The 115,343-nt window shown below is 56.1% G+C and carries 76 protein-coding genes, 1 tRNA gene and 1 pseudogene (2 of these 78 running past the window's edge); 44 read left to right on the top strand and 34 right to left on the bottom strand.

What is annotated here, in order from left to right:
• The 6 genes from Pan181_RS13600 to Pan181_RS13575 form a co-directional block, all read left to right on the top strand.
• On the top strand, positions 1-614 hold the 3' portion of the coding sequence (locus tag Pan181_RS13600; RefSeq protein ID WP_197528326.1) for an alpha-L-fucosidase. The gene continues 2,209 nt to the left of window position 1, outside the view; only the last 614 of its 2,823 coding nucleotides appear in the window; the start codon falls outside the window, past its left edge; its stop codon occupies positions 612-614.
• A 35-nt stretch (positions 615-649) separates the two neighbouring features.
• Complete coding sequence (locus tag Pan181_RS13595) at positions 650-1,645, top strand: DUF1559 domain-containing protein (protein ID WP_145247337.1); 996 nt, start codon at positions 650-652, stop codon at positions 1,643-1,645.
• A 15-nt stretch (positions 1,646-1,660) separates the two neighbouring features.
• Positions 1,661-2,017: a hypothetical protein gene (locus Pan181_RS13590; RefSeq protein WP_145247336.1), complete on the top strand. Its 357-nt coding sequence runs from the start codon at positions 1,661-1,663 to the stop codon at positions 2,015-2,017.
• Between the two features lie 182 nt (positions 2,018-2,199).
• Entirely contained in the window at positions 2,200-4,980 is a 2,781-nt protein-coding gene (locus Pan181_RS13585; RefSeq protein WP_145247335.1) for a PSD1 and planctomycete cytochrome C domain-containing protein, read from the top strand.
• Between the two features lie 41 nt (positions 4,981-5,021).
• Positions 5,022-6,443 carry a DUF1501 domain-containing protein gene (locus Pan181_RS13580; protein ID WP_145247334.1) on the top strand — a complete coding sequence of 474 codons (1,422 nt, stop codon included), beginning with the start codon at positions 5,022-5,024 and terminating at the stop codon, positions 6,441-6,443.
• Positions 6,444-6,973: 530 nt separating this feature from the next.
• Positions 6,974-7,927 carry an IS110 family RNA-guided transposase gene (locus Pan181_RS13575; protein WP_145244891.1) on the top strand — a complete coding sequence of 318 codons (954 nt, stop codon included), beginning with the start codon at positions 6,974-6,976 and terminating at the stop codon, positions 7,925-7,927.
• Between the two features lie 402 nt (positions 7,928-8,329).
• Here Pan181_RS13575 and Pan181_RS13570 read toward each other — a convergent pair whose 3' ends face one another.
• From Pan181_RS13570 to Pan181_RS13550, 5 genes are all read right to left on the bottom strand, one after another.
• Positions 8,330-11,362, bottom strand: coding sequence for a beta-L-arabinofuranosidase domain-containing protein (locus Pan181_RS13570; protein WP_197528325.1), 3,033 nt, complete (start codon positions 11,360-11,362; stop codon positions 8,330-8,332).
• Between the two features lie 99 nt (positions 11,363-11,461).
• Complete coding sequence (locus tag Pan181_RS13565) at positions 11,462-14,986, bottom strand: family 43 glycosylhydrolase (protein ID WP_145247332.1); 3,525 nt, start codon at positions 14,984-14,986, stop codon at positions 11,462-11,464.
• A gap of 71 nt (positions 14,987-15,057) precedes the next feature.
• Complete coding sequence (locus Pan181_RS13560) at positions 15,058-18,558, bottom strand: glycoside hydrolase family 2 TIM barrel-domain containing protein (RefSeq protein ID WP_145247331.1); 3,501 nt, start codon at positions 18,556-18,558, stop codon at positions 15,058-15,060.
• Positions 18,559-18,606: 48 nt separating this feature from the next.
• Positions 18,607-21,039 carry a beta-L-arabinofuranosidase domain-containing protein gene (locus tag Pan181_RS13555; RefSeq protein ID WP_145247330.1) on the bottom strand — a complete coding sequence of 811 codons (2,433 nt, stop codon included), beginning with the start codon at positions 21,037-21,039 and terminating at the stop codon, positions 18,607-18,609.
• A 107-nt stretch (positions 21,040-21,146) separates the two neighbouring features.
• Positions 21,147-22,040, bottom strand: a complete 894-nt coding sequence (locus Pan181_RS13550) for an AraC family transcriptional regulator (protein WP_145247329.1) — start codon at positions 22,038-22,040, stop codon at positions 21,147-21,149.
• Between the two features lie 236 nt (positions 22,041-22,276).
• Between Pan181_RS13550 and Pan181_RS13545 the strand changes: the two genes are divergently transcribed.
• The 11 genes and pseudogenes from Pan181_RS13545 (at position 22,277) to Pan181_RS13495 (ending at position 33,330) form a co-directional block, all read left to right on the top strand.
• Complete coding sequence (locus tag Pan181_RS13545) at positions 22,277-23,023, top strand: SDR family oxidoreductase (RefSeq protein WP_231943584.1); 747 nt, start codon at positions 22,277-22,279, stop codon at positions 23,021-23,023.
• A 63-nt stretch (positions 23,024-23,086) separates the two neighbouring features.
• The gene (locus tag Pan181_RS13540; RefSeq protein ID WP_145247328.1) at positions 23,087-24,262 is read left to right on the top strand and encodes an alcohol dehydrogenase catalytic domain-containing protein; all 1,176 of its coding nucleotides are present in this window, start codon (positions 23,087-23,089) and stop codon (positions 24,260-24,262) included.
• Positions 24,263-24,419: 157 nt separating this feature from the next.
• Positions 24,420-25,151 (top strand): carboxymuconolactone decarboxylase family protein, encoded by a 732-nt coding sequence (locus Pan181_RS13535; RefSeq protein WP_145247327.1) that lies wholly within the window; start codon positions 24,420-24,422, stop codon positions 25,149-25,151.
• A gap of 59 nt (positions 25,152-25,210) precedes the next feature.
• Positions 25,211-25,597, top strand: a complete 387-nt coding sequence (locus Pan181_RS13530) for a DUF2255 family protein (protein ID WP_145247326.1) — start codon at positions 25,211-25,213, stop codon at positions 25,595-25,597.
• A gap of 14 nt (positions 25,598-25,611) precedes the next feature.
• A complete protein-coding gene (locus Pan181_RS13525) occupies positions 25,612-26,373 on the top strand; it encodes a glucose 1-dehydrogenase (protein WP_145247325.1) in 762 nt (253 codons plus the stop codon).
• A gap of 125 nt (positions 26,374-26,498) precedes the next feature.
• Positions 26,499-26,894, top strand: coding sequence for a (R)-mandelonitrile lyase (locus Pan181_RS13520; protein WP_145247324.1), 396 nt, complete (start codon positions 26,499-26,501; stop codon positions 26,892-26,894).
• Between the two features lie 78 nt (positions 26,895-26,972).
• Positions 26,973-28,382 carry an MFS transporter gene (locus Pan181_RS13515; RefSeq protein WP_145247323.1) on the top strand — a complete coding sequence of 470 codons (1,410 nt, stop codon included), beginning with the start codon at positions 26,973-26,975 and terminating at the stop codon, positions 28,380-28,382.
• Positions 28,383-28,774: 392 nt separating this feature from the next.
• The gene (locus tag Pan181_RS13510; RefSeq protein WP_145247322.1) at positions 28,775-30,226 is read left to right on the top strand and encodes an alpha/beta hydrolase domain-containing protein; all 1,452 of its coding nucleotides are present in this window, start codon (positions 28,775-28,777) and stop codon (positions 30,224-30,226) included.
• A gap of 27 nt (positions 30,227-30,253) precedes the next feature.
• Positions 30,254-30,481: a tautomerase family protein gene (locus Pan181_RS13505; RefSeq protein ID WP_145247321.1), complete on the top strand. Its 228-nt coding sequence runs from the start codon at positions 30,254-30,256 to the stop codon at positions 30,479-30,481.
• A gap of 415 nt (positions 30,482-30,896) precedes the next feature.
• Positions 30,897-32,006: pseudogene (locus tag Pan181_RS13500) on the top strand (outer membrane protein assembly factor BamB family protein); the annotation flags it as partial.
• A 25-nt stretch (positions 32,007-32,031) separates the two neighbouring features.
• On the top strand, positions 32,032-33,330 hold the full coding sequence (locus Pan181_RS13495) for an outer membrane protein assembly factor BamB family protein (RefSeq protein WP_145247319.1): 1,299 nt from the start codon (positions 32,032-32,034) through the stop codon (positions 33,328-33,330).
• A gap of 757 nt (positions 33,331-34,087) precedes the next feature.
• On the opposite strand, the gene Pan181_RS13490 is transcribed toward Pan181_RS13495, so the two are convergent.
• From Pan181_RS13490 to Pan181_RS13480, 3 genes are all read right to left on the bottom strand, one after another.
• A complete protein-coding gene (locus Pan181_RS13490; protein WP_145247318.1) occupies positions 34,088-34,816 on the bottom strand; it encodes a PEP-CTERM sorting domain-containing protein in 729 nt (242 codons plus the stop codon).
• Between the two features lie 187 nt (positions 34,817-35,003).
• On the bottom strand, positions 35,004-36,089 hold the full coding sequence (locus tag Pan181_RS13485; RefSeq protein ID WP_145247317.1) for a DUF1559 domain-containing protein: 1,086 nt from the start codon (positions 36,087-36,089) through the stop codon (positions 35,004-35,006).
• A gap of 106 nt (positions 36,090-36,195) precedes the next feature.
• On the bottom strand, positions 36,196-38,904 hold the full coding sequence (locus Pan181_RS13480) for a PEP-CTERM sorting domain-containing protein (RefSeq protein ID WP_145247316.1): 2,709 nt from the start codon (positions 38,902-38,904) through the stop codon (positions 36,196-36,198).
• 772 nt (positions 38,905-39,676) lie between these two features.
• On the opposite strand from Pan181_RS13480, the gene Pan181_RS13475 reads away from it, so the two are divergent.
• Positions 39,677-40,222: a sigma-70 family RNA polymerase sigma factor gene (locus tag Pan181_RS13475; RefSeq protein ID WP_145247315.1), complete on the top strand. Its 546-nt coding sequence runs from the start codon at positions 39,677-39,679 to the stop codon at positions 40,220-40,222.
• Between the two features lie 28 nt (positions 40,223-40,250).
• Positions 40,251-42,983, top strand: coding sequence for a FecR domain-containing protein (locus tag Pan181_RS13470; RefSeq protein ID WP_145247314.1), 2,733 nt, complete (start codon positions 40,251-40,253; stop codon positions 42,981-42,983).
• Between the two features lie 34 nt (positions 42,984-43,017).
• Here Pan181_RS13470 and rtcA read toward each other — a convergent pair whose 3' ends face one another.
• From rtcA to Pan181_RS13455, 4 genes are all read right to left on the bottom strand, one after another.
• Entirely contained in the window at positions 43,018-44,058 is a 1,041-nt protein-coding gene (gene rtcA, locus Pan181_RS13465) for an RNA 3'-terminal phosphate cyclase (RefSeq protein WP_231943583.1), read from the bottom strand.
• 93 nt (positions 44,059-44,151) lie between these two features.
• Positions 44,152-45,648: an RtcB family protein gene (locus tag Pan181_RS13460; RefSeq protein ID WP_145247313.1), complete on the bottom strand. Its 1,497-nt coding sequence runs from the start codon at positions 45,646-45,648 to the stop codon at positions 44,152-44,154.
• A 94-nt stretch (positions 45,649-45,742) separates the two neighbouring features.
• Positions 45,743-45,878: transfer RNA gene (locus Pan181_RS26140), tRNA-OTHER, on the bottom strand.
• A 328-nt stretch (positions 45,879-46,206) separates the two neighbouring features.
• Positions 46,207-47,784 carry a TROVE domain-containing protein gene (locus Pan181_RS13455; RefSeq protein WP_145247312.1) on the bottom strand — a complete coding sequence of 526 codons (1,578 nt, stop codon included), beginning with the start codon at positions 47,782-47,784 and terminating at the stop codon, positions 46,207-46,209.
• A 237-nt stretch (positions 47,785-48,021) separates the two neighbouring features.
• Here Pan181_RS13455 and rtcR point away from each other — a divergent pair, with 237 nt between their 5' ends.
• Positions 48,022-49,599: an RNA repair transcriptional activator RtcR gene (gene rtcR / locus Pan181_RS13450; RefSeq protein WP_145247311.1), complete on the top strand. Its 1,578-nt coding sequence runs from the start codon at positions 48,022-48,024 to the stop codon at positions 49,597-49,599.
• Positions 49,600-49,626: 27 nt separating this feature from the next.
• On the opposite strand, the gene Pan181_RS13445 is transcribed toward rtcR, so the two are convergent.
• The gene (locus Pan181_RS13445; protein WP_145247310.1) at positions 49,627-51,837 is read right to left on the bottom strand and encodes a hypothetical protein; all 2,211 of its coding nucleotides are present in this window, start codon (positions 51,835-51,837) and stop codon (positions 49,627-49,629) included.
• 273 nt (positions 51,838-52,110) lie between these two features.
• Between Pan181_RS13445 and Pan181_RS13440 the strand changes: the two genes are divergently transcribed.
• Positions 52,111-53,364, top strand: coding sequence for an IS4 family transposase (locus tag Pan181_RS13440; protein WP_197528324.1), 1,254 nt, complete (start codon positions 52,111-52,113; stop codon positions 53,362-53,364).
• Here the strand turns inward: Pan181_RS13440 and Pan181_RS13435 are convergent.
• The 5 genes from Pan181_RS13435 to Pan181_RS13415 form a co-directional block, all read right to left on the bottom strand.
• A complete protein-coding gene (locus tag Pan181_RS13435) occupies positions 53,353-53,538 on the bottom strand; it encodes a hypothetical protein (RefSeq protein WP_145247309.1) in 186 nt (61 codons plus the stop codon). The genes Pan181_RS13440 and Pan181_RS13435 overlap by 12 nt on opposite strands.
• A gap of 28 nt (positions 53,539-53,566) precedes the next feature.
• The gene (locus Pan181_RS13430) at positions 53,567-54,214 is read right to left on the bottom strand and encodes an IS630 family transposase (RefSeq protein WP_145244957.1); all 648 of its coding nucleotides are present in this window, start codon (positions 54,212-54,214) and stop codon (positions 53,567-53,569) included.
• A complete protein-coding gene (locus tag Pan181_RS13425) occupies positions 54,202-54,666 on the bottom strand; it encodes a helix-turn-helix domain-containing protein (protein WP_145244956.1) in 465 nt (154 codons plus the stop codon). The genes Pan181_RS13430 and Pan181_RS13425 overlap by 13 nt, the downstream gene beginning before the upstream one ends.
• Positions 54,667-54,694: 28 nt before the next feature.
• Positions 54,695-56,344 (bottom strand): sulfatase-like hydrolase/transferase, encoded by a 1,650-nt coding sequence (locus tag Pan181_RS13420; protein ID WP_197528323.1) that lies wholly within the window; start codon positions 56,342-56,344, stop codon positions 54,695-54,697.
• A 204-nt stretch (positions 56,345-56,548) separates the two neighbouring features.
• Entirely contained in the window at positions 56,549-57,361 is an 813-nt protein-coding gene (locus tag Pan181_RS13415; protein ID WP_145247307.1) for a PEP-CTERM sorting domain-containing protein, read from the bottom strand.
• A 71-nt stretch (positions 57,362-57,432) separates the two neighbouring features.
• On the opposite strand from Pan181_RS13415, the gene Pan181_RS13410 reads away from it, so the two are divergent.
• Positions 57,433-58,181 (top strand): IS5 family transposase gene (locus tag Pan181_RS13410; protein WP_449187382.1). Its coding sequence is split into 2 segments (ribosomal slippage): positions 57,433-57,775 and positions 57,775-58,181, totalling 750 coding nucleotides; the frame shifts between segments, so codons are not numbered across the junction.
• A 134-nt stretch (positions 58,182-58,315) separates the two neighbouring features.
• Here the strand turns inward: Pan181_RS13410 and Pan181_RS13405 are convergent.
• A complete protein-coding gene (locus tag Pan181_RS13405; protein WP_145247306.1) occupies positions 58,316-61,546 on the bottom strand; it encodes a beta strand repeat-containing protein in 3,231 nt (1,076 codons plus the stop codon).
• Positions 61,547-61,639: 93 nt separating this feature from the next.
• Positions 61,640-62,704, bottom strand: coding sequence for a DUF1559 domain-containing protein (locus Pan181_RS13400; protein WP_145252205.1), 1,065 nt, complete (start codon positions 62,702-62,704; stop codon positions 61,640-61,642).
• A gap of 366 nt (positions 62,705-63,070) precedes the next feature.
• Here Pan181_RS13400 and Pan181_RS13395 point away from each other — a divergent pair, with 366 nt between their 5' ends.
• From Pan181_RS13395 to Pan181_RS13385, 3 genes are all read left to right on the top strand, one after another.
• Positions 63,071-63,640, top strand: a complete 570-nt coding sequence (locus Pan181_RS13395) for a sigma-70 family RNA polymerase sigma factor (protein ID WP_145247305.1) — start codon at positions 63,071-63,073, stop codon at positions 63,638-63,640.
• Positions 63,641-63,700: 60 nt separating this feature from the next.
• Positions 63,701-65,482, top strand: coding sequence for a LamG-like jellyroll fold domain-containing protein (locus Pan181_RS13390; RefSeq protein WP_145247304.1), 1,782 nt, complete (start codon positions 63,701-63,703; stop codon positions 65,480-65,482).
• A 121-nt stretch (positions 65,483-65,603) separates the two neighbouring features.
• Entirely contained in the window at positions 65,604-68,360 is a 2,757-nt protein-coding gene (locus Pan181_RS13385; protein ID WP_145247303.1) for a sulfatase-like hydrolase/transferase, read from the top strand.
• 37 nt (positions 68,361-68,397) lie between these two features.
• Here Pan181_RS13385 and Pan181_RS13380 read toward each other — a convergent pair whose 3' ends face one another.
• The 5 genes from Pan181_RS13380 to Pan181_RS13365 all read right to left on the bottom strand — a co-directional run bounded on the left by Pan181_RS13380 (position 68,398) and on the right by Pan181_RS13365 (position 77,232).
• A complete protein-coding gene (locus tag Pan181_RS13380) occupies positions 68,398-70,542 on the bottom strand; it encodes a hypothetical protein (protein ID WP_197528322.1) in 2,145 nt (714 codons plus the stop codon).
• A gap of 22 nt (positions 70,543-70,564) precedes the next feature.
• A complete protein-coding gene (locus tag Pan181_RS26135) occupies positions 70,565-70,708 on the bottom strand; it encodes a hypothetical protein (protein ID WP_197528321.1) in 144 nt (47 codons plus the stop codon).
• Between the two features lie 596 nt (positions 70,709-71,304).
• Positions 71,305-72,870 (bottom strand): TolC family protein, encoded by a 1,566-nt coding sequence (locus tag Pan181_RS13375; RefSeq protein WP_231943582.1) that lies wholly within the window; start codon positions 72,868-72,870, stop codon positions 71,305-71,307.
• The gene (locus Pan181_RS13370) at positions 72,833-76,123 is read right to left on the bottom strand and encodes an efflux RND transporter permease subunit (protein WP_145247301.1); all 3,291 of its coding nucleotides are present in this window, start codon (positions 76,121-76,123) and stop codon (positions 72,833-72,835) included. Before Pan181_RS13370 ends, Pan181_RS13375 begins: the two co-directional genes overlap by 38 nt.
• Positions 76,124-76,134: 11 nt before the next feature.
• Positions 76,135-77,232, bottom strand: a complete 1,098-nt coding sequence (locus Pan181_RS13365) for an efflux RND transporter periplasmic adaptor subunit (protein ID WP_145247300.1) — start codon at positions 77,230-77,232, stop codon at positions 76,135-76,137.
• A 379-nt stretch (positions 77,233-77,611) separates the two neighbouring features.
• Between Pan181_RS13365 and Pan181_RS13360 the strand changes: the two genes are divergently transcribed.
• The 12 genes from Pan181_RS13360 to Pan181_RS13305 all read left to right on the top strand — a co-directional run bounded on the left by Pan181_RS13360 (position 77,612) and on the right by Pan181_RS13305 (position 92,576).
• Positions 77,612-78,979, top strand: coding sequence for a two-component system sensor histidine kinase NtrB (locus Pan181_RS13360; RefSeq protein ID WP_145247299.1), 1,368 nt, complete (start codon positions 77,612-77,614; stop codon positions 78,977-78,979).
• 92 nt (positions 78,980-79,071) lie between these two features.
• Entirely contained in the window at positions 79,072-80,436 is a 1,365-nt protein-coding gene (locus Pan181_RS13355; protein ID WP_145252201.1) for a sigma-54-dependent transcriptional regulator, read from the top strand.
• A gap of 1,337 nt (positions 80,437-81,773) precedes the next feature.
• The gene (locus Pan181_RS13350) at positions 81,774-83,102 is read left to right on the top strand and encodes an efflux RND transporter periplasmic adaptor subunit (RefSeq protein WP_197528320.1); all 1,329 of its coding nucleotides are present in this window, start codon (positions 81,774-81,776) and stop codon (positions 83,100-83,102) included.
• Between the two features lie 20 nt (positions 83,103-83,122).
• Positions 83,123-86,299: an efflux RND transporter permease subunit gene (locus Pan181_RS13345; RefSeq protein ID WP_145247297.1), complete on the top strand. Its 3,177-nt coding sequence runs from the start codon at positions 83,123-83,125 to the stop codon at positions 86,297-86,299.
• Between the two features lie 65 nt (positions 86,300-86,364).
• Positions 86,365-86,862, top strand: coding sequence for a hypothetical protein (locus Pan181_RS13340; protein ID WP_145247296.1), 498 nt, complete (start codon positions 86,365-86,367; stop codon positions 86,860-86,862).
• A 136-nt stretch (positions 86,863-86,998) separates the two neighbouring features.
• Positions 86,999-88,054: an IS481 family transposase gene (locus Pan181_RS13335; RefSeq protein ID WP_145246897.1), complete on the top strand. Its 1,056-nt coding sequence runs from the start codon at positions 86,999-87,001 to the stop codon at positions 88,052-88,054.
• A gap of 500 nt (positions 88,055-88,554) precedes the next feature.
• Positions 88,555-89,019: a helix-turn-helix domain-containing protein gene (locus tag Pan181_RS13330; RefSeq protein WP_145244956.1), complete on the top strand. Its 465-nt coding sequence runs from the start codon at positions 88,555-88,557 to the stop codon at positions 89,017-89,019.
• On the top strand, positions 89,007-89,654 hold the full coding sequence (locus Pan181_RS13325) for an IS630 family transposase (RefSeq protein WP_145244957.1): 648 nt from the start codon (positions 89,007-89,009) through the stop codon (positions 89,652-89,654). Before Pan181_RS13330 ends, Pan181_RS13325 begins: the two co-directional genes overlap by 13 nt.
• A 62-nt stretch (positions 89,655-89,716) precedes the next feature.
• On the top strand, positions 89,717-90,181 hold the full coding sequence (locus tag Pan181_RS13320; protein ID WP_145244956.1) for a helix-turn-helix domain-containing protein: 465 nt from the start codon (positions 89,717-89,719) through the stop codon (positions 90,179-90,181).
• Positions 90,169-90,816: an IS630 family transposase gene (locus Pan181_RS13315; protein WP_145244957.1), complete on the top strand. Its 648-nt coding sequence runs from the start codon at positions 90,169-90,171 to the stop codon at positions 90,814-90,816. Before Pan181_RS13320 ends, Pan181_RS13315 begins: the two co-directional genes overlap by 13 nt.
• Before the next feature lie 73 nt (positions 90,817-90,889).
• The gene (locus tag Pan181_RS26130; protein ID WP_197528319.1) at positions 90,890-91,384 is read left to right on the top strand and encodes a hypothetical protein; all 495 of its coding nucleotides are present in this window, start codon (positions 90,890-90,892) and stop codon (positions 91,382-91,384) included.
• 136 nt (positions 91,385-91,520) lie between these two features.
• Entirely contained in the window at positions 91,521-92,576 is a 1,056-nt protein-coding gene (locus Pan181_RS13305; RefSeq protein ID WP_145246897.1) for an IS481 family transposase, read from the top strand.
• Between the two features lie 97 nt (positions 92,577-92,673).
• Here the strand turns inward: Pan181_RS13305 and Pan181_RS13300 are convergent, their stop codons facing one another.
• Entirely contained in the window at positions 92,674-93,615 is a 942-nt protein-coding gene (locus Pan181_RS13300) for an IS5 family transposase (RefSeq protein ID WP_145244898.1), read from the bottom strand.
• 67 nt (positions 93,616-93,682) lie between these two features.
• Between Pan181_RS13300 and Pan181_RS13295 the strand changes: the two genes are divergently transcribed.
• Positions 93,683-94,420 carry a sensor histidine kinase gene (locus Pan181_RS13295; protein ID WP_145247294.1) on the top strand — a complete coding sequence of 246 codons (738 nt, stop codon included), beginning with the start codon at positions 93,683-93,685 and terminating at the stop codon, positions 94,418-94,420.
• Here Pan181_RS13295 and Pan181_RS13290 read toward each other — a convergent pair.
• Together Pan181_RS13290 and Pan181_RS13285 are read right to left on the bottom strand one after the other, a co-directional pair.
• Entirely contained in the window at positions 94,328-94,975 is a 648-nt protein-coding gene (locus Pan181_RS13290; RefSeq protein WP_145244957.1) for an IS630 family transposase, read from the bottom strand. The genes Pan181_RS13295 and Pan181_RS13290 overlap by 93 nt on opposite strands.
• Positions 94,963-95,427, bottom strand: a complete 465-nt coding sequence (locus tag Pan181_RS13285; protein ID WP_145244956.1) for a helix-turn-helix domain-containing protein — start codon at positions 95,425-95,427, stop codon at positions 94,963-94,965. The genes Pan181_RS13290 and Pan181_RS13285 overlap by 13 nt, the downstream gene beginning before the upstream one ends.
• A 341-nt stretch (positions 95,428-95,768) precedes the next feature.
• Between Pan181_RS13285 and Pan181_RS13280 the strand changes: the two genes are divergently transcribed.
• Positions 95,769-97,391 carry a PAS domain-containing protein gene (locus Pan181_RS13280; RefSeq protein ID WP_145247293.1) on the top strand — a complete coding sequence of 541 codons (1,623 nt, stop codon included), beginning with the start codon at positions 95,769-95,771 and terminating at the stop codon, positions 97,389-97,391.
• Between the two features lie 182 nt (positions 97,392-97,573).
• Positions 97,574-98,230, top strand: coding sequence for a DUF502 domain-containing protein (locus Pan181_RS13275; RefSeq protein ID WP_145247292.1), 657 nt, complete (start codon positions 97,574-97,576; stop codon positions 98,228-98,230).
• A 20-nt stretch (positions 98,231-98,250) separates the two neighbouring features.
• Here Pan181_RS13275 and Pan181_RS13270 read toward each other — a convergent pair whose 3' ends face one another.
• The gene (locus Pan181_RS13270; protein WP_145247291.1) at positions 98,251-99,342 is read right to left on the bottom strand and encodes an efflux RND transporter permease subunit; all 1,092 of its coding nucleotides are present in this window, start codon (positions 99,340-99,342) and stop codon (positions 98,251-98,253) included.
• A gap of 66 nt (positions 99,343-99,408) precedes the next feature.
• On the opposite strand from Pan181_RS13270, the gene Pan181_RS13265 reads away from it, so the two are divergent.
• A complete protein-coding gene (locus Pan181_RS13265; RefSeq protein ID WP_145244898.1) occupies positions 99,409-100,350 on the top strand; it encodes an IS5 family transposase in 942 nt (313 codons plus the stop codon).
• On the opposite strand, the gene Pan181_RS13260 is transcribed toward Pan181_RS13265, so the two are convergent.
• From Pan181_RS13260 to Pan181_RS13240, 5 genes are all read right to left on the bottom strand, one after another.
• Positions 100,351-102,468: an efflux RND transporter permease subunit gene (locus Pan181_RS13260; protein WP_145247290.1), complete on the bottom strand. Its 2,118-nt coding sequence runs from the start codon at positions 102,466-102,468 to the stop codon at positions 100,351-100,353.
• An 87-nt stretch (positions 102,469-102,555) separates the two neighbouring features.
• On the bottom strand, positions 102,556-103,917 hold the full coding sequence (locus tag Pan181_RS13255; protein WP_197529239.1) for an efflux RND transporter periplasmic adaptor subunit: 1,362 nt from the start codon (positions 103,915-103,917) through the stop codon (positions 102,556-102,558).
• Between the two features lie 19 nt (positions 103,918-103,936).
• Positions 103,937-104,560: a TetR/AcrR family transcriptional regulator gene (locus tag Pan181_RS13250; protein ID WP_197529238.1), complete on the bottom strand. Its 624-nt coding sequence runs from the start codon at positions 104,558-104,560 to the stop codon at positions 103,937-103,939.
• Between the two features lie 174 nt (positions 104,561-104,734).
• Positions 104,735-109,561, bottom strand: a complete 4,827-nt coding sequence (locus tag Pan181_RS13245; protein ID WP_145247287.1) for a lamin tail domain-containing protein — start codon at positions 109,559-109,561, stop codon at positions 104,735-104,737.
• A gap of 396 nt (positions 109,562-109,957) precedes the next feature.
• Positions 109,958-110,785 carry a PEP-CTERM sorting domain-containing protein gene (locus Pan181_RS13240; protein WP_145247286.1) on the bottom strand — a complete coding sequence of 276 codons (828 nt, stop codon included), beginning with the start codon at positions 110,783-110,785 and terminating at the stop codon, positions 109,958-109,960.
• A 742-nt stretch (positions 110,786-111,527) separates the two neighbouring features.
• Between Pan181_RS13240 and Pan181_RS13235 the strand changes: the two genes are divergently transcribed.
• The 3 genes from Pan181_RS13235 to Pan181_RS13225 form a co-directional block, all read left to right on the top strand.
• Complete coding sequence (locus tag Pan181_RS13235; RefSeq protein WP_145247285.1) at positions 111,528-112,178, top strand: PEP-CTERM sorting domain-containing protein; 651 nt, start codon at positions 111,528-111,530, stop codon at positions 112,176-112,178.
• Between the two features lie 174 nt (positions 112,179-112,352).
• Positions 112,353-113,156, top strand: a complete 804-nt coding sequence (locus Pan181_RS13230; RefSeq protein ID WP_197529237.1) for a PEP-CTERM sorting domain-containing protein — start codon at positions 112,353-112,355, stop codon at positions 113,154-113,156.
• A 108-nt stretch (positions 113,157-113,264) separates the two neighbouring features.
• Positions 113,265-115,343: the 5' portion of a PEP-CTERM sorting domain-containing protein gene (locus Pan181_RS13225; protein ID WP_145252199.1), read on the top strand. Its footprint extends 681 nt past the window's final position; only the first 2,079 of its 2,760 coding nucleotides appear in the window; its start codon is at positions 113,265-113,267; its stop codon lies off the right edge, out of view.

Here is a 115,343-nt window from a genome sequence, read left to right as displayed (position 1 = left end):
CGGAGGACTTGCTGACTTGGAGCGAACCGGTCAAGGTGTTCGATAGCCCGCAGGGAAGAATCTTCAACGTCGCGGTCACTCGCGACGATGCTGGTATGGTGTTCCTTTGGGAAACCGATGGCTACGGCAAGCCCTTTACCATGTGCTACGGGCGGGTCGACTCGCCTGAGGACAACTGGAACTCTGGCATCGTTCAAGGGGCCCGCTATGGCGAGCACAAATATACCGGCGGGCCGGCTTTGTACTTCCACGACGGGTGGTACTACACGCTTTATCTCGAGCAGCTTCCCAATGGTTGGGAAACTCACATCACCCGCTCTCGCGATTTAAAGCACTGGGACGATGCTCCCCAGGACCGCCCGGTAGTTGCGTTCGATCCGCATCGTCGCGGCCTTCCACTGCGTCCCGAAAATATTGCGGAGAATAACGCCTCGGATCTCGAGTTGTGCTACTTCCAAGGCAAGACCATCGCCTATTTCACCGGCTCCGATCAGCAAGTCGCAGGCGATCTGCAGTGGGCGAGCTACTCAGGCACTCCACAGCAATTGCTCGAATCGTACTTTCGTGATTCACCTGATGCGAGCTCCGGCTCTTCCAATTCATCTCGTAATTGACACACGTTTTTCTTCGGCGGACAAGGAATCAAATTATGGTCCACCTTTCATTACCGCAGCGCGCAAGGCATGTTCGAGGTTTTACGCTCGTTGAGTTGTTAGTGGTGATCGCCATCATCGGTATTCTGGTGGCATTGCTACTGCCAGCCGTGCAGGCAGCCCGCGAAGCGGCTCGTCGCGCTCAGTGTACCAACAATCTAAAGCAAGTCGGCCTGGCGATGCATAGCTTCGAGTCAGCCCGCAAAGCGTTCCCCACCGGGGGTATCGAGCCCGATCAAGGCTACGGCTATGGCTACTCGTGGTGGGTGCAATTGTTGCCTGAGTTTGAGCAGCAAAGCATCTACGAGAAGTTCGACCTGCATGCAGCACACGTCGGCTGGATCGGTTTCGATGCGAATCCCGTTCATGCGGCGTTGTTGAGGGACGTGAACTTCGAGTTCATGCGTTGTCCTTCGAGCCCGCTGCCAGCCATGGTGAGTGCCCTGTCGGACAAACGCGTGATGAGTCCGAACTACGTCGGCATTGCGGGCGCGACGACTCACCAAACCGCCCGCAACAAGCCCGCTGGCAGTGGAATTGGCGGTCCAGCGACCGGGCGCATTGCTGAAGGTGGGGTGTTGATCCTGCATAAAGGCATTGCCATCCGTCGTATCACCGACGGAACCAGTAACACGCTCGCGGTTGCCGAGCAGTCGGACTGGTGTCGCGATGCGATGGGCAACGAAATCGATTGCCGTAGCGACTGTGATCATGGCTTTCTCATGGGCCCAGGCAACGACGGCTGGGAACGCCAATTCAATCTGACTATCGTGCTGCATCGCGTCAACGAAAAATCGTCGGCCGCGGTCGGCGTGCCTGGCAACTGTGGTCCGAATCGGCCGATCCAATCCACCCACCCAGGGGGAGCAATGGCCCTGCGAGCCGACGGATCGGTCGATTTTCTTGAAGAGTCGATCGAACCGGCCGCGCTCTACGAGTTGGCAAATCGCGACGACAGCACCACCTACACCGAACAAGTAGACGTTCGTTAGAAGTTGAGGAGTTACATGCATCGTTTTCGAATCGGACTGCTGTTAATCGCAACCCTGGTGACCGTGGGTTGCGATCGAGGCGAGAAGCTCGGCCGCGTGTTTGGCACGGTTACCTACAAAGACCAACCGATCACCGCCGGCGTCATTGTATTCAGCAACCCTCAAGCAGGGGTCCATATGACGGCCGATCTCAAGCCCGATGGTACCTACGAGTTGCAAACCGCCAATGGGTTTGGTTTGCCGCTCGGCACCTATAAGGTGGCCGTTAACCCTCCGGTCGGTCCGCCCACCCGAAGCAGGCGGGGCTGTGGCTGCCGCTCCGGTGCCAAAAATACCCTCCCAATACCTCGACTACGCGACCAGTGGGCTTAGTCTCACGGTGAAAGAAGGGGAGAATCCCTTCGACATTAAGATGACCCCCTAGATCGCTGCAGCCGGCTCGGCTGTCGCTGTGTCCTGCAGATTCAACGCCATCGAGTTTTAGTGATCCCACCTCAACGCGTTTGCCATTTGTGGTGGGCGCGAGGGAGGAACGTACGTAGGAATGGAGCACCATGCATCTGATTCGTTGCTGTACCGCGATGTTTTTTGCCTTGCTCGTGTCTTCGAGTACGCAGGCCGAGAGTATTGACTTCGAAAAGCAGATTCAGCCGATCTTTGCGGAGCACTGTGCCGATTGTCACGGGGCCGACTATTCGGAATCTGGTTTGAGGGTCGACGATCGGGCCTCGCTCCTAAGAGGTGGCGATCACGGCGAGCCGAGTATCGTTCCCGAGAAACCGGATGCCAGCTTCTTGCTCAAGGTCATCCGCGGCGAGCAGCCTGATCTCGAGATGCCGCCAGGAGGGCCGCCGCTAGAGAAAGAGCAGATCGCCCTCATTGAAAAGTGGATTGCCGCGGGGGCCCCTTGGCCCGGGCAGATGGACGCCAGCGCCGACGACGTGCGGAGCGATCATTGGTCGTTGCAGCCAGTTGCTCAAGTCGATCCACCGTGCGAAGCGACGGGCGAGTCGAATGCCATCGATGCGTTTCTGGCGCGCAAGCTCCGCGAGAAGAACCTGCAACTCTCTAAGCAAGAAGACTCGGTTGCCCTCGTGCGGCGGGTCTACTTCGTGTTGACCGGTTTGCCGCCGACGCCCGATGAGGTACAAGCGGTGCTCGACCATCCCGCAGGATTCGACGTGGCCTACGGCGAACTCGTCGACCGATTGCTCGCCTCGCCGAGGTATGGCGAGCGGTGGGCGCAGCACTGGTTGGATGTAATTCGTTGGGCCGAAACCGCAGGTTTCGAGACTAATTCCGAACGCCCAAATGCCTGGCCGTATCGCGATTGGGTGATCGAGTCGCTCAACAACGATAAGCCTTACAATCAGTTTCTGTTCGAGCAACTCGCCGGCGATTCAGTAGAGCAAGACGCGGCCTTGGGGTTCCTGGTTGCAGGACCGGCGAACCTGCCGGGGCAGATTGGCCGCGACGAAGAATCGATGCGCCAAGCCCGCCAAGATGAACTCGACGAAGTCGTCCGCACAGTCGGGCAGGCGTTCTTTGGTCTTACCATTGGGTGCGCGCGTTGCCACAATCACAAGTTCGATCCCATTCTGCAGCGTGACTATTACGCGATGCAGGGCATCTTTGCCGGACTCACGTATGGCGAGCGCCGGCGGCGAGGACCAGAGGACGACGCCTGGGCTGCTCAAATTCCTCAGTTGGAAGAGAAACTCGCGAAATTGCGTGCCGACCTGCAGGCCATGCGCAAGTCGCATGGTCTGCGACCTCCGCTCGAGAATCTGGAGACCGAAACGTTCGAGCCGATCATGGCCCGAGCGGTGCGGATGGAGATCGCTGCGACCACCAACGGAGCGAGCGCTTCGCTCTACGAGTTGCAAGCGTTTAGTGTGCCCGAGGGGGATGAGCCAACGCAGAACATCGCATTGGCGTCGCTGGGAGCAACCCCCTCGGCGTCGAGCTTCGCGCTGTCGAACCAATCGCGACATTTCGATAATTTGGTCGATGGAACAAGCGACCGCCGCCAGGCATTTCCTTGGGTCTCCGGACAGGGGGGCCCCGCATGGGTGCAGGTCGATTTCCAGCAGCCAACAACCATCCATCGCGTGGTATGGGAGAGCGGAGAGAGCACGCCTGCCAGCTATGTACTAAAGGTGCTGCCGGTCGGTTCCGACGAATGGGTAACCGTGGCCGATACGTCGCAGCGGATGTTGCGCGAAGACGACATGCGTTCGGCCGACTCCATTGCCTTGGCCGGAGTCAGCGACGAACAGGTGCAAGCCATCGTCACCAACCTTGGCCAACTCCGCAGCCTTCAGGCCGAAGTGGGCCGACTATCGAGCGGTCCGCAGGTGTTCGCGGCCAACTTCACCACTTCGCCCGATCCTACCTGGTTACTGCTTCGTGGTAACGCAATGCAACGCGGCGAGGAACTTGCCCCGGCGATTCCGTTGGTGCTCGGCTCGTTGGAAATGAGTAAGGACGAACCCGAGCAACAGCGGCGACTCGCTTTGGCCAAACACCTGACGAGCGCCGACCATCCCCTCACTGCTCGCGTGATCGTGAATCGCGTATGGCAACAGCACTTTGGCATCGGGCTCGTGGACACACCCTCCGACTTCGGCAAGAAAGGCTCCACGCCGACTCATCCTGAACTACTCGATTGGCTGGCGGCCGACTTTATGGAGCAAGGATGGTCGCTCAAACAGCTGCATCGCCAGATCGTGATGTCCAAGGCGTTTCGGCAATCGAGTCAGCCGCAGGAGGATGGACTCGCGGTCGATGCGGACAGTCGCTTGCTGTGGCGGTTTCCTCCCCGCCGAATCGAAGCCGAAGCAATCCGCGACTCGATCCTAGTGGTCAGTGGCAAAATGAATCTCGACATGGGCGGACCAGGATTCAATCTGTTCAACCAGCGAGGGGGACTGTCGGACTACCTGGCTGTCGAAACCTTCGAAGCATCCGGCTGGCGACGAATGGTCTACGCCCACAAAATCCGTATGCAGGCGGTCGATATATTCGGCTCGTTCGACTGCCCCGACGCGGGACAGATGACTCCCAAGCGAACCCGCTCGGTCACTCCGATCCAGGCGTTGGGATTGTTCAACAGTCCCTTCGTCGTCCGCCAAGCGTCGTTCTTTGCTGAGCGGATTCGTAGTTCAGTCGGCGACGATGTATCTCAGCAGATCGACTGCGCGTTTCGACTGGCCCTGTCGCGCCCCGCTTCGGAGGAAGAACAGGCAGAGCTAGCGAGTCTGGTCGAACAACATGGGCTCGAGCAACTCTGTCGGGCCATTTTTAACAGTAGCGAGTTCTTGTTTATCCAATGAAATCTTCCGATCCAACTCGAAGCACTACATCCATCGGGCCTATGAATCGCCGTCGCTTCCTCGGCAATGCGGGGGGCGGGCTGGCTGGTTTGGGCATCGCGATGATGCTGGCCGACCACGCCCGCGCGGCTGCACCGAAAATCGACTCGTCGAATCCCTGCGCCGCACGCAAGCCGCATTACGACGCGAAGGCGAAAAACATCATCGTGGTGTTCTGCTCGGGGGCAATCAGCCATGTCGATACGTTCGACTACAAGCCGGAGCTGATACGCTCGCATGGAAAACCGCTGCCGGGCAATGAGAAGCTGGTGTCGTTTCAGGGACCGAATGGCAACCTGACGCAACCGCTCTGGAAGTTTCGGCCACGAGGCCAGTCGGGCAAGATGATCTCGGATTTGGTGCCGCACATCGGAGAGTTGGCCGATGATCTGTGCTTTCTGCATTCGCTCACCAACGAATCGAATACGCATGGCCCTGCGGAAACCATGATGAACACCGGCTTTGTGTTCGAAGGGTTCCCGAGCATGGGAGCGTGGGTGAACTTTGCCCTCGGTAGCGAGAACGACAACCTGCCCGCGTTCGTGGCGATCGAAGATCCGCGAGGCATGCCGCAATCGGGGCCGAACAACTGGACCAACGGCTTCCTGCCGGCCGCTTTCCAAGGCACTCCGTTCAGCACCACCAAACCGATCCGCTACCTCGATCGGCCGAATGATTACTCCGAGGAGTTAGACCGGGCAGCCCGCCAGGCGGTGGGGTTCCTCGATCAACAGAATGCCCAACATTTTCCCGGCGATCAAGAGCTTGCCGCTCGTATGGCAAGCTACGAACTCGCCGCTCGCATGCAATTGCACATTCCTGAAGCGGTCGACATCCACAGCGAGCCGGAGCATATTCGAAAGCTCTACGGTGCTGATAGCTCGAACAAGGTGAAGGCCGACTTTGCGAACAACTGCATTCTCGCGAGGCGGATGATCGAGCGCGGGGTGCGGTTCGTGCAATTGTTCAACGGCGCGTACGCTTCGGGAGGGGCACTCAACTGGGATGGCCATAGCCAGCTGAAAGAGCAGTACGACGTGCATGGCGATATTCTCGATCAACCGGTCGCTGGACTAATCAAAGATCTCAAGCAGCGGGGGCTCATGGAGTCGACGCTCGTGGTGTTCGCGACGGAGTTTGGTCGCATGCCGATGTTCCAGGCCGGCACCTTTGGGCGCGACCACAATCCGAATGGCTTTACCTGCTTCATGACCGGTGCCGGCGTGAAGCCTGGCATGAGCTACGGGGCGACCGACGAGTTCGGCTTCAAGGCGACCGAAAACGTGCTCAGCCCTCACGACTTTCACGCGACGATCTTGCACCTGATGGGACTCGATCACAAGAAGCTCACCTACTACCACAACGGCATCGAGCGCCGGCTGACGAACGTGCATGGCAACGTGATTCAGGAAGTGCTGGCATAACTCCTGTTTTGGGTGCCGCCTCTTGGCAAACGACAGCATTCCATGCCCCAGAAGCAATTACCGAACTTTTCGGTTTTTCGGTGGGAAATGGCCACCTGTGGTGTTCTAATGAATAGGTATTGAGGGTTGTCGGCTAACAGCTCTCGGTGATTGGCTTTTTGTGAAAGGAGGTGTTGGAGATGTAATGCTTGTTTTCAGGCAAGTCTCCTAGCGACGCGCAGGCGAATGGTTGCCTGCGTGGGCGTTCGCTGCTGCGCGGGTGGGAAAAGCGGTGGTGGGGCTGCGTCGCTGGAAGCTCCTGGACCCACCCTTGTATCTTGCAGAGGTGGTGCTATCAACGATTTCGCCGTCTTCTGCGGAGTGAGCGTAGCGAACGAAGTAGAAGACGGCGGCCGCCGGTAGATCGTCCCACCCTCGGTCCTCACGAGACCGATCTCGTAGCTGGATCGCCGGCCGGCCGCCTGTCGCATTAGCCCGAACAGTCGCCAGAGCTGTTTTAACAAGCTCGCATATGCAAGGAAGGGTAATCGATGGAAAACCATTTGCAAAGTACTTGGATTGGGATCGATGTTTCCAAATACCACTGGGACATCGTCGTTGCGGGGCAACCGCAGATGCATCATTGGTCTGCCGGTCAAGAAGGATGCCAGCAACTTCGGCAGTTGTTAGTGCAGCATCAGGTGACCCACGCCTGCCTGGAAGCCACGGGAGGTTGTGAACGCATGCTAGTCGACTTCCTTCGCGAGCAAGGGATTGCGGTGAGTGTCGTCAATCCACGTCAGATTCGCGACTTCGCCCGCGCGCAAGGTCAGCTCGCCAAGACCGATCGCCTCGACGCGCTGGTGATCGCCCGCTATGCCGTGTTGATGCAGCCCAAAGAAACCCAAAAACCCTCGGAAAACGAGCAAAAACTCCGCTCCCTCCGAACTCGTCGTCAGCAGGTGAGTGATGCTCTGACACGGGAAAAGAATCGGCGAGGCACGCAGCGAGATGAGCAGGTGCGTCAGTCGATCGAAGAAGCGATCGACTTCTACCAACGACAACTGGAGCAGCTCGACCAACAGATTCAACAGCTCATCAAAGCCGATCCTCAGTTTCAAGAACGCTCGTCGCTGCTAGTCACGGTGCCTGGCGTAGGAACGACGACGGCGGCGGCCTTGCTCGCCGATATGCCGGAGTTGGGCACTCTCAATCGTCGCGAAGTGGCACGCTTGGCAGGGCTGGCACCGATCAACCGCGACAGCGGAACCTTGCGTGGCAAGCGTATGATTGGCGGCGGTCGAGCGGCGGTGCGTCAGGGACTCTACATGGCCACTCTTGTGGCCACCCAGCACAACCCGATTATCCGCGAACACTACCAGCAACTTCTGCAGCGAGGCAAAGCCAAGATGACCGCTCTCACCGCCTGCATGCGAAAACTACTGCTGATACTCAATGCCATGATCAAAACAAAAACGGACTGGAAATGCTCCAAAGAGACTTGAACTTTAAGACAGTCGCTACTACCTTCAAGATGACATTCAACAATCCGCAATCTGAAATCCCCAATCGTGTCCCCTCCCCAGAATAGTTTCCCACCCATGGGAATCTATTCTGGGCACTTTCGCTGGTGGTGTTGATGCAACTCATTCCCTACCAACGACTTGCGATGGATTCCCACCGCAAAAATAGATTCCCATCGGATGCGTTTTGGGAAATGGGAATCTATTCGAGTGCGAAAACCATTGGTTTTGTAGAGTGGGCGCCGATTCAATTTTCCCATCGATGGGAAAATTGGGAATCTATTGCTGTGTGCTTGCAGATCAGCAGACCTCGGCGGGCTTCTGGGGCGATTATCGATCGCTGGCAAGCTGGACGGGGCAGGGGACTCGCAGAGCCTGTTACGGCTAAGGAGTTGGATCGACGTTGAGGTAAACGGAATGGAAGCCCTGGTAGAACTCGTAAAACGGTTTGAGCTTTGCGTCGTCCGCCTGGAAGTGGAGCGTTGTGGGGTCGCCTGAAATCGCCTGACCGATCTCCTCGATTGGCAGGTGGACTGTGCGGAAATCTCGCCGCGGTTGCGACTCCTCAGCAGCCAGCAGCACCGGCCCGTACAACAGGCTGGCAATGTTCGGCTGGTCCATGAGCGGACGCAGCGAGAACTTCATCGGCAGTTTCAGTTCGATGGTGTCTCCGTCGTTCCAGTGCCGTTTGAGTTTCAGGTAGCTTCCAGGCGTGCTCTCGACAGTTTGAAGCTGGTCGTTCACCCGAACGGTCACGCCGGAGGTCGCCCAGGAGGGAACACGTAGGTATATGGCAAAGTCACCTGATCCTTGGAGGGTAAAGCGAGTCGTGTCGGCAAACGGAAAGTTCGTCGACTGCGATAGCACCACCTGTTGTGACTTCCAGTGCAGCGTGGAAGGAATGAACAGATTGACGTACAGCGCGGAGTCGTCGTTCTTACGGAAGTAAATGGAGTCTTGCAACTTGGTTCCGCTCTCGAGCGCGGTGCCATTACAGCAGGTAAACCCATCCATGCGAGCATTGCCAAACGACTTGCGTGCTCCGGGATTGAGTGGAACGTGGTACGTATTCGCAGGTGTATTATCGTCGACCGAAGCAAGAATGTGGTTGTAGAGTGCCCGCTCGTAGTAGTCCATGTATTTAGCTACAGGTTCAAACATGAACAATTCGCGAGAGAGTTTTAGCAGATTGTACGTCGCGCAGGTTTCGTTTTGCCCGCCGGGAGAGAGACCGTTCTGGAACAGCGTATTCGGCTCGGCGGTAAAGCACTCCGCATTGTTCGGCGTACGGGCACCGGCAACGCCGCCGATGGAGTACATGTAGCCCTGCGCGCAGAGGTCCCAAAAATAGTCCGCCACGTAGTAGTACGAGCGATCGTGGCTACTGCGATACGTTTCGAGTGCACCGATGATCTGCGGGATGTGCTGATTCGCGTGGCGACCACGGATAGTATCGACGTTCTTCGCCAAGCCGTGGCGATGCTGCGAGTCGCCGAAGAAGAAGTTGGTATTGTCGAAAAGCATGGCCGCGTCGAGGAATCGCTTGTCGTTGGTGATGCGATACAAGCGGGCCATCACTTCGTTCATGCCGCCGTACTCACCGGCGATGTAGCTATTCCACATCTTCCGTCGAGTCTCTTCCGGCAACTGACTCAACCGGCAGTGAACCCAGAGTCCCATGTCGCGGGCGACTTCGAGTGCTTTGGGATCGCCGCCCACTTCGTAGCAGTCGAGCAACCCCGCCAGCAACTTATGCAGCGTGTAGTACGGCGCCCAAACCTGGTGATTTCCTCCCCCGTAACTGGCTCCCTGTTCGAGCATGATGAACTGGTCGGGAGGATAGCCGCTAATGAAGCCTTCGCCCCAGTTCCAGTAGTCGGTGCGAATGTTCTCGTGGGTAAGGTCCGAATCGTATCCGCTCTTGCCGGGGCCTGGGGGAACCTGCGCGGGATCGGCGTTGAACGTCGATTGTCCGACCGTTTGCCGTCCCGAGCTTTGCGAAAGACGATGCAGCTCGCCAATGATGTAATGCATTCTATCGCCAAACTCTTGCTGCAGCTGTGGATCGTACGAAGTGCTGGCGTAAGACTGCGCGAGAGCGGTGAGATAATGACCTGTCGCGTGCCCGCGCAGGCGGGTAGTCTGGCTATCCCATCCACCGAGCGGTTCGAGCCCGTCGGGTTGAGATTTTCCAAAGGCATCGCGAAACACGTACAGAAAACGATCGGGATTCGTCTTCAACAAACCTTGCAGAAACAAATCGCGATGTACCATAAATCGAGTCGGTTTGCCATCGCGGTCGGGCATGAGTACCACCTGCCCGAGCGGGAAGGGCTCGAGCATTTTGTTTGGGGTGGTCTCTTGTGTAGTCGAATCGACTACCGTGATCGTGGCTTTCGGCTGAAAGCTGGTCCCGGGCACCTGGCCAGTGATCACATAGGTGCCAGCGGTGGTAACCGACGAATTATCGCGAGGCGAAGGCCAAATCACTCGCACCTGGGGACCGTCAGAGCCATCTTGGTAGATGCCCGAAAGTTCGTAAGGCAGCCGAGGCATTACACCAACTGCGGTGGAAACTTCCACATTGGGAACTCCCACGAGGCCCATCGCGAGCAGTGGCGACCGCACTGCAGGTGCGCCTGGCGAGTCGTTCGATTCGCTGGATTCGGGAGCGGCCAGTTGCTCGTCGGAAATCGCGTTATGATGAATCACAGCGATCTGAGGATCGCTGAGCGCGCTGCGATAGAACCTCACATCGTACAACAGAGCAGCGAGCGACGAGCCTTCGTTGGTCACCGAGTGTCCGATGGTGAGATGTGCGTTATCGTTCAGCAGGTTCTGGATGGAAGTGTTGATGTCATTCAGGCGGGCGGCTCGTTTGCCGTCGATGTAAAGCGAAAGGTTCTTGTCGGCCGCGTTGAGTACCATCGCCAAGTGGACCCATTTGTTTGGTTCGAGTCGCACGCGCCGGGGCGATCGCACCTCTCGCTGGTCGTTCGGACCGTCGCCGGTCGCCAGATGGATAACAGACTGTCGGCGTCGATTCGAATCAACCGGCACCAAACCGAGATGGTGCGAGCCATCGGAGCCAAGGTCAAACAGGTATTGCCCAGCGTCACTTCTCTTGAGGTTTACCCACGCGGTAACGCTAAAGCTCTCCGTATCGCCAAGCGGTTGCGTGGGGACTTTGAGAAACGCGCCGTCGGTTCCGCCGGGGAGCGACAGCACCTTGCCAAAAGTGGTGTCGACGACAAACGCATGTCCGGCGCCGGTCGTGGTCGCATGCAGTCCGTTGCGCGACCAGTCGTTCAAGTTGCCATAGAGCTGATATCGCGCAATCATGGCGGTTTCGCCAATGCCATCGAGCATTTGATCACCGGTTTCGGCGAGCGCGGTGGTAAGAGAACCTATTGTCAAGCAAAACGCGAGGAGAACTCGTGTGAGTTGAATCGAAGAGAACATCGTGATAGTGTCCATTGCCGAGGCATCGATGATGGAAGAAGTTGTCCGCTATCGTCAGTTGCGGTGGTTTGCCGCTGCAGCGGTGCATTCGACCGTTGCAATCAGGTATCCGGCAGCTTGTCCGGCTGCTCGGCCTTGAACGGTGAACGTGCCGGGAGCCGAATAGTGGTCCTCTGGTACCTTTTGCCAATGAACCACCGTTGGCAGTTCGGTTCCGTCTGGCATGGTCAGCGGCACCGACTCTGGCAACTCAGGAGGCTGGCCTACCTGAGTGCGAACCTTAAGCGTAGGGAGTTCGGCGGCCGGTTGCGAGTAGACTTCCCACTCCGATACCGAAACCGAGTGATAGTATCGCCCGGATGGCTGACCATAGAACGTCGCCCGCAGCGCCTTAGCGATCACCGGCTCGAAGTGCAGGGTATGCCAGTGGTCGGGCGCGGTGGGATACTCGACTCCCTCGACCTCAAGCCATTTGCCACTGGTGTCTTGGTATTCGAGCTTCCAACTCGCTGGAGGGCGAATCCAATTCGGATCTTGATGAAACTCAATGCCAACTCCGTTGATCGCCACGGGAATATCCCAGTCGTACTGCACCCAGTCGGATTGGTTCGACGAGCGATTGCCTCGGTAGTTGCCCCATTGATCGGGCGGGAGCCGCACAACAGGGGGGCGACCGTCGTTGAGTGCCCGCAAAGTCATCGGTGGCTGCTCGGTGTAAGAAGCCGATGCGGTAGCATCGATGGCAAGATTGTTGGTGAGCTGCAGCATCGGCGGATTGGCCCAGGTTTGCTCGACCGGCAGCATCTGGTCGCCTTGCCAGTGAACTTCGTCGATCGCCACCGAGCGACGGAAATGCCCACCAGCTTCGGCGTCGCGGGTGTGATACGTGATCCACCAACGATCGTTGTGCTCGACAATCGAGGGATGGACCGTCGTGGCGGAAGTGCCGCTCAGGATGATGTGCTGAAAGGTCCAAGGTCCTGTCGGCGACGACGAGGTGGCGTAACCAATCGCGGCCTGGTAGTTCGAGGGGGTCCACTCCGAGCCCCCTTTCTTCCAGTCATACGCCAGATAGTAGGTTCCGTCGCGTTTGAAAACCCACGGAGCTTCAAAGAATCCATCAAGTCCCGCCATGGTCGTGATCTCACCCTTCAGCTCGATCATCGATTCGTGCAGCTCCACCACTCGGGCGACACCCCACGAACCCCAGTACAGATAGACCTTCCCATCATCGTCGCAAAATACGTGCGGATCGATCACTTCTTGGCCGATCTTATTGTCGCCGAACACGGTGGTCCAGGAGACCAGTGGTTGGCCAATGGCATCGGTCCACGGTCCCAGCGGGCTGTCGGACACAGCGACTCCAATCGCCATGCGGTTAGGAACATTGGTCGCTCGCGATTCGACCGGAGCGTACCAGTAGAACCTGCCATCGGGGCCGCGTGCGACTTGGCCTGCGTAGGCGTTGTTGCCGGTGGCCCAGTCGAATACGCTGCCGGGCACCAGGTTGTGTGGGTAGAGCTTCCATTCGCCCGCGGTGGGATTCTGCGTGACGAACACACCGTAGTCGTGCATTACAAATCCCCCCACGGTCGGAGGAGGTTCGTCGTGACCACCGTAAATAAAGAGCGTATCATCGACCGACAACGGAGCCGCATCGGCCGAATAGTATTGCCCGTCGCCAAGGATCGGATTACCTGCGCTGTGAAAATCGATGGCTGTTGCTTCGCCATCAGAAGCGGCGGAGGTCGACGAGGTGTAGCTAATTGGACCAGTGAGAGACACCGATTGTTGCGTAGGGCTAAGCCGATACAAACCGGCGCCATGTTGCGGAAGCTCGGCAGCAAACGTGTTAGCACAAACGCCGACCGATTCGCGTTTCCAAAGATCGCGCACCTGCACATTTCCAGTGAATCCGAGGTGCTGAAGCTCGACCGAAACCGAACTGACATCCGCAACACTCTGGCCCGACTTCACCACCAACACGCCAAAGACGACCGAGCCTTTGTTGGTCACTACTCCGGTGGTGGAGAAGGTGTCGTATCCTTCGGGCAGATCGTAGATGATGGTCGATGTGGAGTGCGTGCCGATTCCGCGAACCGGTTTACCATTCACGAGCAAACGTTGGTTCTCGCAGGTGCGATTCACATGAGGCGCGCCCCAGCCCGAGTCGGCGTGAGTCCACTGAAGCTTCGTAAGCGGCAACTCTCCCTGGGGGCCTTTGAGGATGGGATCGACCCACGCTGCGTGGTCGTACTCAAAGCCATCGGCGGCGTCGTTCACGAACAACACAAGCTGCTTACCACCTTTGACCGATACGGAGATCTCCTGCGAGCTGCCGTTGCCAGCAATCGCGGGGCTGGCGTAGTCGGCCAGCGAGAAGTCAATCGAGTCCCCAGGGTCTTGGGCGTTGAACAACGCCAGGTACTTGTCGTCGGAGTCAGGGACGTCAGCCACCCAGGCGATCAGATTGTCTTTCCGGTAGAGCTGGCGATTGTTGGCACTCTGTTGGTTCACCTTCAGCACTTCAGGATTAGTGAGCATGCTAAGGGTGAACTCGTCGAGTTGCGTCATGTCGCCACCGAAGATAAGCGGAGAGCGGGCAATGCACCACAGGCTCATCATCGTATGCTGTTCGTCCTTGGTAAAACGCGTGTCGCGGCCAAACTCCACTTTGCCGATGGGTAGCATGTCCGCATCAGGCCAGGCACCCGGTTGCCGAAAAGGTTCCCAGGCGTGCGTGCGTTCGAACATCGCTTCGAGCAATCCCCAGCGATCCCAGAAGTCGTCGGTGATCCGCCACATGTTGGCGTGGGTCGATACGTGCGGGCCGGCCGAAACCGGCGTGGCACCAGGCGACAAGCTCAGCACAATGGGGCGGCCGCACTTGTCGATCGCCTTGCGAAGGGCTTCGATTTCGGCCTTCTGCACGTTGTCGTAAGGTCGCGAGATGTCGTCGCACTTGATGAAGTCGACACCCCACGATGCGTAGAGTTGGATAAGCGAGTCGTAATAAGCTTGTCCGTTAGTGGTCGTCGCGTCGACGCCGAACATGTCGGGATTCCAGGGACAGGTCGACTCGACCACCGCAATATCGGCCGCACGCACGTTAGTACCGAGCACGGGAATGTTTTGCTTGAACGCTTGGCGCGGGATGCCGCGCATGATGTGGATGCCGAAACGCAGGCCTTTCGAGTGCACGTAGTCGGCCAACGGCTTGAACCCGTTGCCATCCTTGGCCGATGGAAAACGCCGTACCGCTGGCAGCAGCCGACCGTATTGGTCCATCTCGAGCCGTGCCCCCGGTTTGTAGACATGCCCAAGAGCATTCGGTTCGTACCATTGAATGTCGACCGTCAGAACGTCGTAACCAGCTGGCTTGAGATACTCCGCCATGGCATCCGCTTGCGCGCGAACCTGTGCTTCGGTGACTGTGGTGCCGAAGCAGTCCCAACTGTTCCACCCCATCGGGGGAGACGTTGCCCAGTCTCGAAAGTCCTCTGCTTTCACTAAGGTGCATGGCAGCAAGCTCAAAGCAACGAGTAGTAATCGTAAAGGAGAATGGAAGAAGTTAACCATGAGAGAGATCCTAGAAGACTCTGCTGTGTCGCGAAGGCAACATTGTGAGTGGAGCAGAATGAGGAGTAACGTTATTCGAAATGAAACCAGACCGTTCCACTGTAAGTGCCTTGCAACTGTGCTGGCTGGCTCTGAGGGCCCAGCTTTGGAGCTGCGTTAAACTTGGTACCGATAGCAGGAATCACGTGCAGCAGTGATAGATCACCATCCGGTAGCTCGACTTCCGTATCGGCTTGCAGCGATCGAGGTGGCAGCGAAGGTGACAAGCGTTGTACGTACAAATCCGGATCCTCCGGCACGATCGTGATGCGGTGTCCATCATTGAGTTCGAGCGTCATCCAACGACCCCCCGCATAAAAGCCACGGAACTCGGGGTACTGCCAGTCACGCCAGCCGGTAATCGTATCGTTCGCATCCAAATGCCAAACGCCTAGCGTGCCACCCTCTAAGCGGTTCTGCCATACACGGTAGGGGCCGACGCCAAGCCAACGCGAGCTACGCACCTGATCTGCAGGTAAATCGAACGTAACACCGGCAAAGGTCGCTGGGCCTTCGGCATCAAACTCGTATTTCAAACGGAACCAACCTTTGCTGGCTGCAGACCATTCAACCGCAGTGAGGCTGCTCGAAGTCGTAGGCTGCTGCGTCGCCTGACCTATTGCAAGTCGAGGACCATTCGTGAGAGGAATCGTGTGATCGCCAATGTGAATAGTACGAATCGTTCCCGGATGGGAATCGACTGCGAGTTTCACGTCGCCCGAAATAAGTATCGACGCATTTTCGGTAGCATCTGCTTCAGGAAGTTCAGGACGAAGGTCGCGGAGCGCCCATACCCAGCGTCCAACTTCCATGCCATGAGGATCGATTGCCGAAACCGCCAATGCATCGATGTCGTCGTAGGAAGCGACTGGAAGCTGGAGTGTACCACTCTCACCAGCAGCAATGTTCGGCGACTTGGCTTGCCCCGTCGCGATGACGTTCGGCTGAGTGGCCGTGAAGGTAGGTTCGGGGAACTGGAGAAGCTGCCAATGGAACTCGAGTTCGTTCAGGTTCAAGAAGTCGTAGGCATTGCGAAGTGGAAGCTCGCCAGTGAAAGGAGAGGGAAGTGTCGCGTCGAACTGCACGGGGGCGAAGATGCGTTGGGCCGTGTAGTAGCTGGCTTCTCGCTCGTGGTGAGGACCAACGATTCCGTCGGGAGCCAGATTCGTGGCGACATCGATGTATTGGTTGCCTTGCTCGTTGCTGCGGGCGACCCCTTCGTCGGCAAGCACCCACAGAAACCCGCCCGCTCCGACGGGACTGCTTGTGATCGCATTCCAAAAGTCTCTCAACCCAGCCCCATGTCCTCCATCGTACAATCCATGCAAGTACTCCGTCGGCATCACCAGATCATCTCCAGCAAGCGATTGAACAAGCTGATCATAAGTTGGGTAGTGACGGGTATTCACTCCGCGAAATACGGTGCGGCCACGATGAAATCCAGGGAATGTGTGCAGCAGCGGACGATCTTGCAGGTCCCAGCGAGCGAAATCGTCGTCGAGTTCCGAGTTCCAACCTCCCTCGTTTCCATTGGACCAAAAGAGAATGCTGGGATGGTTCCGGTCGCGGACCACCATCTCGCGAACGAGTGGTCGCCCAGCCTCGGTGGAGTAGTGTGCTTGCCAGCCAGAGAGTTCGTCGATGACGTACAGGCCAAGTTCATCGGCAGCTTCAAGAAAAGATGGATCTGGCGGGTAATGACTCATGCGCACCGCATTGAGATTCATCTGCTTCAGCAGTTCGGCATCCTCTCGATTCTGAGCGCGGGACAACGAGCGGCCCGACTCCGGTCGAAAACTGTGTCTATTGATCCCCTTCAGAGTCACTCGGTGTCCGTTGACGAAAATCCCCTCGCCGGGCCGGACCTCAATGGTGCGAAATCCTACTCGTTCTGTGGTCGTGTGCAACACGCGCTCGCCAGCCAGCAGGCGGAAGCGAACCGTGTAAAGAGTGGGAGTTTCCGCAGTCCAAGTACGAACCTCTTTTACCTCGGCAGAAAGTGCTGCCACTCTCGAGGTGTCTGCGACATCAGGAATGTCCGATCGGGACTTGGCAACGGTATGGCCGGCAGGGTCGACGACTTCCATCTCAATCACCGTTGCGGTCGTAGCTTTCAGGCAGTTGATCGAAGCTTCGGCGCGAATCGTGCCGTCGGCTTTGGCGTCGATGGCGACGCTTTCAATGAACTCTGCAGGAACCGATTCCAACCACACCGGGCGAAAGATGCCGCCGAACACCCAGTAGTCGGCTCTTCGCTCGGCTTCGTTTACCGATGGATCCTCGGATTCTTTAGATACTTGTACTTCGAGCAGGTTCGGCTGCTGGTCTTGCAGGAGATCGGTCACTTCGTAGCGGAACTCATAGAAAGCACCGCGGTGAACGGGGCCGACGGAATGGCTGTTGAGCGTAGCCTGCGTGTCGGTCATCGAACCGCCAAACACCAGGAAAATGCGTTGATTGTTCGAGCGATCGGGCGACACGAAGCGATGGCGGTAAAGGCCTTGTTCGCGAAGTTGAGAGGGACGATCGTGCCCGTAGTGGATCGTGCCGAAGCCCTGCACGTCCCACAGAGAAGGGACCGGAATCGTAGTCCATTCGCCGCTGCGGCGCCCTGTGGTACAAAGGAAATTCCACGGCACTGCCGAGGCTGCATCTACTCCCGAGAGGTAGATACGCTTCGTCTCTTTCGTCGCTGGGGCTGCAGTCGCTTCAAGTTCACCACTGTAGAAAGCGTCGAACAGGCTATAAGCTTCTGGATCGTAGGCTTTCAGCCCTTCGGGGCCATCCGCCGGTTTTTCGCCTTGCATGCCGAGACTGCCGTGGGTGCCAAAGTACCACATCGAGAGTTCGGCGAAGAACTCGTCGGTATTGCTGCCAGCGTACGACTTGTTCCAACGCCCAGCAGCCAGGGAACGCTTGTACTGCGCGTCGAACAGTGCCCGCTGCGGGCGCGTCATGCCGAAGTTGCGTATGGCGTGAGCAAACTCGTGGACGCAGATATCGCTCCCGCGATAGCGGTCTTGTCGCAATCGTAGCAGGTTCTCTTCGCCACACGAAACTAGGCGTCCCCCCATGCCGCGAGTGCGCTGATCACGCGTCAGCCCGTTGTACTCCTGGAGCGGCCGACCTTTGTCGTGTCGGCATTCGGGCAGGTCGGTCGTGACTTCGTTCCGCCCGATGATGTGCAGTTCCACTCTAGTAGCGACCAGTCGCTTAGCGGTGGTCGGCAGGTGTTGCAGCATGGCATCAAGGCGGTCGTACGCTTCGTGGAGAGCCTCGTCGACTACCTGTTGCGACGACTTAATCGGCAAACCTTGGTACGAAAGCTGTTTGGCGAAGAAATCCTTCTCGGGAGGGTTGAGCGATTGAATCGGAGGATACTGTTTGGCGGACGAGTCGGTACCGTCGGCCGCAGCGTGTGGCTGATTCTCCGCTGCTACGACTGTCGATGGGATAGTTGAGTAACCCACAAGTAACAATGCGCCTATTAACACACAACGCTCATAGATGAGCGATTCCACAAACGATGACATAGATTCAATCCAAAAGAGAAGCAGCGATTGCCAAGCACAATACTTACTTTACTCGATGCGGATACCGAAAACGCCGCCGGCAACCTGCTGGGTGCGAGAGCGAAATCGTATCGTAATGTTGTCTTCCTTTTGTCCAAAGGTGTTTGTTTTGCCTGCGATCAACTCTTGAGACAGCGGATACGCGACCTCGAAGAACTCGCCAGGGCGACTATTGTTGAGTCGCGTGGTGTCCAATACTTGATCGTTTGCCAGCACGTCGAACTCCCGCCCGCAGTCGCTACCCCAATAGGTGACGATAAGTTTGGCGGACCGCTCGGTTGGCATCTTCATCGTGTAGGAGAAATCGACGCCGTGTCGATAGGAGCGGTCGCGAAACTGTCCCGTCTCGCCACCTTGCACTTGATGCAACGTTTCGGACTCGTGGTTACCGATCCGCACGTAGTCGAACGCGGACGCAAGCTGCTGTTCCTGCTGTTGTCTCAACTTCAGTCGCTCTTGAAATTCGGGCGATTCGTGAGATGGGAGCCAAACGGCATACGACCAGGCAGCCGCATGTTTATCGGGTTTCCGTTGATCGTCGCGATACCAGTGACCAATGTTGGTGAAAGGCACCAGCAGCACATCGACGTGCTGACCACGCGAAGTGATCGCTGGCACCTTATAGCTCGGACCGATCAGTCCCGCAGGAGTGTCCACTTGCTGTGGCGAGGTATCATGAAGCACAAAAGCTAGGTCGTCACCAACTCGATGAGGAGCGGGCACTTCGGGGTTGCTCCACCAGAGGGTATCGGCAGCGTAGACAACGGGACCGCGAATCAGCGCCCAAGGACCAGTCGCATCGGGCACGGGATCATGCATGATCTCACCGCCAGGGAGCGTGCGGATCACGGTCTTCCATGTCGCGTCCGACTGCACCCAGCGAAGTTCCATCGGAAAGCTCGCCTGAATAACATCGCCCGAGAGCCATACTCGCTCGATGGTCAGATAGGAGCCAGGAGTAACGTTCGAAAGCGACTTGCCATTGAGTGTAATCGAGGGAGTCTGACACCAACTGGGATTTCGCAACCGGATAGCGAGCGAGGAGTCGGGCGCGGACTCGACGGTCAAGTCGATCTGCGGGCTTTCAGGGTAGTTGGTTTCCTGCCTCACGCGAATAGTGCGGTCGCCGGGCAGTTGTGCTTCGACGGTCGAGGCTGCGTACTGGTTGATGAACAGCCCTTGGTCATCTTTGCCATAAAGAAACGTTGGAAGCAGCGAAACCAAGCGGTGGCCACTCGAGGTGCAGCAATCAGGTCCGTGGAAGAACCCTTCGGGCTTCACTCCGTTCGGTGGAGTGTGATACCGGTAGCAGTCGCCATCGATGGCTTGCGACGCAAACACATGATTCCAGAGCAGTTTCTCCATCGCATCGGCATATTTTACGTCGCCGGTGAGCTCGAGAAGATATTGAGTGACCTGCAACCACGACATCGTTGCGCAGGTTTCGACCACATGCCCTGTCAACGGGCGGAGCTTGCCCGATTCGTAATGTTCGCCGACGCTTACACTGCCGGTGATGTACATTTGCCGCGCGGCAATGTCGTCCCACGCTCCCGCTACCTTGCGAAGATAGGATTCGTCGCCGGTGATTTCATAGAGTCTCAAGAACCCCAAAAAGTTCATGTGAAAGGTGTGCGAGTGTACGTAAGGCTGCAGTTCGTGCACGCCAAGCTCGCCAGAGGCGACCTGATCGAGTCGCGAGTAACTATCCCAACCGCTCCACGTATCGATGTTTCCGACCACCCACTTACTCCATTCGGAGTACCGCTCGTCTCCAGTGGCCAACGCAAGCCGAAGCATGGGATCGATCAGCAGTGTCCCTTCCCAGCTGTAGTGAACCGCGTGGCCGGCGATCTTGGTGAAACCTTCGAGGGTGCGTTTCTCGTTTGCCGGAGGCCGCAAGTCGCTGGGCCAGAACTCTGCTTTTCCGGGACCGATATGGCCCAAAAGGTAGTCGCCGAAGCGGCGAGCGGCGGTCAAGGCTTGTTCGTCGCCCCATTGTTCATAGGCGGTGATCAACGCATGCAGGCGAAAATAATCCTCATAGGGATCCATGCCGCGCAGTGGTTGTTGAGCGGTGCGAATATCCTGAGGAGTGATTCCCAGATAGCCGCTCGGTTCCTGGCTGTCGATGAGTCGATCGAGGATGGCTTTTGCTTGTGCACGAAGCGCAGGATCGGAATTCGCAGAAGAGAGCACAGCGCTTTCCAGCCATTTGCCATCCTGTTCGCCGGCCCACCACCACTCGCGATGCGTGCGCTGCTCGACCAGTTTCGTGTATCGATCGATGTCGAACTGATGCAGCGAACCTCGGCGATTGGCCTCCCACCGTTCGCCGAGATAGCCTCGTAACTCTGGGACTTCGTTGACCGTTAGCGTTTCTTGCACCCGCGATGGCTCAGCGCTGTGTGCATAAATACCACAGATCAGGGAAAGAAGCATCGTAATGGTAGTCCGAAGCATGGCAAGTAGCCCTTTAGGACAAGAGGAAGGCTTCGGAAGAAAAGAAAAGTGATGAGTCCTCATAGTCCACCGTGTAAAAGAATAAGTCAGATGGATGCAGCGGATGTAAGTGACGAAATGTCCTGCCGGGGCGACGCGCCGAACAATCGGCGGTATTCCCGGCCAAACTGTGATGGGCTCTCGTAGCCGACGGAGAAGGCCGCTTCGGCAGCCTCTACGCCTTCGCTGAACATCATCCGTCTTGCTTCCTGCAGTCGTAATCGTTTTTGATACTGTAAGGGGCTTAAGCCGGTCATCGCTTTGAAGTGTTGATGAAAGGCCGTTTGGCTCAGTCCCATCTGATCGGCCAGATCATCGATCCGAATGGGCTGGGAGTAATGATCTCGCACCCACCGAATAGCGACAGCGATCCGCTGCGATGGAGTACCGGGAGCAGCTATTTGTCGTAACCGTGCCCCCTGCGGACCATTCAGCAGGCGATAGGTAATCTCGCGCATCACCAGCGGAGACAAGGCGGCAATGTCTTCAGGCGCGTCTAGCAATGTTATCAACCGCGAAATGGCATTCATCAGCGGTGGTTCTACCGGCGTTACACCTAGCCCGCGAGTGGGAGCCCCCCGGTGCTGGGCGGGCGAGCCGTTGGCCAGCAATTCGCCTACTTCCGCGGAGTCGATCTGGATGACGGCTACCAGACACGGAGACTCCACCGATGCATCGACCACCCGCGAAGTCGCTGGCATATCGACGGAGACCAACAGCGAGTGGGCTGGATCGTAGTGATACGCCTGGCCGTCGACGATCACTTCTTTGGCTCCCTGCACCACCACGCAGAGGCTCGGCGAGTAGACCACCGCATCCCTCACGGTTGGCTCGGAGGAACGGTACAGCGCAAGGCTTGATATAGGGGGTTCGACCAGCCCATCCACCTTAATATGGCGATCGAGCGTTTGGGCGAGTTCGGATAAAGCGACACTATTCATGGCATTTGGCTCCTGCGGGATGTTCCCAATTGTACCTCTTCGATCATGGGAGATCAGGGCTCATAGGGAGTATCGCGTAGGATTAGGCTATCGTGCCGGATGTTTGTGATACTCGAAACGGGGGTAAGTGTCGTATTGTTTTATTGTGAGGCAAAGCAAAACCAACCGCAGCTTATTGGTGCGGTAGACCGTGCCTGCTGTCGCTGGCTATTCCTGCAATGTAACCGATGGAGAACATGATGTCTAAAAAAAACGAAGAAAAAGTGGTGGTCATCACTGGAGCTAGCAGCGGTTTAGGTGCAGCCACGGCAAGGCATCTAGCTGCGAACGGGGCGATCGTCGTGCTCGCTGCCCGGCGTGCCGACCGCATTCAGGCCCTGGCCGAAGAACTCGGTGGTGACGAGAAGGCGATAGCGGTCGAAACCGACGTTACGGATCTCCAGCAAGTACAACGCCTGGTCGATACGGCGGTCGAGCGCTACGGCCGAGTTGATGTGATGATCAACAACGCTGGGTTGATGCAACAGTCTCCGCTGGAAGCGTGCAAGGTCGACGAATGGGACAACATGATCGACGTGAACATCAAAGGGGTACTCTATGGCATCGCAGCGGTGTTGCCACAGATGAAGAAGCAGAAGTCGGGGCATATCATCAACGTCTCGTCGGTGGCTGGCCATAAGGTTACTCCCTCTGGTTCGGTTTACTGTGCAACGAAACACGCGGTTCGCGCGATCTCCGAAGGTCTGCGTAGCGAAGTGAAGCCCTACAACATGCGGACCACCATCATCTCGCCGGGTGCGGTCGATACCGAACTGCCATCCCACATCACGCACGAGCAGTCGCACGCGGGCATCAACGAATACTACCAACAAGTCGCCATTGCTCCCGAATCGTTCGCCCGGGCAGTCGCGTTTGCGATGGAGCAACCCGAAGATGTCGACATCAACGAGATTCTCTTCCGACCGACGAAACAAGAACTGTAATCGGATCGCGCTCAGAGAGTTGGAGACGAAGTACTAAAACATTGAATTCTGGAGGAATAGATTATGGATGGCGAGCAACAACACACTCGGCGAGACTTCATTCGCACTTCTACCGTTGCGGGAGCTGGAACGCTACTGGCAGGTTCGAAGGGTGTAATAGCCGCGCCGACTGGTTCGGAACCGGAGAACACCAAGTCGAAGGGGCTGGCTGCCCGCGATAAGAGCGGAAAGCTAAGTACTTGGGCATTTCAGCGGCGACCGCTCGGAGACGACGATGTTCTGATCGACATCAAGTACTGTGGTATCTGCCACTCGGACATTCATCAAATGCGAGGGCACTGGGGACCACAGCAGTATCCACAGGTGCCGGGACATGAAATCGCGGGCGTGGTAGCAGCCGTTGGTAAAAACGTTACCAAGTTCAAAGTGGGCGACCACGCTGGTGTGGGATGCATGGTGAGTAGTTGCCTGGAGTGTAACAGCTGCAAGCAGGGCGAAGAGCACTACTGCGAGAAGAACCAGACCGTGTTCACGTACGGCTCGCCAGAAAAGAGTTCACCCACTGGCATTACTCAGGGTGGATACTCGAGCAATATAGTTGTGAAACAACATTTTGCGATTCGTATTCCCAAGCATATCGACCTGCAGCATGCTGCTCCATTGCTATGTGCCGGGATTACGACTTACTCGCCGTTGATGCGGAATGATCTCGCCAGCGGCCTGAAAGTCGGTGTGGCTGGTATCGGCGGGCTGGGCCACTTGGCCATCAAGCTGGCGGTATCGAAGGGTGCTGAAGTCACCGCATTCACCACATCGCCTTCGAAAGTAGACGACATCAAAGGTTTTGGTGCCAGCGAAGTGGTGGTGGTAGATGACGAGTCGAAGCTGTTTGCCCATCAGCAAACACTCGACTATCTGATCTCGACGATTCCTTACGACTACAACGTTGCTGCCTATGCCATGACGTTAAAGCCACGCAAGGAGTTCACGCAGGTGGGCATGCCGGTGCAGGGGAAGCTCACCATCAACAACTTCCTGATGATTCGCAATCGCGTGAACTTCAACGGATCGCTCATCGGTGGAATTCCTGAAACGCAGGAAGTGATGGACTATTGTGCCGACAATCAGCTGCTGCCTCAAATCAAGGTGATTCCTGCAGATCAAGTGAATGACGCCTGGGACAAAGTGGTGAATAAAGAAGCACGCTACCGCTACGTGATCGACACCACGACCCTATAGCATAACGATGTTGTGCTTCATTAAAAATCAGCAGGAGTTCTCTATGACAAGACACTTGCTATCAATTCTAACGTGTCTCGTCATGTTGGCTGGTGGATGCAACCAGCCACTTGGCGAGATAGCTGCTAACGTTCCTCGTTCCGAATCGGAGGCGATCATGAACGACACAGATAAGGAAAGCAATGAGATGCAAGTTGCTTTCGATGATATTCAACAAGTCTCACCCGCTTTGGCAAGTTACACACGCGATAAACTTGAAGGCGAGGTGTGGAACCGCGATGGACTATCGAAGCGCGATCGCAGCATTGTCACCCTGGCGACTGTGATCGCTCGTGGGCAGACGGAAATGCTCGAAGCCGAGGTTCGCTTGGCACTCAACAATGGAGTGACACCTGCTGAAGTATCGGAGATCATCACTCACTTGGCTTTCTACACTGGATGGGGCAACGCCTTGGCGGCGGTCGAACCTGTGCGAAAAGTGTTTGCCGAGTGTGGCGTGGAGCAAGACCAATTGCCAGCGGCAAAGGTCGACCTGCTGCCGCTCGATGAGCAAGCAGAATCGCAGCGGGCGGGGTTCGTGGAAGCGACTTACGGCAACGTGTCGCCTGGGGTTGTGCAGTACACTGCAGAGCCTCTGTTTCGTGAAATCTGGCTGCGTCCCCATCTTGCTCCGCGCGACCGCAGTCTGGTGACCGTCAGCGCGCTGATTGCCTCGGGTCAATCGGAGCAGGTGACCTTCCACCTCAATCGAGCGATGGATTACGGGTTGACCCAAACGGAAGCTTCGGAAGTATTGACTCAGCTCGCCTTCTATGCGGGCTGGCCGCGGGTGTTCTCGGCGATGCGTGTCGTGAAGCAGGTGTTTGAACAACGTCAAGAGGCGAACTGACACTCTTGTATGTTGCTGAACTAATAGTGTTAATGGATGAATGTGTGAAGGAATGTACAATGAACAAGTGGCCTCCCAAAATCATCGACGCGATTGCCGAGAAAGACGACCTGCATATTGCTCCGTTTCGCGACGACGGCAAGACCCACGGAACACTAACCTGGATCTGGTCGGTAAGAGTTGACGACGATCTCTACGTTCGAGGATATAACGGGCCCCAGTCGCGGTGGTATCAAGCAGCGATCCGTCAGAAAGCAGGTAAGATCACCGCGGCAGGCAGCAGCTACGACGTTGCCTTCGAGGGGGTCGATGGACCGATCAACGACCGAATCGACCAAGCCTATCAGGCCAAGTACAGCGGCAGCCCTTATCTCGGATCGATGATTAGCGATCGAGCACGGGCGGCCACCGTACGAGTTGCGCCACGCACCGAGTCAGCAGAGTAAAACAGGAGAAACGGATGAATATTAGCTTTGAAAACAAAGTCGCTCTGGTGACCGGCGCGGCTTCGGGCATGGGACTCGCTGCAGCCAAGGCGTTTGCCGAAGCGGGGGCCGCGGTGGTGATGGCTGACTACCGAGAGGATGTTGTCAAACAACAAGCAGAACAGCTAGCCGCTGAAGGCTACAACACTCTGGCCGTTGGATGCGACGTAAGCGACGACGACTCGGTGGCCGCGATGGTCGAGAAAACGGTTGCCGAGTATGGGCGGCTTGACGTCGCGTTCAACAACGCTGGAGTGATGGCTAACATCGCTCCGATTGCCGAGAGCAACCTCGCTGAATGGGAACGCGTGATCGGAATCAACCTGCGAGGCGTCTGGAGCTGTCTGCACCACGAGTTGCGGCAGATGGAGAAGCAGGGTAGCGGAGCCATCGTCAACAATGCATCGGTAGGGGCTTTGACTGGCAACCCCGGCATTGCTTCGTACATTGCCTCGAAGCATGGGGTGGTTGGTCTAACGCGCACCGCGGCTCTGGAGTCCATCAAAAAAGGGATCCGAGTAAATGCCGTAAATCCAGGCTTAATTGATACCCAGGTCGCCCGCGATGTCGTCAGCGGCGACGAAGAAGCCTATACCCAGTTTGCGGCCAGTGTGCCGATCGGCCGTGCGGGGCGGCCCGAGGAGGTTGCCGCGGTCGTGTTGTGGCTCTGTAGCTCGGCGGCAAGCTACATTGTAGGACAAGCCATTACTGTGGATGGAGGAATGACCGTTCCATGATACCCAATATTCCTCGCCGAACTTTTCTCAAGGCCACTGGAGCCACTATTGTGTCAGCGGGTGCGTTACCATCGCTGCTCGCTGCCCAATGCAGCCATTCACCTGATAACTATAAGGAGACTCTCATGCAAATCACACGTGTCGGAAGTCAAGACTCAGTTGCCGGACCAGCCGATTGGTTCACCGGGCGTACCCGTATCGATCCGTTGTTCCAGGCACCCGAACCTGCTCGTGTTACCGGATCCACGGTTACCTTCGAACCAGGCGCACGCACGGCCTGGCACACCCACCCGCTTGGTCAAACGCTGGTCGTCACAGCAGGCCTTGGTTGGGTGCAATGCGAAGGGGAGGAGATTCAAGAGATCCGTCCTGGCGATGTGGTTTGGTTCCCACCAGGCATCAAGCACTGGCACGGAGCAAGCCCCACGACGGCCATGACCCACATTGCTATTCAAGAAGCCCTGAATGGATCGGCCGTGGAGTGGATGGAGCACGTTACCGACGAGCAGTATCAGAAGTAACCGCAACACACCAATGTCGTGTGCCAACGCGTGAGAACAGCCTATGAAACCACGAGCATCGTAACGGAGGGTTACTGAATGGAAGAGACCAACACGGAAGCGGAGGCCTCGACTACGTCGGTAGCCAGCGGAGCGCCAGTCAGGACGCTGGCCGTTGCGTTGCTCGGTTTCTTTATTATCACATTGGATGCCTTGGTAGTAAGCGTCGCGCTACCTGCGATTGGTGAAAGCGTGGGTGGCGGCATCACCGGCTTGCAGTGGGTGATGGATGGTTACACGCTGCCATTTGCAGCGCTATTGCTTTTGGCCGGATCGCTTTCAGATCGAATGGGAGCGAAAACCGTTTTCGTTGCTGGGCTGACGCTGTTTGTTATAAGTTCTGTTGGCTGTGCCATGGCCGACGGAATCGGGTTGTTGATTGCCGCCCGGTTTGTGCAGGGAACAGGCGCGGCCTTCATGACTCCAGCCTCCTTGTCGCTGATCGGCGAAGCGTTTCCAGATCCCACGAAGAAGGCTCGCGCCATCGGAATCTGGGCGGTCGGCGGAGCAGTGGCTTCGGCGTCTGGTCCATTGGTGGGAGGAGCGCTAACCATGCTCAGCTGGCGGCTGATTTTCTTGATCAACTTGCCGGTAGGAGCCATCGCAGCATGGTTGTTAGCCGGGGTGCCGCGTTCGCATTGCCATCCCACTTCGTTCGATTGGAAAGGGCAAGTCACTTCGCTTGTGGCCTTAACTGCTTTGACCTATGGTTTGATTGAAGCTGGTGAGCAGGGAATCAGCAACACCGCAGTACTCGCCTCGCTATCGTTGGCTCTAGCTACAGGAGCCGTGTTCTTGTGGCTGCAGATGCAAGGAACCCATCCCATGGTTCCATTGGGCCTATTCCGCTCGTACGCGGCGGCGATGCCATTGGCCATTGGCTTCTCATTCATGGTGGCTTTCTTTGGCATGGTGTTCGTTGCGAGTCTGTTCCTGCAAGCAGAGCGTGGATTGAATCCTATGGATACGGGACTGGCCTTTGTGCCGGTTACTGCATTCTCGATCTTCATGCCAATGCTCGCTGCGCGTCTTGCTGAACGATACGGTGCATGGATGCCGATCGTGCTTGGTCAGGTGTCGATGAGCGTAGGACTGTTCGGGCTGGCTGCGTTCGCCGAAAGTGCTAGTGTGCCGGTGCTCGTGGCCTGGATGGCACCCGTCGGAATTGGCGGAGGGCTCGCGATGCCCTCAGCCACATCGTTGTTGCTGAATAGCGTGCCGCGTCGCCGTGCGGGAACTGCCAGCGGAGTGCTTAATACCTGTCGCCAGGTTGGCGGGGCAGTCGCCATCGCCGCTTTCGGGGCTCTGCTGGCCGCTTTGGGAACCACCGCAGGGGCGACCGCAAGTTACTTGAACGCAGCCTTGTTGATGTCGATTACCGCAGTGGGGAGCCTGAGTCTTCGCCATGTTGGTGCGCCTGATACTTCCCTGGCGCCGATGGAACTCTAGAAAAAACCAGTCGTGACAGGTACATCGCGTTGGCCGCGGTCTGCTGCAAAAAGCGATGGTTGAATGTGGTTCCATCGACCAAAGTGTGAAACAAGTACGACCGACTTGGGGTAACTTACGAGTACCCTACGAAGCACTTCTCGAGTGTCATTGAATAGTGGAATGAGAAAGATGACAAACAGAGCAGTAAGTCGGTTTTGCCGGTGGTGAGCAGGCGTACGGAAACTTGATTATGGGCAAGGTTACTGGATCCAGAGTGCAAACCAACGCCCACAGAGTTATGAGGTGCTACTTCGCGTTGTTATCGAGCCATCGGCCAGAGTAGATTTGATCGCTGGCTGTTCGGATACAATCGTGCCGCTACGAGTGATTGGAAAGAACTTCGAGGACAAATGATGCTTTCAAGACGTGAGATCCTTACGCAACTTACCGCTGGTGTCGCTGGTTCGATGCTGCTCCCTTCGCTTCCAGTGCTGGCAGCCGAGCCGGTTTCGAGCATCACGGGACCGATCACCGGAGGGCGGCGCGGGCATCCCTTTTCTGCTTTCGTCGACGATCTCGACACCTACGGATACGTGGAGGAGGAGTACTTTCTCGAAGGCGATGCGGTGCAGTATCGGCCGACGACGGATCTCTCGAAGGATGGCAAATGGGACGTTGAGCCCGGTGACAAGGCCCGTTACAAAACTCGGCTCCTTGTACGACGCCCAAAAGACCCTGCCAAGTTCAATGGCACCGTCGTAGTGGAATGGCTGAACGTCACGGTTGGTTGGGAGATCGCACTGCTCGGTTCGGTTTCACGCGATCTCTATCGCGATGGGTTTGCCTTCGTGATGGTCTCGTGTCAGCAGATAGGTCTCAACGGCTTCGCGCTAGCACCGCAAGGACTCAAGAGGTGGGACCCCGATCGGTATGGCACGCTTTCAACTCCCGGCGATTCCTACTCGTTCGATATGTTCAGCCAAGCAGGCCGGGCAGTTGGCCCGACTCGCCCGAGTTCAAGCGTCGATCCGCTGGGGGGGCTCGAAGTAAAGCAGGTCATCGCGACGGGAGCCTCGCAATCGGCCGGGCGGTTGCGAACCTACATGAATGCGATCCATCCCCGCGACCAGGTATTCGACGCGTATATGCCGATGATCGATTTTGGGGTGAGGGTGAGCTTCGACGATAAGGTGCTCGATCTTACGGTTCCCTCCTCCAGCTCGCCCGACACGGGATTCTTTCAACCCACTTGTATTCGGGATGATCTTGATGTGCCAACAATCGTGGTGAACTCCGAGACCGAAACGTTGTTCAGCCTGGCAACCAAACAGCCTGATACCGAGAAGTTTCGCTTCTGGGAGGTTGCCGGCGCCTCGCATGCGCCGCAACCGAATAGCAAGTACATGGAGAGTTTGCGACGACGCGACGGATTGATGGGAGCGAGCCTTTCGATTGGAAGCAAGATTACCTGGCAACCCACCGCCGACGCGGCGCTAGTTGCGTTAGCACGATGGGCGGCCGGCGGCACTGCGCCTGCGGAGCAGGCACGGATCGAAGTGACCGAAGGGACGAATCCTCAAGTTGTACGCGACGAACATGGCAACGCCCGCGGTGGTGTGCGATTGCCCGAGGTCGAGGTACCAATTGCCTGCAACAAAGGCGAAACCGCCGCGTTCAGTCTTGCCTCGCTGTATGGGACGTCTAAACCACTGCCAAGCGAGGTGCTGAAACAGCTCTATCCAACGCCGGAAGTCTATCAGCAAAAAGTTAGCGAAGCCGCCGAAGCGGCTTTGAAAGCGGGAGTCATCCGCCCAGGGCGAGTAGACGAGTATGTTGAGCAAGCGAAACACGTGCAAGTTTAGACAGATTGAAAACTATCGGAGGTCGAAATGCCACACGTGATAGTCAAACTCTGGCCCGGAAAATCGGAGCAACAGAAAACCGACTTGGCGAATCAGATTACCGAAGCGGTGATGGCGACTCTGGGGTATGGAGAGGAGTCGATATCGGTCGCTATGGAGGAGGTGAGTTCCAAGGACTGGAAGCAAAAAGTATATGACACCGATATTCTCCATGGAGAGGGAGAACTCTACAAGAAGCCTGGCTACCGCATGTAAGTCAGCGGATGAGCGGTACTTGTCTCCGTCGCTTGCGCGGCGAAAACCGTTTTGCGTTGTTGCGCAAGTTGCGAAACCACCGGGGGGATGGCGGGTTTCATCCTCAGAGGATGGTCTGCGCCTTCACCTAGTAAGTGAGAACGAGAAAGCCAGGAACAATGAAACACGTGATACGATTGGCAACGATTGCTGTTCTGTTCGTTGCCTACAATGTGCGAGCCGAGGAATGGCCGCAGTATTTGGGGCCGAACCGAGATTCTACCTCTTCCGAAACTGGCATCCTGCGATCGTGGCCCGAAACTGGCCCTGAGGTTGTGTGGACCGCCAAGGTCGAGCCTGGTTTCGGCGGCCCAGTCGTGAGTGATGGCAAAGTCTACTTGCTCGATCGTGACGATGAAGTAGGGGATACGCTCGCTGCTTCTCATTCGCAACCGGGGAAGAACGGTGGACCTTCTCTTACGAGGCCCCAGGATCGGTTAGTTTCCCTGGTTCTCGGAGCGTACCGACGGTCGATGGCAACTATATCTATACCTGCGGGCACAATGGAGATCTCTATTGCGTCGATCTCACCACCCACCTGCCAGTGTGGAACAAGAACATCTGGACCGACTTCGGTGGCGAACTTGGCGAAGGCTATCCGCGTGGTCCGGGACCCGCCAGCCGGTTTCCGATTTGGGCGATTACGCAGAATCCCTTGGTGTATGGCGACTTGCTGATCGTTGCCTCGCAAGCCCCCGAAGCAGGCGTTGTCGCTTACCACAAGCTCACAGGAGAGATTGCGTGGAAGACCCCCTCGCTTGGCTACGTCGGGTACGTGAGCCCCAGTATCGTTCACATCGACGGTGAAGACCATGTGGTGATGGTAACCCCGTCCACCAATCCATTCCGGCGAACAAGCCCTGACGAAAACGAAATGGGCAAGATCGTTGGCATGCATCCAAAGTCGGGGGCGATTCTCTGGCAATACGAGAAGTGGCACTGCCATATTCCTGTGCCAAGTGCGGTGGATGCGGGAGAAAATCGGGTGCTCGTCGTGGGTGGGTACGAACTGGGGGCCACGATGATTCATGTCGATAAGCAGGACGATGGTTCCTATCAGACGAGTGGACTATTTACCACCGAAGAGTTTGGTGATCAAACGAAACCGCCGATCCTGCACGATGGATACTTTTATGCCCAGTACGGCACAAACAGTCGCCGGGATGGACTTGTTTGTATGGACATGGATGGCAATATCATGTGGAAGACGAAACGAAGACCCAATTTCGACAAGGGAAGCATGATACTGGTTGATGGAGTCATACTCGCTACCGATGGATCGCAAACGCTTTATCTGATCGATCCCGATCCCAAGGAGTTTAAGCAGCTAGCAGCGGCCGAAATGCTCGGTGGGGGAAGCTCTGGCGGAGGTTTCGGCGGAAGAGGAGGGGGGCGTTCGCAAAACTGGGCACCTCTCGCGCTGGCGGATGGCAAGTTGCTGATCCGCGACCAAAGCGAATTGAAATGCGTGCGTGTAGCTGAGTAATCACGAGCTGTGAAGGAACGAGCCGATGCGACGGGTGCGCTGTCAGTTGTTGTGGGGAATCACTCTGTTTACCGGCGTGTTGCTTGGCTGCTCCCCTCAAGAAATGCCATCCGGCCAGGAAGTGTCGGAACCGGTTCCCACCATTTCTCGTGACCAAGTGCTGCAAAACTGGCCCAACTTTCGCGGGCCAGATGGGCTTGGGCGGGCTCCTACGGCGACTCCTCCGATCGACTGGGATGTCGCTGAAGGGAAAGGAGTCAAATGGAGCATCGAACTCCCAAAGCATGGCATGAGCTCGCCGGTGGTGTGGGAGCAAAAGGTATTTCTAACGGGGGCCGACGACGATACCCGTCAGGTTTACTGCTTGAATGCCGACACTGGTGCATTGCTCTGGCAGCATGATGTGGAGCTGTTGGGGAGTGATGATCCAACCGAAGAACTCCCCAACGTACTCCAAGAAACCGGTTTTGCGGCTCCTACGCCAGCGACTAATGGCCACTACGTAGCGGCCATTTTTGCTACTGGCGAGCTTGTGTGCTGCGATTTCGACGGTACCCGAAAGTGGGCCAAGAGCTTGGGCGTGCCCGACAATCACTATGGCCATGCGTCGTCGCTGTTGTGTTATGGTGAGCTATTGTTTGTGCAGTTCGATCAATGGGAGCATTCGAAGCTTCTGGCAATCAATTTGGCATCGGGCGAGATTGCCTGGGAAGTGGATCGTAACGAAATCTCTTGGACCTCGCCGATTCTTATCGAGCATCAAGGGCGGAGGGAACTTGTTCTAACGAACTGTAAGTCGGTCGATGGCTATGCTCCTGAAGATGGTAAGCATCTTTGGCATTTGGAATGTCTCGATGCGGAAGTGGCTGCTTCTCCTGCCTATGGTGGAGGGGTGTTATTTGTTGGCAACGACATGACCGACGGTTCGGCCATCGAACTGCCAGCGACCGATTCTACACCTCGCATCCTCTGGCAATACAGCGATGCCTTGCCAGATGCTACAAGTCCCGTGGCCAACGACGAATGGTTGTTGATACCAACCGCCTTTGGAGTGGTGAGTTGCCTCGACCTGAAAACGGGCGAAGTTGTCTGGGAACATGAGTTCAATCAGGGATTTACCAGCTCTCCTATCTTAGTCGGAGATCGTGTGTTCCTGTTCGATCTCGCGGGCGTCTTGCGGGTGTTGAACATGGGACGCGATTTCGAAGAGCTGGCCACCATCGACCTCGGCCAGCGAGTCTACGCCACGCCTGCCTACGTGGGGAAGCGAATTTACATTCGCAGCTTATCACAGGTGATTTGCGTAGAACCGGTCTCTAACTAAGCTCTGTTCAACTAGTCGCGATCGTCAGTTACCGATCTATGTTCCGTGCAGGAAATGGGGCCGGACGATGAGATTTCTGGATAAAAATCTAGTGACTATTTAGTGGTAATTGGCCACTGCATGTGATCTAATGAACAGGTGGTGTATCGTCCGTTTGGTATTGTCAGTTGTTCGTTATTGGAGGATGGAATGGGGTAGCCGACGGTGAGTTCTATCGAATGACAGCATCGACGCGCAGCCGCATAGTTGCTTGCGTGGGGCTCGCTGCTGCGCGGTTGTCAGAGCTGCAGGCTTTAAGCTGTCACCAGTAGGCCAGATCTTTCAGTCGCTGGAAGCTCCTTCAGATAACATTACACCATCCCGCAATTTCCAATACGCAGTCCGAAATCCCCGCCCCCTGAATCCCAACTTCCCTCCAAAATAGTTTCCCATGGGTGGGAATCTATTTTGGGTAACTATCGTGGAGGTGTTAATGCAACTTATTGTTCACCAACGACTTACGATTGATTCCCACCGCGAAAATAGATTCCCACTCGATGCGTTTTGGGAAATGGGAATCTATTCGAGAGCGAAACCCCCTGGTTTTGTAGAGTGCACGCCGATTCAATTTTCCCATCGGTGGGAACATTGGGAATCTATTGCCAATAAGTCGCACATCTGGCGGGCGGGAATAGTGAATTCCGTAAACGAAAACAGCCTCGCCAACCTGGGGAGGATGGCGAGGCTGCGAAAGTTGTGTGTCAGTCAACGGAGTCGATCAAGCAGCTCGACGCTTGGCGGCAAATGCCAGTCCAGCTGCTGCGACTGCCAGCAGGCAAACCGACGCTGGCTCGGGAACTTGAGTCGAGATATCGACCGAGAGCGAGTCCATGATCAGGTCGCCCCCGTTGCCGTTGACGAAGCGGAAACGATCGACCGCCAGGTTCGGGGTACCGGTGCCCGAAAGTTCGGTAACTCCGTCGATCGACAGCGAGTAATCCCCAGAGTCGAAAGCGTAGGTGAACACGGCAGTGGCTTCGGGATCGTTGTTGCTGGAGAGAGTGGTGGAACCAACAACCGCCTGATCGATTCCCCAGAATTCTCCACCGCCGGTATCGCCGATGAACATGACTTCGGAACCATCGTCCCCCTGAAAGAAGGAGAAACCTGCGTATCCACCGCTGAAGAAATTGTTGCCTGAAGGACTAAGCGTCGTGACTTCCATGGTCAGCAGTTCGCCTGCGCCGAGGACCTTGCCTTCAGCGAAATCGAGGTACGCGGTGCGACCACCACCAGTGGTATCGAGCGCTCCCCCTTGCACAGCAAGGCTGTCGCCCCCTTGGGTAACACGCCAATTACCTCCAACGTCGGCAGCTTTACCGTCGAGGAGAGTGGCATCGGCATCATCAAAATCATCTGCGGCAACCAAATCGGCCGAGGCAGGCGCAGCGGCGGCGAGCGTTACCGCTGTGAACAAAAGAAAAAGGTATCGACTCGTTGATTTCATGAGACATTACTCCAAAGTTGAAAAGGCAAATCATCAAAGGTGATCACTAACAGTACGCGCCTCGGTGCTAATGCTCTCTGCTTATGTCTTTACTTGACTACAAGGTGTTCGATTGCATCTCAATACGATTCTCGTTGCAAGTGCTTGTTACTCATGCGTACGAATACCAGAGGAACGATCGGTGACATTAGAAATCGCTAGGCAGAATCTCGCCGTCGGCAATCGAACCCAAGCGGGCATAGGTCACCGGATCGACATCATACGTAATTGTATGGACCGATCCATCACACAGTACGAATTGGCATCCCGCTGGATGAGCACTACCGAAAATCGAAACGCGATTATCGCCGGTGATGTTGCTGGGGAAGTCAACCGAATCGGACAGTGGAGGGAACTTCGTCCAGCGATTCACGTCGGTGTCGAAGCCGAGATCCCAACCTTGGTCGTTACCGGGAAAGGTTCCGGTGTCGTACTCGCCATAGGGGATGTGTTTTTCGCCAATCAAGAGTACCTGCGACGAGCCATCGGTGATCTGCGCCATACGAACTTCGCTAAGCCCAAGCACAACCCCATTACCGCGGGTAGTGTAGTAACCTTGAGTAGTGGAATAGGTCGTGAAATTCGTATATTCCGGAACAGCGGGCATCATCGAACCGCGTTGGCGAGGACCTTCCCAGATAGATCCAGGGAAGAGACTCCCAGAGTTGGCTGCGAAGTCGTTGCGTCCCAGGACTTCAGGACGGTCGGCATTGTAGTACTCGCTGCCATCGGTGCGGATGTAGGGATACACTCCCCCTCCACGACGCGAAGGGCAGATAAACAGGTCGACGGTCGTTTCGATGCGTTGCTTGGCCAATGCCTTTTGATTGGCGCTTACAGTGCTATAGTCGCCATCGCTGGCCATGTCGCGAATTTGGCCATTCTCGCAGTACTCGAGGATGTTGAAGTACCAGCCGCCTGGCTGCTTCTCTCCGTATCCTCCGTCGGCATCGCCAGCGTAACGCCATCCCCAACCGCCGGTGGGGAAATGCCCCTGTACGTCGTGATGGTTGATGGCGGCCAGCCCGAGTTGCTTCAGCTTGTTTTTGCACTCGGCACGGCGGGCTGCTTCGCGAGCCGATTGCACGGCCGGCAAGAGCAGGGCGACCAGAATGCCGATGATGGCAATCACCACCAGCAGTTCAACGAGCGTAAAAGCTTTGGACGAATGAGTAGATCGACAATCCTTGCCGTGGAAGCGAGTATGCCAGTCGCTACGAATGAGACAGTTCATATCTTTCCGTTCCTTGTGGTAATTAGATGAGCAATATCGGTTGCAAAAGTGGTTCCGGTGACTACGCGACTGCCCAACGCGTAGCCACCGGACACCTGTCGGAGCATCAGGCTGATCGCTTGGCGATCAGCAAGGTGGCTCCGGCCAATACTAGCAAGGCTAGTGTGCTCGGCTCGGGTACGTTGGCCGTACTCAAAGTCGGAACTGTGGTGGTGTATCGGATCGAACCGTACAGGATCTCGCCACCACTGCGATATGAGAAGGACAAGTCGTTGGGACCATCAACACCGCCCGCGTAGGCGGCACCGAGCGAAATAGGAGTCGTCGACATGGTGGATTCACCAATGAGTCGATACTCTTCCAATTCGAACAAGCTGGCACCATCGCCGGTTTCCCAGCCTGTGCCATCACCGGCGCTCTGAGGGAAGCCAGCCACGGGAGTATCGCGATCAGCCAGGCTGTCCCAGCCTTCGCCGCCGGTGTCGACACCACCAAAGTTTGCTTTCCAGATGTTGTAGTCGGTTCGGGTGACAATCGAACTGCCCGAACCATTGCCATTCAGCACGGAGGAATCACCGCCGAGGTTATCTCGCCAGACCGTATAGTCAGCGAGATCGACCGATCCATCCGCATTGAAGTCACCGACCGTCGCACCGGTGTCGAGCGAGCCCGAAGCACTGGAGATCGAGTAGGCACTGAGATTCACGCTACCGCCGGTGTTGTTCTCGATGGTTACCTCACCGGTCGCCTTATTCACAAGCAGGTTCAAAGTTTCCAGCAGAGGAGCATCGAAAATCAAGCTTTCCTCAGCACCATCGGTGATCAGCAGGTTGTCAGCAATCTCATGAGCGCCGCCGCCGCTGAAACGGAGGGACTGCCACGGGGCATCGATGGCGTTCTGACCGGCAACAGTCACCGTGTTGTTGGGAGAGTTCACATCGAAGTTGTCGATCCAGATTTTGTAGATCGTGTCAGCACCGGTTTGGTCGATCGAACCTATAACCGTATGATTTTGAGCATTGAAGGAGATCAGCGAGTCGAGAAGCCCACCGCTTCCTTTCACATCAAAACCGTAGTTGTTCGTGCCGCCAGGGTTGGCTCCGGCAAAATAGGATTCGTCGGCACTGGCGTCGAGTCCTTCGAAGAAAGCGAAACCGCCCCAGTTGTCGCCGTTACCTTCTTCTTGACGATAGTCAAAGCGAATGTAAGTAAGCGAGTTTTGGGCATCGATAGGGGTAGCAAAGTTGCGACTGCTGAAAGTGTTGCCACCACCATTGGCGTAGGTCGAGAGGAATCCACCTGCGTCGCGAGTTTCCCAGATGTCACCAATCGCCCAACCTGTACCAGAGCCATCAGCTTCGAAGTCGTCCGAAGCATAAATCACCGCTTGGGCCGAAGAGCTAAGACCAATCAAGGTAAGAGTCACTGCTACCATCGAAGCGATGATGGCACTGCGGCGACGAATGCCGAGAACTAGGCCAGCACAAATGCCTAGCAGAGCAATCGACGAGGGTTCTGGTACTCCAGAGACTGCCGCAGCAAAGGAGCCAGCACCATTCGCGGTGTCAAACGCTTCGGCAAACAGGTCGAAGTCGTCAAGATTGTGAACACGGTTGCCGTCCATATCGCCGAGGCGATAGGCTTCGAGCGTGGTCATCGCGTTGCTTACCGTGCCTTGACCAGCTTTGAAGGAACTCCAGTCGTCGAGATCGATGTCACCATCTGCGTCAAGGTCGCCAGCGATGATTTCAGATCCGGTGTACGACACATTCACCCCCATGGGGGTAATGGTGCCATTGTTGTCGATAAGAAGAGTCGCAAATACATCCTCGTAAGGGCTCGGCTGCCAGGCATTTCCCAGGCTAAGTGCCGAAGAGGTGAGTGTCAGTCCATCACCAGGAGTCGTGTCAACCGTGCTTTCGCTGAGCACTGTGCTACTATCCGCAGGACTCAAGACGTCCCAGTCGTCGTTATCGACGCTACCATCGCCTGCCGGAGTAGCATCGGTCGCGTCGCGTCCATCGATCGTGGTCCAGGCAGCTTGATCAAAAGCTCCAACTCCAGAACGTAGGGTATAACCAACAACATTCGATAGGCTGGAGCTGCTCGCCAGCGAAATCTCGCCAGTCGAGCGATTAATGGTGAGCGAAGCATTGGTGGCCGAAGTTAAACCTGCACTGGCTGCCGAATCGGCGATTACCAGATTGTCGACAGTTACAAAAGTTCCGGCCCCGGTGTCGGAAGCAACGCGAACCGATTGCCAAGCATCATCTACCACAAACCCATCGAGGGTGATTTCGTTATTAGGGAGAGACTGGTTGAGATTATCGACCCACATCCGATAGGTATCGTTGCTGGCGCCAAACTCAATTTGCATCACAATTCGGTGCATTTGGCCATCAATGGGTACGCCGGAGTCGAGCACGCCTTGTCCGCCCTTAAGATCGATGCCGAAGTTCTGTCGGCCATTTGGCATGCCGACGAAGAGGGTTTCGTCGCCGCCGTCGATGCCTTCGAAGAAGGCCAAACCGCCCCAGTTCACTGCTTGGTTGCTGGCGAAATCGAATGATACATAAACGGAGCCGGAAGAGAGGCCTACAGCATCAATAGGCGGATCGAGTGCCCGGAACGCGGGACTAGCGACCTCGGTAGTGCTTACTCCATTACTTAAGTTGCCCCAGTCGTCGGCGGCAGCAAAACCAATGCCGCCACCCTCTGCTGTAAAATGGTCGCTGGCGACGATTACAGCCAATGCTGAATTACTCGTCACGCATGTGAAAGCAGCCAGTGCTAGCCAAGCCAATAACCTCGTCATCAGAAAACTCCTGGTTGTAATGCGTGTTTGAATTCAGATCGGCCGCAGAGAAGTGTGCCATCTTTTCGACCTACCAGCGCATCACCAAGGCGGGGCAGGAAAGCACCGATCAATACCTTGGGCAGCTGAAATACTGAAAAGAGGAAACCGTCTACGAATGATCTATGCGAAAAACCAGACACGAAACTCCGTTGGTGAAAAGACCGCCTTAGTGGTCCAACTCACATGTGTTCGACACACTCTAACAAGCCAAGGGCATTCGTTGAATCAACGGCAAATGAATGCACCACATACGCCTGTATTGAGTGGTCATTTACTCGAAAAGAGGTCTCAGTCTGCCTGGGCCCATGCCCTGGCAGAAGAAAAGCCTGCTATCAATTCTCCGCAACTCATCCTGGAGATGCGACATGGAAAATCCTTAAAACCGACGATTTTTTATTCTTCTTTGATTTTCTCTCGTTTTTTGAGGTGATATGGGCTGATGCCGGTCCCCGCGGAAGGGGGCCAGGTAGGGAGTGCGCACTCCAAGTATTGTTGTCCTTATGGTCTGTCAGCTGGTTGTCCATTGAAGACATTGTGGTCGTACTTTGCGATGGAACAGAGGCAAAACGCACTCGCAAAACCATCCAGAAATCCGCCTGGACGCGCAGCACCCGACCACTATGATAAGAGCAGCGGGGTGTAGGAAACTCATCTAGTGCTACACCAAAGTGTCCGGCGCACAAGTGATGCGCCATCTTGGCTTCTTCCGGCCGACAGGAACATCGAGTAAATGGCAAACAGTCGTTCACCAAGCGATCCGACTCCTGAGGCGGTGTTCATCCAAGCGATGGCTAAGCATCAGCGGTATTTGCATGCGTTCATTAAGTCGCTCGTTCCGACGTACGCGGATGCCGACGACATTCTACAAGAGACCAGTCTTGCTTTGTGGGAGAAGCGAGACCAGTACGATAGTAGCCGTGATTTCTTCCCCTGGGCATGTGGTGTTGCCCATATCCAGGTGCTACGTCATCGTCGCAAGGCAGCGTCGGACAAACTGTGGTTCAACGACGAAGTGCTCGATCTGTTAGCAGAACAGATGATGGAAGATACCAAGTTGTTTGAATTCCGTCGCGAAGCACTCGATTTGTGTATCGAGAAGCTACCCGGTGCAGATCGCAAGGTGGTAGAGTTGCGCTATCAGGATAACTCGTCGTTGAGTGATCTCTCGCAGCAGTTAGGTAGCTCATCGCGTACAATCCAACGAACGATGGTGCGCGTAAGACATTTGCTGCACCGTTGTATTTCCGCCAAGTTGCGCGAATGGCAAGTTGCTTAGCCATCGCACTACTTAAGAAAGTGTCTCTATGTCTCCCGACGAGATATTTCATACGATGCCCGAATTGCCGCGGCTGGTTGAAGCCTGGCAGCTAGGAACGCTTCATGGCGAAGCGAAACACAAGCTGAGCGAATTGTTGCTCAACAATAGGGATGCACGCCAGTATTTTATTGAGCTAACGCAAATCGATTCGGAACTGAGATGGCGATACTCGTCGCAATCGCATATTGCACCAGCTTTGGCCCATGATGTGAATGGATCCACCATTCCTGCTGCATCCATTGTTATTCGCGAGCTAGGAATACGCGAAGACGTAAGTTTCTACCAGGTGTTCGAGCTAGTCGAGCACAGCGAACTACATGCACAACTGTGGTTGCAGGTGTATATCGCACTGCGTGCTTGCTTGTTCATGGGGCTCCGCCTGCCGAGCGACGCAGAGGCTGCCGTTGATTCCGTGTGTTCTGGTTTGATGGATGAGCCATTAACGGAGTACTCCCCCGATCGCTTTTGTAGCTTGGCATTGAATCTCGCTGTTGAACAGTTTGCTGTATGGCAGGGAGTAGATGCCGAGCGTGATCGTAGCGTTCAGCAGTTCGAAGCGATTCTCAAACGATCTCTGCGTGAATGTGAGGCAGTCGATGTCGTAGCACTTTACGAATCCGTTGAAGACTTTGTTCCGCGACATGTACCTGCTAGTGCACTGCGTGTGCTGTGCATGAGGTATCTGCTGGAATTGTCTCCTGGAGAGATTTCGCGATTGTTGAGTTTGCCTCTAAAGAAGGTGCTATCGCAGCTTGCTGAATGTCGGTTGAAACTGTGGAATGCATGTGCAACCTCAGTCAAACAACACGCCAGCCCGACAGTCATGCAAGGTTTCAACCTGTTCTATGGCTTTGTGGATGCTTCCGAGAGTTTCGGATTGCAACCTGAGGGTGGACGTCGCCAATCTGCATCTGCTCAGTTTCTGCAGGATCTGGATAGCTGGTGTTCCGAAGGCGAGGAAAATGGCCGTTGCTTGCTCGCCATGGCGGTAGCCCATGAAGCGCTCTATCGGCGACTTTCGCTGAACGTGTTGCTGGAAGATTCTAGCACTCGTCGCGACGAGGCGTTTCATCATGTACTCACAGACATGGTGTTGTATCTCGAAGAGACTTCGCCAAGTGTTCCATCGGAGCCTTCGGTCGCGCATGCCCCTAGGCGCTCAAGATTCGCTACTGCTTGGGGCATGGCAATTGCAGCTGCCGTGCTTATTGCCGCCAGCATGGGATATCTCATGCTGCAGAGAGACAATGCGGTTTCTCCAGATACTCCTGTACTAGCACAGCAGGAGCGAGAGGTTCCGAGCAATCCACTTACCGGGGCTGATATTCGCGAGGCAACTTCTTTCCCTGAGGTTCCCGTCCGCATTGCTGTAGCCACGGTGAAGACGTCGCTGGGAGTCGTCGGGCGGAGCGATACTGACTACAGCGTTGGCAATTCGGTGTATGCAAACGAACCGATCGAGCTAACCGAGGGAATTGTGGAATTGATTACCCCTTCGGGTAGCGAATGGGTGCTCGAGGCGCCGGTGTCGCTTTACCTGGATGATCAAGGGGTAGTAGACCTCAAGCATGGCAAGTTAGTCGGACTCAACAGTGGGCAAGCCAATGCACTCATTGTTGAGACCCCCACTGCACGCGTGTTGGACACTGGCACCGAGTTTGGGGTGTCGGTAGGTGATCTGCAGACAACCAGCGTCGCGGTTTACGAAGGTGCGATTGAATTAAGTTCGCAACCTTTCGATTTGGCTGATCCGAAGATCTCCCCCATTGAGATGGAAGCTGATTATCAAGCAGTAGTCGAGCAAGGTGGGCAACTGCCAAAAACCGTTGATTTGCAAATGCACGACCGAGAGTTTATCCGTCCCGACGAAGTTGCGTTGCGTGTGGAGCAGCAGCACGGGTCGGCGGAAGCCGCCGATAAGGTTGCGTTCTATGAGCTATTGAGAATAGAAGGGTTGTTGGCTTACCAAGGATTTCATGCTGAGTCTTATGGCGAAGCCTATGCAGTTGGTTTCGAAACGCCTAGAGCAATATCGCCGCTCCGGTTTGGGAGCGACTTACTGCCGATAAAGCGATCGCAACGAGCTTCGGAGTCGCTTGTGATTGGGCAGAATACAACCGTTTTCATGAACCTGGACGTGTCGGAGCGTTCACGGCTTGCAAGGGCGGGCTTATTGAATAGCTCTGGGGACGTTGGTAAAGATGATTCAGAGGTGTGGATGTCGTGGTGGTCGCAAATGTCGCTCAGTAGTGATCAGCGTTTTGATTGGACTGGGGTGTCGCTTATGTATGGCGACAAGCGAAACGACGAAGAGCCTGTGTTCTTTGGGCAACCTTCCGGGGCTTCGGGTTTGGGGGTGCGTCTATACCCGCCAGGTAACGAGGCTATGTATTTGTTCGATACCGATCGCGCTTTTGTTGGTGTTCAGCCGCTTGCGATCGATAATCAATCGCATTTCTGGACCGTGCGAATGGCGTTTGGCGACGATAGTGCGGCGGTGGTTTCGGTATGGTTGGATACCGAGTTAGAAGAGCTTTCCAGTACGCCACCCTTGTTGGTGCAGGCAATTCCGAATCTGAAGTTCGATCGTTTGCGCCTTGAGTCTTCGAGTGGGAAAAGTTCCGATACGTGTACCTACGACGAGTTTGTGCTCGCACAAACGCTTGAATCATTAGTTAAAATCAATCAGCATGTAAGCGGACTTCGCCAGTCGCACTGAGATAAGCTGTCGGTAGTTAGCTGCATGTCCCGAATCAACCAATGGTAACTGTCATAGCAGATTCCTGCTGGTCAACATCGATAGGAATCTCTAGGAAGCGTCGCACGATATCAATGTGAGTGGTCGAGTGCCGGGTTAAAGCCATTGTGCGAAATTGACTCTGGGTACCAGATTGCCAGGCCGCCAGGCTAAGCGGCAGTATCAACTGGTCCGCCAAGTAGGGGCCCACCGGAACGTCAGCCGCTTGGTAATCGCGCAATGCGCTTACCGCTTCTAAAGCGACTCCTTCGGCTTTGGCGCCGATCCGTCCGAAGCCGGTAAAGACCTCGCGAACATGCTCGCAGTGCAGTTCAATGATCACAATGTTGCCAGGGCCAGCAGCACGGACCTCGCTAAGATGATAGCAATCACCCGGCCAGTTGAGTTTTTCGGCCGCTGCTTGAAGTTCGCGTTGGGCGATACTTCGCGACAAGTTCGCGATCACCGCAGTGACCGCCCGATGATGCACTTCACCGCGATCAAGAAGTGTTAGCCCTTGCAACTGTTCAGCTGGCGGCACGATAGAGACCTCGAATCGCCCGCCACCGGCTGGATAGAATCCGTAACGCTGAAAAGCAACTGAAATATCCGCTCCCATTCGTCGTAGCAGTGGGAAGTAAGCTTGCTGCAGAAAGTCGAAAGGCGGGGCCCACTGGTTGTGGGTGCCCCCTTCGATAATGATTTCGGAATCGCCTTTGGCGAGTAGCAAGGCTGGCAACACGGTCTGCAATACAAGCGTACCGCTTCCGGCAGTGCCGATGGCAAAGTGGTACTGTCCCGACGCGATGGCGGTTGGAGCAAAGTGCAGCGTTTGCGACTTGATGTCGTCTCCATCGACAGTTGCTTGAGCAACTTCGGCAGCCGCCCGCACCGCAGTCAAATGCTGGCGCATGAGTCCCGGCTTGTCGCGGCCCGCGCGAATGTTCGTCAGATGCACGGGCCGCCCTGTTACGATCGATAGCGTAAGCGACGAGCGGAGTATCTGACCTCCTCCCTCGCCTTGCGATCCATCGATATCAATCGCTGTATTTGGCAATGTGTGTTTCTCCTTGTTGTTAGCCAGCGATGCTTCATGCACCTACTTTGAACTCCCTGCAGTATCTGCTGCTGGGAGTTCAAAGAGTCCAAGTTAATCGTCGGCTTTGTCGCCATCCTTGATCACGAATCGAGCCTTCAATCGCGCGACTTCGCTTGCCAGCCCAGCCGATTTGACCGATCGCAACACTTCGTCGAAGTCCTTGTAAGCCGCAGGGGCTTCGTCGATTGGGTATTGACGGCAATTCGACAAGATGTCGGCATCGGCAAACGATTGATCGACTTGCCGCTGGTCAAGTTCGCGCTTGGCTGCCTTGCGTCCGAGTTGACGTCCTGCTCCGTGGTTCACACTGTAGCAACTTGCTTCTGCGCCTGCCTCGGCAACCATCACCGCCGACCCTGCTTGCGGATTGCCCGGTAGCAAGATGGGATGTCCCGTTTCGGCAAATGGAGTCCCCTTGAGCGCGAAGTGCCCTGCAGGATACGCGCGCGTCGCCCCTTTGCGATGCACCCACGCAGGGCGGTTATCGACAATCTCCTTGCGAGCAATGTTATGGCTAATGAAATACACCAGCTCGCCAGTAGTCCCAGGCAACACTTCCTGAAAGGCTTCCAGCACTAGCGCATTGATCAGCAAGTGATTGACCGTCGCAAAGTTGGCGCCCAAAGCCATGTCGTCGAGGTAAGCATTGGCTTCAGGCGTGCCGAGCGGGGCGTAAACCAATTCGCGATCCTTTCCCGGGAGCGGGATATCCCACTGCTCGAACTTGGCTTGGAGCGACTTGAATTGGCCCGTGGCTAGCGAATGCCCAATGCCTCGCGAACCGCAATGCGACAGGAAGGCGATGCCACCGTCGATCAAACCAAAGGTCTTCGCGATGTCGCGCGACCGTTGGTCGTCGCCGACCTCAACGGCTTCACATTCTCCAAAGTGGTTACCCCCGCCGTACGAGCCGAGTTGCGAGATCTTCGCATCGAACTGATAGATATGGGGAAGCAACTTCTCTAGTCGCAATGCGAGCGCACCGGTCGAGTCGTCGTGCCCTACATGGAAAGAGTCTTCGCAGCGACTTGCCCACTCCACAGGGATACCGAGCTCGCGACAAACCCCAGGCGAGGCTCCTTCGGTCAGCACTCGCTTTCCGAGAGCTTCTTCCACATGGCGCGACTTGGGAGCGTTCCGTTGTCCCTTACCAGCACCGGTTGGGGTGCGTTCGCAGATCGCATCGATCAACGCCCGTCGCGTTTGCTTATCGATCACTGCGTCGGCTGGCAGGCTCGTTTGGAGCAAGCTCATTGAGCACTTGATATCCACACCGACCGGGCCCGGGTACACGTGGGTTGGCGATACTAGCACGCACCCCACAGGTGCCCCGTATCCACCGTGAGCATCGGGATTAAGTACCAAGTTGGTCACGCCAGGCGCGGTGCGAGAATTGATCGCCTGCTGCAAGCAGAGCTCATCAAACGACGAGCGGATTGGCTCGGTGCCGATCACGGTGATCGGGCTGTGCTTGGACCCGGTAGGCAGGATCGCAGTCGCTTCTCCGCGAGGAAGAATCTGGTATTTTGATTGAGTGGTTGTCGTCATCGGAGCCTCTGTCTCTTCTGGCAAGACATGATAGCAGCAAGTGGTTAAGAAACGTTCTGGTGCTCTATCCGTTGAGCTACGACCAGCGGTGAGCTGATCGGCGGGATTCGAACCCGCAGCCTTCAGAGTGTAGTTCCTTTGGCATCTGCTATCCTGTGATGTTGGTATGGATTAAGGACGCAACGACAAGGAGTGATGAAACGTTTACGTGCTCTACCTACTGAGCTACGGCCCCATTGTACGCATTTTGCGTTAGCGAGTGGGGCCGGTGGGACTCGAACCCACGACCACGGGTTTCGGAACCATGTAGTTCCATCGGCATTCGTTGCGTTGTCTCTTTTCGTAGGGTGATTCTTGAGTGATTGTGAGGTACGGCTCAAAATCACTCATTTCGGTCAAGGGATCTTAGATCTTAGAAGTTAAAAGAGGCCGACAAGGTTTTGTTGAGACATGTTACATGGGTTAATGTAGTCCCAGCAGCATTCGGCCAAAGTTGGTTAGAGCGAAAGGGTGGGTGGCGGAAGCGGGAGGCTCCCGCCACCGAAGCGGCCATGTCGTTTACAGTCGAATCGACTCGATTTGTTGAATCCAGTGGTCCACCGAGTGTTTTCCGCTCGCCACGTCGGCGATGAGCTTGAACACCTGGTCGCTGAAGCCACCGACGTTCACGATGTCGGCTTGCTCGTTTGCCTGCATGGTGACCGACGGTTGAAGGTCAATGCAAATCAAACGGGCTTTTCGGTTTCGCGACTTGAACAAGGACCATTGCTTCATGGTTTCGGTTCGGCTTCCACCGAAACGTCCATATCCGGGCGAATCGATCCACGACTCATTGTCGGAAACGAAAATCACCAAATCGCCCTTCGCTTTTCGGCGATTCAATTCGCGTAGCGGTGCACTGCAGTTGGTTCCCCCTGGAGAAACCGAGGCAATCCGCTCAGCATTTGTCATCACCGAATCGCGCCCATTCATGCGAATGTTCACGATGTCTTCCTTGAAGGGCAGCACTTCCGCCGAGCGGTTTTGGCGAAGAATGGTTGCTGCCACCAGGGCGGCAACATCCAAGCATCGCACCGCGGTCGACGAACCCTGGCGATATCCGGTAACCGGCGAGTGCATCGACCCCGACACGTCGGGGCACACATGCACTTTTCCGGCAACGCGCGGGGCGTTCTTAATCGCCAGTTCCATAGCATCCTGCAAGGCTTCTTGGATCTCGATCGGAACCGAGCGGTTGACGTTCAAGTACGCCACAAGGAGTTGATACGGAAAGACTCGCGCCTTTTCGATCAATCGTGGGTTGCGGAGCCGATTCGCAATCAAGTGCACCATTTCGCGGTCCTCAAGTACTCCATGACGGAGGAATGTGTTTAAGTTCATCCGTGTCATCTGCCAGGAAGCCCGGCGGGCAATCTGCTTCCAGTCCTTCGGAGTAAGTGGCAGCGAAGTAAGCATTTGGAAAGGAACCTCGGGAAGCATCACCTTTCCGGGATTCGTGTTTCGCTTAAAGGTCTCGTATTGCTGCACTAGTTGTGGCAATGCATCACGTCTGTACTCGCGTCCGATAAGGTAACCGTAAAGGGCCTCACGCGAAGCGGTTTGTGGTTTAGGGTGGACCATTCGCAAGACGTCGGCTAGCGAAGGATCGGCACCGACCGAACCAACGAACAGCTGATCGTCACTTCGGGCGGCAAGCCAATCGAGCACAAGCCGCTTTGGCAAAGTGCCCAGGCTCTTACGCCCAACCACACCCGACCGCATGATTTGTACGAAGTTGCGCATCATCTTTGGGGAGTCGATCACGCGATCGAACACTTCTGCCAGTAAGCCTGGAGAGCGAACCGATAGCACTGCGCACAATAGGGCTGGCATGTCTTTCATGTGTCCCACGGTGCGGGCGTATACGGCCAAGCGGGCGAGGAATTCGGGTTCGACCTTTTCGGAGAGTTTTAGCACCTTATCGAGCTGCTCCTGCGCTCCAGCGTAGAAGGTCGCTCCCAAGCAGCCGGTCGTGGCCAGTTGGCCGAGTGCCTGCTTGTCGGACCGACGATAAGCCTGTCCGCCTGCTTTGTTGTGAGTGTTGGTTTTTTCGGTGTAAGTACCGCGGATCGATTGGAATAGGTTCTTGTTAGCCATGGGAAATCTCTCGTCAGTCGGGCCAAGTAGGATTGCATGCCGTCTTTTCGAAACGCCTGAAGGCATGTCGCGTGCCAAACGAGGTTGCGATTTTCAGAACACGTCGTAAGTGATTGCTGGGTAAAGGGTTAGACGTGTTCTTGTGATCTGTGCTGTTTCCAGCTTGTCCAATGAAACCACCAGTAGTTATCCTGTGGGATATGATATTAGAGGAATGTATCGGGTAGTGGAGGTGTAATGAAACGGATCGTTTTTGGATTACTGGGGGCTCGGCTCGATGCGGGGCGAGAGGATAGCCGATGGCTGCGGTGGCGTCCTACGGTGGCGATATGTCAGCACGAAGACTACCTGATCGACCGATTTGAGTTGCTCTACGAGCCGAACTATCGCACCATGGCGCAGCTCGTGACCGACGACATCGGCAGCGTGTCGCCCGAGACCAAGGTGAACCTTCACGAGTTGGAGTTTCGTGATCCTTGGGACCTCGAAGAGGTGTATGGCAAGCTGCACGGCTTCTTCGGTGCGTACCCGTTTCAGCCGGATGAAGAAGAGTACGTGCTGAATATCACGACCGGCAGTCACGTGCAGCAGATCTGTCTGTTCTTGCTAGCGGAGTCGCGTCACGTTCCAGGCACGTTGCTTCAGGCTTCCCCTCCTAAGCGTAAGGCTGTTGGAGCGGGCTCGATTCGCTTCATCGATCTCGATCTCTCGCGATACGATCAATTGGCCGCTCGGTTTGCCCTGGAAAAGCAGCAAGGCGTCTCATTCCTTAAGTCAGGCATCGATACTAAGAATGCGTCGTTCAATGCGCTGATTGAACGGATTGAGAAGGTAGCTATCCACAGTCAGTCGCCATTGTTGATCACCGGCCCAACGGGGGCGGGGAAGAGTCAACTTGCTCGGCGGATCTATGATCTCAAGAAGCAGCGGCGACAACTTCATGGCCCGTTCGTCGAAGTGAATTGCGCAACCTTGCGGGGCGATCAATCGATGTCAACGTTGTTTGGGCACGCAAAGGGAGCCTTCACTGGAGCGACGAACTCGCGCGAGGGATTGTTGCGATTAGCGAGCAGCGGCATGTTGTTCTTGGACGAAATCGGCGAACTGGGGCTCGACGAACAAGCGATGCTCTTGCGGGCGATCGAAGAGAAACGATTCTTTCCCGTAGGAGCGGACAAGGAGCAGCAAAGCGACTTTCAGCTGATTGCTGGCACGAATCGCGATCTGCTGGCAGACGTCGCTGAGGGAAGGTTCCGCGAGGACTTGCTCGCCCGCATCAACTTGTGGACGTTCGTCCTGCCTGGGCTGGCTGACCGCCGAGAAGACATTCCACCGAATCTCGACTACGAACTACAGCAGTTCGCCGCCTCGACTGGCTCGATCGTCCGCATGAATAAAGAAGCCCGCGAGAAGTTCCTGGCGTTTGCTCAGTCGGGCGAAGCGGCCTGGCGGGCGAATTTTCGCGATCTGAATGCGGCCGTTACTCGCATGGCAACTTTGGCGGCCGGAGGGCGAATCACGGTGGAGCTAGTGGAGGAAGAAATCGAACGGCTGCGTCACTCATGGGGCGCGCCCCGTGAGAAGTTCGTGGACCAAGCGGTGCTCGAAGGATTAATCGATTTGGAGAAGCTTGATCGATTCGATCGGGCAGGACTGGCCGAAGTGGTTCGGGTATGCAGGGAGTCGAAATCGCAGTCGGACGCTGGTCGGAAGCTTTTCGCGGTATCGCGGGCAATGAAAGCGAAGCCGAACGACGCGGATCGGTTGCGAAAGTACCTCGCGCGATTTGGTCTCGCGTGGAGCGACGTTAGCTAGCTGTCAGGCGTTGTTCAACTGCTGTTGTTAGCGGCTGCACTTTCCGCAGTTGCGCAAACCGAGCACTGCCATCGTCAAACCGAGCAACCAACCGCCCGAGGGTTCGGGCACGTTGGAGGCGTTGGAAGATGCGGTCAGCGTCTGTCCAAAGTTCGCCTTCCAGGTCTGGTAGTCGGCCATGCCGATCGGCGTGTCCCACAGCTCGATGCTCCGGTTGGGGATCGAGTCGGGCGAGTCGCCGAAATGGTCGCGCCAAACGGTGTAGTCGGCCAGGTTCACGATGCCATCGTTGTTGTAGTCGCCAGCCACGCCTGCCAGCAAGCTCAACACCACATCGTTGCCGTCGCCACCGAGGTAAGAGATGGTAACGCTCCCCACGAATCCAGTGTTCTGAAGTTGCTCTCCTTCTTCGTATAGCTCACCCGTCTCGCCATTCTCAAAGTAACCAACAATCGCCTCGGTGGTTTGGTTGTCGATTAGCATAAGCTGCTGCGTAGCGGTTATTGCCGAGAGATCGAGCTCGAGCGCGGTGCCATCGCCATGCAGGGTGCCTGGGCCGTTGGTGCCGGTGTTGCCGGAGAGTTCACTCAGGGCTTGAAGTTGCACGTCGCTGCTGGAAGTGGTGCCGGTTACCACCAGGGAAGTAATACCGTTAGTGTCGGCTTCCCATCGCATGATTTCGGAGCCACCTTGGGCAACGTTCTCAAGCCGAGCGGTGATGATCGAAGCGCTGGAGCCGATCATCTCCAAACGCCCAACGGTGCCAGCCGAACCATTGGCCAGAATCATGGTGTCGTTGCTCGTAACTTGACCACTACCGGAGACTCGGAAAGTGCCATGGCCGCCGTTGCTGCCGATGGAGAGGGTCGCAGTTCCATCACCCGCGGCAATCATTTGCCCAGCGGTAACTTCCACGATTCCGACCGCATCGATCCCTTGCCCCACGACAAACAGTCCATCGCTTTCAAACAAGCCGCCTTCCTGGATCAGGTGCCCGACGCTATTCGCGTTAATTCCGATGAGAACGGGGGCTTCGTTGCCCTGAAGTTGTACGTAAGCGTCGGAATGTAGGCGAAGAGTACCATTACCCCCGTCGTAGCCGATGTAAAGGTCGTCGGTCGTAGCGACCACTGCAGAGTTGTTGCTGCCGATGCCATCGCCTACTTCGAGCAGGCCGGTTGCGCCATTGTATCCGACTCGTAGGTGCCGAAGTTGTGAGCCGCTAGGGCCGCCGCCAGGGAGGAATTCACCTTCGTTGAGTTGATAGGTACCTGAGCTGTTTACTCCATTGCCGATGGCGACAAACTTCAGGCTGCCTGCTACGTCACCGGCTGTGACAACACCACTGTTCTGAACCAGCAGACCAGTGCCGCCTTGGCCGATCCGGAATTTGCCTTCGACTTTCAGGGTTCCGGTGCTGTTCCAAGTAACCGTTCCACCAAAACCGTCCTCGCCGATCGTCAGATCTCCAGTGCTTGCGTTGGTGCTTGGTGCAGCGCCGCTACCGATGATTAAACTGACATTGTCATTCACGATTAGCTCGCCCGAACCTTCGGTGTCGGCCACCAGCAGTCCACTACCAGCGGTACCAACTCGCAGGGAGTTAATGCGGTTACCCAACGAAGCGTCGGTGGTTGCGTCGAAGAGGGCGGAGCCATCGTTTGCCAAGTACAAGTTCGCATCGCCCGATGCGAAGGGATTCGTATTGTTCGCAGCCAGTCCGCGATTGCCATCGCCAGAGTTCCAATGGCTATCAAACGATCCGGTAGAGCCGACCCAGGCCAAGCCATCGACCGAAAAGATGTCGAAATTCGTCTGATACGCGAACGGCAGGTTATATTCGGAACTCAGATAATTGGCGACCAGATTCATTTGGCCGATGTCAAGCTGTTCGTTAAACACGAGCAGCTCGGCGAGTTGCCCGCTATACATGTCGGTCGTAAGTAGGCCACCGCCGCCGGAACGCCCGGTACCGAGGATTAGTTCCAGGTTCGACCCCGTGAAGCTTGCGGTGCCAGTGGGGGAGTTGCTGCTACCGCTAAAGATGTTCTCGGGCAGAGTGCCATCGACGTACAGCGTTGCATCGGCGTACGTCTGGCCGGGATCGACCTGCCAGGCAACGATGTGGAAGTTTTCGGCGTCCAGTGAGGTATCGTAGAGCGAAGCTCCATTGTTAAAGCGGAAGCCGGCTCCACCGTTATTGGTGCTGGTCGCCGAGGTCGAGACATCGAGCCCCACAACTTCACCAGCAGTGCCATTCTACGCCGTTAACCCTTTCTTTGCCTTAAAAAAGAGGTCTCGATGTAACAGCGTATTTCGGCCATCCTTTCAGTTGAACCAAGGAAGGGGCGGCCATCACTTACCCGAAGGGAATCGGGCATGTTACATCGAGACACTCAAGTGCGGCTGAATATCGTGTGCCTTCGGCAATGTTTGCGTTGGTTGTTGGCGGGAATCTGTTGGCGAACGATCCGCTTCCGCAACGACTGCAGTTGGACTCCTCGGTCACTAATGGCAGCCGCGCTGTTATGGGCCTGGTCGGACGAGCAGACTCTCACCGAGCGTTTTTTCGTTGTGCGTAAGATACTACTCTGCCTCGATAAAGAGCAACAGCAACTGGCCACTTCCTACCAAGCCTTCATAAAAATCCTTCGTCGCTGGACGAAGCCGCTCGCCGCGTTGTTGCAGTCAGTGCTGCAACAACGGATGCAAGCGACGCTGACCGATTGCTGGCTCACCGCGGGATACCTCGTATTCGCGGTCGATGGTAGTCGCCTTGAATTGCCTCGCACCCGCTCGCACGAACAAGCCTATTCGACGATTCGTCACGCACGACGGGTAAAGAACAGTCGCTACAAGAGACGGCAGGCCAAAGATGCGAAGAAAGTCAACTCGCCTCAACTCTGGCTCACAACGATGTGGCACATCGGTACGGGATTGCCGTGGGACTGGCGGGTCGGACCTGGTGACAGTAGCGAACGTGTCCACTTGCGGGAGATGCTCACTAGCTTGCCAGCCGGGGCTTTGATAACGGCCGATGGCGGATTCATGGGGTACGAAGGGCTGCAAGCGATTATCAAAAGTGGCCGACACGTCCTGCTGCGAGTGGGAGCCAATGTGCGGTTGCTGAAACAGCTTGGTTATGTACGGGAATGGACCGGCACGGTCTATCTATGGCCCGATCGGGAATCGAAGCGTGGCAACGAACCGCTCGTGTTGCGACTGGTGGTCGCTACGGATGGCAAGCAGCCGGTCTACCTGGTTACCAATATCCTTTCTCGGCGTGAATTGAGCGACAAGCAGGTGATTGCATTGTATGCACGTCGCTGGGGCATCGAACTATTCTATCGCCATCTCAAGCAGACCTTTCACCGTCGAAAACTCCTCTCTCGCGAAGCCGAGAACGCCAAGCTCGAAATCACCTGGTCGTTGTTCGGCTTATGGGCGATGTCGCTGTTCGCGTTGGTCGAAGCGATGAAGCAAGGCATCACACCAGCAAAGTTGAGTTTCGCCAAGCTGCTGTTGGCGTTTCGCCGCACGATGCGTGATTACCTGCATCCAACGGAGAAAAACGAACGCCTGTGCGAGAGGCTTCGCCAAGCCATCATCGACAGCTACAAGAGAGCAAACAAAACCAGCCGCAACTACCCACGAAAAAAACAAGCCAAACCGCCAGGAGTACCACAACTGCTCACTGCTACCAAGACACAGGCCCTGCGAGCAAAGCAAATCAAACCAGTACTACGAAAAGGGTTAACGGCGTAGAGTGCCATTGCTGTTACCAATCTGGGCGAGTCGCTCGGCGGTATCGCCGGAGCCATCTCCGGTGGCAACTGCAAATACGGTGATGCCCGCGCCGGGAGAGGGAAGGCTGTTCGTGGTGCTCGAAGTGAGCGAGTCGTTGCCGTCGAACTGTACGACCGCTTTGCCATTCAGCACACCAGTGGCTAGTACGTCGTCCCGGAAGTCATTTCCTATAGAGTTCAGGGAAGACGCGTTTGGCGTCTTTTCGATGGAAGGTCCAATTGATTTTGATTTTCTTCCGATTGCGGTCGCGTGAACAGTGGGAGAGTTCGCTTTGAACCTTGTCGAGCGAAGCCAACCGACGTCCCAGGCATTGTCGCTGTATGGCCGAGATTTCGATCTCGGCCATGTTGAGCCAACTGGCATGCTTGGGGGTAAAATGCCACACAATCCGCTCCAGCATTGGCCGAGCCGCCTCCTCGCCAAAGGTTTCGATCAACGACTTCTCGTTGTGCGTGTTGAGGTTGTCCATCACCAGATGAACCCGCTCTGCGTCGGGATAGCGCTTCAAGAGGTCGCGGACGAACCGGGCGAAGTCGGCTCGCTTGCGGTGACGCTTGGCCTGAACGAATCGCTTGCCCGCCTTCGGCTCGACCGCCACGAACACGCTGCAGGTTCCGCAGCGGCGGTACTCGTAGTCCTGCTTCGCGATCTTGCCGGGTGCCGCGGGCTCGGGCGGCCGCGCGTCGTCGACCCTCTGATAGGGCTGCTCGTCGAGGCAGACGACCGGCTCGTTCGGGTCGAGCGGCTTCTCGTACTGCTCGAGGACGTCCTCCATCCGCTCACAGAACTCGTCGTTCAGCTTGGGCACGCACCAAGTTTTTTTCGCCACGGCTTCAGGTCGTGTTCCTTGAGCCACAGCGAGACCTCCGTCACGCTGAGCGAATCGACGAAGCCTTCCTTCACCGCGTGCTCGCACAACAATTCCAGCGTCCAGCGAGCCCGTCCCTCGGGCGGCTCGCTGCACGCCAGGGCGATTACCTGTTGCTGCTGCCGCTTGGTGAACTCTGGGGGGCGGCCCGAGCGAGGCGCATCGTACACCGCCCGCTGGACGCCCTCTTCGCAGAACCGCTTTCGGACGGCTCGGACGTTGCGCGTCGTGCAGCCCACATGCTCGGCGATCTCTTCGTCGGTGCATCCCGAGTCCGATTTCAATAATATCTGGCAGCGACGCACCACTTGCGCCGCGCGGGCGCCTGAGCGTGCTAGCTGCTCCAAACCTCCACGGGCCTGGTGGTCCAGGCAAACAATGTGCTTTTTCATTCCGCAGCATATAGCAGCGGAATGGATTTCAGGAAAGACGTACTAGGGTTGGTTGCGCGTTGACGGTCGGCTGCGACACGCTGCCATTGAAGGAGTCGCCGGTCGAGGAGTCGCTCCACGAACCGATCGAAGCCCCGTTGCCAAGCGAGGCGAGGTCTTCCGCTTTCAGTTGAACCACCGCATTCACCGCGTCGGGCAGGGTGCGCGAGGGAGTGGAGTAACGAATGGCCAAAGCCTGGCTGGCTAGCTGCTCGGTCATGCCGGCTTGCTGGGTCGCCAGATTCGTGGTCTCGCCGGCGTCGGTCGCCAGGTTGTAAAGCTCGGGCGAAGTGCCGCGGGCGTTGATCAGTAGTTTCCAGTCGCCGGAACGAATTGCCAACACTTCCTGACCATTGGCACCGGCGCCGTTTGGATCGGGATTCACATGGCGGTTTTCATTCGCTCGGTTCATGTTCCAGAATAGAGGAGTCGTACGCGTTTGCGAGGCGACGCCCAGCAGGGCGGTGCTCATGTCTTCGCCATCGAAGGTGACGCCCGCTGGTTGCGAGACTCCCGTCAGACTGGTGAGCGTTGGGAACAGGTCGGTTTGCCACATCACCGTTTCGCTATCCACTCGATTGGCAGCTACGTTGCCGGTCCAGCGAGCGATTAACGGTTCGCGGAAACCTCCCTCGAACAGGTCCCCTTTGCTACCGCGGAGCGAAGGAACAGCCGAGCCAATGTTATTCACGTTGGTTGCTGTGGCTCCGTTGTCGGCTGTGACCAAGATAAGGGTCTCTTCACCGAGCCCTTGCTGATCGATGTAATCGATCAAACGACCAACTTGAGTATCGGTGGCTTCCAGAACAGCCAGGTAGTTGCGAGATTCCTCCGGCAGGTTGGGATAGAGGGAGTCGTACTTGGCTTTGAGCGCCGGCGGGGGATCGTGGGGGGTATGGACTTCGTCGAACCACACGTTCATGAATACCGATTGATCAGGATTGGCCTGCTTGCTGGTACCGAGAAAGTCGATCGCCCGATCGACCATGAAGTTGGCGTTGAATTCGCGTTCGAGATACACAATCTCATCGATGCCACCGCCGGTGCCGAGATTGTCGCTCATTTGGTTAAGGCCATTGAAATACGCGCTTGGGCGGGTTGAAACACCGGCGGCATCTCCTCCGTAGTCGACCACGTTCACAATACGGTTCGCAAGTCCCTCGAATTGTGTCCAGGCCTGGTCGTAGCCGTACTCCACGATGCGCGGTGCGGCGACATTGGTCGAGGCCGAGGGATTCGTTTCGTACCCAACGTCACGACCTCCGCCGAGATGCCATTTACCAAAATGACCAGTCGCGTAGCCGGCGTCTTGGAACGTGGCCGCCATCGAAGGGGCTTCGAGCGATAGGTGGTTTACATTGTCGCGGTTCAGATTGCTCGTCGAGCTATCCAAGAACGAGTTGATTCCCGACCTCGCAGCGTATTGACCAGTGAACAATGCGGCCCGCGAAGGAGAGCAGATGGGAGCCCCCGCGTAGAATTGGGTGAAGCGAGTGCCCTGAGAGGCGAGTTGATCGATGTTCGGAGTCGACGAGAACTGGCTGCCATAAGCACTGAAATCGCCAGCGCCCATGTCGTCGATGTTGATGACGATGACATTCGGCTGCGAAGCGATGCCCGATTGGACAAGGCTAAGCATCGTGCAATAAGTCGCTGCGATCGTCACGCTAAGCAACAGAAACCAGCTTGGCCGAATACGAGGGTAGCAGAATGTGGATTGGAGGAGAACTCTGTTGCCGGTCATCGTCTTAAGGTGCCTATTCGCCGCTATGTCGATCTATCAGTTTGGAAAAGCCGCTCCGTGGGGGGCCACGGAGCGGCTTTCGATTCATCGGTCGCTGCCCTAGCCGTTGGTTGAGTAGCGTCGCAAGAACAGCAATCCACCAACTGCTATCACCGATAAAACAGCAGTGCTAGGTTCGGGTACAGCAAAACCACCACGCAAACCTGCACCGAACGGCTGTAAGTCGTAGGTGCGGCTGCCGGGGGATGCAATATAGTCGGCGAGCGTCTGGTGCCCTTCGAGGGTTCCATTGCCACCGATTTGGAAGTAGTTAGCCCCGGCAATATCGTTGGGTGCGGCCGCGGAGCCGGGGGCGTCTTCGTCGCCGTAATAGAAGTTCAGCAGATTGCCACCGTAGGAGGATGCGGTGGTGGTGCCGGTGTTGGTCAGCAGGTCGTCGAGCGAAGCGTATTCGCGGATGTCGCCATCGCCGCCGTATGCGGTATCGCCCTCGAGGGTGACGTAGTAGCCCCCGGTATTCCCATCGTAGCTAAGTCCATGAATGGTGCCGGCACCGGCGTTATTGCCGCCTGCAGGGCCATTGCCATTACCTTTGTCGGCGAACACATCGGCCGCTAGAGTCGTGGGAGTCGAATTAGCAAGCCAGGCGTTAACGTTGGTCCATTCCACGATGTCGCCGCCTGGGTTCACGGCAATCACTTCTCCTGTGGGGGCGTAGGTGAAGCCCTGGTATTCCCCATAGGCAGGAACTGTCGCGACCAGCACACCAGCACCGATGGCAAAGCTACCTGCAGTCACCGGATGGGCTCCAGTATCGATGCCGGAAAATTGCTTAATCAGCCCGATGTCGTTCACAAAGTAGATCGGGGCTGCGTGCCCGCTGGTAGCAGCGACACTAGGTCGTGTTGACATTTATGTAGCGTAGATTTTGTCGAAATGGTATCACGGTGTCGTCCCCTACCTGCTCATGGAGGAGCGAATAGATGCGACGGCACGAACTGACAGACGAACAATGGTTGAAGATTCGAGGCCATTTGCCTGGCAAATCCGGCGATCCCGGTCGAACCGCGGCGAGCAATCGTCGGTTCGTGAACGCGGTGTTGTGGATCGCCCGCACAGGCGCGCCGTGGCGCGATCTTCCCACTCGCTTTGGCCCTTGGAATTCGGTATTTCAGCGTTTCAATCGATGGTGCAAGCGTGGCGTCTGGCGGCAAGTCTTGGAGACTCTGGGCGAAGAGCCCGACTTGGAGCACTTGCTACTCGACTCGACAACGGTCCGAGCCCATCAACACGCAGCGGGCGTAAAAGGGGGCTCGGTGGCGAAGCCATGGGCCGCTCGCGCGGAGGTTGGGGAACGAAAGTCCACGCCGCGGTAACGGGCGATGGCCGCCCGGTTCGTCTGACTTTGACGGGTGGCAACCGACACGACATGCACCAAGCAGAAACGCTGCTGGAAGGACTAACTCCCGAATACGTCGTCGCCGACAAAGGGTATGATTGCCATTGGTTTCGCGATCAGATTCGTCGCCAAGGCGCGAAGCCGGTGATTCCGACTCGCCGTGGGTTTCGACAGAAAAGGTACGATCGCACACGCTATAAACTCCGAAATGTCGTGGAGCGGTTCTTCAACCGGTTAAAACACTACCGTAGGGTCGCTACACGATACGATAAAACTGATCGAAACTACGATGGATTCCTCTGCCTGGCGTCACTCATGATCAGCTTGGCATGAATGTCAACACGACCTAGTTGCTGTTAGAACAGTGAGTATGGCAAATAGCCGTTTCATGAGTCAGTTCTCCCTGGGTGTGATACAAATTGCCATCGAATAAGAACAATGAGGAGGGGGTGGGCTCAGACGGAACCTCAGGCTGCACGATCAGCCTTGCGAGACTTACTCGTCAATCCAACCACCACGAAAAGTGAGAACGCGACGAGAGCGACACTTGACGGTTCGGGAACATTGTGACTACTAACCGAAGCCGAGAGGCTTTGGCCAAAGTTGCTCTTCCATACGTTGTAGTCCTCCATCGTTACCTGGCCTGGCGTTTGACTTGGGTCTTCGCCAGGCAGGGTGAGCGAGGCGCCGAGGTTGTCGCGCCATACGGTGTAGTCGGCCAGGTCGACCATGCCATCGTCGTTGTAATCGCCGAACAAGGCACTGTTAGCGATCAGCGACAGGATGACATCGTTGCCGGTGCCGCCGAGGTACGAGATGGTGACGGTGCCGTTGAAGCCGGTGTCGAGAATTGCCTCGCCTTCCTCGTAGAGATCCAGCGTATCACCGAGTTCGAAGAATCCGATTACTTCTTCCTCGCTCTGGTTGTCCATAAGCGTAAGGGTGTGATCGCCAGTGAGTGCCGAGAGATCAAGCTCGAGTGCAATACCGTCGCCGGTGAGGTCGCCGCTGCCGTTGGTGCCAGTGTTTGCGGTGACTTCCACGGGATCCTGCAATTGCAGCACGTTGGTGCCTGAAGTAGCAGCGATCACAATCGGGGTAATGCCATTGTTGTCGGCCACCCAGCGAATGGTTTCGTCGTTGCCATTGCCAGGGCCGCCGGTGCCGGGCGCGTTTTCGAAGCGATTCACGGTGAAACTTGCCTGGCTGCCGGTGAGTTCCAAGAGCCCTACGGTGCCTTGCCCGCCTGCTTCGGCAATGAACAAGTTGCCTAGCGTCGAGAAGCTAGCGGTGCCAGAAACACGGAGGGTTCCGTTGCCACCGCCGCCGCCGATACGGACGTCGCCGCCGCCATCGTTGGCCGCGAGAACGGAACCGCCGTTGAGCTGGTATTCGCCCACGGAGCCTTCGCCTTGACCAATCGAGAAAACTGCTTCAGTAATGAGCGTACCACCATTTTGCACACCAAGGCCTTGAGCTCCGGGCTCGCCGCCGAGGTAACCAATAAACAGCGGTGCGTTATTGCCGACGAGGTGGACTTCGCCATCCGACTCGATGATCAGGGTACCATTGCCATTGTTGCCGCCGATCCAGAGATCGTCTTCGCTCTCAAACAATGCACTGCTGGCGGCGCCGAGGCCGTCACCCACTTTCAGGGTGCCGGTTGCCTGACTGTAGCCAACTCGGAACTGGCGTAGGGTCGCGCCGCCCCCTTGGCCATCGGGATACAGAGCACCGCCGTTAAGATTGTAAGTACCTACGCTGCCGGGGCTGTCGCCAATAGCCAGATACTTTCCGCCGCCGCCAGTGGTGCCGCCCAGGACGATACCATTGCTCTGATTGAACACGCCGGTTCCCCCATCCCGACCAACCCGGAATTTCCCTTGGGCGTCGAGCGTGCCGGTGCTATTCCAGTTGACGGTTCCGGTGAAGCCTTGCTCGCCAACCGTGAAGAAGCCGGTTGCGCCATTGGCGGCAGAGTCGTCGATGGTGAGGTCTTGTGAACCGTTGACGGTCAAAGTGCCGTTTCCGTTGCGTCCTGCAATAATCGCCGCTGCCTGGTTGGTGCCGATAAACATGTTCTGCACGGTTGTGCCAGAGTTGGTGTTGGTGGTGTCGTCGAACGTCGCGGTACCACTGTTGCCAAGGTACAGGTTTGGGAGGTTTGCAAACGGATCGACCGGGAAGCTGGCGACGCCGAAGCTGCCATTGCCCGAAGCCCAGCCTGAATCGAAGTTCGCAGCACTAGTGTTCCAGACCAAGCCATCGGTGCTACTGCTCGGTAGTGTGCTCTGCAAGACGATGTCGTTGCCATCGCCACCATACAGGTTGAGGTAGAATGAGCTGCCGCCAGAGTTTTGACCAACCACCTGGCCTTGAATCAGATTGCTGAAGCTGCCGGAAAGCGACGCCGACGCGTCGGCTTGTTCGAACAGCAGGATATCGGATAGCGAGGAGTAACTAGTAAGGCCGGTAATGTTTAGCGTAGGATTGCTGAGCGTCACCGAATTACCCGCTGCAGTGTCACCCGCGGTGCTGGTATTTCCATCGACCACGATCGGCGTGGCACCGCCGGCGTCGAGATTGAAGTTGATGTCGACGTTTTGGTAGGCTTCGAACGCGCGAACGTTGACCGATCCCGCGGAGCCATTCAGGGTGTATGAAGCAGTGCCGGTGTTGAACCCCAGACGCATCAAGCCGTCGCTGTGCAGGGTGCCGCCATCTTGGAGGATCGCCCCGGTGTCGCCGCCTCCGTTGCCGATAAGAATACGAGCCGAGTTTGCACGTCCGCTGGCGTAGTTCACCAGCAGCTCACCATCGGAGGCGATGTTTAGTAGGCCGTTGCTGCCACCGATCACCACGTCGCCCCAGGTGGAGAGCGAAGCCGAGCCGCTGCTGCCAACGGAGTCGCCGAGGTTTAGGGTACCGGTTGCGTTGCTGCCGTAACCAATGTCAAGCGTAGCGACCGCTTCGAGCCCGGTGCCATCGTCGGCCGAGCCGATTTGTAAACTACCATCGTTCAGGTTGTAAGTGCCGGTACCGACACCGGTGCCTATGCGAGTAGCAGGAGTTGCCAGCGAAGTGGTCGCAACTTGAACCGAGCCACCATTCTGGTGAAACACACCGACGCCATTCTGTCCGACACGCAGCTGACCATTGGCGAGCAGTGTTTCGGACGAGTTCCAATTCATCGTGCCCGAGATGCCATCGGCTCCACCGATGATGAGATTGCCTGAGCCGACACCGTCGTTAAAGAGGATGAGTCCGACGTTGTTAACCGTGAGAGTACCATTGCCTTGGTAGTTGGCACCACCGTCGAGGGCCGAGAGGTCGGCTTCACCGGCAAGTGTGCCGATTCGCAGTTCATAGAGAGAATTGTCGGAAAAGGGCCCCTGGTTAGCGACGTTGAGGGTGACGTCGCCTTCGTTACCAATGAGCAGGATGTTCTCGCCGCCAGAACCTCCGGCAGCTCCAACTAAGTTGAATGGGTTGTCGGTGGTAGTGAGCGTGCCGGCCGAGTTGTAGGACCAGTTGGGCGAGCCGGTAAACGAACCGGTACCATTGTTCCAGCTCACCGTGTTGGCCGACACCGTCGTGGCGTAAAGCACTGCCAGCAACGCACAGAAACTAGCCCAGGTAAACGTCAAAAGAGATTGCAGTGCCCACTGCGATGGAACATTTCTCGCGGCGGTTGTCATGATGTGCTCCTTGGAAGATAAGATGAATCAATTCGTGGGAACCTGCGAGAGTGTGGCGGCTTCGCCATATCGAGGTTCTCGATGTGTGAGGTATTACTTCGCAACCACTTCGCCACCCGCGCGACTTGCAAGTGCCCGCCAGACGGGTAGGTCGATATCGTCGCTCACGAAACTCACCGAAGCGTCGCAGCGGGCGGTATCGATTCCGCCAGGGTGGTGGCTACGCCCAGCGAGGGTGTAACTATTTGCGTCGGAAACGCTGTCGCTCCCACGATTGCAAGGCAATCCAATGTCGGGGCGGTCGATGCAGAAGCCCATGTCTTTGCCGCAGCCGGTTTTCGGATCGACCACGGTGTTGCCGGTTCCACGACCACCACCGCTACCTCCGCAGGCAGTGCTATTGGGCAACAGCAAGGTCGAAATCTGGTAGGTTGCCGATCCGGGAATCCAAATGCGGGCGCGGCGGTCGATGCCGGCGACTCCTTCACTTTGTCCGCCAGTCGGTGCGGCCAGCATTTCGATCAGGGCCAGCGTGTTGCTGGAGCCGTCGGTGATGCGACGGAAGCCAATCTCTTTGCCAGGCTCAAAGGGGCCCGGTTCGCCAGGTTCGTTGCTTTGGGTCGTGAAGTTCCAAACCGGCATGTTTTGTTTAAAGCGGCTGGTTCCCCAGTTGATGCCATAGTTGCCTTTGTAGTCGTACGCGGTATCACCGGTGCCAGCGTTCGACGCATCGAAGCCTTTGGCAAACAGCACTTGCACAGGCTCGTCCGACGGGCAGAGCACCGTAGGTTCTGGTTGGCTGAACACGTTTCGCAACTGCTTGCGGGCTTGCACGTTGGGGTCGTACTTATCTGCAACGGCCGAACCCTCGATGAACGGCAGGATCTGGATAAAGAACGACTCGCCTTCCAAACCGGCGGGGGGGATCTCGGGGAAGTGCCCGTAGGCGCTCTCGAAGTTTTGAATGGCAATTGCCAATTGCCGCATTTTGTTCTGACAGGAGCTGCGACGCCCTGCTTCGCGCGCGGCCTGCACGGCTGGCAGCAACAGAGCAACGAGGATGCCGATGATCGCAATCACGACCAATAGCTCCACAAGGGTAAAACCCGAGACGACGGGAAAACGCGGGGATTGCCGCCGAAGAGTACGCCGGTCCATAGTGTTCCTTTCCAAGACTAGTGCGACTGCCTGTTATGGGGAAGCAACCGGAGAGGTCGGTCAGCGCACCGAAGGAACGAGCAAGCTGGCCGATGTCGCCTGGTTGGTGAGTTTCACAGAAAAGAGTGATGACCAGGTTTGCTAGTCTGGTCGACTCCGCCTTTGTGGATGTATTTGCCGCTTAGCAGGAAGAAGTAGCGCGGTTTTTTTCTGGAACCTGAAGTTTTGAGAAATTCCCTAAGAATGTCTGCGACCTTGGCTGCTCGGTTGCAAATACTCCATAGACCGAACATCCGGCCACTTGTCAGGCGGTAGCGCTAGGTGCCGCTCGCGAGGCTTCCGTTCAGCAGGTAGCATTGCTAGTACATGGATCACGACGCGGAATTCGACGAGTCCCCCCACGACGCGGGGTCTCCAGGTCCCTCCAGCGATGGGGAAGGCTTGGCGGCTCAGTGGGAGCGTGCGCGTACAGCCGTGTTTGCGTTGCTGCTGGCGAAGATTGGCTCGTTGCACGATGCCGAGGATGTGCTGCAGGAGGTCGCGGTCTGTGTGGCGCGCGACTACCACAAGTACGATCCCGAAAGACCATTTGTGGCCTGGGCGTTGGGCATCGCCCGCAATCAGGCTCTCATGTACTTTCGCAAGAAAAGTCGCGACCGCCTGGCATTTGGCGACGACATGATTCACCTGATCCAGGCCCACCTGGAACAAAACCCCGCCCCCGCATCGGAGTACCAACGCGAAGCGTTGCACGCATGCGTGCAAGCCTTGTCGCCTGATCGGCGGTCGCTGTTGCGAATGCGATACGGCAGCGACAGCGACCTAGCTGATATTGCAGAGAAACAAGGTAAATCGGTAGCAAGTGTCAAAGGACAGCTCTACCGGATTCGAAAAATATTGCTGCTTTGTGTGAAACGCCGCTTAGCGACCCCTTAGAATAGCCAATTACTGTCGAACCTGTCCAAGGCGGATCTTGGAGGCACCGACCAGAGTCTGATGAATATTCCCGAACCTATCCACGATCACCTCGAAGACTATCTAGACGGAAATCTCTCGGAGCAGGGATTCCAGATGATCTCCGTATGGGTCAACGAACAGCCCGACGCCGCCGAAGCGTTGTCGCAGTGGCTCGTTTGGCAAGTCTCCATGCGCGATTTGCAGCGTATCGAAGGCATGCAGGCGATGTTTGCCGACGAATCGACCGACCAACCAGCCTCTGCTGCGGCTGATGCGGATAGTCTGCTTCGTTCGATCGCCGCACACGAGTTACCCGCGACGAACTCTCAACCGCCAAGTGCTGCTGAGGCTCGCTGGTGGAACTCGCATCTGGTGCAGGGAATGTTAGCTGCCTCGCTAGCGCTGGTGATGGGGTGGGGAGTATGGACTTACATTTGGTCAGGACCGGGAAACGGGAATCAGGTCGCGATAGAACAGAACTCTGAATCCGATCAAAAGCCTGTTGCCGAGCCCTCGATGGTCCGCCCGGTGAATGCCTCGGCCTATTTGGGAAGACTGACGAACTGCGAGTGGACCAAAAAGTCGTTCCGCGAAGGCACCGCGCTGGTTCCTGGTTCCGAGTTATCGCTAGAAGAAGGACGGGCGGAGCTGATTTTTGACTCCGGAGCCAAGGTATCGGCCCGCGGTCCTTGCACACTGAAGATCGACGACGACGCTGCGTTCACGTTGGTGGTGGGCGATGTCTCGGTGGAAGCCTCGTTTGGATTTAAAGTATCGACACCTAGCGGTGTGGTTATCGATCTCGGCACTGCGTTCGGGGTTTCGGTCGATTCCGCCGGTGGTTCGGAAGTGCACGTGTTCGAGGGCGAAGTCGCCTTCCAGGCGCGTGGGGCGACCGATTCGACGCCCAAGAAATCGATCGTGCTACAGAAAGATCAGGCATGTCGCTACTCGGTGGGAGGAATCTCGCTCGATGAGTTCAAGGCCAATGAGTCGAAGTTTGCCTGGCGCAGCCGCGAACTCCTGAGCGACGATCAGGTGCCCGATTTGCAGATCCGGGATGGACTCGTGCTGTGGCTGGCGGCCGATCGGTTCGTGGAGACCGACGACCAGAACGGAGTGATTTGCTGGCGCGATCTTCTAGTGGTGCCGAATAGTTCGGCGGAAGACGCTTTGCAACCAGCGGCCAAGTACCGCCCGGTGCTTACCGAAGATGGTTTGAACGGGAAACCCTCGCTGCGTTTTGGCGGCGAAGGTGCCTTTCTGCTGACTCCTCCACTGTACACCGCGAATGAACAAACCGCGTTTGTGGTCTTCGCGCTGAACGATGCGAATCCCGTCTTTCAGCCGATCTTGAACTACAACGGCCCCCCACAGCGTATTCCGCAGTCAGTCGGCGACAGAGTGGATCCAGGCGTGTTTCAAATCTTCGCCCGCGATGGCAACCGCGATGGTCGTCATGCCATTATTGGCCATGTGTTCTCGGGGTACGAGCAGGGGAGTCGAACTTCGATTGTGAGCGAAGTGGGGGCTTTCGAGCGTGCGCAGACCGGCGAACCGTTGGTCGTCGGATTTCGACATAATCCAGAGTCGCGTACCTTGAGTTTGTACGTGAATGGCCAGGAAGCGGCAACGCAGCAAGCGGTGGTCGATGTCGGTGGGACCTCACGTAAGCTATTCGGCCAACATCCGATTTACGACGATGGTTCGATGATCTTTCACGGCGATTTAGGCGAAGTGTTGATTTTTAATCGGTCACTTTCCGATCGCGAGGTCGTTGACGTGTCGTCCTATCTCATAAAACGTTTTGATTTAGAATAGTAGAGAGCGAGAGCCGCCAGATCGGTGGCTAGAGTAAACAACGAATGACTCGTAGAGGCTCCAGACGTGGTTGCCGTAGTGTTGATGGCATTAAACGTTGGGCCTCCCAGGCGGATGAACGATGCACAAGCGTATTCTCAGGAAGCATTTTGTCTTTAGTTCCCTGTTATTGACTCTGGTCGTTGCTGCCTCGGCAGCCCAGGCCGATCCCCCACCAAACATCGTGGTGTTTCTTTCCGACGATCATACGCGCGCCGACTCGTCGCTGTACGGTTCGCCCGATATGTCGACTCCCAACATGGAGCGAATTGCCCAGCAGGGGATGATGTTCGAGCATGCGTTCGTTGCCTCTCCTTCGTGTGCTCCCAGTCGGGCGGCGCTGCTCACTGGCTTGATGCCCGCCCGCAACGGGGCCGAACGCAATCACGCCCGGCCGCGAGCCGACATCAAGAAGCTGCCGGCCTATTTGCACGATTTAGGCTACCAGGTCGTGTCGTTTGGCAAAGTGGGCCATTACAATCAAACGCCCGAATACGGGTTCGACATCGCTCGCCACTTTAACTATCACGACGACGTCGCGGTGAGCGAAGCGATGAAATGGCTCGAGAATCGCAAGGATGAACGACCACTGTGTTTGTTCGTCGGTACGAACTGGCCGCACGTCCCTTGGCCGAAGCCGAGCACCATTGATCTCGATAAGGTGCAGATTCCGGCCAAACATGTCGAGACGCCCGAAACGACTCGCGCGCGAGGGATGTATTACCAAGCCATCCGCACGATGGACGATGAACTCGGCTTTGTGTTCGACACCGCCTATCGAAAGCTCGGCGACAATACACTGTTTTTGCACACCAGCGACCATGGTGCACAGTGGCCCTTCAGCAAGTGGAACCTCTACGACGATGGCATTCGCACCCCGATGGTTGCCGTGTGGCCTGAGCACATCAAGCAAGGGGAGCAGACTGCGGCCATGGTGTCGTGGGTCGATATCTTGCCGACGATTGTTGAAGCCGCGGGTGGCACGCCTCCCGAGTCGATTGACGGCAAGTCGATGGTGCCAGTGCTGGAAGGCAAGTCCGACTCGCACCGCGACTACATCTACACCGCTCACAGTGGCGATGGCAATTTCAACGTGTATCCGTCGCGCAGTATTCGCGATGCCCGCTACAAGTACATTCGTAACTTGCATCCGGAGTTCGAGTTCCGCTCGCACGTCACCGACGTGGTGAACGACTCGCCTTATTGGCCGAGTTGGGAAAAGAAAGCCAAGTACGATCAGCACGCGGCCGACGTCGTGCATCGCTACCTGCAGCGCCCGCGCGAAGAATTGTACGACCTGCAGAACGATCCCGACGAAACTCACAACTTGATTGCCGAGAGCGATCAGGCCGATCGAGTAACGAAGATGAGCCAACTGCTTGACACCTGGATGGAAGAGCAGGGCGATCAACAACGCGTGTACGGGCTGCCTCGCTTGCATCGCGAGGGCAAACCATCGCCGAACGTGGTGATGGTGTTCATCGACGACATGGGGTGGACCGATCTGTCGTGCTTCGGTGGAGAAGCGGTGGAAACACAGAACATCGATCAGCTCGCACGAGAGGGGCTGCGATTCACGAACTTCTACGTGAACGCACCGATTTGCTCCCCTTCGCGAACCTCGCTGACCACCGGCAACTACCCAGCGCGGCACCGTATTACCTCTTACCTTGCTCGTCGGGAGTTGAACCACCAGCGAGGCATCGTCAACTGGCTCGACCCCGAAGCGGTGACGCTGCCGCGATTATTCTCCGAAGCAGGGTACCGAGTTGGCCACTTTGGCAAATGGCACATGGGTGGGCAGCGCGATGTGGCGGAGGCCCCGCTCGTTACCGAATACGGGTTCGATGCCTCGCTCACCAATTTCGAAGGCCTTGGCCCACGAGTGTTGCCGCTTTGCTACGATGGCAAGAGCACCGAGCCACACCGCCATGACCTCGGTAGCGCGACGCTAGGGCATGGTCCGATTGAATGGGAAGACCGCTCGATCATCACGCAGCGGTTCACTCAGCGGGCGCTGCAGTTTATCGACGAGTCGGTTGCTGCGGACAAGCCATTCTATATCAACGTGTGGCCCGACGACGTCCACTCGCCCTTCTTCCCACCACTCGAACAACGGGGCGAGGGTGGCAAACGCAAGCTTTACCAGGCGGTACTCAAAAGCATGGACGAGCAACTCGCTCCTCTGTTCGATCGAGTCCGCAACGATCCCAAGCTTCGCGACAACACCATTATCGTGCTAGCCAGCGACAACGGTCCCGAACCGGGAGCCGGCACCAGCGAGCCGCTTCGTGGAGCCAAAGGCTCGCTGTACGAAGGGGGCATTCGCAGTCCATTGATCGTGTGGGGGCCAGGACTGGTGCAGCCCGAGGCCGCCGGCACTACGAACGAGACGACGATCGTCTCGTCGGTCGACCTGGTTGCTTCGCTCACCACGTTGGGACACCTGAATCCGCCGGAGAGCTACCAATGCGACGGCGAAGATCTGCTGGCTGTGCTGCTGGGCATGTCGGACGCTCAACGCAGTGGGCCACTCTTTTGGCGTCGCCCGCCCGATCGTCCAGGCCCGAAGAACGATCCGAATCCCGACTTGGCGGTTCGCGAAAACCAATGGAAGCTGGTGACGAATATCGATGGCTCCAACACACAGTTGTTCAATCTGAAACGCGATCCCAGCGAGACAAAAGACGTGTCGTCCCGAAACCCACGGGTCACGGAACGCCTAAAACGCAACGTGCTAAACTGGAACCGCGGACTGCCCGAAGACGCGATTGGAGTTCCCCCGGCTAGCAATGCGAAGTCAAACGCCAAACAGGCCGAAACGACTGAATCGAGTTGACCCAATACGACAGCTCAGTCGATAAGCTGCGATTCCATCACGGCATGCGTTCCAAGCCATCGTGGCGAACCTTCCACCCTCCGTCGTGTGGGAATCCAGGAGCGTCGTTGGCTTTCGGGGCTTGGTCCCAGCCGGCGGCCATCATGGCGGTCGCACTGAGTAGACCTCCGTTGGCCGGTAAGTAGGCTGGCAATCGATTCGCTTGCCAGCAGTGACCGTTGGCAAGGTACTTGTTTTTCGAGGTCTCCATCAGCAGGTAGTCGATCGCCTTGGCTGGCTCGCCAACCCGGGCGGCGGTCATCGCCATCATGGGGTAGTCCCAGCCCCAGGTGGTGTCCCAATCCCAATCCGACTCCACGTCGAACATCGTCTGCTTCATGATGAAAGGCTCGAGCCACCCGTCGTTGGGCAGCACTCCCATGGCGGCCAGCATCGAGGGATGATCGCGGCGTCGAAGCCACGGCTCGTTGCCAATCGCGGTGTAGCACCCGTTGCGAACCGTTGGCCGAGCGAGTTGGCTGGCGACCTGCTCCCACTGTTGGTTCGGGGGCTCGCCCAAACGCTCGCGCCAGTGGTTGGCCGTGCGAAGGGCCCATCGCCAGTAGGCGAGTTCAAACGTCGGATTGGTCACGCCCGGCTTACTGCGACCTTCGTAGCACTCTTGCGCGGGGATCAATACCGGCCCGAGCGCGTAGCAGTGCTGCGACTCGTCGAATACCGCATAGTCGGCCATGAACTCGGCGGTCTGCTCCACGATCTCGCGATAGCGAGCGAGCGTTTCAGGCGTAGGATTTGCGCGGTAGCATAGTTCGGCGAAGTAGATCGGGTGCGGCTGTTGCCAGATCAACAGTTCGCCGACGTCGCTGGGGCTGCTGATGCCGGCGGGACCGGTCATCTTGGGCCAGCGAAACCCAGCGTACCCTTGCCGCTCGGCAATACGTCGGGCGGCGGGCAAGATTTGCTCGTACCAGCCGAGGCTCCGTTCGAGCAACTCCACGCGTCCCCACTGGGCAAAGTGGGCCGCGTGCCACCAATGCATCTCCAGGTGGGCCTTGCCGTACCAGCTATTGCATAAGAGGCCGGTTTCCTGCGGCGGCATCGAGCCGCTGCACTGGATGGCCGTCAGGTACTGCGAGAGCACGATGCGCCGCTCGAGTTCGCGCCATCGCGGGTCGGTGCTGCCGGAGAGATCGATCGCCCCGCCGGTGTTCCAGAACTGCTGCCAGTAATCGGACGCTGATTCTTGGATCGTGGCAAAGTCGGCAAGTTGAATCGGCTCGACCGGGGCGGAGTGAAACGCAACTACCACTTCGAGTTGGTCCGCTGATTGATGAGAGATCGTGAAGCGATGCGACTGGTCGGTGGTGGTTAGCGTTCCATTGCTGGCGACTTGCACTCCGTACTGCGTGCCATCGAGCGTGCGGCAAAAGTAACCGCCGTGGGGCAGGGGAGTGCACTCGGTGGTGTGCCGAGTGGAAGCTTGTTCGTCGGCGCTCTCGGCATCGACCGGGGGACCCCATACACCAGCGGGATAGGCAAATGCGAGGGCGACCTGCAGCCGGCCATCGCGCACTAGCGGCGAATTAATCGTGAAGGCGAGTGTATCGCTCGTGGGGGCGACCGTCGTGCGAACCTCCACCGGCTCTCCATCGAACTGAAATCGGCTCGTGACCTCGCCAGTCCACAGATCGAGTTGCTGGTCGACCTGCGTGAGGTCGGTGACCTCGGCTTCTCGCCCGCTCTGGTCTTGCAGCTTCAAGGCGATGCGAGCCAGATTAAAGCGATGGGGATTCGCGCGAAACGCCTCGCCCGCGTCACTGGTGCGATCCGTAGCGTAGCTTACCTGGCGGCCCTCGACCTCGTAGTTGCGGAGTGTCTGGGCGTAGTCGAATCGTTTGCTTTCGGAAAACGAATGCCAACTCCACTGCGACATGGTCCCGAGCGGGGGATCGCTAGGTTGGGTGCCAGGGAACGTCTGCAGCCCGGTGATATCCATCGCGAACGCGAACTCGCCATTGCCAACCTGCAGCGGCGACCGGGGCTCGGCCTGCGTAAGCTTCACGCGATGGCGACTCACCAAGGCTTGTCGGTCGATAAGCTGGGCCTGGTTGGTGGCCGGCCAGAGTAATCCGGCAGCCAAGGCTAGGAGTAGAAACGTGGCAAGTCGCGAGGTGTGCGGCATGAGGGCAACTCCGATGCGATGGTCAGGCGACGCCGGAATAGCTGGCGTCGGCGAGCGAGGGATCGCGAGCGGGGAATGGTGGATGAGCGCCATGAGGCGGAGCCCATTTTAGGCGGGCGTCGCCAACATCGTAAACAGGATCGCTGGTTGCAAAATCGCAGGACACTCATTGCAGCTCGTGCTGCGGATGTGCCATCGCTAGCGTTTGGGCCGCGTGGCAAGTTTTCGATGGGAAATGGCCGGCATATATGGTCAAATGTATATAAACAAGATAGGCAAGCTAGGACTCGAAAACCCATGAATTCCCTGATCGTCGACCCTTCCAGAATAGATTCCCACCGGTGGGAATCTATTCTGGGCATTTTGAACGGAGGTGTGAATGTAAGCTGTTTACTGGAAAAGACTTACGATCGCTATGCAGCGAGAAAATAGATTCCCATCGGATGCGTTTTTGGAAATGGGAATCTATTCGATCGCAGAAACCGCTGGTTTTATAGAGTGTGTCCTGATTCAATTTACCCATCGATGGGAAAATTGGGAATCTATTCATCGGCGCGTCGAAGCAGCGAATCGTGACTGACAGAACCCGCTCGCTAGAGGGGGTCCGCTCCGAGTACGTCGCTCGGGGGACGGAGAGGCTGCGCGCGAAGAGAGGGACAAATAAATAAGGCCCCCACTTGGCTTATTCAGCCGAAGTGGGGGCCCATCCCATTCGAAGGAGACAAACGAATCAAGGCTTCGAGTGTAATCGTTCCGCGAGGACTACAACGTTCCTTCGGGGGCTTCCATCGGTGCTTCTTCTTCCGGAGGACTCGGCATTCGCACCGGGGTGAGTTCCTCGGGGAAGTTCAGCAGATCGAACCCAGCACGAGCACCGCCGCCGAGCGCCTGGTAGGCGTTCACCACCGCGGTGAGTTGCTGCTGCTTGGTTTCGATCAAGTCCATCTTGGCTTCCATCATGTCACGCTGAGCGAGCAACACTTCCATGTATTCCGCACGAGCGTTCTGGAACAGTTTGGTCGCATTGTCGACCGAGGATTCCAGCGAAGCGAGCTGTTGCTTCTTGACTTCGATGCTCTGCCCGTAGTTCTCGACCTTCGAGATGCGGTTGAGCACTTCGGTGTAAGCATTCAGCACGGTTTGTTGGTAGTTGTAAACCGCTTGAATCTGCTTGGCGTTCGCAGTGCTGTAAGCTGCTTTGATCGCCTTCTTGTTGATGAGCGGAGCAACGAGCTCGCCGGCCGCACCGTAGATGAGCGACTCGGGGCTGCGGAACAGATACTCGGTGTTAAACGCTTCGTAACCAACACCGGCGGTGAGCGTAAGCGAAGGATAGAACCGCGCCCGAGCGACTTTGATGTCGAGCCCAGCAGCAGCGAGTTCGCGTTCGGCCTGACGGATGTCGGGGCGATTGAGCATCAACTGCGACGGTACCCCGACATTCAAACGTTGAGCGGTCAAATCAATGTAATCAGCCGACAACCGATTGATGGTTTGAGGATAACGACCAAGCAAGAAGTTCAAGCGGTTTTCGACTTCCAGGATATCCTGCCGAATGATTGTGCGTTCGCTTTGGTTCTTCTGAACTTCGGCCTGGAAACGCTGCACGGCAAGCTCGGTAGCGCGACCTGCATCCTTGAGGTCCTTGGTCATCTTCAGGCTTTGCTCCTGGATGGCAATGGTTTGCTCCAGGGTTTCCAGGCGGTTGTCGAGCGCCATGAGCTCGTAATAGTTCTCGGCAACTTCGGCTACGAGTCGGGTGACCACGTAGGTTTGCCCTTCGCGTGTGCCAAGGTAGCGATAGGCGGCAGCGTTTTTCGCGTTACGCAGTTTCTTCCAGATGTCGATTTCCCACGATACATCCGCGGCGAGCATGAAGTTGGGGAGTGGGTCTGGGAATCCCTTGCCAGGAGCGACTTGCAATTGATCCTCGACCGCCCCTTCGCGAGTGAAGCGGCTGGCTTTGTCGAGACCAGCGAACGCTCCGAGCGAGACAAACGGCAGGTACTCACCGCGACGAGCTTGTACTTCGAGCGCGGCGATGCGGATTTCCTGCCGCATGATTTTCAGCTCTTGGTTACCTACGAGTGCATCGTCGATCAAGCCGGTAAGCATGGGATCTTCGAAGAACTCGCGGTAACCGAGTTGAGCCGAATTTTCATCGTTCGCCATGCCGTTGAACGAGTCGGGCACAGCCGGTCCTCGTTCGGCACAACAGTATTGGGGAATACCACAACCTGGAATTGCTAACAGGATGCCAGTGACGACCGTTGCCGAAACAACCAGTCGTTTACTCTTCTCGCTCAAAGAGTTCACTAAGCGGGTCATAATGTTCATCCTTGATTAAGTGTCGATTGTCGGCAATCCTGCCAAACAAGTAATAGAGTCCTGGAATGACCAGTACCCCGACAATGGTTCCCACCAGCATGCCACCTGCGGCTGTCGTGCCGATGGTGCGGTTTCCGATGGCGCCGGCTCCGGTGGCAATCACCAACGGAATAAGACCAGCGATAAAAGCGAACGAAGTCATTTGGATCGGGCGGAAACGTAGTCGTCCGCCGTCCACGCCTGCTTCGGATATCGACGCGCCTTGCTGCCGGCGTTGAACGGCAAATTCCACAATCAGAATCGCATTCTTTCCGAGCAAGCCGACGAGCATCACCAAACCAATTTGGGCGTACACGTCATTCGCGAGCCCCATGGCTTTGAGGAACAAGAACGAGCCAAACACACCGATCGGCAGCGACAGAATCACCGCCAGAGGAATGATGAAGCTCTCGTACTGACCAACCAGCACCAAGTACACAAAGGCGACCACGATGATGAAAATGTAAACCGTTTCGTGGCCTTCTTTGGACTCGTCGAACGACAGGCCTTCCCAGCCGATGTCGTACCCGTTCGGCAACACCTCGGCAGCTACTTCCTTAATGGCGGCAATCGCCTGGCCACTACTGTAGCCAGCCGCGGGAGCTCCTTGGATCGCGGCCGAAGGGTACAGGTTGTAACGAGTGATTTCGTTCAGGCCCTTACGATCGTCGATGGTCATGAACGCCGAGTAAGGAACCATTTCGCCCGCTTCATTCTTGACGAACAAGTTCTCAAGGTCTTCAGGGAAACGCCGAAACTCGGGCGAAGCCTGAACGTAAACCTTGTAGAACTGGTTGAAGCGAATGAAGCCCTGCTCGTAGGTGCTACCAATCAGAATGTTGATGTTTTCTAGAGCCGTTTTAATGGAGACGCCTTTTTGCATTGCGACGTCGTTGTTGATAATCAGTTCCTTCTGTGGGTAGTCACTCGTATAGAACGTGAAGAGACCTTTGAGCTCTTGGCGTTCACGCAAAGCGGCCATGAACGTGTCGGTCACTTCACCGAGTTTCTGATAGTCGGAGCTATTGGTCTGGTCCAACAACCGCATCGAGAAACCACCAGCAGCACCAAAGCCTGGCACCGCAGGAGGTTCGAAAAACTCGATCTTTACGTCGCTAATTTCCTGGCAGCGTTCTTCGAGTTCTTTGATAAGATCGCGAGCGCTTAGTTTGCGCTCGTTCCAGTCCTTGAGGTTAATGATACAAGTACCAGCGTTCGAACCACGTCCTTCGGTCAGCACTTCGTAGCCGGCCAAAGAAGTCACCGAAGTCACTTCGTCGAACTCCTTGGCAATCTTCTGCAGTTCGTGCGACTTCTCGTTGGTGTATTCGAGCGTCGACCCTGGACGAGTTTGCACGATGCCGTAGATGATGCCTTGGTCTTCGCCAGGGATGAAGCCGGTTGGCAGGATCAGGTCGACAAAGTAGATGCCCGCTCCGAATGCTGCGATCAGCAGTACTGTGAAGACCCGCCGTGTGACCACCAGTCGCACGCAGGCGACGTAGATGTTGGTGCCGATGTCGACCGCTTTGTCGAACGGCCCACGTACCAAAGGTACCAGCAATAGCAAGAACCCAACCCAGCCCCACAGCTCGTAAGCAACATAAGTAATGCCAGCGAGGACCAACAGGCCACCGATGGCGAGCAGGATGGTCTTGAACAGCGAGCGTTTCTTCGCTGCTTTTGCCGCCTTGGCCTCGGCTGGGACGTGTGGTTTGAGAATCATCGCACACAGCACAGGAGTCAGCGTAAGGGCGACGACACCCGACAAGATAATAGAGGTTGCCATCGTAATACCGAACTGTCGGTAAAAGGTACCGACCGGTCCAGGAACGAACGTGACCGGCACAAACACGGCGGTCATCACCAGCGTAATGGCAACGATTGCACCGCTGATCTCATGAATCACTTCCATGGTCGCTCGATAAGGCGACAGGTGTTTTTCATGCATCTTGGCATGGACCGCCTCGACCACCACGATGGCGTCGTCGACCACCACGCCGATGGCCAGCACCATCGCAAACAAAGTGATCAGGTTGATCGACAAACCAAAGAGTTTGAGCACGAAAAACGTACCGATCAACGACACCGGGACCGCCAGCGTTGGAATCAACGTCGAACGCAAGTCGCCGAGGAACATGTAGACCACAAGCGACACGAGAATAAACGCTTCGAGAAGCGTATGAAGCACTTTTTCGATCGAAGCGTCGAGGAACTTCGACACGTCGTAGGCAAGTTCATAGTCCATGCCCGGCGGGAAGCGTTTCTCTTTGATGTCGTCGAGCGTCGTCTTGATTTCTTCAATCACGTCGGCCGCATTCGAACCGGGGCTTTGCTTCAGAATGATCGAAGCGGCTGGGTGCCCGTCGATATCAGAGTAAATATCGAAAAACTCCGAACCGAGTTCCACTTCCGCAATGTCTTTAAGTCGCAGGATCTCACCCTCGGGATTGGCCCGAAGAATGATGTTTTCGTATTGCTTTTCGGTGTTGTACCGACCGACGTACGTCAGCACATACTCCATCGTTTGCGAAGTGCGACCTGTCGCTTGGCCAAGACGACCTGGCGAGCCGATGATGCTCTGCTCGGCCAGGGCCTCCATCACGTCTTCCGACGAGATGCTATACGCCCGCATGCGCTCGGGATTCAACCAGACACGCATCGCGTACGACCGGTTACCGAGGTTGGTCGGCAGACCCATGCCTTTGATACGTTTGATCACTGGCATGATCTCGGTATTGGCAAAGTTGTAGAGGAACTTCTGGTCCGCATTGGGATCGGTGCTGTAGACGTTTACGTACATCAGCATACTCGGCACCACTTGGCTGACGAGAATACCTTCGCGTTGCACCAGTTCCGGCAGGCGGTTCATCACAATATTCACGCGGTTTTGTACGTTCACCACGTTGATATTGGGGTCGGTACCAGGCTCGAAGTAGATGCGAATGGTTGCTTCGCCGGCACTCGTAGCGTCGGAAGCAATGTAGCGCATGTCTTGCACGCCGTTGATCGACTGTTCCAAGGGAATCAGAACCGAGTCGACCAGCACGTTCGCGCTAGCACCAGGGTAGGCAATCGAAACTTGAACCGTAGGAGGAGCGACCGAGGGGTATTGCGACACCGGCAGCGTCTCAATACCCAGGCCACCCAGGAAGAGGATGATCAGCGATATGACGATCGCCAAAGCAGGTCGATGGAGAAACTTCGTAAACATTCTTGTGGTCCCTACTCCGCTCTGTATTTCAGGTTGGCGAGAACCACTTCTGGCTCACTGAATTCGTATTCCACTTCATCGCCGTCGCGAATCTGTCGAATCCCTTCAAGCACAATCTTGTCGCTTGCTTTCAGTGTGCTGTCGATGACGAAAATATCCTCCATTTCGTGTTCAACTTTGATCTCATGCTGGTGCACGATGTTGTCGTCTTCCACAACGAATACATATCGCTTGGCCAGAATCTCAAACGTGGCACGTTGCGGAATAACCACCGCGTTTTCTTCCACCTGCTTGATGACCACGGTGCCCGTTTGTCCGTGCCGCAGCAGGCCTTCGGGGTTGGGGAAGTCGGCCCGGAAGGCGATGTTACCGGTTTCGTTATTGAAGTCGGCTTCGATAGCACCGATTTTTCCATGCTGGTTGAATTGCTTGCCATTGGCCAGCATCAACTCGATGTGCAGGTCGCCTGCGTTCTCTTTGGTGGCGGTCTTGTACTCCAGGTACCGTGCTTCAGGCACATTGAAGTACACCCACATTGTGCTGTTATCGGACAGCGTAGTTAGCATGTCACCATCTTCGATCAGGCTGCCCTGTTGGTGGTGCAAGCGGTCGATGATGCCAGGGAATGGAGCTCGGACGTCGGTGAAGTCGAGTTCCGCTTGGGCCAGCTGGGCATTGGCCAACGCTTTATCGAGCTTGGCTTTTGCGAGTGCTACTTCCTTGTCGGAAACAACTTTGTCCTCGAATAGCTTCTTGGTGTTCTCGTACTCAATACGGGCGAGATCGGCCTCGGCGAGTTCCGAGTCGAGTTTGGCCTTGTAGATGGTAGGAAGGATCTTGAACATCAAGTCTCCCTGATTCACCGACTGGCCTTCGTTCACAGGAATCTTCTCAAGGTAACCACCATCCAACGCGCACACCTCAATATGGCGACACGAGTGAATTTGACAGACGTAAAGCTGGGTGGTTGTCACGTCCTCAACTTTGGGGCTGGTGACAATGATGCGGTGATGTTCTTCGTGATGCTCTTCCGCTTCTGGTTTCTCACAACCACTCACGATAAAGCAGGTGGCCGCAACAAAAGCGACAATGGATCGGGGGGTTCTCATATCGGATGTTCTCTTTATTGCCTTGCTCAAAGGCTGGATCGCCTGGGTGGGAGGTGGGATAGGTGGGGGGGAGTTTGCGGGGCTCCCTATGGGGGAGCCATCGCGGGGCGAGCGTGGGGTCCGATAGTCGTCAGGGCCTCCGGCAGGCCAAGCAGCTGCCAGAGAAAGCCGATCCGGGTGGTGGGGTACAGTAGTTACAATTACAACTGCACTATCGGACGGCCTGATTGCGTTGAGTTAGTCGGCGCTCTTCAAGTCGGGGAATGGGTACAGATTACCTATCCTCCGGTGTAGCTTTAGGGTTTTGGGACAATTTCATGCAACTCACTGCACCCGGTCTGCAATGAATTGCACGCGGAAGCAAGTAAGAATCACGGCCATGTTTCATGAAAATCAGTCTCCGCAAGGGATAGGTCCAAGGTGGGCAATCGCAGGACTCGCACTTTTCAGCCTGACTGCGTTGTTAGTTACGGCCTGGATCTTGGTGGATTTCTCTCGGGAAATACAAATCCTGAAGGAACTCTCACACCATCTACCTGCAAGTGACTTGCCAGAAGCGACGGAGTTGGCAGGAAATTTGCGGTTTCAGTCGCAACTAGCCCTGCTGCTGATCCTTAACACCGTCGTGTTGAGTGGTGCGGTTGTCCTGTTGGTACGCGCCTATTTGAGTAGCGAGAGTTCTTTAAGAGTTACCAAAGTATTGGCTACCGACATTCTTGCCAGCTTAGACCTCGGTATTATCACGACCGATCAAAATGCGGAGATATTGAGTTTCAACCCCTGCGCTGAGTCGCTATTGTGGCCCGAGCAAGAGGAGCAGGGTGACGGCCCCAAGCACTTTCCGAATTCGCACCAAACACTGACGAACATTTGTCAGGAAGTCCTGAGCACACACGCCAGTATCCGTGATATAGATTACGTGATGGAATACGACGGGCACCCAAGAACCCTGAGAGCAGGGTGCACGTTGTTGCGTGATCACCTTCAACGCCTGATCGGGTCGGTAGTTCATGTGCGGGATGTGACCGAGAAAGTACTCATTGAACAGCGATTGCGACGCATGGAACGTTACATGAGCTTGGGATCGCTGGCGGCTGGTTTGCAGCACGAAATCAAGAACCCGCTAAGTGCCCTGGCACTTCATGTGCAATTACTGCGAGAGGGGATGCAGGAAGAGAATCCCTCGCCCGACACTCGGGCCGCCTTGGACGTGCTTGCGGAGGAGACCCATCGAATCACGAGGGTTCTCGAAAACTTCCGCGACTTTGCCTCGGTAGACAAACTCGAGCTCCAACTGGTCGATCTCAAGTCGCTGATCCAGAAGGTCATTCGCCTGGTAAAACCACAGGCGGAGAAGCAAAGAGTGCAGCTAAGTAGCCAACTGCCAGACGAGCCACTTCCCGAGGTGCGTCTCGACGGAATCCGCATGGAACAGGTGCTGTTGAACCTGATGCTCAACGCCCTGGCGGCCATGCCAGCCGGCGGCACGCTGGAAGTTACCGTGGAGAGTTTTAATGATTCCGTGGCCTTGAGAGTCGCTGACAGTGGGGCAGGTATTCCCAAGAATCTGCAGTCGAAGATATTTGATCCGTATTTCACCACCCGGAGCACTGGAACTGGCATGGGACTTGCGATCTGTGAAAAGATCGTCAGGCAACATTACGGGACCATCGACTTCGAGTCGGGGTCTCATGGTACTACCTTTACCGTGATGCTTCCCGCTGAACGGTGTAGCCCCGTTGGATGAGTTCGATGTCGAAACAAGGTTTGATTGAGCAGCAGACCTCTCCAGAGTTCAAGGTTGAGGAAACCTCTTATTTGCATGCGGATAACACGATGGTGAACGACGCGAGGTTTGGCATTCTGATTGTGGACGACGAGCCCAACATCCGTTCGGGGCTTGAGAAGGGGCTCGCGAAAGAGGCCGACTTCATCGCCCTGGCAGGAGATGCCGACAGCGCGTTGCAGCAATTTAAGAAGAACCCCTTTCAGTTGGTGATTGTCGATGTTCGCTTGCCTAGTGCGATGAACGGCCTGGAGCTACTGGAACGGTTGCTGCAAAGTCGTCCGCAAACGAGCGTGATCGTGATCACCGCGCATGGCACCGTCGAGACGGCTGTCGAAGCGATGCGGCTTGGTGCATTTGATTTTATCTCGAAGCCACTCGATCTCGACCTGATCCGTCAACAGGTTCGCAAGGCGCGTGAACATCACTTGCTGCAGCACGAAGTGCACGAGCTGCGCTCACGATTGGCCGACGCGGGGGAAGTCTCCGGCATTATTGGTAACAGTTCCTCGATGCTGAGCGTGCTGCGCGAGGTTCGTCAGGTCGCCCGCACCGATGCTACAGTGATGATCTGTGGCGAGAGTGGAACCGGTAAAGAACTGGTCGCCCGCGCACTGCACGACCTGAGTGACCGTAGCGACAAAGCCTTCGTGGCGGTGAACCTTGGAGCGCTGCCCGAAACGTTGCTCGAGAGCGAACTGTTTGGTCACGAGAAAGGTGCCTTTACTGGCGCATCGCGTCAGAAGCCTGGGTGCTTTGAGCGGGCTGCGGGAGGGTCGCTGTTCCTGGACGAAATTACTGAGATCCCAGCCAAGTGTCAGGTCGACTTGCTGCGTGTATTGGAAACGCAATATTACACTCGCATCGGTGGCGAAGAGGTCCTGGAATGTGACGTGCGATTGATTTCGGCGACCAACAAACTAGCTGCTGAAGAAGTAGAAGAGGGAGCGTTCCGCGAAGACCTGTACTATCGACTCAACGTGGTTCCGATCCATCTGCCTCCGTTACGTCAGCGTCGTGAGGATATCCCGGTGCTCGTCGAGCACTTCCTGTCTCGGTTCTGCAAGAAGCACGCGCGGCCGCTCAAGACTTTGTCGGCCGACGCACTGCAGCGATTGGTCGGTGCACGCTGGCCGGGCAACGTCCGGCAGCTTCGCAATATGGTGGAACGGTTAGTCGTGACAGTTCACTCCGATACGATCCATGCCGACGACGTGCCTGCCGATTTCGACCCAGCCAACAATCAGGCTAGTCCTGCAGATCTTTGCTCGTTAGCCGACGCCGTGGTGGAAGCAGAAAAGACTGCGATTCAAGCCGCCCTTGCCGCATGTGGATACCATCGCGAGAACACCGCCAAGGCGCTGGGTGTAAGTGTTCGTACGCTCCACTACAAAATGCATCGTTACGGGCTGTATTAATCGTTGGCGGTTCGGTCTAAAAAAACGCGTCCGAACCGCCTGGATTCGGACGCGTTAGACAAACTACAACCGCCTTAGAATACTACTCCTGGGGGATAGTAACGTGCGAAGTGGAGGGAGAATGGTGATGCACGAAAGCCATTCTTCCAAAGTGCGTCGAAGCAGAAGCAACGCTGCCTGACACAGCGAGTGCCGCTAGGAACAGCAACGAATAAGCTAGGCGTTTCATGGAAGTACCTCCTAATTCTCGGAACCAAATAGGGTTCGAAAGCAAGCTCCGAAGCATGGCCAAACTGCGTTCGACGTGAACATCTGCTCGAAGCGAAACAAGTAATTGGCAACTCTCATGCCAGAGAAAAAAACGTTCGGCAAATGGCAACACTGCGTCGTAGGCGCTTGCCAGCGGGCCTACAAACCGTAGAATCTGCTCCTTGAGCTACGCTGTGTGACTGGGAGTGTCTGAAATGAGACTCCACTCATACACTACTCCTGCAATTGCTCGCAGATGTGTGAAAGTTCACGCAGTAAATGGTCGAAAAGGGGCTGTAAACAACGATTCCACCCGAATCGAATCAGCAGTTAATTGCTGGCAATGCTCACACAGATCCGGCGAATGCCGTTGCCCCACCAGATTTAGTGGGATACATTTATGCGTCGCCTCCTTTGTGTCTTGGTGGAACTTAGCTGGAGTTAGCCATTCGTCCTTTAATCGCCATTTCCGTATTGATCCACGCCCTACTGGGGTGCTGTGGTCATCATGCGCATGGCGACGAGGCGTGCTGCTCCTCGGCACCGACAACGCATCGTGCTTGCGAGCATGACTCTCACGAACATGCAAGTGGCAGTCATGATCACGCTGAGTGCCAAGCTCCATCTGAGCAAGGCCATCACCATCCCTTCCATCAGGATGAATGTGAAGAGGACCATTGCCGCTGGGTGGTGACCGATCATCACGGTCAGGCACTGGATGTGATGCTACTTGCCCACCCGCTCTGCTGTGATGTTCAGACACCAGTCCTACCGTTGGTTGCCAGTTGGCGGAGCTATCCGCAACTGTCAGGCGACAGTGCAAGTCCGCTACCGGTGCGCGCGCATCTCGCGAAGAGTGTGCTTCTTATCTGATTCTGCTCCTACGGCAACACTTTGCGGTATCTGAGTTCCAGGTGCCAGCTAGAAGAGGTTGCCTTCTGTTGCTAGCAGTTGCCTGATTCATGAGCCATGTGTCTCGTTGCGCGTTGCCTTTGGCCGTTGTGCCTTGCTGGTGTGCGCGGGAGGGAAGGGTGGAGATGCCCACAAATTCACAAAACAGATCTACTAGATTCGCAGCCATCTTCGTCGTGGCTCTTGTTGCCATCGTCGGTGTCGGAGCCCTCGCTCGCGACAAGTGGCTGCCGCTTGTTCGTAGCGCGACAGATCAGGTCGGCGAGCAAGATCCCCACGCCGGTCACGACCACGAGGAGTCATCGGTTGGGGGAACCATCAAGTTGACCGAACGGGGCCTCAAGAATATCGGTTTTGAGCCGTTTGTGGTCGAGCCAACCGATTACGTGCGGGAACTCAACCTGCCGGCCAGTGTCGTCGAGCGTCCCGGCAGATCGCAGGTTCACATCACAGCTCCGTTAACCGGAATCGTGCAGAAGGTGTTTATTTCGCCGGGCGAAGCAGTGGATACCAACCAGCCATTGTTTCAAGTGCGACTCACCCACGAAGAGTTGGTCGCCGCGCAACGAGAGTTTCTGGAGACGCAAGCCAAGCTAAGCGTAGTGCAACGCGAGCTTGCTAGACTTCAAGAGTTAGGCGATGGGGTAGTCGCCGGCAAACGCATTCTGGAGCAGCAGTATGAGCAGGATCGTCTGCAGGTAACGCTCGATGCAGCCCGCCAGGCCATGCTGCTCCATGGTTTGAACGAAGAGCAAGTGGGCGAGGTCCAGCGTTCGGGACGCATGTTTCGCGAGATCACGATCCGTGCACCCAAGCATGCGGATGAGCATCAACCGACGGAGCACGAAGAAACCCCACACTGGTTTACCGTACAAAGCCTGGGAGTTGCTTTGGGGGAGCATGTGGATATGGGGCGGGAGCTAGCATTGCTCTCGGACCATTGTGAGTTATTGATCGAAGCATTGGCATTCGAGGACGATGCAGCGGCGATTCGTCGTGCTGCAGAGTCAGAACTGCCTGTCAACGCTCGACAGCTTGATCGCGAGTCGGAAGACTCGCAGCTCACGGGGTTACGCATTCAATACGTCGCTGGCCAGATTGATCCGGTGTCGCGGGCGTTCAAAATCTACGTGCAACTTCCGAATCGTATTGCGCTGGACAAGACGAGTCCGCAAGGCACGCGGTACCTCGAATGGGTGTTTAAGCCTGGCCAACGCATGGAACTCAGCATCCCCATCGAGTCGTGGCAGAAGCAGATCGTGGTTCCGGCAACCGCAGTCATCGATGAAGGAGCCGAAGCCTACGTGTATCGTGAAAATGGCAACCAGTTCCAACAAGTGCCAGTGCACGTTCGCTATCGCGATCAACGCGCGGTGGTACTTGCCAACGACGGAGCGGTTTTTAAGGGCGACGTTATTGCCGGAAAAGGTGCTTACATGATGCATCTGGCAATCAAGAACAAGTCGGGCGGAGCTATCGACCCCCACGCTGGCCATAACCATTGATACGCAAGGGGAGTCAAACCGTGCTCAATGCCATTATTCGTTTTTCGTTACACAATCGTGTGCTAGTCGCTGCGATGGCCCTGTTCCTCATGGGCTATGGAGCGTGGCAGGCATCGCGATTGACTATCGACGTCTTCCCGAATCTCAACCGCCCACGGGTGGTGGTCATGACCGAAGCCCCCGGTATGGCCCCAGAGGAAGTGGAGACGCTAGTCACCTTCCCCATTGAGACCGTGTTGAACGGGGCTACCGGCGTTCAGGCAGTACGCACCGCGTCGGGCATCGGTCTCTCGGTTATCTACGTCGAGTTCGATTGGGGAACCGACATCTACAACGACCGCCAAATTGTCACCGAGCGACTCGCGCTGGCGAACGATCGGCTACCGCCGAACGTGAAACCACAGCTGATGCCGATCTCGTCGATCATGGGGCAAATCATGGTCGTTGGATTGACTGCAGACGGAGAGACAAGCCCGCTTGAATTGCGTACGCTTGCTGACTGGACAGTCCGGCAACGTTTGCTGACGATTCCCGGGGTCTCGCAAGTGATTGTGATGGGGGGAGACCGCAAGCAGTTTCAGGTGCTTGTGGATCCGGATCGCATGCTTCGATTCGGAGTAACGTTGCAGGAAGTGAAACAATCGCTTGAGCAAAGCAATCAGAATACCGCTGGTGGATACCTGGACGAGCAGGGGCCCAACGAGTTTCTCGTGCGTTCTTTAGGGCGTGTGAAAACGGTCGACCAGATCGGTGGCATCGTTGTCAAGCAACGTGAGAAGCAATCGATCACCCTTTCGCAGGTAGCCGATGTGGTAGAAGGGGCGCAGGTAAAGCGGGGGGATAGTGCGGCATTTCATCGTGACGACCAAGGGCAAATGACCGGCGGCCCGGCCGTAGTGCTCACGATTCTAAAGCAACCACAGGCCGATACTCGGGACGTGACGAATCGAGTGACTGCCGCGCTGCAAGACATGCAAGCGTCGCTGCCGAGCGATGTGCAGGTCCTGCCCGAACTCTATCAGCAGAAAGAGTTTATCGATTTGGCGATCGATAACGTGTTTGAAGCCCTCCGCGACGGTGGAGCCCTCGTAGTTGTCATTCTCTTTCTTTTTCTACTAAATGTACGTACGACTCTCATTACGCTCACGGCTATTCCACTGTCGATTGCGATCACGGCGATCGTGTTTGCCGCCTTTGGGCTTTCGGTGAACACGATGACTCTAGGTGGCCTAGCCGTTGCGATTGGAGAACTTGTCGACGACGCGATTGTCGATGTCGAGAATATTTTCCGACGTCTGCGAGAGAATCGATCGGCCGCTTCACCGAGGCATCCGCTCGTCGTGGTGTTTCAAGCAAGTGTTGAGATTCGCAATTCGATTGTGTATGGAACCTTAATCGTCGTGCTGGTTTTCGTGCCGTTGTTCGCACTGACTGGTATGGAAGGCCAGTTGTTCAGGCCGATGGGAGTATCGTATATCGTCTCGCTTGTCTCCTCACTACTAGTGTCCCTCACGGTCACTCCGGTGCTGAGCTATTGGCTGCTCGGAAATCATGAAACCGATTCAGAAGAGAAAGACGGGCCCTTGTTGCGAGGGTTGAAGTTACTCGCAGGGGGAGTGATTCGCACCAGCCTGAGCCTCGCCTGGCCGCTACTTGCTTTGGCGTTAGTGGGGGTAGCGATCGCGGGGTGGGGGATGCTGCAAAGGGAAAGCGATTTTCTACCCCCATTCAATGAGGGAGCGGTTCAGGTGAATGTGTTGCTTCCTCCAGGCACTTCGCTCTCTACTTCGAACGAGATTGCAGAGCGGGTGCAAGAGCGACTGGCAGAAATGGACGACCTGGTCGCCGTCGTTCGGAAGACTGGGCGAGCAGAGTTGGATGAGCATGCCGAGGGCGTGAATGTTACGGAGTTTGTGGCCACGGTCGATCCGAACTCGGAGCATAGTCGCGATGAAGTGATTGATGAGATTAGTGACGTGTTAGAAGAGTTTCCCGGTATCGTCACTGCTGTAGAACAACCACTCGCCCATTTGATCTCTCACATGCTCTCGGGTGTAAAGGCTCAAGTGGCTATAAAGCTCTACGGCGACGATCTCGATGAACTGCGGAGACAAGCAGAAGGGATTCGGGGAGCAATTGCCAATGTGCCGGGCATACGTGACTTGCAGGTCGAACAACAAGTGATCATTCCCCAGCTTCGTATCGAAGCCGATGGGGAGAAGCTGAAAATGTTCGGGCTGCGCAGAGCAGATGTGAACGAGTTTGTGGAAACGGCCATGCAAGGCGAGGTGGTCTCCCAGGTGTTAGACGGACAGCAAACGTTTGATCTGCTGGTTCGATTGGGGGAAAACACGCGCGAAGATATCGAATCGCTTCGACGCCTGCGGATTGAGTTGCCTCAGGGAGGAACCGTGAAATTGGAGGATATTGCGCGTATCTACAAGGCGGCTGGCCCGAACACTATCAATCGCGAGCAAGTCCGTCGCCGGATCGTCGTGCAGTGCAACGTCTCGGATCGGGGGCTGGTGGATGTAGTCAACGATATTCAAAACAAATTGAAGCCTATCGTTGCCGAATTGCCAACAGGGTACTTTATTGAATATGGCGGCCAATTCGAGAGTCAGAAATCGGCTTCCCGGATGATCGCTATTCTATTTGGCGTGTCGTTGGTTGCGATGTTCCTGGTACTCTACAAGTTATTCCACTCAGCCAACCTTGCCTTGCAAGTGATGGTCGCATTGCCGATGGCCTTCATTGGAAGCGTTGCGTCGCTCTATCTCACCGGGCAAACGCTTACCATCGCTAGCATGGTGGGGTTCATCTCACTGTGTGGAATCGCTTCGCGAAATGGCATATTGCTCATCAACCACTACTTGCACCTAGTGCGCTATGAGGGAGAGTCGTGGACACCAGAAATGGTGGTTCGAGCGGGCAAGGATCGACTTGCTCCGGTGCTTATGACCGCACTCACTTCAGGCATTGGACTCATTCCTCTTGCCTTATCGGCTGGCGAACCAGGGAAAGAGATTCTCTACCCGGTTGCTACGGTGATCATCGGGGGACTGATCTCTAGTACTTTGCTGGAGTTTTTGGTGAGGCCAGCCTTGTTTTGGAAACTCGGCCAAACAGCTGCACAGCGAGTCATCGAAGCAAGTTCGGCTCAGGTGGAACTGATAGCGGAAGATGAACACGAGTAGATGTCGGCTTATCGCTGGTAAGAGTTGATGTTTTAAGACTGTTTAACCATTGGAGGTGATTGTTTATGAAGTTACGGAATCTACTAACCTATACTTGTATGGCATTTATGTCATGCGCGATCGTGGTCGGTTGCGCCAAGGAACCTGCTGGAGAGTCCAAAGCTCCTGAGCACGCTGACGCCCATGAGCATCCTACCGAAGGGCCGCATCACGGAACGCTCATCGAGCTAGGCAGCGAAGAATATCATGCGGAGTTGGTTCACGACGATGCAAACGGCACCGTGACGGTCTACCTGCTGGACGCAGAAGCAAAGGTGCCAGTGGCAATCAGTGCAACGGAGATAATGATCAATCTGAGCCATGATGGTGAAGCAGAGCAATTCAGCTTGTCAGCGACTCCGGATGCAACTGATCCCGCAGGTCAGGCGTCCAAATTCGTATCGTCCGACGCAGAGCTTGCTGCAGATCTCGATGAAGGGCACGCCGAAGCCCAGTTAGTGGTGATGATCAACGATGTACAGTTCCATGGGGCTGTGGCTCACGATCATGATCATGAGCTGTAGATATCAAAACTTAATCTGACACTAACCAAGGTTTGAGGTTAGAGTACCGGCTGCAATCATTGCTTGAACGAGCGCAGCGAGTGATAGCAGTGATTGCAGCCGGCGGCCGCCTCATTTCCCCCAAGGAGTGTCCGAGATGAGTAACGATCAGAAAATCATCAAGAACAAGCTGGGCCTGCTGAAACTCGCTGAGCGGCTGGGCAACGTCTCCGAAGCGTGTAAAGTGTTTGGCTACTCGCGAGATAGCTTCTATCGCTTCAAAGAGTTGTACGACAACGGCGGTGAGGAGGCCCTCAAGGAGATCTCGCGGAAGAAGCCCGTCGTCAAGAATCGTGTGGCCGCGGAGGTCGAAGAAGCGGTGGTCGAAATGGCCTTCGAACAACCGGCCTATGGCCAGGTCCGTGTGAGCAACGAACTGAAGAAACGGGGCATCCTGATCTCGTCAGGTGGTGTCCGTAGCGTCTGGTTGCGGCATGAGCTGGAGACGTTCAAGAAGCGGCTGAAGGCTCTGGAGGCCAAAGTGGCTCAAGATGGTATTATCCTTACCGAATCCCAGGTCGTGGCCCTGGAGAAAGCGAAGCTGGAGAAGGAAGCTCATGGTGAAATCGAAACCGAGCATCCCGGTTACCTGGTGGCGCAGGACACGTTCTACGTCGGCACCATCAAGGGCGTCGGGCGAATCTATCAGCAGACGGTGATCGACACCTACTCGCGAGTTGCGTTTGCCAAGCTGTACGATCGCAAGAATGCGTTGGTCGCGGCCGATATGTTAAACGATCAGGTGATTCCATTCTTCGAAGCAGAGGACGTGCCGGTACTGCGCATGCTCACCGATCGTGGCACCGAGTACTGTGGCAGCCGTGAACATCACGAGTACCAACTGTACCTGGCGATCGAGAACATCGATCACTCGAAGACCAGGGCCAAGCGGCCACAATCCAACGGCATCTGTGAACGATTCCACAAAACCATGCTGCAGGAGTTTTACCAGGTCGCATTCCGCAAGAAGATGTTCAGCTCGATCGAGGAGCTGCAAACAGATCTTGACCAGTGGATGAAGAGCTATAACCACGAGCGACCGCACAGCGGTCGCTACTGTTACGGCAAAACGCCAATGGAAACCTTCGAAGATGCCAAATCGATCGTCAACGAAAAGCGACTGGACAAGAACTTGCAACTGGTCGCTAACTAGATTGTCTGTCAGATTAAGTGTTGGTTACTACACTTTAGAGATAGAATTCGCAGGAGCCTCGCAAGAGTCGCACTCCGCTCGGCAGGTTATTTCTGATCATTAACTATCGGTTGCCTCGATCTTTAGTGATAGAGCCCGCGCTCACTATTGCTTTGCAGTCTCGTCTTCAACGATGCGCATCACCTTAAGTGAAATGCTTGTGGGTAATGATCCATGGCCACTGAAGGGACAAGCGTAGTGTCTATTCGCCGGATATGCCATTGAGCTCATGGTTGTTTGTCACAGTGAGTATCGTAGCGGTTATGCTAGCTGTGCTCTGAAAGCTGCTGGTGTTCTGCGCGTTCGGTTTGACCTGAGGGTCGCGCATGCTAACCTCCAGTCGTAGGAGTGGGCTATTCGGCAAACGCTATCAAGAGTGCGTTCGCACATCACAGAACGGTTGTGGAAAAGGCTACTAGTACGTCTTTCCTGAAATCCATTCCGCTGCTATATGCTGCGGAATGAAAAAGCACATTGTTTGCCTGGACCACCAGGCCCGTGGAGGTTTGGAGCAGCTAGCACGCTCAGGCGCCCGCGCGGCGCAAGTGGTGCGTCGCTGCCAGATATTATTGAAATCGGACTCGGGATGCACCGACGAAGAGATCGCCGAGCATGTGGGCTGCACGACGCGCAACGTCCGAGCCGTCCGAAAGCGGTTCTGCGAAGAGGGCGTCCAGCGGGCGGTGTACGATGCGCCTCGCTCGGGCCGCCCCCCAGAGTTCACCAAGCGGCAGCAGCAACAGGTAATCGCCCTGGCGTGCAGCGAGCCGCCCGAGGGACGGGCTCGCTGGACGCTGGAATTGTTGTGCGAGCACGCGGTGAAGGAAGGCTTCGTCGATTCGCTCAGCGTGACGGAGGTCTCGCTGTGGCTCAAGGAACACGACCTGAAGCCGTGGCGAAAAAAACTTGGTGCGTGCCCAAGCTGAACGACGAGTTCTGTGAGCGGATGGAGGACGTCCTCGAGCAGTACGAGAAGCCGCTCGACCCGAACGAGCCGGTCGTCTGCCTCGACGAGCAGCCCTATCAGAGGGTCGACGACGCGCGGCCGCCCGAGCCCGCGGCACCCGGCAAGATCGCGAAGCAGGACTACGAGTACCGCCGCTGCGGAACCTGCAGCGTGTTCGTGGCGGTCGAGCCGAAGGCGGGCAAGCGATTCGTTCAGGCCAAGCGTCACCGCAAGCGAGCCGACTTCGCCCGGTTCGTCCGCGACCTCTTGAAGCGCTATCCCGACGCAGAGCGGGTTCATCTGGTGATGGACAACCTCAACACGCACAACGAGAAGTCGTTGATCGAAACCTTTGGCGAGGAGGCGGCTCGGCCAATGCTGGAGCGGATTGTGTGGCATTTTACCCCCAAGCATGCCAGTTGGCTCAACATGGCCGAGATCGAAATCTCGGCCATACAGCGACAATGCCTGGGACGTCGGTTGGCTTCGCTCGACAAGGTTCAAAGCGAACTCTCCCACTGTTCACGCGACCGCAATCGGAAGAAAATCAAAATCAATTGGACCTTCCATCGAAAAGACGCCAAACGCGTCTTCCCTGAACTCTATAGGAAATGACTTCCGGGACGACGTACTAGTACGTCTTTCCTGAAATCCATTCCGCTGCTATATGCTGCGGAATGAAAAAGCACATTGTTTGCCTGGACCACCAGGCCCGTGGAGGTTTGGAGCAGCTAGCACGCTCAGGCGCCCGCGCGGCGCAAGTGGTGCGTCGCTGCCAGATATTATTGAAATCGGACTCGGGATGCACCGACGAAGAGATCGCCGAGCATGTGGGCTGCACGACGCGCAACGTCCGAGCCGTCCGAAAGCGGTTCTGCGAAGAGGGCGTCCAGCGGGCGGTGTACGATGCGCCTCGCTCGGGCCGCCCCCCAGAGTTCACCAAGCGGCAGCAGCAACAGGTAATCGCCCTGGCGTGCAGCGAGCCGCCCGAGGGACGGGCTCGCTGGACGCTGGAATTGTTGTGCGAGCACGCGGTGAAGGAAGGCTTCGTCGATTCGCTCAGCGTGACGGAGGTCTCGCTGTGGCTCAAGGAACACGACCTGAAGCCGTGGCGAAAAAAACTTGGTGCGTGCCCAAGCTGAACGACGAGTTCTGTGAGCGGATGGAGGACGTCCTCGAGCAGTACGAGAAGCCGCTCGACCCGAACGAGCCGGTCGTCTGCCTCGACGAGCAGCCCTATCAGAGGGTCGACGACGCGCGGCCGCCCGAGCCCGCGGCACCCGGCAAGATCGCGAAGCAGGACTACGAGTACCGCCGCTGCGGAACCTGCAGCGTGTTCGTGGCGGTCGAGCCGAAGGCGGGCAAGCGATTCGTTCAGGCCAAGCGTCACCGCAAGCGAGCCGACTTCGCCCGGTTCGTCCGCGACCTCTTGAAGCGCTATCCCGACGCAGAGCGGGTTCATCTGGTGATGGACAACCTCAACACGCACAACGAGAAGTCGTTGATCGAAACCTTTGGCGAGGAGGCGGCTCGGCCAATGCTGGAGCGGATTGTGTGGCATTTTACCCCCAAGCATGCCAGTTGGCTCAACATGGCCGAGATCGAAATCTCGGCCATACAGCGACAATGCCTGGGACGTCGGTTGGCTTCGCTCGACAAGGTTCAAAGCGAACTCTCCCACTGTTCACGCGACCGCAATCGGAAGAAAATCAAAATCAATTGGACCTTCCATCGAAAAGACGCCAAACGCGTCTTCCCTGAACTCTATAGGAAATGACTTCCGGGACGACGTACTAGCTTCAACGACTCAACAAGAGTATTCGCACCGCGCTGCAGAACTGTCGAAGCAAATGGCACAGCGCAGTGATAGCTTCAAATGGATGAGCCATTTGTTTTCGATAGTAACCATCGTTCTTGGTGTGGCAGTGTCGTGGTTGATTGCACGAGACGTAGCTCCGCCCTTAAACGCTATTACAGCAACCTTCGACCGTCTGGCAGAAGGGGAAGCATGCGATCAGATTCCTGGCCACGACCGTAACGATGAGTTAGGGCGATTGGCCGCTGCGGCCGAAGTATTTCGCGAACGTGCAGCTGAAACGGAAAGATTGCTTGAGGAAGTGACCTTTATGAAGGAATTGGAACGCCAGCACGCCCATTCAAGTCGTCTTGAGTCGATTGGTCAGCTGGCTGCAGGCATCGCTCATGAGATCAACACGCCGATGCAATGCGTCGCGAACGAAGTGGAGTTCCTCGAAGAACAATTCGTATACCTTGTTGATGTCGTCAATCAATGTCAACAGATTATTGAAGAGGACAAATCGCTTTCAGAAGCAGATCATCTGTAGATATCAAAACTTAATCTGACACTAACCAAGGTTTGAGGTTAGAGTACCGGCTGCAATCATTGCTTGAACGAGCGCAGCGAGTGATAGCAGTGATTGCAGCCGGCGGCCGCCTCATTTCCCCCAAGGAGTGTCCGAGATGAGTAACGATCAGAAAATCATCAAGAACAAGCTGGGCCTGCTGAAACTCGCTGAGCGGCTGGGCAACGTCTCCGAAGCGTGTAAAGTGTTTGGCTACTCGCGAGATAGCTTCTATCGCTTCAAAGAGTTGTACGACAACGGCGGTGAGGAGGCCCTCAAGGAGATCTCGCGGAAGAAGCCCGTCGTCAAGAATCGTGTGGCCGCGGAGGTCGAAGAAGCGGTGGTCGAAATGGCCTTCGAACAACCGGCCTATGGCCAGGTCCGTGTGAGCAACGAACTGAAGAAACGGGGCATCCTGATCTCGTCAGGTGGTGTCCGTAGCGTCTGGTTGCGGCATGAGCTGGAGACGTTCAAGAAGCGGCTGAAGGCTCTGGAGGCCAAAGTGGCTCAAGATGGTATTATCCTTACCGAATCCCAGGTCGTGGCCCTGGAGAAAGCGAAGCTGGAGAAGGAAGCTCATGGTGAAATCGAAACCGAGCATCCCGGTTACCTGGTGGCGCAGGACACGTTCTACGTCGGCACCATCAAGGGCGTCGGGCGAATCTATCAGCAGACGGTGATCGACACCTACTCGCGAGTTGCGTTTGCCAAGCTGTACGATCGCAAGAATGCGTTGGTCGCGGCCGATATGTTAAACGATCAGGTGATTCCATTCTTCGAAGCAGAGGACGTGCCGGTACTGCGCATGCTCACCGATCGTGGCACCGAGTACTGTGGCAGCCGTGAACATCACGAGTACCAACTGTACCTGGCGATCGAGAACATCGATCACTCGAAGACCAGGGCCAAGCGGCCACAATCCAACGGCATCTGTGAACGATTCCACAAAACCATGCTGCAGGAGTTTTACCAGGTCGCATTCCGCAAGAAGATGTTCAGCTCGATCGAGGAGCTGCAAACAGATCTTGACCAGTGGATGAAGAGCTATAACCACGAGCGACCGCACAGCGGTCGCTACTGTTACGGCAAAACGCCAATGGAAACCTTCGAAGATGCCAAATCGATCGTCAACGAAAAGCGACTGGACAAGAACTTGCAACTGGTCGCTAACTAGATTGTCTGTCAGATTAAGTGTTGGTTACTACAGATCATCAGCGATTTAATGTCATTTTCTATGAAAGGAAGTTTGCATTTGCGAATGGCCTTGTTGACTAACTCCACTCGAACTGTGGAAGCCCGAGTTGGGTGAATTGATTGATGATTTTACAGCGCAAGCGGGCTTCCGTTTGTTGGTTTTCGAATACTCGGTTTTTGAGATGGCTCCCAAAGCTTTGTTTCACTCGGTACATGGTCGTTTCCGCCAAGCTTCTACGATGATAGCCCACTTCCTCTTTCCAACTCCTACGCCCCTTGCGTCGAATCTGACGAATTGCCTCGTCCCGGGGCAAAGGCTCCTCCGCAGAGTTGCCATGTTGTTTGATCTTGGCGTTGTGCTGCGGCGGAATCACCGGCTCAATGCCTTCGGATTCCAGCCCTTCATAAACCTTCCACTTGTCGTAACTACCGTCGCCGTGAAACTTTTTTACGGGCTGCTCCACCTGCTCCAGCATTTCGGGAACCGCATCGGCATCGTGGCAACTGTTCTCGGTCAAAATCTCCGCCACAATCTCGCGGGTGTCAGGATTCACCGACAAATGCAGCTTCCGCCATGTCCGCCGCTTCGACTTGCCATGCGTCCGCATCTTCCATTCGCCCTCGCCAAACACTTTCATGCCGGTGCTATCCACCACGATATCGATGTCGCCCCTCTTGTTAGCGATATCGAGCGAAACATTCAGCTTGCTGGCTCGCTTGGCGAGCGAAGAATAATTGGGAATCGCTGCCTCGACGCCCAACATCGCCACCAGCGAGCGGCCGAATCCCTCAGTCTGCCGATAGGGAAGTTTCAGCAGTTCGCGAATCGTCAGCAAGCACTCGATCGCCGTATCGCTGAAGACAAAAGGGCGACCGACTTTTGTCTGGTCGTTAGGATGTTCCCAGTTCTCCAACGCCTCGTCGCTAAACCAAATAGTGATGTTTCCACGCTCGATGAGCGACTTGTTATACTCCTTCCAGTTCGTGACTTTGTAGGTTCGTTTTTCTTTCGTAGCCATGTTCGATCTCCGTAAAAAAGGTACGTGGTTCCATTCCACGTTAGTTTTTACGGAGGTTTGTGACTAATTGTTCAACAAGGCCTTTGCGAATGCAGAGATTCCATCTGCCTTGAGCGATGCGTCATCCGCTGTTAGCAAGATCATCGAGATTGTTCATGCGATGAAAGCGATGACCCATGCTGGGAAAGTGGAGCATGAGCCGGTCGACGTGAATTCCCTCATCCAAGATGCCTCAGTCATTGCCAGAAACAGTTGGAAATACGTAGCTTCATTGGAAATGAACCTGGATGAGCACCTGCCATACCCCTACGGAGATCGTGCGGAGCTAAGTCAGATCATTCTGAACTTGCTGGTCAACGCTTCGGATGCCATTGAAGAGCGTTACGATGGCCAGCCGGGTGTGGGGGTTATCGAAGTGAATACGTATAGCTCCGACGATGTGGTGTACATCGAAGTGTCAGACAATGGAATTGGTATACCAGAAGAACTTCAACAGCGGGTCTTCGATCCTTTCTTCACTACCAAGGACGTAGGAAAAGGTACCGGACAAGGCCTCGCTTTTGTTTACCAGTCGGTGCTTCGACACCATGGGGATGTTCAGGTGGAGTCGACTCCTGGTGTTGGTACAGTATTTCGAGTGTGCTTGCCAATCGCGGAGAATGGGGTGCTACCGCAGGTGTCAGATTCGGTGCCTAGTACGTCGTCCCGGAAGTCATTTCCTATAGAGTTCAGGGAAGACGCGTTTGGCGTCTTTTCGATGGAAGGTCCAATTGATTTTGATTTTCTTCCGATTGCGGTCGCGTGAACAGTGGGAGAGTTCGCTTTGAACCTTGTCGAGCGAAGCCAACCGACGTCCCAGGCATTGTCGCTGTATGGCCGAGATTTCGATCTCGGCCATGTTGAGCCAACTGGCATGCTTGGGGGTAAAATGCCACACAATCCGCTCCAGCATTGGCCGAGCCGCCTCCTCGCCAAAGGTTTCGATCAACGACTTCTCGTTGTGCGTGTTGAGGTTGTCCATCACCAGATGAACCCGCTCTGCGTCGGGATAGCGCTTCAAGAGGTCGCGGACGAACCGGGCGAAGTCGGCTCGCTTGCGGTGACGCTTGGCCTGAACGAATCGCTTGCCCGCCTTCGGCTCGACCGCCACGAACACGCTGCAGGTTCCGCAGCGGCGGTACTCGTAGTCCTGCTTCGCGATCTTGCCGGGTGCCGCGGGCTCGGGCGGCCGCGCGTCGTCGACCCTCTGATAGGGCTGCTCGTCGAGGCAGACGACCGGCTCGTTCGGGTCGAGCGGCTTCTCGTACTGCTCGAGGACGTCCTCCATCCGCTCACAGAACTCGTCGTTCAGCTTGGGCACGCACCAAGTTTTTTTCGCCACGGCTTCAGGTCGTGTTCCTTGAGCCACAGCGAGACCTCCGTCACGCTGAGCGAATCGACGAAGCCTTCCTTCACCGCGTGCTCGCACAACAATTCCAGCGTCCAGCGAGCCCGTCCCTCGGGCGGCTCGCTGCACGCCAGGGCGATTACCTGTTGCTGCTGCCGCTTGGTGAACTCTGGGGGGCGGCCCGAGCGAGGCGCATCGTACACCGCCCGCTGGACGCCCTCTTCGCAGAACCGCTTTCGGACGGCTCGGACGTTGCGCGTCGTGCAGCCCACATGCTCGGCGATCTCTTCGTCGGTGCATCCCGAGTCCGATTTCAATAATATCTGGCAGCGACGCACCACTTGCGCCGCGCGGGCGCCTGAGCGTGCTAGCTGCTCCAAACCTCCACGGGCCTGGTGGTCCAGGCAAACAATGTGCTTTTTCATTCCGCAGCATATAGCAGCGGAATGGATTTCAGGAAAGACGTACTAGGATGTGTCCAGTCAGCTAATCCTGGGTCGTTTCTACCGCAGTACCCGATTCGTTGGAAAGTACTGTTGGCAATTCGGTTTGCCGGGGCTTCCGTCATCTTCCTCGTGTGAGAGCTAGATTATAGATGGTGTTTAGCAAGGTGCTATACCACATATTCACAGAGAAACTCAGGTGCTACAGACATAAAAGTGGAGAGTACCCCCTCAATAAAGTTCCGCCCACCAGCTGAGCGACTAAGGCGGCATGGATTTCCCAAAGGTTGTGAGTCGGTGTTGTTGTTTGGAGTAAAGGTCCTATGAATCCATGTGGTGATCGGCGACTCGGCTCGGAAGACACTCGCACGGTGATGCAAATGCTCACTGCTCGCCTCGAGGCAATTGATCGTTCGCAAGGACGAATCGAATTCACACCAGATGGAATCATTATCGATGTAAATGACAACTATTTGGATGCCATGGGGTACCATCGCGATGAAGTGCTCGGTCGGCATCACCGGTGTTTTGTCGAATCGGCCTATCGTGAGTCTGATGCGTATGCAGAGTTTTGGCAATCTCTTCGAGAAGGGGAGTATCAGCGTGGTGAGTTCGTGCGACTCACGAAAGATGGCTACCGACGATGGATACAAGCCAACTACAACCCAATCTTCGATAATGATGGTCAAGTGTGGCGGATTGTTAAGTACGCCATCGATATTACAGCCCAAAAGCAGGCGGAGCAGATCGCTGCCCGCGCTGCGGTGGCCCTAGATGCTCAATTAACGGCAATTGATCGCTCACATGGTCGAATCGAGTTCAATCCTGACGGGGTGATTATCGATGTGAACGACAATTACTTGCATACAATGGGGTATTTAAGGCACGAGGTGCTCGGGCAGCTTCATAGTATCTTTGTCTCACAAGACGAAAGTGACAGTGATCAATACGAACAGTTCTGGCAGAAGCTCCGCAGTGGGCAATATCAGGCCGGGGAGTTTGAGCGATATGGCAAGCATGGTGAACGCAAGTGGATTCAAGGTACTTACAACCCAGTGAAGGGTGAAAGTGGTGAGGTCGAGAAGATTGTGAAGTACGCGACCGATATCACCGCTGAGAAACAACTGCTGGCTGCTTTTGCGGAACGACAAAGGCTTGAATCTCTCGGGGGACTCGCCGAAGGGGTAGCCCATGAGATCGGCTCACCACTTCAGATTGCTCTCTCATGCTTGGAATATATGAACCAGGCGCATCGGCGGGTGCAGATTAGCCGCAAAGCCAAACAGCAGTTGCAGGTAACGAATGTCGTTGGACGTGAACATTCAGATGGCCATCGGGATGCGGTATGCGTGGTAGAAGCAGAGTCACTAGATATCGAAGGGATGCTCAGCGCCGGCGAGGATGCCTTAGAGGCGGTGCGATCCATCGACAAGATCGTGTGGGCGATGAAATCAGCCACCGGTGATAATTCTGCGAATACCTGTGATGTCAAACTGAAAGAGGTGATTAACGATGCGCTGACACTCACTCGCTCGAAATGGAAGGAAGTCTCGAGTCCGAAGGTAGAAGTATCGAGTGACGCTCAGTACGTGTGCGCAAGTCGTTCTCACCTCTTTCGTGTGGTATCGCAAATGATATGTGCATCCGCGGAGTCGCTCAAGCAAGTAGGGACTTCAAGCCCCGACGAAGGAATTATTGAGGTTCATACACGTCAATTGGAAGACAATACGATCGAAATCATGGTGGCGGATAATGGTCTATCGGCCGACGACCGCAGTCGAGGAAGTGCAACTTACGAGTCCATAGCGGAAGTCGATGCCGATTCGGAGCAGTTGGCGGTTCTCGACGAGATTGCGCTGACCTCTCTAGGAGCCGAATGGTCTATCAATGACAATCCAACAGGCGGAGCTATTGCAATACTGGCGATTCCTAACGAAGCTGGTTAACCCTACAGTACTAGGGGATAGCTCAGAGTGAACCTACAAAGGTCGCTCCTTTCAACTGCAAGCGATAAGTTCTTGCAGGCGGAGTCGAGATGCTCCATAGTATACCGCACTTTCAGGCCTCCATTGGCGAGTCTCCCTGATAGGACTGGTTACTTGTGACTTCTCCAGGAGTAGTGTGGCCGATGAAATCAAAGATCATCCAAAGCGTTGGTTTTCTCAAAACAACTGCCATCGGTGGATTGCTCTTCTTGTTACCGTTGGCCGTGATCGGAGCTTTGCTCGGGTACGTGTATAATGCGGTATTAGTCGTTTATACCCCGCTGCGCGAGTATTTGCCGGTTAGCAGCACGCTAGGGGTGTTGCTCTTGTTTCTTATCGCTATAGCGATCGTATTGTTCCTCTGTTTCGTTTGTGGATTAGCGGCTCGGCGAGCAATTGCTCGGCAGTTTACGCAGACTATCGAGAAGCAACTGGTAACGGTCTATCCAAAATACGCGATCTACAAAGACATTCTTACTGGCAATATCAGCGATGGAACGATCGGCCCTTCGTTGCAACCTGTTACCGTGCGGCTCGACGATATGATACGCATTGGCTACGAAGCGGGACGGACGAGCCAAGACCTCGTGATTGTGTACCTGCCTGGTTCTCCCGATCCGTGGATTGGCTCAGTGGCGATTGTCGAGTCGCATCGAGTCGAACCGTTAGATGTTGACTTTGGCGAAACCTCAGCGATTTGTGAACGCTTGGGTAGAGAGTCAGTGCATCTGCTCAATAGTCTTCAGCCAAGTGGCCAAACGAAACCACCAGTTGCGGAACAGAAAGAATCTAACGACTAGCTGTATCACTGACGAATTGGTCACGACGCAATTTTGGCGGAAGCCGCAGAGATTGTCGAAGGAGTAGGGCTAGGGAGTTGCTGCTGACTTGTATGATCCAGCAACGCAGGCGAAGCCAGTTCGTTTGTTGATTGGTCGTGTGAGAACCATCGCACGACCCAAGTCGAAAACTGGTCCATCAGGCTGTAAACCACTGGAATTACCACCAGGGTTAGCAGTGTCGAGGTAATCATCCCTCCCACAACGCACGCTCCCATCGGTGCTCGCGACTCCGAACCCTCGCCGAGGCCAATCGCAATCGGAATCATGCCGGCGATGGTCGAGCAGGTGGTCATCAGGATCGGACGTAATCTTGTAGGTCCGGCTTGGCGCAGGGCATCGTCTCGGGCGGTCCCGCGCCGGCGAAGCAAGTTCGTATAGTCGACCAGTAGGATGGCATTCTTGGTCACCAAGCCCATCAGCATCACCATTCCAATCATGCTGAAGATGTTGAGCGTACGGCCAGTCAAAGCCAACGCCCCGAGTGCTCCACCGATCGACAGCGGTAGCGAGATCATGATGGTGAGGGGATGGACAAAGCTTTCAAACTGAGCGGCCAGCACCATGTAAGTGAGGACTACTGCCAGCACCAAGGCGAAAAGCATACTGGCAAACGACTCGGCCATGGTTTCGGCCGTGCCGGTGAAGACTCCTTCGACTCCGGTGGGCAAGCCAATCTCTTGAGCGAGCGACTCGACTTGCTGCACCGCTTCGGCCAAGGGTTTTCCGTCCGCAAGGTTCGCCAGAACTGTCACCTGACGACGTCGGTTTTGCCGCTCGATGGTCACCGGGCCGAACGTATTGCTAACTGAGGCAATGTTGCGAAGCTCCGTCAGGCTGCCATCCGAAGTACGCATCGGCAGCGTTTCGAGGGCGCTGGCGTGCTGGCGATCGTCACCCACCAGGCGAACACGGACATCGATGTTGTCGCCACCGGTTTCGAAGGTGGAGATCGCCTGGCCGCCGACGAGTTGGTTGATCGCTTTGCCAAGCGATTCCACCTTCACCCCTAAATCGGAAGCTCGGTCACGATTGATGGCGATCGATAGTTCGGGCTGGCCTTGTTGAACAATTAGTCACAAACCTCCGTAAAAACTAACGTGGAATGGAACCACGTACCTTTTTTACGGAGATCGAACATGGCTACGAAAGAAAAACGAACCTACAAAGTCACGAACTGGAAGGAGTATAACAAGTCGCTCATCGAGCGTGGAAACATCACTATTTGGTTTAGCGACGAGGCGTTGGAGAACTGGGAACATCCTAACGACCAGACAAAAGTCGGTCGCCCTTTTGTCTTCAGCGATACGGCGATCGAGTGCTTGCTGACGATTCGCGAACTGCTGAAACTTCCCTATCGGCAGACTGAGGGATTCGGCCGCTCGCTGGTGGCGATGTTGGGCGTCGAGGCAGCGATTCCCAATTATTCTTCGCTCGCCAAGCGAGCCAGCAAGCTGAATGTTTCGCTCGATATCGCTAACAAGAGGGGCGACATCGATATCGTGGTGGATAGCACCGGCATGAAAGTGTTTGGCGAGGGCGAATGGAAGATGCGGACGCATGGCAAGTCGAAGCGGCGGACATGGCGGAAGCTGCATTTGTCGGTGAATCCTGACACCCGCGAGATTGTGGCGGAGATTTTGACCGAGAACAGTTGCCACGATGCCGATGCGGTTCCCGAAATGCTGGAGCAGGTGGAGCAGCCCGTAAAAAAGTTTCACGGCGACGGTAGTTACGACAAGTGGAAGGTTTATGAAGGGCTGGAATCCGAAGGCATTGAGCCGGTGATTCCGCCGCAGCACAACGCCAAGATCAAACAACATGGCAACTCTGCGGAGGAGCCTTTGCCCCGGGACGAGGCAATTCGTCAGATTCGACGCAAGGGGCGTAGGAGTTGGAAAGAGGAAGTGGGCTATCATCGTAGAAGCTTGGCGGAAACGACCATGTACCGAGTGAAACAAAGCTTTGGGAGCCATCTCAAAAACCGAGTATTCGAAAACCAACAAACGGAAGCCCGCTTGCGCTGTAAAATCATCAATCAATTCACCCAACTCGGGCTTCCACAGTTCGAGTGGAGTTAGTCAACAAGGCCGTTCGGGCTTGCCACTTTGACTGGTTGTATTGACATCGACAAAGCCCTCGGTCGCTTTCAGTGTCTCCACTAGAGTATCTGCGATCTGAGTGAGTTGATTGAGATCGTCACCCCGCAGATTGTACTGTACCGGAGCGGAACGCATGCCGCCGCCTCCGAGTCGGGCGATGGGATCCACAGTAATTCGCAAGTGCGAGTAGGGGGCGAGTCGCTCACGGGCCAGTTCCATGGCCTTCGACTGCGAAGTGGCTCGCTGACTGCGATCGACCATGCGGACCATCACCTGGGCTACCGTGGTTTGTCCTTCGTACTGTCCACCAATGGTTGTATAAATGTCCTCTACAGCCGGAAGCGTCGCAAGAATGGCCTCGACCTGCCCGGCCAGCTTAGCGGTGCGGTCCACCGACGAACCAACTGGAGCTTCGAGTTGTACTTGAAACTGCCCCTCGTCAGCAGCGGGGGTGAACTCTTTACCGATCAACGGCAGCAGCGTGCAACTGGCGAGAAATACTCCCATCGCTACCAGCACTACAAGCCAGCGGGCACGGAGAGCCACGCCCAGCACCCATGAGTAAAGCGATTCGATACCGGTGAGTAGGTTTTCGGAAATCTGGTAAAGGCGACCGTGCGAAGCGCTCAGTTTTAGAAGTTGCGAGCAGAGCATCGGCGAGAGGAAGAGGGCGATCAGCGTTGAAATGATCACCGTAAAGGTGATGGTCATTCCGAACTCGAAGAAGAATTGCCCGATAAGCCCATCCATGAAGGCGACAGGCACAAACACCGCTGCGATGGAGAGTGATGTCGCAATAACCGCAAAGCCGATTTCGTCCATCGCCGCCACGGCCGCATGCAGTCGCGGCTTGCCTTCTTGCATGTGTCGCCAGGTGTTTTCGAGCACCACGATCGAGTCGTCGATCACCATGCCGACCGAAATGGTAAGCGCGAGCAGGGTCATGGTATTCAGCGTGAAGCCGAACGCCATCATAAAAGCATAGGTCGATACAATTGTGGCCGGAATCGTGACTGCCGCCACAAGTGAGCCTCGAATACTCCGCAGAAAAAGTAGTATCACCAGCACCGCGAGTGCTGCCCCTCGGACCAGTTCGCTTTGTGCTTCGTCTACACTCCGTTCTACGAAGGCAGAATTGTCTTGGACAACCAGCAAGTCGTACCCTTCTGGTAACGAGTCGCGAATCTTGTCTAAAGTTGCCTTCACTTCGTTCGCCACGACCACCATGTTCGCGCCCGACTGCTGGCGGACCGAAAGCGATACGGCTAGTTGCCCGTTTAGGCGAGCCAGGCTGTGGCGATCTTCGAGACCATCTTCGACGTAGGCAACTTGCTCGAGACGAATGGCATGTCCGTTGCGGCGGGTGATCACCATGCGGCGAAAATCTGCCACGTCGTTCAGCTTGCCTTTGGTTTTGACTACCAGGTCCGACTCTCCCGCTTCGAGACGTCCTCCTGGTACCTCGATATTGCCTTCCCGTAGGGCGTCTACAACGTCCTGAGCAGCGAGGTTGTACGAGGTTAGATCATTCACTCGCAACCAGATGCGGACCTCCCGCTCGCGATCTCCGGATAGTTGCACACCACCCACTCCATCGATTCCTTCGATGGCCGGTTTCACGATATCGTCGGCAATCTCAGAGATATCGCGCACCGAGCCTTTACCTGCCAGCACGATTCCCAGAATCGGGGTCGCGTCGGGATCCAGCTTCTCGATAATGGGAGCCTCGGCTTCGGAAGGAAGCTCGTACTGCACCGAGGAGACCTTGTCTCGAACATCCTGAGCAGCGATATCGATATCGCGTTTGAGTTCGAACTCCAGAAACACCTGCGAGAGCCCCTCGCTGGTTTCGCTACGCATCGATTTGATGCCGCTGATCGTACTTAGTGATTCCTCCAGCACCTCGGTTACCTCGGTCTCTACGGTGTGGGGAGCAGCCCCTTCGTAGGTAACCGTGACCGTGACGACGGGAATATCTACGTCTGGATAGAGCGCGACGCCGAGCGTGCGGTAGGCAACCATGCCAAACACGATGAGCGCCGAGAACACCATGAGGGTGAGCACCGGTCGCTGAACGGCAGTTTCGGACAGTTTCATCTTGAATACTCGAAGGACCGAAGGTCGAACGGACGCGTCCGTCCAGTTGTTGTGCAAAGAATGAAAAGCGGAGCGGTGGAGGGGGGACTATGGCTGCTTGTAAACGACAACCGTGGACGGAGGAGACTCGACGACGACTTCCGATTGATCGGTGACAAGCGTGGGATCATCGGTGATCACAAGTTCGTCGCCAGCGAGTCCGGCTACCACCTGTGTGGAGGTATCGGTAGCGAGTCCCAACTCGATCTGTTTGGCGATCGCCCGACCGTTCTCTACCGCATAAACGTGCGGCTGGCCTTCGATAAACACGATAGCTTCCGAGGGAACGACGAGCGTTTCCTCGGTCGTGGGTCGGAAGGGGATTCGAACGCGAGCGAACTGGCCTGCCTTGAAGCGGGCGTTCGCGTTGTCGATGGCGACTCGGGCGCGGAAAGTGCGCGTTTCGAGATCCACGCGTTCGTTTATTGCGACCACCAGCCCGGTAACCGGCTCGACACTTCCCGAAGCGAGTACGGAGGCCTGATCGCCAACTTTCACGGCCCCGACGAACGACTCAGGAATACCGATCTCGGCCACCAAATAGCTAAGGTCCATGAGTTCGACGAGCACATCACCCGACGCGGCGACTCGCTCACCAACTTCCACATTGATGGCGGTGATCACTCCGTCGTAAGGGGCCAGCAGCGTGGTCTTGGAGAGTTCGATCTTGCTTTGCTCGACTTCGGCTTCGGCCTGCGATACCAGGGCCCGCTGTACCGCAATTTCTTCTTCGGTCGGGCCTGCCTGGGCTCGCTTCACTAACGCGGCGGCACTATCCACAGCCGCACTGGCGGTGGCCACCGCTAGCTCGCTCTCTTCGAACTCGGCTTGCGAAATCGCATGTGTCGGCAGCAGTTGCTGCATGCGATCGCGATCTCGCTTCGCTTGCTCGAGTCGGGCAGCGGCCTCGGCTTGTAACGCACTTAGCCGAGTGACTTCCTCGGCGCGCTCCCACGATTCGAGCTTCGCTAGATCTGCCGAAGCTTTCGCCAGCTTTGCTTGAGCCATTTGCAGATCTACTTCGTAATCACGTGTGTCGAGCTGCAGTAGCAGATCCCCCTTGGTAACCGGCTGGCCGTAGGTCAGACCGAGTTGCTCGGAGTAGTGCTTGCCCTCGACGACGATATCGAACTTGGCTCCTACTTGAGGGATCTCGGCAACCACGCCGGGCACTTCGGCCATAATACGGGTGACACGGCGGGGAAGCAGGTTGCCAGTGAACTCTTTCTCAGTGACAAGCGATTGATGCATGACCGGAGCCACGCGTACCGAGATGCTAGTTGTTTGAATCTGATACGCAGCCGCTTCTTGCTCGGTGGGAGCGGGCTGGTTACAGCCTGCAGTCACTAGCAAAAGAGTTGCCAAGAATCCTGTCAGAGCAGTCTGCATGTCAAGTCGTTGTGATTTCATGTGTCGTTCCTTCGCACATTTACTCTTCATGGATTGGTGAACAAGCCAAGCCGTTGATGAAGATCTCCACGGCACATGCCACTCGTTCGGGCAGATGCTGATGCCCTCCATCGAGGCAACCATTCACCACGCTGCCATACAGCATGTCGGCGAAGGCATCGGCAACTGGCCCCGTTTCGAAATCGCGTAGCTCTCCTCGTTCCATCCCGCGTTGGAATAGTCGTTCCAACCCGCCACGATGTTCGGCGCGATGCATCAAGTGGGTTGGAAAGACCGACTGCCGGAACTCCGCCCGCTCTTGGATCATCAACTCTACTACCCCGGGCTTTCGCTGATAGTACGAAGCGTATGAAGCGGCGATCTTGCGAAGCATGTTTGTCGTACCGATGTTAGCCAGTACATCGTCGGGATCAGCATCGCCGATTACGTCTTTCCATATGTGGGCTGCCACTTCTTCGACCGCGTGCTTCGAGGCAGCTAGAAACAGCTGCTCTTTGTTGCCAAAGTGTCGGTAGACTGTCCCTTTGCCGACCCCCGCGAGATCAGCAATCACCTGCACGTCGGCGTTGCGAAAACCTTCTCTGGCAAATACGTCGCAGGCGACTCGAAGAATTCGGGATTCCGTATCGCTGAGGTTGAGCATCGCAATCCCTTTTTGCACTGGTTTCATTGGCTTGAATCAAAACGGACGCGTCCGTCCGATCTTTGAACAGTAGATACTCGCCCATTCGGCGTCAAGCCAGAATTTGCTCAGCAAGTCCTCTAGAATTGAGTAAGAATCCTGAGGTAGACCACATAGCGAGAGCCTGAAGACGAGTTACCTTCGCTTGGTAGAAAGTTGCCAACGCCAATCGATCTCAAGATCCTGAGAGTCAAGGGAATCGACCGCTGCGGGGGTGGCAACCAGTTTCCGGGGAGATTGGTCGACCGAGCTTTGGCGGACTTCATGTCGACGAGCGAAGCGAGGGGCCCAGAGCAGTGCGGGATCGGTTGGGTCCGAATTGCTGAAGAGCTGTTCGATCGCTACTTGACGTGCTTGAGACCCGCTGCTCGCTGGCAGCTGCATCTGAGCTACTTGCGGAAGGGTCGTTGTGGTGGAATTCGTCGTCTGTGCATCGGCCGCAGGTGCGGGCGATGGATCTGTTGGCAAGTACTCTTGTGGTTCTGCTTGCAGTTCTTGCTCTTGTTCCGGCTCCAGGATCTCAACAACCACGGGGGGAGCTGCGGGTTCCGTGGTACTCGACACGGCAGCGACTTCCGGCGAACCAATACTGGCCACCTCGGCAATTGCACCAAGGTTGTCACGCCAGATCGTGTAGTCGCCAAGGCTAACCACTCCGTCGCGGTTGCCATCGGCACCTGCTCCAGCAATGGCGACCCTAGAGCCGATCTGTGACTTCCAGAGGAGGTAGTCGTTCTGATCAACAACCCCGCTTAAGTCGTAGTCGCCGGGGATCGAGAGTGCTTCGACCCCTGGGGAACCGCCATCGTAGCGACTTGCTCTCCAGTTGAGCGGGTCGTTCGCATCCCCCAGCGGATCGATGATCTCCAGAGAAGGGCCATCGCCATCAGCAGTAGTGGGCCAGGGGGTGTCGTCGCTGTAGGTAAAGCTCTGGATCACGTTGCCCGATGCGTCAAGCAGCGAGATAGTTTCGCCGCCGTTACTGAGATTACGGTCACCAAATCCATCGAGGGCTAGATTGACGTTCGTTCCATAGACGGCTTCGAACACCTCCGGAGTGCGGGCGATTACCATGTACTCTCCTGGTGCCAGCATCTGGCCCGGCGAGAATACGTAGGGGGTCGAGGCAAAGTCGGTGATCTGCACTCCGGTCAAGTCGATTGTTGTGCTTCCGGTGTTCAGGATTTCGATGAATTCTTGATCGTCTTCATCGACAAGGCTGGAGTTGTTTGGATGGTAATGCAGTTCGGTAATCGCCAGTGTGGTTGAGCCGTTGGCTTCTGCCGCGACAAACTCAACGGGATCCGACCAGTGGCTCCACCGCCCGGTGTCGTCCTGATAGCGAACACGAGCGCGATAGATTTCTCCCGCAGTGACAGCTGAGCTGGAAGGGGCAATTGTGGAACTGTAGGTTGTGAGCTCTCCCGAAGTCCAGCTGGCGGTCCACTCGTCGAGGAACTCCAGGTCGGTATCAAGTCCCGCGGATACGGGAGTGACTTGCGAGATTCGCCATTCCATCGCACCGAAGGTGTTATTCCCCTGAGGGTCGGCGAACGTCGTGGCTTCGAACGCGAGCTCGTCGGCCGCCATGCCGGGATCGCCGACGTAGGTGATTACCGGTGTTTCGGGAATGAGGGCTTCTTCGCCAGAGTTGACGAGTTGATCATCAAGATACGCCGCCCGACCGCCAGGACCGACGTAGCCGGTGGAATTGGTGCCTCCGCTGGGCCAGTTTCCTCCCACGAACGCGAAGTTCAGCATGTCCTGCACGAGATTCGACAGCGACACGGAGCCAGCGCCGCTGAGACCATCGTAGTTGCCAGCGGAATCGGGAGCTCCTTGCCAGCGAGCGCGATCCGCAGCTTCGAGCGGCAGGATATTCGAAACCAGTTCGTTGATCATGCCCTCAAGTTGGTCAGGCTGCCAGATTAGGTCACGCAGTTCACGTAGGGTGTTGTAGTACGCGGGTTTGATCAGGCTGTCGGCGTACGACGGATCGAAATTCTCGAACAGGGCGTCGTAAACCAGGTCTTTGCCCTCGTTCCAAGTCGGACCCCAGCTGGCATCGGTATCCCAAAGCAGCAGCCAAAGCTCCCCTTTGTAGTCTTTCTCAGCGGTGTAGTTCGGCGCAAAGTAGTAGGCCATGTTCTTGTTGGCCGTGGGCCAATAGTCGTAATGGCGAACTGCTTCGGACAAGGCGTGGTAGATGAAGTACTTCTCGAGGTCGACACGATACTCAATTTTGTCGCTCGCCCGGCCCATCGCGTACTCAACGTAGTTGAAATCCGACCCGTCTGACACCGCGTTCGGTGCCTGGTAATCGAGTTGACGCTCGGCGTCTTGTGTCTGATTGTTGAGTTTGTAAAGGTTGCCTTCCTCCAGGTCATGCGCATCGAGGAAGCGTTTGTCGTAGTCCTCAAGGGCGAAGTTGATTCCCCAGAAATCCCCGTTCCATTGATCAGGAGCTTCGGCGGAATCGTCGATCACGCGGAATTGGAACCAGTGCGTTTCGATCGCTGGCAAACCAAGCATGTTGCTGAGTTGCAGCGTGATGGCTTCGTTCAGCGAGTAAGTTAACGTTGAGTGGTTGTCGAATCCCTTGCCTGTGGTCAGCGTTTTCCATTGTTCGGGATACGGCTCACCATCCTGGTCGAGAGGTTCGAACCAATTGCCATCGTTGAAACGGAATCGCATGCTCCGTTTGCCTTCGCCGTAGTAGCGGCCGTTCGCTCCGCGAGGGCGATATTGGATGTTGTCGTAGACTTTGCCGTTGTAGACAATGGTGCCGCCCCAGTTGAACGTGTAGCGAGCCTCGGTGCCTTGGGGGATCTGGTCGTCGGAATCCCAGGCGTTGGCTTCGGCTATGTCTTCGGCACGAGTCAGCAAGTGATAAACCGGCAACGAGTCCAACGCATCGGCATCGGCTAGCAGCTGGTTGTTATTGTCGACATAGTCGGGAATGCCATCGTAGACAAAGTAAGCAAAGTTCAGCGAAGCATCGTCGGCGTAGGGAGCCATCGCGGTAGCGCCAAGCGTGTCGGACACTTCGATACGATATCGCACCAGCGTGCGGTGAGCTTGGGCCGGTATCGACGCGGTGTAGATGCCGTCGCCAGCTACCGCGTCTTCTCCCGTACCATCGTCCACCATCACGATGGTAGTCCAATTTGCCAGGTCGAAGTACTCGGGATTAGCCGTAGGAAGCAGCGTGGCGTTCGCGACCAGAGCGTCGACGTCCACGGGCAAGCGAGCGGGGATATACTCGCCTGGTAGCACGATCTGATACTGCAATTCAACCGAGGCAACCCCGTCGGGATCGGAGACTTCCGCAGTAACGACTCCAATACTCTCAGACGTGTCGCCACCAGAGGTGTCGATCGATGCAATCGCAGGGGCTGCGTTGTCTGCCAGCGTGGCGTTTGCCGCTCCTGGAGTTGCACGCTGCGGTTCTACGGTAATGGTGACTGCCCGCGAGGTGGTGCCCTCGTTGTTGGTCGCAATCAATACGTAAGTAGTTGTCTCGGTGGGACTGACTGTGGTCCCCGACCGATTGGTAACGTCCCCTACATCAGGTGTGATAGTGAGCGAGGTGGCGTCGGTCACATTCCAGGTGAGTACGACGGTCTCGCCGCTGACGATCGAGCTTTGATTGGCTTCAAACGAGTTTATCGTTGGCCCCGCGAATACCGCATTCGGACCCGCTTCGTAACTTTCGGCAAGCGCTGAGCTACTAAGAGCCTGATTGTAGATGCGAAACTCGTTGTGATAGCCGTCGAACAGCGGATCGTTCCATTGCGAGCGTCCGAGCCAGTTGTTGTTGTCGTTTAGATCGGCCAGATCAAGCGTGGTGGAGCTTTGTCCCACCAGTTGACCGTTGACGTAAAGCGACTGGGTGTCTGATGCTCCATCCCAGACAACGGCAAAGTGATACTCGGTGTTCGTGTTTGGTGATTGCGACCAGTCGATCGAGGTTTCTACACTGGTAGTTCCATTGCGATGGGAAAGTCGAAGATCGCCCGAGTCGGCGCGGGGGATGAGTGTGATGTAACTCTGGCCCGACGCGCTGGAGGAGCTGTCTTCGCCACCGTCGCTGGTGCCGAACGAGAAGATCTCGGCCCAGGTGCGATTGCGGGTCACTGTACCCCACCATTCGAACGTAGCGCTCTCGCCAAGATCGGAGATAATGCCGTTAGGCAGGTCGACGTAGGCTCCCGATTCGAAAGGTACCTGATTCGAGAGTTGGCCCGAATTGCGTGAGACATCCAGTCGGCCGTTGACGAACTCTGTAATGCCAGCAGGGTCGACCAGTGTGGCATCATCGCCACCGACGCTGTCTTCGAGATTGCCGGAGAAGCTCCAGCGATGCACGAGTCCACTCACCAAGTCCGAGGTGGAACCATCGTCGGGGCTGGCGAACAAAGGTTCGGTGAAAGCAGGACGCCAGTTGCTGCCGAGGTTGTTGTCGAGGTTGGGATTCACCAATTCCATCGACATCCCCTCGCCATCAGGGGAGATTGGCCAGGGGAAGGTCGTGCTGTACTCGACTTCGTCGATCAGGTTGCCACTACTGTCCGACAACGCAACACGCTCGCCGCCGTTGCTCAAGCCGCCTGCGTACATACCAGTGGCAACGGTGCCAAACTCAGAAAGCAGAGTCGCGGGATCCTGGGCCAAGACAACGTACCCGTTGCCGGCGATCGTTTGCCCTTCGGCAAACGTGTAGTCGATGCCGTCGGTGAATTCCCAGCCCGATAAGTCCACCGGTTCCGACGACGTATTGTAGAGTTCGATGAACTCTTCAAAGCTGGTGTTGTCGGCCGAATTGTAGTGAATCTCATTAATCACCACCGCTAGAAGACGACGGTCTTCCAACTGCTCCATGCGCAGGCGCGAACCTCTGTTACGACGCGACGCATGAGATTTGGTGCGAGAGTTGTGGTGCCGCTTTCGAAATACCGCCATGCCTGCCTGTTCCGGGTGTGCGAACGACGAATGTCGCGGACCGCATCCAGTTGCAGGAGCCTATCAAGCTCTGAATTGAAGAGTGTTGGGAGTAGTAAGTTACGCAGTCCGCCTTCTATAGATAAATGGTGCGCAACTCCGTTTATCTTAATCGAAAATTCATGAAAAGCGACGGTTTCGGCCGCGGTTACCAAGGCAAAATCGTGGTTTGCGGGAGAAATCGCATTAGGGACCCCGCTACCAGCAAGGGACCCTGAGGGCCATCTATCGCCCATCCAGGGTAGCAGCGAAGCCAATAATAAAACGGTAGCGTCCCAGAAGGACGCTACCGCTCTGTGTGGAGCATCGGACAAGCGGCACGTGCTACTGCCGACAGAAGTCGATTGGGTTCGTAGTCTACTTGCGACGGCTTACAGCAAAGCCAACCAGGGCGAGAGCGACGATGGCGATTGAGCTAGGCTCTGGCACGCTCTGGCCGACGATCTCGAAGTTATCGATCTCCATTTCGCTGTTTCCGAATTCGTTGAAGTCGCTAATGATCAATTCAATCGTCGACGAACCATCGAGCATTGGCGACAACGAGATCATACCGCTGTCGGCGAATTGGTTTTCGGGGTCGGCAGGATCATAGTCGAAGAAGGTCAGTGAAATGTTGTTTTGATCGGCATCACGGAACCAGGTGCCGCTCGGGCCATCGACGCGATAGAACACATCAAACGAGCTAGGCAGATCGCCCGGGGTGCCTTCGATGTCGAAACGAAACTGGAAGTCGCTGTAGCCGGTGCCATCGAATGTGATATACATCAGCGCGTCGTTGCCGAAGTCTTCGCCGGCTACTGCTCCAGCGCCGTCGTTCTTATCGAGGGTAAAGGTATCGACCCCATCGATGTCGAAGTCGTCACCGCCGCCCGCCAGATCGTCCCATTTAATTGTGCGAGTCGGTTCGTAGGTAACACCGCTGAAGGGGGAGGTGTAGGAGACGAATCCGCCACCACCGTTGTCGTCGAGATCATCGCCATCGCCACGGAAGGCTTCGAGAATGGCATCGCCAGACATGGTGTTATCGACATCGGCGGCGAAAGCTTGTTTGGTGGGGTTTGTGTCGAAATCGTAATCCGAGGCAAAGCCCCAGAATGCAACCACTTCGGCGGCTTGAGCGTGTGAGGTTGCCAAGCAGGCGGCTAGTAAGAGGGTGAGACAATACGATAGCAGGCGGGCAATCATGGTGGGATCCGAATCTAGAGGGGGGTAAATCAGTAGCTGGCCCAAAAAACAGAGGGACTAATTAAACACCCCCCATTTTAACATGGGGCCAAGGGGAGGTCGACTCGTTGGTGCCAGGATTTTTATGGCGAAAACCGCGATAAAATGAGCTGATAGTCCCTGGTTGTCGTCACGTTGGTGGACGTTTGCCAACGCCCAGGAGCGGGAGCGACCGTTCAACGAGACGGAAGTTGGAGGAGCGAGAGTGGAAGCCGCTCGGATGGGTGATGGTTAGCAAAGCGATTGCCCAGGTCGGTAGGCAATCCAAAGGTAACGACAGTGGTCTTCTTAGATGAGTTGCACGCAAGAGTGTGAGCTTACGAAAGTGCATTTGTGAGGTGCTGACTCTCGTTTCATCGCTTACAAAGTCAACATGCAAGCTGTGACTTACAACTTGCGTAAATGAGCCCCCGAGTTTCGTTGACATCGGATTACCGCCACACATAGAATCGCCGGTGTGGCGGACAACTCTTCAATTCCTTATCAGTGCTACGGCGGAAAGGCGACTGCCGGATCTCCTACGTTGCAATGCATGCGCGGATGCTTGGGTAACTAGAGCACCAGCGCGTGCTAATCTTCAGCTTGGTCAAACAGTCTGCCTGACGCGAATTTTCTTGATACCGAATTGGCGACGCCACGAGCGAGGCGGAGTCATCTTGTCTTTTTCATCTTGCGTACGGTCTGATTCTTTGAGGAGCGACTAATGATTTATTCAAAACTCGCCGCCCTTCTCGCTGTGCTGTGCTTCGGCACTTTGGGGGCAAACGCTACGGCCGCTTTAGTGAGCGTGAACACTTCGGGCGATACCGAAACCTCCTACGTCGTCAACGATCCTGACGTCGGTGAGTACACCGTGACGATCTCGGGGCACTCGGGTAAAGCCGAGAAGGATGGTAACTACTACTACCGAACTAGCAGTTCGCGCGATCCAATCGACGACACTTGGCAGATCGCAATCACCGGTCTCGATGCCGGCGAATACATTAGCGACTTTGTGATGAACACCACCCGTATCGCCCCTAGCGTTGGCGGCGGAAGCGATTGGGACTGGAGCATCGAATTCTCCGCCGACCTGGCAGGCGGGGGTACTTACACCGACACGCGGGTGCTTAACAACGGGCAAGTGACCGTCGATCCCGATATCGCGTTTTCGGCCGCCGTGGCTGGCGACCACTTTGGCCAGGATCCTACGTTTTACGTGAATGTAGTGAAGAACGTGGCCAGTAACACTCGCGCTGTGGGATGGCGAGATTTCGATATAACCGCCGCTCGTGTGCCGGAGCCTTCTACCTGGTGCATGCTTTGTCTCGGCATGGCGGGCTTGGGCGGTCTGCTTCGTCGGCGAAGAGCTTAGCGAGCCTTCGTGTGCTATTCAGTGCGGCGTTGGTAGCTGCACACCTATTCTGCGCTTCGCTTAAGAGCGTGTAACCATTAACTCCATCATGGAATCAAGATGACTAGGCACAAACTACGATTCGCAGTCCTTACATTGTACTCGCTCGCAGCGATGGTTGCCGGCCAGTCCGCGATGGCAGCTACCACCACCGTGACCACTGAAAGCGACGAGGAGAACAGCTACGTAATCAGCGACCCTGATGTCGGCGATTTCACCGTTACCATCACAGGCTATTCAGGAAAGACCCTTCAAGACAATCGGTACTACTTCCGCACGGGCAGCAGCAGCGGTGCCTTAAGTCAAACGTGGTCGATTGCTGTCACTGGCCTTGATCCTGGTGAGGTGATTACGGATCTGTCACTGTCGACCACCCGGATTGTTCCGGGGGTCGGCAGCGGCGGAACCTGGGATTGGGACATCGAATTCACTGCCCCGTTGGCAAGCGGTGGCACCTACACGGACACTCGCGAGTTGATTGGAGATTTGACCGTCAGTCCTAGAATCAGCTACGACAACGACATCGCCGGCGACCATTTCGGCGAGAATCCAACGTTTGATATCAACGTCTCGAAAACCAACAGCAATAGTCGTGCTCTCGGTTGGTACAACTTCGACATCACGGCCGCCTTTGCCAACGCGCAGCCGATACCAGGCGATACCACCGGCGATGGTCTGGTAACCCTCGACGACCTGAATCCCATCTTGCAAAACTACCGCACTGCGCAAACCGCTCGTTCCGCGGGCGACTTGGTCGACAACGACTTTATTGACTTCGCTGATTTTCGACAGTGGAAAACGGCCTATGTCGATGCAGGTGGCTCGTTGGAAGGCATCGATCTCGACTTCTTCACAGCCACTGTTCCTGAGCCTGGAACCATGCTGTTGACGCTAGTAAGTGCGGTCGGCATAGCAATCGTGCGTCGCCGAAGTCGCTAAGGGTGCTCGTCCTGTATTGAGCACCGCATCGTGTGCACTTTTCTTAATCAAACACAACGCGGCTGGCCAGTTAAGTCCCGCCATTGCTGTTCAAGGGAGAAGAAGTTGATGACACATAAATCTCTATTTAACCTGACTACGCTGCTCATGGCAGCCACGGCTATTGTGGCCGTCAGGGCCGACGCGCAAGAGTTCTACGGCTTAACGCCCGATGCCGATACCTACATTACCAACGGTGGTGGCAGCGGCCCGACGAGTCACCATGGGGGGAAGTCTTCGGTCGAAGTACGTTGGTACGACGATGGTTCCACCACCCGGATTCGGATGGGATACGTGCGGTTTGACATCGCCGGTATCAATCCGGAGTTCTTCACCAACGAAGTCACCCTCAGCGGAACATTCACGGGCAGTTCCTACAACGGACCAGGCGTGTGGGACGTGTATGGTCTGAACGACACCATCACCGCGGTCGATACGCTGGGAGTCGACTGGGACGATTCCGAAATTAGTTACTCCAACGCAGCCGGCGTGGTGAACGATGCCCCCGTCGGCACTTTTGGTTTTACGAGCGACGCGACGATGCTCGGTACGTTAACCCTCGACGGCGTCGACGAGCAACCGTTGCCCTTCATTTCGAATGGTTCGGATCTCGATTTCAGTAGCTTCTTGAATGCCGATACCGACGGTTTGGTCACCCTGTTGTTCATCAGCAGCACCTCCGACGGCAAAGAGTACCGCATCGATAGCAGCGAAGGGAGCACTAGCAACGGGCATGGTCCCATGACACTGAACTTCATGTTTCCAGCGGGCGATGTTGATGGCTACAACGGCGTCGATCTTGCCGACTTGCAGGTCATTGCCGACAATTTCCGTCAATCGGCCAACTCGCGGTTGGATGGCGACTTGAGCGCCGACGGCTTTGTCGACTTCGCTGACTTTGAACTCTGGAAACAAAACTATACCGGTTCGCTAGCAGGCGTCGATCTTGGTTTCCTGTCCGCCAAGGTCCCTGAGCCGAGCACGTTGTGGCTCGCTGCAGTCGGCGCCGGCTTGCTGTTGGTGCGTCGCCTCAAGGTAAACCCTCGCGTGATGGTGATTGCCTTAGTGCTGCTGGGCGTGGGGGTGGCTTCTTCGAGCTTCGCCCAGGTGACGTATTACTTCAAGCACCCCGACTACAGCCCTTATCCAGCCGATAACAACTGGTTCACTGAAACCGATAACAACCCCAATGCTTCGGGGGGAACTAACTGGTACGATCCGGTCGGGGCGGTCAATTTCATTCCCGACTATTCCCAAGTGGTCGACGAACGCGCGGCCATCGACTTTGGTGGTACCGTGGTCGTCGATACCGTCGGAGCCTACAGTCCAGCTTCGCTGACTATTAGCTCCTCCAGTGGTCTCGATGTGCTTGGCACCGGAGCCTTGAGCATTCGCGCGGGGACCGACACCAATGGCGAGCTGAACGTGAGCAGCGGGGCGGTCTCGGTGCTGTCGGGCGGTTCGCTCACCTCCGAAGGCTCTTTTACCATTGGTGGCAGTTCTTCGCTGGCCATCGGAGCCGGTGCGACCGTAGGTACCGATAGCAGTCTTTCGCTCACGGGTAGCTATCAGGTGGGGGTCGCCGGTAACGCGAACAACGGTTTTATATCAGCCGGCACCAGTGCTACCGTGGGTGGACAGCTTGTGCTCGATTTCACCGGTTACACACCAGCCGCCACGGATACATGGACCGTTGTCGAGGCCGATTCGATCACCGGAGACTTCAGCTCGTTAAGCTGGATCGGTGGATTGGCTCCGAATCAGTCGTTGGCCACCGTTCAGACGGATTTAGGAGGCGGCCGCGTCGGCATTACCGCCATGATCGAAGAACGCCTGGTACTGCAAGTAAATCGCGACACCGGGGCGGCGACCATCATGCACCCTGGTAGCTCGAGCATTACCCTCGACGGTTACTACGTCGGCTCCGATCTCGGCATGCTGAGCGACAAAGCGAGCGATTGGACGAGCCTGGTGGAGAGTGGTCAGCTTGGGTCTGACTGGATCGAAACCTCCCAAACCACCAGCAACATTGGAGAGCTAAAAATCGGTGCCGATGCGACATTCGGCAGCGACGTTGCCCTCGGCAGCATCTACAAACCGCTGGCTGGCACGTTCGCCGGCGACACCGAGGACCTGCAGTTTGTGTAT

Origin of the sequence: Aeoliella mucimassa, from assembly GCF_007748035.1 — a bacterium.
In the GTDB taxonomy this organism is placed as follows: Bacteria; Planctomycetota; Planctomycetia; order Pirellulales; family Lacipirellulaceae; genus Aeoliella; species Aeoliella mucimassa.
Note: the sequence above shows the minus strand (reverse complement) of the source record. Positions and strands in the feature narration are given on the sequence as shown.

Bases quoted from the DNA above. Each gene is read 5' to 3' on its own strand.
- Pan181_RS13595 (WP_145247337.1), top strand. From the start codon at position 650: ATGGTCCACCTTTCATTACCGCAGCGCGCAAGGCATGTTCGAGGTTTT.
- Pan181_RS13590 (WP_145247336.1), top strand. From the start codon at position 1,661: ATGCATCGTTTTCGAATCGGACTGCTGTTAATCGCAACCCTGGTGACC.
- Pan181_RS13585 (WP_145247335.1), top strand. From the start codon at position 2,200: ATGCATCTGATTCGTTGCTGTACCGCGATGTTTTTTGCCTTGCTCGTG.
- Pan181_RS13580 (WP_145247334.1), top strand. From the start codon at position 5,022: ATGAATCGCCGTCGCTTCCTCGGCAATGCGGGGGGCGGGCTGGCTGGT.
- Pan181_RS13575 (WP_145244891.1), top strand. From the start codon at position 6,974: ATGGAAAACCATTTGCAAAGTACTTGGATTGGGATCGATGTTTCCAAA.
- Pan181_RS13565 (WP_145247332.1), bottom strand. From the start codon at position 14,986: ATGGTTAACTTCTTCCATTCTCCTTTACGATTACTACTCGTTGCTTTG.
- Pan181_RS13560 (WP_145247331.1), bottom strand. From the start codon at position 18,558: ATGTCATCGTTTGTGGAATCGCTCATCTATGAGCGTTGTGTGTTAATA.
- Pan181_RS13555 (WP_145247330.1), bottom strand. From the start codon at position 21,039: ATGCTTCTTTCCCTGATCTGTGGTATTTATGCACACAGCGCTGAGCCA.
- Pan181_RS13550 (WP_145247329.1), bottom strand. From the start codon at position 22,040: ATGAATAGTGTCGCTTTATCCGAACTCGCCCAAACGCTCGATCGCCAT.
- Pan181_RS13545 (WP_231943584.1), top strand. From the start codon at position 22,277: ATGATGTCTAAAAAAAACGAAGAAAAAGTGGTGGTCATCACTGGAGCT.
- Pan181_RS13540 (WP_145247328.1), top strand. From the start codon at position 23,087: ATGGATGGCGAGCAACAACACACTCGGCGAGACTTCATTCGCACTTCT.
- Pan181_RS13535 (WP_145247327.1), top strand. From the start codon at position 24,420: ATGAACGACACAGATAAGGAAAGCAATGAGATGCAAGTTGCTTTCGAT.
- Pan181_RS13530 (WP_145247326.1), top strand. From the start codon at position 25,211: ATGAACAAGTGGCCTCCCAAAATCATCGACGCGATTGCCGAGAAAGAC.
- Pan181_RS13525 (WP_145247325.1), top strand. From the start codon at position 25,612: ATGAATATTAGCTTTGAAAACAAAGTCGCTCTGGTGACCGGCGCGGCT.
- Pan181_RS13520 (WP_145247324.1), top strand. From the start codon at position 26,499: ATGCAAATCACACGTGTCGGAAGTCAAGACTCAGTTGCCGGACCAGCC.
- Pan181_RS13515 (WP_145247323.1), top strand. From the start codon at position 26,973: ATGGAAGAGACCAACACGGAAGCGGAGGCCTCGACTACGTCGGTAGCC.
- Pan181_RS13510 (WP_145247322.1), top strand. From the start codon at position 28,775: ATGATGCTTTCAAGACGTGAGATCCTTACGCAACTTACCGCTGGTGTC.
- Pan181_RS13505 (WP_145247321.1), top strand. From the start codon at position 30,254: ATGCCACACGTGATAGTCAAACTCTGGCCCGGAAAATCGGAGCAACAG.
- Pan181_RS13495 (WP_145247319.1), top strand. From the start codon at position 32,032: ATGCGACGGGTGCGCTGTCAGTTGTTGTGGGGAATCACTCTGTTTACC.
- Pan181_RS13490 (WP_145247318.1), bottom strand. From the start codon at position 34,816: ATGAAATCAACGAGTCGATACCTTTTTCTTTTGTTCACAGCGGTAACG.
- Pan181_RS13485 (WP_145247317.1), bottom strand. From the start codon at position 36,089: ATGAACTGTCTCATTCGTAGCGACTGGCATACTCGCTTCCACGGCAAG.
- Pan181_RS13480 (WP_145247316.1), bottom strand. From the start codon at position 38,904: ATGACGAGGTTATTGGCTTGGCTAGCACTGGCTGCTTTCACATGCGTG.
- Pan181_RS13475 (WP_145247315.1), top strand. From the start codon at position 39,677: ATGGCAAACAGTCGTTCACCAAGCGATCCGACTCCTGAGGCGGTGTTC.
- Pan181_RS13470 (WP_145247314.1), top strand. From the start codon at position 40,251: ATGTCTCCCGACGAGATATTTCATACGATGCCCGAATTGCCGCGGCTG.
- Pan181_RS13460 (WP_145247313.1), bottom strand. From the start codon at position 45,648: ATGACGACAACCACTCAATCAAAATACCAGATTCTTCCTCGCGGAGAA.
- Pan181_RS13455 (WP_145247312.1), bottom strand. From the start codon at position 47,784: ATGGCTAACAAGAACCTATTCCAATCGATCCGCGGTACTTACACCGAA.
- rtcR (WP_145247311.1), top strand. From the start codon at position 48,022: ATGAAACGGATCGTTTTTGGATTACTGGGGGCTCGGCTCGATGCGGGG.
- Pan181_RS13440 (WP_197528324.1), top strand. From the start codon at position 52,111: ATGGCAGCCGCGCTGTTATGGGCCTGGTCGGACGAGCAGACTCTCACC.
- Pan181_RS13425 (WP_145244956.1), bottom strand. From the start codon at position 54,666: ATGAAAAAGCACATTGTTTGCCTGGACCACCAGGCCCGTGGAGGTTTG.
- Pan181_RS13420 (WP_197528323.1), bottom strand. From the start codon at position 56,344: ATGCTTAGCCTTGTCCAATCGGGCATCGCTTCGCAGCCGAATGTCATC.
- Pan181_RS13415 (WP_145247307.1), bottom strand. From the start codon at position 57,361: ATGTCAACACGACCTAGTGTCGCTGCTACCAGCGGGCACGCAGCCCCG.
- Pan181_RS13405 (WP_145247306.1), bottom strand. From the start codon at position 61,546: ATGACAACCGCCGCGAGAAATGTTCCATCGCAGTGGGCACTGCAATCT.
- Pan181_RS13400 (WP_145252205.1), bottom strand. From the start codon at position 62,704: ATGGACCGGCGTACTCTTCGGCGGCAATCCCCGCGTTTTCCCGTCGTC.
- Pan181_RS13395 (WP_145247305.1), top strand. From the start codon at position 63,071: ATGGATCACGACGCGGAATTCGACGAGTCCCCCCACGACGCGGGGTCT.
- Pan181_RS13390 (WP_145247304.1), top strand. From the start codon at position 63,701: ATGAATATTCCCGAACCTATCCACGATCACCTCGAAGACTATCTAGAC.
- Pan181_RS13385 (WP_145247303.1), top strand. From the start codon at position 65,604: ATGCACAAGCGTATTCTCAGGAAGCATTTTGTCTTTAGTTCCCTGTTA.
- Pan181_RS13380 (WP_197528322.1), bottom strand. From the start codon at position 70,542: ATGCCGCACACCTCGCGACTTGCCACGTTTCTACTCCTAGCCTTGGCT.
- Pan181_RS13375 (WP_231943582.1), bottom strand. From the start codon at position 72,870: ATGACCCGCTTAGTGAACTCTTTGAGCGAGAAGAGTAAACGACTGGTT.
- Pan181_RS13370 (WP_145247301.1), bottom strand. From the start codon at position 76,123: ATGTTTACGAAGTTTCTCCATCGACCTGCTTTGGCGATCGTCATATCG.
- Pan181_RS13365 (WP_145247300.1), bottom strand. From the start codon at position 77,232: ATGAGAACCCCCCGATCCATTGTCGCTTTTGTTGCGGCCACCTGCTTT.
- Pan181_RS13360 (WP_145247299.1), top strand. From the start codon at position 77,612: ATGTTTCATGAAAATCAGTCTCCGCAAGGGATAGGTCCAAGGTGGGCA.
- Pan181_RS13340 (WP_145247296.1), top strand. From the start codon at position 86,365: ATGAAGTTACGGAATCTACTAACCTATACTTGTATGGCATTTATGTCA.
- Pan181_RS13335 (WP_145246897.1), top strand. From the start codon at position 86,999: ATGAGTAACGATCAGAAAATCATCAAGAACAAGCTGGGCCTGCTGAAA.
- Pan181_RS13330 (WP_145244956.1), top strand. From the start codon at position 88,555: ATGAAAAAGCACATTGTTTGCCTGGACCACCAGGCCCGTGGAGGTTTG.
- Pan181_RS13320 (WP_145244956.1), top strand. From the start codon at position 89,717: ATGAAAAAGCACATTGTTTGCCTGGACCACCAGGCCCGTGGAGGTTTG.
- Pan181_RS26130 (WP_197528319.1), top strand. From the start codon at position 90,890: ATGGCACAGCGCAGTGATAGCTTCAAATGGATGAGCCATTTGTTTTCG.
- Pan181_RS13305 (WP_145246897.1), top strand. From the start codon at position 91,521: ATGAGTAACGATCAGAAAATCATCAAGAACAAGCTGGGCCTGCTGAAA.
- Pan181_RS13300 (WP_145244898.1), bottom strand. From the start codon at position 93,615: ATGGCTACGAAAGAAAAACGAACCTACAAAGTCACGAACTGGAAGGAG.
- Pan181_RS13285 (WP_145244956.1), bottom strand. From the start codon at position 95,427: ATGAAAAAGCACATTGTTTGCCTGGACCACCAGGCCCGTGGAGGTTTG.
- Pan181_RS13280 (WP_145247293.1), top strand. From the start codon at position 95,769: ATGAATCCATGTGGTGATCGGCGACTCGGCTCGGAAGACACTCGCACG.
- Pan181_RS13275 (WP_145247292.1), top strand. From the start codon at position 97,574: ATGAAATCAAAGATCATCCAAAGCGTTGGTTTTCTCAAAACAACTGCC.
- Pan181_RS13265 (WP_145244898.1), top strand. From the start codon at position 99,409: ATGGCTACGAAAGAAAAACGAACCTACAAAGTCACGAACTGGAAGGAG.
- Pan181_RS13260 (WP_145247290.1), bottom strand. From the start codon at position 102,468: ATGAAACTGTCCGAAACTGCCGTTCAGCGACCGGTGCTCACCCTCATG.
- Pan181_RS13255 (WP_197529239.1), bottom strand. From the start codon at position 103,917: ATGAAATCACAACGACTTGACATGCAGACTGCTCTGACAGGATTCTTG.
- Pan181_RS13250 (WP_197529238.1), bottom strand. From the start codon at position 104,560: ATGCTCAACCTCAGCGATACGGAATCCCGAATTCTTCGAGTCGCCTGC.
- Pan181_RS13245 (WP_145247287.1), bottom strand. From the start codon at position 109,561: ATGGCGGTATTTCGAAAGCGGCACCACAACTCTCGCACCAAATCTCAT.
- Pan181_RS13240 (WP_145247286.1), bottom strand. From the start codon at position 110,785: ATGATTGCCCGCCTGCTATCGTATTGTCTCACCCTCTTACTAGCCGCC.
- Pan181_RS13235 (WP_145247285.1), top strand. From the start codon at position 111,528: ATGATTTATTCAAAACTCGCCGCCCTTCTCGCTGTGCTGTGCTTCGGC.
- Pan181_RS13230 (WP_197529237.1), top strand. From the start codon at position 112,353: ATGGCAGCTACCACCACCGTGACCACTGAAAGCGACGAGGAGAACAGC.